Origin of the sequence: Rickettsia fournieri, from assembly GCF_900243065.1 — a bacterium.
Classification (GTDB): domain Bacteria; phylum Pseudomonadota; class Alphaproteobacteria; order Rickettsiales; family Rickettsiaceae; genus Rickettsia; species Rickettsia rickettsii.
Window position 1 is genome coordinate 173,015 of the sequence record NZ_LT978483.1, and the last position, 115,343, is coordinate 288,357.

The window sequence follows — 115,343 nt, forward strand, 5'->3', positions numbered from 1 at the left end:
GATCCTCTAGCTTTTTGATAATCTTTTCATTCTTAAGGTCGACGTAATTAATAGCTCGATTTTTAATCTCTACGGCAAGTTCTTCCTCAAAGCCTTCGATTCTTGTTAAAGTACTAATCTCACTACTAGCAATTTGTTCTACTGAATTAAATCCCGTTACCGATAAAAGCTGACCTATAACTTCTTCAACATCTAAAGCTTCCATAAATAATTCCGTAGAAGTTAAGAACTCTTCATTTCTTCTTTTTGATTCTTGCTCTTCGGTCATTATATCGATATTCCAACCTGTAAGCTGAGAAGCTAAACGAACATTCTGCCCTCTTCTACCTATTGCAATACTTTGATTTTCTTGCGAAACTACTACTTCTACCTTATGCCTATCCTCATCAATCAAAATTTTTGTGATTTCCCCAGGTGCAAGCGGTGCAAGAGCATTAACTATAAACTGTGCAAGATCATTACTCCATAATACTATATCAATTTTCTCTCCGTTTAATTCATTTGTTACGGCTTTTACTCTATTACCTCTAATACCTACGCATGAGCCTACGGGATCTATACTACTATCCGAAGCAAATACCGCTATTTTTGCTTTTGAACCAGGATCACGTGCTACTGATTTTATTTGAATAATAGATTCAAGAATTTCAGGCACTTCTAGCTTAAATAGTTTAACTAGCATCTGGTTATCTACTCTAGACAAGAAAATCTGCGGTCCTTTTGTTTCTTGCCTTACATCCTGTACATATGCTTTTATACGATCATTAGGTTTAAAATTCTCACCCTTAATTAATTGATCTTTTTTTATTATTGCTTCAGCACGACTCAAGTCAACTATTATATCACCGTATTCTATTCTCTTAACTATCCCATTTATAATTTCGCCTTTTCTATCTTTAAAGTCATGATATTGTTTTTCACGTTCAGCTTCTATAACACGTTGAGTTATAACTTGTTTTGCAGCTTGAGCCGATACTCTAGCATGATCAATCGGCGGTAAATATTCATATATCTCATCACCGATTTTAGCTTCCGGATTCTTTATTAAAGCTTCTTCAAGTGAGATTTGCGTTAAGTAATCTTCTACATCTTCTACTATTTTTAAGATCCTTAAAAGATTTATCTCCCCGGTTTTCCTATTTATCTGAGCTTTAATATTATATTCATTACCATATTTTTTTCGTCCTGCTGCTTGTACCGCTTGTTCAACCGTTGAAATCAAAATTTCTTTTGATATTCCTTTCTCACGAGCTACAGAATCTATAATTTGTAAAATTTCTACATTACCTATATTAGACATACATTATCTCTTATTGCTTTAGCAATTTTTTAAATACTTCTTCAGTTAAAACTAGATTAGCATTTTTAATTAAATCATAATCAATTAGTACTTCTTGTTCTTCACATTTTAAATATATTTTATTATTTTCGGCTTTAATTATTTTACCCTGATAACGAGTTTTGCCGTTCAATAATTCTTTAAGTTTGATTTTAACTTCTCTTTCTAAAAATCTATTATAATTTTCAAACTTTACTAACGGACGTTCAAGACCGCTTGATGCTACCTCTAAAGAATATGCAGCTTCTATTAAATCTTCAACATCTAGAATAGCGGAGATAGTCCTACTTGCTTTAGTACAATCTTCCACAGATATTTTTTCGCCGTTTAAGCTATCAATCAATATCTCGACTACTTTAGGGTTAACACCTTTAAACTTAACAAGAACTAACTCAAACCCCATATCCGTCAAGGATTCTTCTATTACGTTTGTTATTTGTTGTTCAATAGTTTGCATATTTGATATTTATAACAAAAAAGGTGGGATAAACCCACCTATCTATAATTTTTATAATGCTTATCCGTAACGAAAATACACTAATTAGAATATATAAGCAATATTTAACTTTATATTTTTGTAAAACTACATATTCATAAAGGGGCAAATACTTGATAATCCCTCTGGTCCGCTTAGAGATGGATCATAGTCTCCTCCTGATGAACAAAATGCTTCTACATGAATCTGACATAACCCCCATTTTCGCTTCTAATATATGCTGCACATGCTCGTTAAAAGAATGAGGACCACAAATTTCATCAGTTTCACCTTTTAAAAGGCCTAATAAAAATTCTTCAGCTATTCTACCAGTATGATAATGTATATTATCGTTCTCATTAATATTATTATAACTATCTTGAGTATAAAATTTATCATAGTGAATTTCAGTATCGCATATTGCTGCAATATCAGTTAATTTTTTTACAGCTGCATCTAATTGAAATGTATCACTGTTTTTATTTCTAGTAGAGTGAATAATGTGCATAACGGCGGAAAGCTTAACATTTTCTTCATTTGTTATACTATTAATTCTAGAAATAGAATGACTTGCTCCCGACCCGCCGCTGATAAGAACGAGATCTTTATTGTTTTCTATATCCGATTCAATATATGAAGGGTGTACTTTTACCAGCTGATTTTCAGAATCAAATAGATAATTTGTTACAGTTCCATTAGGATTTTTCTTTATTAAGCATTCATAATAATGACCTTCTTCATCATGACCGGTTTTTATAACTGTACATTCACTGTATTTTTCTCCTACTTTAACAGTAATAATTTGCCCATGTTTGTGCGGTATTACTTTTTGTTCATTTTGTCTATAAAATTTTATTTTTGCCGTATTTTTATCAGCACTTTCTATTTCGATTTTTATTTTATGACTTTTCAAAACTCTCTATATTATACTTTGCTTTTAATTCATAATATTGCTTCTTTTCAGCACTTACAAAATGCTTTCCTACTATATTTAATATTTCCGTTACCAGCTTGTTACCCTCATCTACATTTGATATAAGCTCTTCAGCAACAGGTTGATATAACTCTGAAGGAAGATTACGCCCTACATGTATACCAACAATTTTTGATACCGCCCTTTTAAATTTATGATCATTCTCTAATGCTTGATTGGATCACTTCTAAAAGATCTATTTCATCTGTTTCGCTATATGCACTTAAAACCTTTAGGATACTACTGCCGATAAGATTTAAAAAATTTTTCATTGCATTTGGCTGTATTCCTTTCTCAGGTTTTTCAGTATTAAAACTATTACTATTAAAAAATTCATTTACCACTGCTTCATATTTAGTTGCTAAATTTCCATAAAAATTTAAAGATTTAGTAATATCAAAATTCTTAAATAGCTCAGCAGTTTTTCTTATTTCTCTCACTATAGTTGTTCTAGACATGATTACTCCTTTTTAAATAATATAACCTTTACTATATAATATACATTTAAAATACATATTATAGTAACTAGACTTATATAGACGTTTTTTTGTATATTCAAGGTAAAAATAAATAAAATTTTTATGCAGTTAACAAGTTTTACCGACTACGGATTACGTAGCCTTATATATCTTGCTTCAAAACCGGAAAGAATTTGTAGTGTAAAAGAGATATCAGAGTACCATAATATTTCCCTTAATCATTTGATAAAAGTGATTCATAGATTAGCACAATTAGGATATATTAATAGTAGTAAAGGAAAAGGAGGAGGAATTAAGCTAGCATTTAGCCCTTCTTCCATGAAGTTGGGAGATATAATAGAAAAATTAGAACCTAATATGGATATAGTAGAATGTTTCAATAAAAATACTAATAGCTGCAGAATTACAAATTCATGCCAATTTAAACATTTTATTAAAGAAGCAAGTGAAGCATTTATAAAAACATTGAATAATTATACATTAGAAGATGCAATGATTACTAAAACAATTCAAATTAAGGATAAACTATAGAAGAGTCAATCATTTTTTTTGTGTAAGTTCATTTTTTATTTTCCAATAAATCATATTTAAAATTCCCACAAAGTATTTCAAATTGATTTAAAGCTAATGACCAATCTTTTATAGGCATAGTCCATTTTTTAGCCGCATTTTGCAAGGCTAAAAATATTATCTTTTGAATTGATTTATCATCTGGAAATATACCTTTATTTTTAATAATTTTCCTAATTTGACGATTTATAGACTCTATGGTATTCGTGGTATAAATCACCTTTCTAATCTCCTCAGGAAAGGCAAAAAATGGTATTATTCCTGACCAACTACGCTGCCAAATATCAGAAATTACTGGATATTTTTTATCCCATTTTACACTAAATTGTTGCAGTTTTAAACGAGCCATTTCTTCGTTATTTGCCGTGTAAATTTGTTTTAAATCTGATGTTACCTCTTTTAAATCCTTATGTGACACGTACTTTACTGAATTGCGTACCATATGCACTATACATAGTTGTACTATAGTAGCAGGAAATATGCTACTGATAGCCTCAGAAAAACCTTTTAAACCATCAACGCAAGCAACATAAATTTGTTCTACACCTCGATTCTTTAATTCAGTTATACTTGCATCCAAAATTTAGAGCCTTCATTTTTTCCTATCCAAATGCCCAATAACTCCTTCTTGCCTTCTATATTAACCGCAATTGCCAAATATACAGCTTTATTTATTACTATATGATTATCTCTAGATTTAACATATATGCAATCCAAATACAATATTGGGTATATCCTATCTAAATAGCGATTTTGCCACCTAGTTACCTCCTCTAGTACTCCATCTGTTATGGTTGATATTAAATCACTAGATACTTCAGTTTGATATATTTCTTCTAAGTGACCACGAATCTCACTGACTGTCATACCTCTACCATAAAGTGAAATTACCTTCTCATCAAATCCATTAAATCTCCTCAGCCCTTTTGGTATTAATTGTGGATTATACTCACCTTCCCGGTCTCTTGGTACTTCTAATGTCAACTTACGACTATCATCATCAATTACTGTCTTTTCATAGCTACCATTACGACGATTATTGTCTACTTTTTCTACTTTACTATGCTTTGAGTAGCCCAATTCATGATCTAACTCACTTGCTAATATTTTCTCAACTATTTGTTTCTTTAGCTGTTGAAATAAACCATCTCGACCAAATAACTCTGATGGGTCTGCTTTTGATAATAATTCTTCTACTAGCTGATTACTTATGTTTAATTTTTCTTTATCTTTACCTATTTCTTTAGCCATAATTTCCCTTTGTTTTAGTTACTTCTTTTTACAGTAATCTCTTACTGCTTTTTTTGCAACTTACACAAATTTTATTATAGACTCATTAATTTTTGTGTTTCTGCGGTATTTTCTTTCTATATAGTTCTTATTAATTCTTGATTTGAGGGTTGAAACCATCTAAACATAATTATTTTCTTATTAAATTCTATAAATTTTAATATTTTGTTAAAAATGAACTTATAGATAGAATCACAATAAAAAGTTTTAAGGATACAATAGAAATTTAACTAAAAGTACGAACAAATGAGTTGAGGTTGCTTTAAGGAATATACAAAGTTAGTTTTTTATAATATTTAAAATTCGGAATTTAAAAGAGTTTAATATAACAATTAAAACAAAAGGCGAATAAAAGGAGCATATGAATTTTTTAGAAAACGACAGGAAATCCCGAAACCCTGAAAGGGCTTGGCGAGAGTGACGGGACTCGAACCCGCGACCTTCTGCGTGACAGGCAGATGCTTTAACCAACTGAGCTACACCCCCTTGTATACTCTTCTGCTTTTAAGAATTGCTCTTTCATTTTATCAAGGATTGCATCCTCATCTATTAAGTATAGGCTGCAGGTGCTCACCTCTCAAAATAAAATTCAATTCTTGAAATCATTTGGGTATACATAAAAGATAACAATGTATATAACAATTCTTCTATTTCTGCAAGAGTAAAATATCGTATTTTATCAAAAAATATACAGAACCTAACGTTTAGATTTTATAGCTTATTCCTAATATTATAATTACTAGATATCTCTATTAATCCAAATTAGTCACTACTAGTTGAAGCCTTGAAAATTATTATCCTTTTTAAGGACTTTGTTAAAAAAGAAAAACCTATTGGTTACATTTATATTAACAAGATCTTACTTTATTAAAAATTATTATAGATTTTATATGACTAAACCATATGTCATTAAATGAACTACTCCTTTTGAGCGTATTAAACTTTATAATCCTATACCCAATATTGCTCTTAGAAGTGCTATTATTATGCAGGCAATAATAGATGCAATACTTCTACCAAGAAAGAGGCAACAAAAGCAGAATATAACGCTAAAAAATGGTTTTTTGAAAATAATAAAAATTTTAATGCTACCTGCTTAGAAATCAGCATTGAGACTAATTATGTAAGAAAGACTGCTAAAAAACTAATTAAATCGCAACAAAATAAGGATAAGCGTCCTAAACTCTACGGCTAAAGTTTAAATAAATTAATTTGTAATAAAACTTGAAATTACTCTAAATATAAATTAATTGTATAGGTGTTACTTAGTAACGCCTATATATTAATTATTTCAGATTATAAAGGTTATTTATGATTATTTCAGTTTCAGGTCAACATATTTCTATCGGTAATAATTTACAAGAATATTCAAAAGAGAGGGCTACGCAAGTCGTTAAAAAATATTTTACCGATATAATAAATATAGATATACATTTTTCAAAAGAGGGAATTAACTTTAAATGTGATATTATAGTAAAATATGGCTCAGGTAAACATAATATAGTCAAAAGTAATGATAGTTGTAGCGATATATATGTAGCTTTTGATAAAGCTATGTCAAAACTAGAAAAACAGCTTAGAAAATATAAATCAAAATTCAAAAATCATCATGCGGGTAAAGTAAAAATATCAGAAATTGCTTACGAAGGTACCAAATGTATTATTAATCCGCAATCTGATAGTGAAACCTCTAACGCCGAAGATAATGATAATCCGGCAATTATCGCTGAAAAGCCTGTAGAAATATTAAAATTATCAGTAAAAAAAGCGGTAATGAAAATGGATTTAGAAGATTTACCTGCAGTAGTATTTAAAAATATAAATAATGATCGTATCAATATAGTTTATTATCGTAAAGACGGTAATATTTCTTGGGTAGATTATAATTAATGCTCATTATCCCTTACAAAGGGGTTACACCAAGAATCGATAAAAATGCATATATTGCCGAAAGCAGCTCTTTAATAGGAGATGTTGAAATAGGTAGTAATTCAAGCATTTGGTTTAATACGGTTCTTAGAGGCGACGTTGAATCGATAAAAATAGGAAATAATACTAACGTACAAGACGGTAGTGTAATTTATACTTCAAGATTTAATAGACCGGTAGAAATAGGCGAAACTATCGGTCATCTCTCTCTTATTCATGCCTGTACAATACATAATAATCGGTATGAGTGCTACGATAATGGATTATGCAGTAATAGAAGAATATGCTTTTATTGCTGCAGGCAGTCTTATCCCGCCAAAGAAGATAATTAAATCTCAAGAATTATGGATGGGATCCCCTGCAAAATTTGTTAGATATTTAACCGATCAAGATTTAGAATATATGCAAGATAATGTAAGAAATTATGTAGAACTTGCAAATGTTTATAAGATACTCGTTTAATTTGAAAAATTGGCGTCGTCTATCTACTTTTCACGTATCAAGAGTATATAAGGAATCCTTAAATGCCTTAACCGTATTTTTAAGTAAAAACGCAATAGTCATAGGTCCGATGCCGCCTGGTACGGGAGTAATATATTGTACTTTAGACTGAACATTTTCAAAATCAACATCACCGATAATTTTATTGTCGCTAATTCTATTAATGCCTACATCAATTACTATAGATTCAGGATTAAAATATTCTGCAGTTAATTTTAAAGGTGAGCCTATTGCAGCAACGACAATATCGGCTTTAGAAGTAATAGAGCGTAAATTGTGTGTCTTAGAATGACAAATAGTAACGCTGCAATTTTCTTTTAACAGTAAAGCACTTAAAGGTTTTCCTACTATATTTGAGCGTCCAATAATTACAACGTTTTTACCGGTTAAATTAGATTCGTATTTTTTTATAACTGCAAGACAACCAAGAGCAGTGCAGGGAATAAAGCCTTGACTAATTCCGCTATGCAAGTAACCGACATTTAAAGGGTGGAAACCATCGATATCTTTGGAAGGTGATACTGCCGATAAAATTTTATTTTTATCTATGGAGCTTGGCAAAGGAAGCTGAACTATAATTCCTGAAATCTCGTTATCAAGGTTTAACTCATTGATTTTTGATATTAAATCATTAGTATGAATAGTAGCAGATAGATTTATTAATAAAGTATAAATTCCTATTTTATGTGCATTTTTTATTTTGTTTCTTACATAAATAATGCTTGCCGGATTATCGCCTACTAGGACTATAGCAAGCTTCGGTGAAGCGTTGGTTTGGCTTGTAAGTTCTTGAATTTCTAGCTTTAAGTCTGCTAGTATCTCATTGGCTAATGCTTTACCGTCAATTATATTATTCACTCTTATTTTTGTCTCCGTTTAGTTTTAACGTCATTGCAAGGAAATTACGTAAGTAATTGACGAAGCAATCTCAGGAGTTTGTTATTGTTTCATGAGATTGTCACGCTCTCTACGGTTGCTCGCAATGACGATCTCTTTATTTAGTAACGCTCTTACTTCTTTTCCCCGTATTTTTGGTAGTAGAATACTCAAAATGTAGAGCCTTGCCGTCAAATACTCTACTATAAGCATGATGAAGACTGCTTGCCGCTTCAGCAAAACCTGTAAGAATCAGCTTAAGCTTACCAACATAATGAGCAATATCGCCAATGGCGTAAATACCTGCTATATTAGTTTGATAATAGGAAGAGTCTACTTCAATATGGTGAAGCTTAACATTTAAACCCCAATTTGCTAAGCTACCTAAATCTTGTTTTAAACCAAAAAAAGGTAGTAATATATTGGCATCCAATTTGCGAGTATTATTTTGTAAATCTTTAACTATAACCGATTGAAGTTCACTATTATTACCATCTAAAGCATTTAATTGATAACCGGTTACTAACTCGATTTTATCGGTTTCTGCAATATGCCTTAATTGCCTTACGCTTTCAGGAGCTGCCGTAAATTTATCCCGCCTATGTACTAAATATATTTTATTTGCAATATCTGAAAGAGAAATAGCCCAGTCAACAGCCGAATCCCCGCCGCCTGCTATAACTATATTTTTACCCGCAAATTTGCTTTTATCATTGATGAAATAAAAAACCGACTTGCTTTCAAAGTCTTCAATATTCGCAAGGGGCGGTTTGTTTGGACCGAATGAACCTGCTCCTGCTGCAATAATAATAACTTTGCTTTTAATAAGAGTGTTTTTTGAGGTTTTAATTTCAAAAAAATCATCTTGTTTATTTAGCTCTATAGCTTGCTGATTTAAATGATATATAGGGTTAAAAGGAGCTGCTTGAAGTTCTAACTGTTTTATTAGCTCTTCTGCTGCAATTTTAGGATATGCCGGTATATCGTAAATAGGCTTTTCAGGATATAGGGTAATACACTGACCACCGATAACTTCTTGTGCATCAATAACATGACATTTCATGCCAAGCATTCCTGCTTGAAAAATTGCAAATAATCCAACCGGACCGGCACCTATTATTACAACATCAGTATTATACATACTTTTTATATTTAAATTTTAAAAAGGATTTTATTGGATATTGAGGAAATAATCAATGGTTATATGAGTATATTTATAGAAATCCAACACTTTCGCAGGGGGATTTTTAAAAACTGTCGGATATTATACTAGACAAGATGCATTTAAAGGTTGTGCTGCATTCCACTTTTCTTCTACGGGTTCTAATATATCCGCTTTTATCTCGGCTTTGTTTTTTAGCATACCGAATAATGAGATTTTTTTAGTATTTATAGGTAATATTTGTGCTATTTCCCTATCTCTTTTGGTAATTATAATAGATTCTTTATCTGTTTGTAATTTTTCTATTATTGCAAGGCAATGAGATTTAAATTGACTGATTGCTATTTTAATAGTCATTTTATAACCTGCAAAAAATAAAAGTATTATTATACTATAATAGTCAAATAAAGTGGTCAATTATATTTCTATTTATAGCTAATTTGGGCTATATTCATTATATTTTAATGTAAAAAATAAAATTTAAAGAAAAACCAAAACAAATTCTGTGGGGAAAATATCATCAATTCATATTTAAATATAACCATTTCTTAAACTAGCCTTGTAAAATCGTTAAACTTTGTAAAAGATTAATAATAGAAATTAATTATTTTTATTATAAATTATGAAAATTAAGATTCTATAAAATATTATCGGTTTTATTATCTTAACTATAAGTACGGGCAATAGTTTTGCCTCCTCCGCCAATGTTTTTTTCCTTGTTAGTGCGATGGTTTTACCGTCTTGTATAGTTGGCTACTCCTTTAGCTTTCGGTACGTATGTTCCAACTGTCAATACTCTGCAAACAAATACAATTATAATAAAGTGTACTTTAGGCACTAATTATACTCTATATTCTTGACTTTTAATTCTTTTGCCAGTCCCACTATCGTACCTGTCAATATATAGATAAACAAAGGTAATAGAATAGCAACTATGACGATATAATGATTATGCACCTAAAAAGTTTCAATTAATTCGTTTAAAGTATACATATAAAGATGGTATAGAAGAATATAAAGAAACTAAAGATTTAGTGGCAACTCCGGTAACATTTACCTTACATGATGGTAAAATAATACAATTGATACGGGTAGCTTTAAAAAACACACAGAATTATTCTACTAAAGCAAAAGACTATAGAATTTTTATAAAAGAATTACCTCGTAGAGTGAAGTTAGAGAATAGTGTTACCTCCACCGTAGATCTTGTTGTTCAGCATAGTATACCTATAACAATATCAGGTTAAAAATCTTTAAAACTAAATAAATTAAAGCAATGTGCTTTTTAAATACAATAATATCGGTTTTTATAGGTATTATTTTTTTATACCGGTGAGTTTTGCAGATGGAGTTATCTCTGAATCTCTTGGCGATACTTCGCCTTGAATCGCAGCGGATACAAACGTACATGAGGATCAGGAGTTAGGGTTATTGCCCCAATTACCTCTAGCAGTAGAATTTGAGAATAGCGCTAATGAAATTGCGGGTGAGAGTGAATTGATGGTTTCGTTAGAAGTTAATTATACCGAAACCGATATATTGCCGACTATAGTACAAAACGCTCAAGGTCATTATTTAATTCCTCTTGAAGATATAGAACATTTTGATGTTCAAGAAGATTATCTTAAGCAGGGTTTAGTGAATTATCATGATACTGCATATATTAATTTAGATTTGCTTGAGGGTACTAAATATGATTTAAACTTTGAGAATTTAGATTTAAATATTACTTTTCCAGCGGAAAAAATGCAACCTCAATCATTTGATGCTTCAGGTGGCCCTATGAAGAACGTCGATACTAAACTTATTAGTGGGGTATATTTAAACTATGATGTGACTCTTAGTCCAAATGATGATATTAATTATTTAGCCGGAGTAGAGGAACTCAATTATTTTGTAGAAGTCAAGATTTGATCTTACAGACACTATAAATTTTGCACCTGATTGTCAGTTAAATTTTGACTGTCAGAGACGTATTCAAGATACAAGATTTCATTATTCTTTTCAACAGCTAATTTTTTACTATCCTTAAAAGTTTGCATAGGAGTTTTTCCATAACAATATTTTCCTAAATGTGGTCGCTCATTATNTTATAGACTCCTTTTTTGAAGCTACGATATTTTGCACTTTGATTTAATATAAAAATACTTGGTATAATGGAAGAAATAGCAAAATACGGTATTAAAAATATTATACTTAATATATATCATTCATTATTGTAATTTAGTTTTTATTTTTAATAATATTAATAAAGACGGAATAGTTATAATAGTAGTAAATAAAAAGAAATTTTGCCAACCGAAATTTACTACCATATAGCCTGAAATTATAGGAAAAATTGAGCGCGAAATCCCCATCATCGATGAAAGAAAAGCATATTGAGTAGCTCGAAATTTACCTTGACAGAGTGCAGAAATAAAAGCGATATAAGCAGTCATTGTCATACCGCCGGTAATACTTGCTATTCCTATCGTAATAAATAATAATAAAGAATTTTTACCGTTTATTTCAAGAAAAATAAATAAAATATGTCCTAAAGCATGAATAATACCAAATAAAAATATACTATTTAATATATTTTTATGTTTCATAATAACAGCGCCGACAAGTCCACCGATTATAGCTCCTACAACTCCACAAAACTTTCCAACGCTTGCTATTTCAAAAGCATCATACTCAAGATGAAGCAAAAACGGATTAATCATAACATTAATTAAGTTATCCGGTAACCTATATAATACTAGGAAAATTAATATAAGAATAATGAAATAAACAGAACCTATAGGTTTTAACGCATTATATATAAAATTTATTATGTTTTTTTTATTTTGATTATTTTTTATATCATTCTTGATTATCTGTATATGTATGTTCTCATTTAAATAACAATACTTAATTCCTACCATCAATAAAATTAAATAAATAAATACTAAACCGGCAAAGATTTTATATATTTCATTAAATGTTAAATAAAGAGATAAATAAATAGCTCCAGAACCGGCTAAAAGCATACCGACCCGATAACCGAATATATATATTCCTGAAGTAAACCCAAGAGATTCTTTAGGTACTATTTCCGTTCTTAAAGCACTTAATATAGTATCTTGTGCAGCACTAAAAAAAGAAATAATTAAAGCCGTGAAAGCAAATAATAATAGATTAGTACTAGGATCTAGAAAGCTGAAAATATATATAAGAAATATCAATGCACTACTAGTTAAGCAAATCCAAGATAATCTATGACCGAATATGTTGTTTAAATATTTAATTTGCACTGCATCAAAAATCGGTGCTAACAAGAAATTAATAGAGTAGGGAAGCGTTATGAATGATAATATACCGATTGTTTGCAGTGCTATATCTTCTTTAGCAAGCCAATAATTTAAAGTATTACCGGTAATCATTAGATTAAAACCGCTAATAAACCCAAACAACCAAATAATACATAAACGAGAGTTATTTAACATGAATTTATATACTTCGAGTAAATGAAGAATTGATAGACGAAGATCAACTTCAAAAAGAGCAAGGAGTCTATAAGGCGAGGAGCAGAGCATATACTTTTTTGAAGTTGATCTGTAGAAGTCAAGATTTGATCTTACAGACACTATAAATTTTGCACCTGATTGTCAGTTAAATTTTGACTGTCAGAGACGTATTCAAGATACAAGATTTCATTATTCTTTTCAACAGCTAATTTTTTACTATCCTTAAAAGTTTGCATAGGAGTTTTTCCATAACAATATTTTCCTAAATGTGGTCGCTCATTATTGAAATGCTCTAACCAAATATCAAGATCTAATTGTAAATCATCAAGATCTGTATAAATCTTTTTCCGCATAGCTGTATCAAAGAATTCTTGTTTCATGGTTTTATTAAAACGCTCACACATACCATTTGTTTGAGGAGAATATGCTTTAGTAGTAGTATGCTCTATACCTTCAATACTTAGAAATAATTCAAAAGCATGATGCTCTATATTTCCCTTATATTCTGCCCCACAATCTGTAAGAATACGAAGTATTGGTATCCCTTGAGTCTCGTACCATGGTAACACGCGGTCATTAAGCATATCAGCAGCAGTTAAAGCTGTTTTATCAGTATATAGTTTAGCATCAGCTACCCTAGTATAGCTATCAATAAATACCTGAGAATAAACCTTACCTATACCTTTGAAATTACCTACATAATACGTATCCTGACATCCTAAATAACCTGGATGCTGCGTCTCAATTTCTCCATGAGCTTCTTTTTCATTACGACGCTTCTCTAGCACTTGTAATTGAGATTCAGTAAGAACAATACCATCCTGAGCCATCTTTGCTTCTAATGCTTTAAGCCTTTTACTGATATTGTTTAAATCATTACGTAACCAAATTGATCTCACTCCTCCAGGCGATACAAGTATACCGCTCTTCTTAAGCTCATTTTATACTCTTAGCTGTCCATATGCTGGATATTCTATTGCCATATCCATTACTGCTTTCTCTATCGCTGGATCAACTCTATTCGCTATTATTGGCTTTCTTCGACTAATTTCATACAATGCCTCTTCGCCACCAGTTTCATACAGTTCTTTAAATCTGTAATAACTATCTCTACTATAGCCCATCGCTTTACATGCTGACTATATGCTACCAAGACTCTTAGCTAGTTCTAGTAACCCTATTTTTGGCTTTATTATTTTTTGATTTAAGTTCATTTTTCATCTCCATTTAATAATTAATTTATTTTACTAAATGTAAGATTTAATCTCAACTATTACACCTAACTTATTAAATATTTCTTTTGTATTATTTGAGATAGTTAAACCAATTTGCTTATCTGTATCCTCAAAAGTTTTTATAGTCTTTTCATTAGGAATCTTAATATGTGGTTTGAAAGGCAAACCACCGCTATTTATACATTGAGTTAGGAAAATATCCTCATGGCTTCTGACATAGTCATCCCCATTTGCTTAAATATTTCTGCTGCTTCAATTTTTATATCTGCTGAAACACGTAATCTAATATCTACTGTATTCATAATATAGCTCCATTCAGTTATTATTATCCGCTATAGTCAAATGATTTGAATTCACTTACATCGTCTCTCGTCGCTCTCCTATTATCTATAGGCTGCGCTTCTCACTCCTTGTAATTTACATCCAACTGATTTGACTACATTTTAGTATATATGGTGGCATGCGTCAATACACTCATATTTTAATTAAGAATAGTTGCACTAATAAGAAAAAGTGGTAAAATATCATATCGAACAAATTAAATATTATGAATAATTATGCCGCAAATTTATTTTAACGGTCCGGAAGGACGAATTGAAGGAAGATATGCAAAAGCTACCTCGCCTAACGCCCCTATTGCATTAGTTCTTCATCCTCATCCTTTATATGAGGGTAATATGAATAATAAAGTAGTTTATAATGCCTATAAGATTTTAGCAGATAACGGTTATACCGTCTTACGTATTAATTTTAGAGGAGTAGGGGGGTCACAAGGTAAATTTGATAACGGAGTCGGTGAAGTGGTTGATGCGGGGGCAGCTCTCGACTGGTTACAGCAGAATAACCCAAATGCTCAGTCTAATCTGATATTAGGATTTTCTTTCGGAGCATGGATAGCTATGCAACTTGTAATGCGACGTCCGGAAATAAATCATTTTATTGCTATTTCGCCGCCGGTTAATACAATTCATAAATATGACTTCTCATTCCTCTCACCTTGTCCTATTCCAGGGTTTATATTACAAGGAGATAATGATAGTATAGTATCGGCAGATGATGTAAAAGACCTAGCAAATAGATTATCTAAGCAACAATCCCATATTAAAGTTGATTATAAAATTATCAATGGAGCTGACCATTTCTTTCGTTATAAAACTGAAGAATTTTCTAAAGCAATAAATGCTTATTTAATAACAATTCAATCTGATTATCATCACCATAATAATAATGTAAATGAAGAAATTAGTAAGCACCCAAAGAAATTATTTTTATATTAGTTTTTGTTGTGTGGTCCGGCTTATCCGTCATTGCGAGCAGGCGTTGTTGCGTAGGTATCCAAGTCGTCATTGCGAGGAAATTGCGTAGCAATTGACGAAGCAATCCAGTAAAAAATTCTGTAAATCAGAATTTTTTTTATTATTTTTCCGGATTGCCACGCAGTCTACGGTTGCTCGCAATGACGATTTGCTATCCACGTGGGAATGACATAAAAGAATCCATATCACAACGTCTACAATTCTAAATAAGCTTCTATTGCCAAAATTAATATTTCATCTTTTTTAGCATCTAACTCTTGAGTTAATTCTTCGTAAATTTGCCTATCTGATAGAGAAGTAAATTTTTTAAATAGCTGCACTAATTTTAAAGAGGGGATAATACGAAAAGCATCTTTTAATATTTTGATCTTTTTATTAACATTAAGCTTATTATTTAAATTAAAGTAAAATTCTAGTAATTCGTCGTTATAAAAATTTAAATCTACAGCCGTTGCCAAATAATCTATAGCATTAGCCGTATTATTACTTTCTACTTCTTGCTTCGCTGCTAATAAATAATACTCAGCAATTTCCGGCATAGACTCATGTTTATGAAATTTTGCGAGCTTATTCGTTATAAAAATAAATTTCGTCCATAGAGAAAGTCTAGCATAACAACGCATTAAAGTAATTAAATTGTCAATATCAAGTTCATTGAAATTATAAGCCTTTGTTGCGTAATTTTCTGCTTTCTCATAAAAAGATTTATAATAATAAAGTTTTGCTAGATTTTTGCTACCGTAAAAAACAAATTCTTTAGATGTAATAAGTTTTTGAAAATAGGAAATTTTTCTATCTACATCCTCTTCAGTTACGGCTAAGATTAAATTATGGAATTCTTGTGAATCTTTTAGATCTTCAGAAGATAAATTTTTGCGAGCAATAGAAGCAGATTTAGCTTTATTATTCATAATATATTCGGCAAAAGCTAAAATTAAAGCATATCTATCATGATTAATTTTTTGTTTACTAAAAATATTATGTATTTTAGATGGTAAATCGATAATTAATATTAGAAATCTAATGACAATAAAACAAGAAATTAGTAATAAAAGCCCTAAAATAAGACTAAAGAACAAGGTAGTCTCTATATTATAATCATATAAACTAATAAAAACTTTTGAATCAAAGCTCTCTATAAAAGTAAACCCGAAATAAAGCAGTAAAAAAGTAGCACATATTAATAATAACCTAAACATCTTTATTTACAAACTCCTGCATAAATTTTTCTGAATAAAGACAATCGATTAGATAGTTTAAGTTCTCTAAAATTAGAGGTTTATCTTGTTCTTTTATCATCATAGCAGAAGGTTTTTTTTCAATTTTGATAAACTTCTCCAGCCACTTATGGTTGGTAGGAAAAATTACTTCCGTACTACTTGATTTAGAAAAAAGATAATTATTATATGCTTCTAAGTTATTTAAAATATTCCTTATATCTTGAGGCAGCAGGCGGGATTTTACTATTCTTAGTTCTTTACTATAATCCTTATCTTGCATGAAATTATATACTAATAGATTTACATTTAATAAGTAATTAATATAGTCAAGTGATACCCATACGCCTACCTCGTCACTCGTCGCTCTCCTATTAGTTATAGGCTTCGCTCCTTGTTCCTTGTATCCGAATGAGGCTGAATTGACTACAGTTTCTAATTTTGGTTCTACTAAATTAGTCGGTGCTTCAGGAAACTTTAAAGAACTTACGTAATTTAAAAGCGACTTGGTAGATAATAGAGGAGCTGCTTCCTTTTCTTCCAGGGTAGTATTTTCTTTATTTTCTACTGCTTGATCAGGAATTTGGCTTAAATCCTTATTTTCACTTTTAAACAGTTTAAAAATATCGGATCTATTATGATAAAGAGTAAAAGAAGATAAGACAAATATTACTATTGCTATAAAAAAGATATTTTTGCTTTTAAATAAACTATCGAATTTGTGCATTTTCAGATAATAACTTGATTATATCGTTAAGGTTTTGATCATCACAATAAACCACATTTTTTATAAAAGGTCTAACTATATTTGCGACTTTCAAACTTATGGCTACAACTAAACTATCTTGTAAGTACTCTAGTAAATTATTTTGCAGTAATAATTTTACTAAAGTCCTAGCACTATTTTGAGAATAAAGTAATATAAAATCAATATTATTTTTAAATTCTTTTATAATAGATACGGGCAGCTCATTCAAATATTCTACATTATAAATGATATGTCTAGCTATTTTGCTAGGTAAATCTTTAGTAATTTCATTTGAAGATAAATATATAGTCTGCTCATATAAATCAGGAGGAAAATGCTTAATCAAATCTTCCACGTTTTTAGCAGTATACATTACTTCCTTGCCTAATAATCGTTTTGACTTACTACCTACTACCCAAATATCTTGTTTTAAGTTATGACCGGTTAAGATACTTGCCGCATATTTACTAGTTATTATTATATTTGAGTAATTATCTAAAATATCTATATTAAAATCTAGAGTTTTATATTTAATTAAAGGACAATGAATATCACGTAAATCTAAATTATATTTACTTATTTCCTTTATAGTTTCATTATTTTCTTCAATATGTCTAGTTAATAAAACCGATTTCATACAATATTTGTACTCCAATATAAAAAGCAACTGCCCAAATAATAATAGCAGCTATTTTATTAATTATAGTTAAAATCGTACTACTTTTATTTAGCTTTCTAATATTATAACCTGCAACTGCTAAAGAAAAAAACCATATCCAAGATATAAGTATGCAAGTTAAGGTAAATATAATTTTTGCAAGACCGCTATACTTTAAAGCACTAATACCTATTACTATAATCGTATCCATAATTGCATGCGGATTTAATATTGACACCGATATAGCAAATAAAATTTGTTTTTGAGCTGAAAAAGCCCCGGAATTCATTGTAAGATCAATAGGCGGCTGATTCCAAGTATTATAGCCCATATAAATTAAGAAAATAAATCCAACAATAAATATAGATAATTTTAACCAAGAAATTTCAAGAATTAACAAAGATATCCCAAGAACTGCCATACATATAAGCATAGTATCACATATTGAGGCTGCAATTATGCTAGGTAAAGCCTTGCTAAACTTTGGCTGTTTTGCTCCTTGATTGAATATAAAAATATTCTGTACTCCGAGCGGCACTATTAAACCGAGAGCTAAAACGATGCCATGTAAAAAAGCACTTAATATATCATTATTCATTTAAATAGCCATTTTATATACTAGAGCTATGCTCCAAATTGTTACTGCTCCTATTTTATTAATTATTTTTAATATTATAGCATTTTTATTTAATTTTCTCATATTATAACCAATTATTGCCAATTATAAAAACCATATACAAATAAACATGTAAATAATTTTAATGTCATTTCCTTGATATTTGTAAAAACCAATATTTAATATACTCATTATATATGGGTTTAATATAGATAATATTGATATCACAATATAGAAACTAAACTTTGTTTCCACATAGAAATAGGCTAAGGTTCTATTGTTAAATTAAAATATGATTGATTCCAAGTATTATATTCCATACAGATTAGAAAAATAAATCCAATTATGAAAAAAGGTATTGCTATATATACCAAATCATAAAAATAAAGAAGAAATCATGATTGAAAACGATTATATGTATAAGTATATTATAACATATCGAAGCAACAATTACACTAGGTAGAGCTTTTTTGGAGTCAATCATTTTTTTTGTGTAAGTTCATTTTTTATTTTCCAATAAATCATATTTAAAATTCCCACAAAGTATTTCAAATTGATTTAAAGCTAATGACCAATCTTTTATAGGCATAGTCCATTTTTTAGCCGCATTTTGCAAGGCTAAAAATATTATCTTTTGAATTGATTTATCATCTGGAAATACACCTTNTATAGAAAAATAACCGTTTTTCTTTTTCCGCATATTAAAAACTCTTGATTCCCCTTAGCTCCTAGTATTGGACTTGCTATTATACCGAATATTTTAAAATTATGCTCTTTCTCAAGCCAATCTTTGATTTTATCGCATACTTTTTGATGTAAGAGAGGATTTTTAATAACTCCTCCCTGCGCTACTTCATGCTTTTCAACCTCAAACTGCGGTTTTATTAAAGCAATAAGCATGCAATCTTCTTTAACTAAATTTAGTGCAGTCGGTAATATAGTAGTTAAACTAATAAAGCTGGCATCGCAAACAATTAAATCAGGCTTCGTTATTATTTGTTTATCGGTTAAATATCGTGCATTAGTCTTCTCAAGTACCTTAATGTGTGGATTGTCGCGTAATTTAGGATGAAGTTCGCCATAACCGACATCTACGGCAAAAATTAATTTTGCTTTACGCTCAAGTAACACTTCCGTAAAACCGCCGGTGCTACTACCGATATCAATACAAACTAAATTTTCGGGATCAATTTTAAAATAATCCAAAGCGGCAATTAATTTTAATGCTCCTCTTGAAACATAATTATGCTGCGGTAGCTTTACCTTAATGTCGGTGTCATTTATATTAACCTGTATCCCAGGCTTAATTAACTGCTCATGCTTATTATGTACTTTACCTTGGATAATCAAACTTCGTGCTATGGTAATATCTGTTACAAAACCTTTTTGCAGCAAATATTCATCAAGCCTTATTTTAGTCATTACTGTTTAAATTTGAATTTAACTTATGTTATAAGGGCCCATTAGATAGAAAATATACAATTTGTCTAATTGAAAGTTACAGTTTCAATTAGACATAATATATTTGAGCCATACAATAATGCTGCAACTGAAGGGAACATGGTAATCTAGAAAAATATTCAAACCCTAACCAATATATGTCTTTTCTTACCGGCAGAGAGCTTTATAACATTTTTATCGAGTAAGAAATTAGTGTTAATTATCATATTTTCATCTTCGACTAATCTATCATTTATCTTAGCACCATTCCCTCTTATAAGCTTGCGTGCTTCAGATTTAGAAGTAGCAAACCCTGCTTCATGAAATAATTCATATGCACTAATACCTGCTTGTAATACTTCCTGCTCTAAAACAACGGTAGGTAAATTCTCATCGATTTGTCCTTCTTCAAATATCTTTACTGCAGTTTCTAGAGCTGATTTTGCTGCCTGCTCCGAGTGACAAAGCTTAGTTAGCTCATAAGCAAGCTGTTTTTTAGCTGCATTAATATCTTCTGCTGCTAAACTCTCAAACCTATTAAACTCTTCTTGAGTGAACTCGCTATATAATTTGGCAAATCTAACTATGTCGGCATCTTCGCAGTTACGCCAATATTGGTAATAATCATACGGGCTTAGCAAATCTTCATTAAGCCATACCGCTCCCGCAGCAGTCTTGCCCATCTTAGCACCGGAGCTAGTCGTAAGTAGCGGTGTCGTCATACCGAATACTTCTTTGCCGCTTATTTTACGAATTAAATCCGCTCCCATTACGATATTGCCCCACTGATCACTACCGCCAAGCTGCAAGCTGCAATTGTAATGCTTGCTTAAATAGTAAAAATCATAGGCTTGCAATAACATATAGTTAAATTCTAAGAAGCTTAAATGCTGCTCACGCTCAAGCCTTAGTTTTACCGAATCCATAGTCAGCATACGGTTTACCGAGAAATAGCTACCGAAATCCCGTAGAAAATCTAGATAATTTAACGAATCTAACCACTCTGCGTTATCCAGCATAATAGCATCACTTTTACCGTCACCGAATTTGATAAACTTCGACAAAGATTTTTTAATACCTTCGGCATTTTTAGCTATATCTTCTTTGCTTAAAATTTTGCGCACTTCGTCTTTCCAAGTAGGATCACCGATTTTACTCGTACCGCCGCCGATAATTACAATAGGCTTATGCCCGTGCTGCTGAAGCAATCGCAGAATCATTATCTGCATTAAACTACCGATGTGGAGTGATGTAGCAGTACAGTCAAAGCCTATATACGCAGCTATTTTTGTTTCTTTCGTTATAGCAGTTAACCGATCCAAATCGGTACATTGATGGAAATATCCTTTATTTATAAACTCTTCTATAAAACGCATATATTATTTCTTATTTTTTAAAAATTCCTTTTTTGCTTTTCTGCTAGGAAATAAAGTGTTAAGGAAAATAGCATCTTTATCACCTTTTATATAAAGTACTGCATATACTTGCGCAATCATTCGAACATATAAAATTTTTTGACCTTTATATTTCTCTTGATTATGATGTAATTTAATATCTAATAAATTACCGTCAGCAATCGACTGTATTATTTCTTCAAAGCCTATACCACGCTCATGCAATAACTTAACGTTCTTTTCATGATTATATCTATACTTGGTCATAATATTTAGAGTTTAGTAGTGTCTGAATGAATTAGCATATTAAGATAGGTCTGATAAGGCAAACCATGCTTAGAAGCTTTAATTTTTATTGCTTCTATATCATGTTCTTCAATCCTAATAGTAACAGATCTTTTTTTACTAAGATGTGCTTTTGCAAATTTTTGAAGCAAAGCTATTTCACTTCTATCATCAATTTTTTGCTGCTTTTCAAAATTATCTTCAATATCTTGTTCGTAAGAATCTAGTTTGATACTCATAATACAAACATTTTCAATGTTATAAATAATGTAAGTACTTTGTCAATACTTGATATATTAGATTATCATGCGAATATTTGTAAAAGCAGCAATATCAACGGCTGCATGGAGATTTTATGTTCATTCTACAGTTGCTATGGGGATTTGTGTTGGAGCAGCTCTTGCATATTCGCCGGAGAACACATTTGAGTTATTAAAAAATACGACTTATACAGGCATAGAAGCAGCAAAATTTGCTTATGAAAATACAGCAGGGATAGTAAACGGAATAGCCGGTTTATCTCATCTTGTGTATGATAACTTACCAAGCTACAGCGAAACTCCTCAAGTGGATCTAGCCGGTAGCATAGAAATTTCATGGGTAAATGCTGTTGCATAACTCTCTAAAATAGCCAATAACTAAAAAAGCTGATTATGTCATTCCTGCAAACCAGGGACGTTGTTGCATAAATCGGCGTCATTCCCGCAAGACATTGTTGCGTGAATCAGTAAAATCCACTGTGTCATACCGTGGTTTGACCACGGTATCCAAAAAAATAACTTAAAACACTGGGGGTGCCCGCTGCTGCAAGAAGACATTGCCTGCGTAGATCGATTCCACCATTGTCACCCCGTAGCCTGTACCTGCTGGGTCCAATTAAAAATACTAGTATTTTTTTATCATATTTATGAATCCCGTGGTCAAGCCACGGTATGATAACAGGAAATCGATCCACACAGGCAATGCCCCACGGGAATGACATAGAATAAAAACTGTCCGGTTACCTTACTGATATCTGTTATATTTTATAATAATAAAAATTTTTTTAAATGCATCTTTTTTATTCCTAAAACCCTTTTTCAAAGAGCTACAGGAAAAATTAATATTACCGGCTTGAGCCGTGTCCAGTCCTTCATTTTTTATTTTCTCTATATCCTTACTACTTGGTACTACAACGGCAATATGCCCTGCTCTTTTTGGATTAGCATTTTTATATACGGATACAACAAAATATCCTTGATTAGCAAATTTTTGTGCTTGAATAAAACTATCATCACGATTTCCTGCTTTAACAAAATGCCATCCGTTCTTCGTCTGTTTCAAGCCACTCAGCTTGCTTATTTGATAAAGTAGGTATAAATTTCTTTATCGCTTTCAGGATGAGGAAGTAGAGACTGATTTGGCAGCCCCAAGGCCGCACTAGCAGCATACGCAAAACAACTACAATGAGTCAAACGCTTTAACTTAGGAGAATTATATTTTTCTGTTTCTTCTAATAAAGTTTCTCCCGACTTACAATTTATTACATTACCTTTCTGCCACTTTTCCTCAACATTTAAAGAGCTAATTACTGCTAAATTTTTTTTAGCACTTTCTGATATATTGTCTGCTTGTGCAGTCATATTAATCCAAAGTAAGTAAATTATGATTAATTTTATTTTATTCATTTTTTTCTCATATCAATTTATGAACCTCTATATACAATATATAATATGATAATTTGACTATTAATTGTAATTTTTTATATTTTATTATTCAGAGAAACATAAGAACACTCTATGTTTCTTGACAAATGCTATGCTTTTATATATGCTTCTTCGTATGTTAGCAACAAGAAATAAGGCTTAGAAATAAGTACTTCAAACTTAGCACCCGTAGCTCAATTGGATAGAGTATATGACTACGGATCATAAGGTTAGGGGTTCGACTCCTCTCGGGTGCGCCATTTTTCAATTTCTTTCACTTTTATGAATGAATCAAACGGTGGACGCAGCATAAAATCAAGCTTTTCAGGTTTGTAGAAGTCAAGATTTGATCTTACAGACACTATAAATTTTGCACCTGATTGTCAGTTAAATTTTGACTGTCAGAGACGTATTCAAGATACAAGATTTCATTATTCTTTTCAACAGCTAATTTTTTACTATCCTTAAAAGTTTGCATAGGAGTTTTTCCATAACAATATTTTCCTGAATGTGGTCGCTCATTATTGAAATGCTCTAACCAAATATCAAAATCTAATTGTAAATCATCAAGATCTGTATAAATCTTTTTCCGCATAGCTGTATCAAAGAATTCTTGTTTCATGGTTTTATTAAAACGCTCACACATACCATTTGTTTGAGGAGAATATGCTTTAGTAGTAGTATGCTCTATACCTTCAATACTTAGAAATAATTCAAAAGCATGATGCTCTATATTTCCCTTATATTCTGCCCCACAATCTGTAAGAATACGAAGTATTGGTATCCCTTGAGTCTCGTACCATGGTAACACGCGGTCATTAAGCATATCAGCAGCAGTTAAAGCTGTTTTATCAGTATATAGTTTAGCATCAGCTACCCTAGTATAGCTATCAATAAATACCTGAGAATAAACCTTACCTATACCTTTGAAATTACCTACATAATACGTATCCTGACATCCTAAATAACCTGGATGCTGCGTCTCAATTTCTCCATGAGCTTCTTTTTCATTACGACGCTTCTCTAGCACTTGTAATTGAGATTCAGTAAGAACAATACCATCCTGAGCCATCTTTGCTTCTAATGCTTTAAGCCTTTTACTGATATTGTTTAAATCATTACGTAACCAAATTGATCTCACTCCTCCAGGCGATACAAGTATACCGCTCTTCTTAAGCTCATTTTATACTCTTAGCTGTCCATATGCTGGATATTCTATTGCCATATCCATTACTGCTTTCTCTATCGCTGGATCAACTCTATTCGCTATTATTGGCTTTCTTCGACTAATTTCATACAATGCCTCTTCGCCACCAGTTTCATACAGTTCTTTAAATCTGTAATAACTATCTCTACTATAGCCCATCGCTTTACATGCTGACGATATGCTATCAAGACTCTTAGCTAGTTCTAGTAACCCTATTTTTGGCTTTATTATTTTTTGATTTAAGTTCATTTTTCATCTCCATTTAATAATTAATTTATTTTACTAAATGTAAGATTTAATCTCAACTATTACAAGTTATCTCCCAGTTGAGATGTTTCTTTTTGACTGATCGTTTAAAGCTTTCCGTTGTACCATACTATTACCTTTAGTGCTTGCTCTTATTTTAACCATTCCTGTTGGAATGGCACTTCCAATATTTAAAGCTTTCTGTAGTATTGTTCTAGGTATGTAACTAAATCCTATATCATGTTTTTTACTGTTTTCTAAGTTTTTCTCTAAATTAACCAGATGACTAGAGCCGACACTTGCAATTACATTATATCCTTTACCACGCATCTCATTAATTACGCTCGTCATATATTGTGCACGATTCTCATTATAAAGCGGTGTATCTTTTAAGTGTTCTAGATTTTTACCTTCTAAACTGATAATTTTAATTATTTTCTCCTAAAGCCTCAACGCTCTTCTCAAATATTGAATTATCAATATCATTACCGTCTACTAAAATCGTCATGTTACCTGGAATGCTTTTTAAGCTTTCCGCACCTAAATTGGTTATGTTATTATCTCTTAGATCTCCTAATTTAATGTTCATAAGCGCTAATTTTTTTAGAGAATTGTTTTTTTGTAGCATGTTCGCTATTGCTTCAAAACCTAGATCTCCTATTTCAATATTATTGCTTATTAGTAAAGTTTCTAACTCTTTATTTTCGGTTAATGCAGTAGTAAGTTCTTTTATATTATTATGGGTTAAATTATTGTTATTAAGATTTAGAGTTTTTAACCATGGATTTAATTTTAAAGCAGATGCTATATATTTTATTCCATCTCCTAAGTTATTTGTTTTAAATCGAAAGTATCAATAGATGTTGAGGTTAAAAACCTTCAATTACTTCTGCACTTTTTTCGGAGATTCTTGTTTCATTTAATATTAATTCTTTAATATATTGATTAGCCATTAAAGCATGCAGTAATTTTATGACTCTCTCGTTTCTAAGGTTATTATACCCTAAATTTAACGACATTAATTTTGCACTGCTAATATTATTTCGTCTATCCCTTCGGTAGTAATATTCATTTGTCCTATATCTAAGGATTTTAACGGTAGTTTTGAATGAAACAACTCACTAATAATTGCTGCTCCTTTATTTCCTACTTCACTACTACCTAATGCTAAAGAACTTAAATTAGAGTGGTTTTTAATAGCATCTATTAATATTCTTAAATCTTCTATTTTCAGCGAAATAGAATTTAAAGATAAATATTCAAGATAGGTATTATCTGCTAAAGCATCAATAAGAATTTTTATTTTTTCACTATCTAAAGAAGTAGAATTCAGGTTTAAATGTGATATTTGATTTAACTTTACAATTTTACTTAGATTTTTTATATCATCGTTACTAAGGTTGCTGCCATATAAATCAATTTCTTTTACTACAGTATTTTTCTCTAAAGTTTTAATTACAATTGACAAAAAACTACTATCTTCTTCATAAGGTAGCTCTACACGAACAATTTCAGGATCATTATTATTAATTTTCTGCAACAATAAATCATTTCGACTGAGGTCAATTTTTTGTCTTTTGGGAGACTCATCTTTCTTAACATCATCTATGCTAGGTCACAGTGTTTATTCCAAAGGACGTTTTAAATCTTCTCTCGTCTTTAACTCTTGTGCCACTTCTCTCATATTAAACTCTTGTTTTAAATTAATAATATTTTTCTAATTCTGTATTTCTATTTTAGAATTATTAATAAATTACTAAATTTTTCATATTTTTTCAACTTATATTTTATTTTTATGAGATTATACTGATAATCTCTTCTAATATATTTAAGTAATGAAGTTAGATATGGTTTGAGAATAGTACGAAATTTATGTTGCAGTGAATGGAAAATATGGTCTAATTAGCAACGTAAATTGATCTTTCATGATAAGACTCCATATTACGCACTAATAGCACCTGCTACTAAACCGCCTATAATACCGCCTACAGAACTTGCTTGTGCTACTAAAGATACCGGTTCTAAGGTAGTACTCGTATTACTTTTAAAATCTCTTTAGTTCTAGTTGTATTTAATTTTTCAGGTTCAACTTTTTCTTGGTAAATTTTAGGTAATTGAGTATCCAAGACATTTTTAAGTTCAGGGCTATCTTTTGCTTTATCTATTCAAGTAGTAACTACTAACTCTGCTTGCTTCACATAATTAGCTTTAATATTTTCTAAAGTTTTTTCTTTCTATCTAAACGCTTATCTTCTTTTACTTCTAAAGTTTCTTTTCCAACATTGTAAGCAACGGCTGATAAAGAAAGTGCAGCAAGCCCACAACCCCGACTGGAGTGGGATTAAGGACTAACGATACTGCAACGCCGCCAATTCTAGCCGCACGTCTTACTGCTTTACTATCTAATGTTTTATATGTTTTCTCTAGAACATTTGCTGCAGTTTCACCACCGGGTAGTGTCCTGATTTTATTTAATGCCTTATCGGCTAAACCGGGACTTGGGGGACCTTTTTCTTTAATTTTTGCACCTTGCTGAAGTGTATCAACCGGATCATAAGCTTTTGCTACTTTTTCTCCAACGTTAATTACTCCTTCTACTAATATGAATAGGACTAGCGATAACTTTACTGCCCTCCTGTACCACTTCGATTGCTACTCCACTTGCAGCGATTCCGGCACAAGCAACTCTAGCACCGTAAAGTGCCGTATCCTCTTGCAGCGTTCTTTTTCCTGCTGGCTTATTTCACGATTGCCGTTCTCCTGTGGAGGCTCAAAAGCTTTTGTTTGTGCTGCTTCTAAAAGCTCTACTCTTTCAGGGGTATTTATTGAAGATTTAAGCTTATTATCTTCTGCTACATTTTTTATTCCTTCTTCAGGAGTATTAATAGATGATTTACTGCTTAAATTTTCTTTACTCACGCATATCTCATAAAATTATGTTCTATGTTATTTCACATTCTATGTCATTCCCGCGAAAGCGGGAATCCATCTTTTAAAAAGTATAAACAAATAATGCTTTTATCGATTCTTGATTACTGGATTCCCACTTTCGCGGGAATGACATCAGAACTAGCTAGAAATGATACAAAAGAACACTCACCTCTTCCCCATCGCATAGCTAGTAATCAAGTTTTTTACAGGTTTAAAATTATTTATCACCTTAAATCCTATTTGTCTTAAACATCTTAAATTTTTGGAATAATTTGAAAAAACATTATTTAACTCATCAGTCAGCTTATACATAATAAAATTATCCTCTTGCCTTAGCTTTTGATATTCTTGTAATGTGCCATTATTACTAACTATCATACTCAAAATCTCTATATCCTTTATGCCCTGATTAAGCCCTTGTCCGGCGAGCGGATGTACTGTGTGGGCAGTGTCGGCAATAAGCACTATACGGTTATGAAAATATCTATTTGCTATACGGGCTTTTAGTGGAAAGCTACTAATCTCACTATCAATAGTAATTTTACCTAGGGAATTACCGGCATTTCTTTGAGTTAAAAACCTCACTTCTTCTACAGGCAAATTAACAATTAAAGCAGCCTGATCAGAAGAAGTGGACCATATTACGGATGAAGCATATTGATCTTTTAAAGGCAGCAAAGCAAAAGGACCAAGCGGCAGGAAATGCTCCATAGCACAATTTTCATGCGGCTTTTCATGCTTAATATTAAATGTAAGAGCAGTTTGATAAGGTTTCTCAATTTCATTAGCAAAGTAATGAGACCTCACTTTTGAATTTGCTCCGTCACATATAATTAATAAATTACACTTAATTTGTTTATCATTAAATTTTATAATCGAGTAGTCATTATGGCTTATAACCTCTTGATATTGATTATTATCAATTAATGTTATCAACGGATTATTAGTTATTTTTGACAATAGCATTTTTTTAAAGTCACTATTCTTAACCACATATCCAAGTACAGCGTCAGCGTCATTTCGTAAGTCTAATATCTCTGAAGCCTTATTATCTACTACATATATGTCTTGCATTTCTGCTACAAACTTCTCAAGCGCTTCCCATATATCAATAGAGAATAAGAAATTTTTAGAATGCGGCGTTAAAGCAGTAGTTCTTATATCTTTAAAAAACTCTGGGCTTTTTACCGATTTACTCTCGAATATAGTAGTTTTTATACCCTTTTGTGCAAAAGAAAGCGCCGTTAACATGCCGCTAAGACCGCATCCTAAAATTACCGTATTAGACATCTTCCCACACTCTACTTCTAGAGGTAATTTGTGCGTCGATCCGATACTCGCATCCTCACGTACGCTTGTGTACGCTGCGGTGCTGCGTTTCGTGTCTCCTACAAATTCCTCTCTATAAGCGAATTTGGCAAGATGTCTATCAATCTGTTTTGTTTTCATTCGATTCATTTATGAAATATTTTAAATATCCGTTTGTTGCTATAAAGCTTAGAAGAAAATAAATAATTGCTATATCCAAATATGAACTATTGCCTGAGTATAAACCTAAACAACAAATCAATAAACTCACTAAAGTCGTGAAGCTATTTAAAATCAATAAATTTGTAAAAATATCCGTTTTGCTGATAAATAGGTAGGTTATTAAGCAAATAAATAATGAAATAATAATTAAAAAGATGTTAAGCATAATTTTTAAAATCAGTTTTACTGTTGGATACACAATCGTCGTCGTCATTGCGAGGAAATTACGAAGTAATTGACGAAGCAATCTCAGGAGCTTGTTATTATTTCATGAGATTGCCACGCTCCCTACGGTCGGTCGCTCGCAATGACGACTTGGATATCCTACCCCTCTCATTATATATAATCATTTATAACACTACAAACTGCAAATAAAATTAACTAAAATTCCTTAAATAATTTTAATATTATGTAATCTTAGCCAACCTTTACATTATAAATAGCTATTGTGACAAAAATGTTATAAAAAAATGTTGCTTTCTTTTACATTCGGCATTAACGTATATATTTAGGTTCTTACGTACGATTTCTAAAAAGATTTAATTTTGACTATTTTTTGCTGCAAATTATAAGATTTTTTTTGAAATATGAATAACTAATTCTTTCAAAAATCTTATTAATTTTCGCTAAAAAATATCGTAAAATAGTAAATCAATTAGAAATCGTACGCAAGAACCTAGTATTAATATTTTTAAGGTAAATTGTAATGTCACAACTAGATGTTTTAATAGTAGATGATGAAGAGAGTATACGAAATCTCATTGCTGCAAATTTGAAAGATGAAGGTTTTAACCCTAAGGTTGCCGCTAATAGTACTCAAGCCCTTAAAATACTTTCCGAAAAACCGGTCTCTGCAGTTATACTTGATATTTGGCTTCAAGGAAGCGAAATTGACGGGCTTGGGATTTTAGAGATAATTAAAAAACGCTATCCTTTAATGCCGGTAATAATTATTAGCGGTCACGGTACTATAGAAACAGCAGTAAATGCTATAAAAATGGGTGCTTACGATTATATAGAAAAACCATTTAATAATGATAAATTAGTTATTTTACTTACAAGAGCTTGTGAAGTAACAAAGTTAAAACGCGAAAATATAGATTTAAAATCAAAGGTTATAGATAAAACTGAATTAGTAGGCGGATGTTCGGTAACTTTAAAATATAAAATGGCCATAGAAAAGGCAGCTAGTTCTAGCAGTCGTATAATGATTCACGGTAAAGTCGGTAGCGGTAAAGAACTTGCAGCAAGATTAATTCATAAACAATCTAAAAGGGCTAATAATCCGTTCATTATTTTCAGCCCTACCTGTATGACTACGGAAAAAATCAATCAAGAATTATTCGGCGAATCGGAAAAGCAGGCAAATAATAAACGCCCTACTATCTTAGAATTTGCCAATAACGGTACTTTATATATAGATGAGGTCAGTAATATTCCTATTCCTATCCAAGTAAAATTATTAAAATTCCTTAAAGATCAAACTATTACAAAACCTTGCGGAAAAAATATTAAAATTGATATAAAAATTATCACCGGTACTTCTAAAAATATACAAGATGAAGTTAATAACGGCAAATTCCTAGAAGATCTATATTATCGCCTTAATGTATCCTCTCTAAAAGTACCTTCATTATATGAAAGAAAAGAAGATATACCGCTACTCGTTAAGTATTTTGTTAAGCAACTTTCAAAATTTTCAGGTTTAAAAGAACGTAGCTTTGCCGATGAAACTATTGCTGCTCTTCAATCCTATGAATGGCCGGGCAATATTAGACAATTACGTAACGTTGTTGAATGGACTTTAATTATGAATCCGTTAACTACAGGTAATAATGAAATTATCAAACCTTATATGATACCTTCTGAAATATTAGCAAATAGTACTAATCTTACAAAACTTGAAGATAGCTTTGATATGTTATCTATGACGCTTAGAGAAGCTAGAGAAGTTTTTGAGCGTCAATATCTATCGGCACAAATGAGTCGTTTTAATAATAATATTTCAAAAACATCCTCATTTGTTGGTATGGAAAGATCGGCTTTGCATCGTAAATTAAAATTATTAAGCTTACATATACCTCCTACAAATAGAATAAATGAAGAAGAATATGAGGAAGCAAATGCTTAAAGTCATATCAATAATTACGATTTATTTGTTATTAAGCAGCTGCTCCGAATCTACTCGTGATGCGAACGGATTACTTACGGATAGCCAAAGTACGGTAATTCGGAATTATATAATATCGCAAAATTCTAAAAACCTTAAAGTGAACCTTAAAGAGAAGTTCGGTTCAAATTTAAAAGGAGTAAAATTAATAGGAGTACAGCTAATAAATGAAGATTTATCAGGAATAGATTTGACTTCCTGCGAAATATTACGTGCTGATTTTGCAGGTAGCAATTTAGACAAAGCAATACTTACAAATGCTATAATTCAAGAAAGTAATTTTGCAGATTCGGTAATAAAAAATATTTCCGGATATAATTCTGACTTTCAAGGTTCAATTTTTCACAATATAACATTACAAAATACAAATTTTGTTCAATCAAATTTTAGCGATACTACTTTTAATAAAACTACTATAATAAATGTCAACTTTGAAAATTCTAAATTTAGTCATGTATTATGGAGCAATAATACTATCGACGGTGTTAATTTTCAAAAAGCTAACCTAAAGAATAATAGTTTTAAAAATACTAATATAACAAATTCAATATTTTACGGTACGGATTTAGAAAAAAGTGTAATAAATAATACCAATTTTACTAATAATTATTTTGAATCTAGCAACCTAAGTCAAACTACATTAACAGCAGTAATAATTAAGGATTCTAACTTCACACAAAGTATTTTTAATGAAGTAAATTTTAATAACGTACAAAGTAATAACTCTTGCTTTTCATACGCTTCCTTTCAAGATTCAACATTACAAAATATTAGCCTTACTAAATGTGATTTACAAAATAGTACAATTAGTAGTTCAGTTTTAAATCATTTTAAAATCGATAATGCGATATTAAATAATATGAGTCTAAACGATAATAAATTTAATAATTTATCAATAAAAAATAGTAATGCTAATTTTGTAAGGATTAATAAAACTAAAGGCTCAAATATTACTTTAGATAATATTAGCTATACTAATAATATTTTTAGCAATAATGATTTTAAACAATTTATAGTGATTAATACTGACTTAAACAGCAGTGAAATAATAAACTCAAATATAACTAACGGACAATTTAATAATATAAATTTTTCTAAATCTTTAATACAAAACGTAAATTTTTCAGATGTTAAAATTACTTTAGGCAATTTAAACCAAGTAGCTCTAATAAATTCCAATCTAACAAATACTGCGGTTATTAATTCCGTCCTTTCTAATTCGCAAATAAATAATATTAACTACCAAGCGTATTCCGGTTTTATTAATACTAATATTTCTAATAATATTATTTTAAATAGTGATAATTCGAACAAAATTCTACCAAATAATATAGTAATAAGTTCGGTAAAAGATTTGCAAAAAATAACTCACTTAGCAAATATGAATTTAACAAATTTTGACTTGAGCAACTTAATATTTGATAGAGTAGATTTTTCAAATAGTATCTTTAAAAATGCTAACCTAACAAATACGGTAATAAAAAATTCTATTTTAAAAGAGGCTAATTTTTCTGCAGCAATACTTACTAAAACAGATTTTTCAAACTCAATATTAACAGATAGTATATTTAAATTAGCTAAAATTGATCAGGCGGGCTTTAATAACTCCGACCTAACAAATGCCGATTTTACCGAAGCAGCAATTAAAGATACTTCGTTTGATAAAGCTAAGACAAGCGGAATGAACGGAGTAGAATAATCTTTAAATACCTTGGTCCTTATACGAATATTCAGTATGTCATTCCCGCGAAAGCGGGAATCCAGTAAAACATATAAAAAATTTTTTATATGCTTATTTTGTTAAAGGTATAATTTTGTCCAATATTAAGGGTTATTTTTCTAGATGCCTGCTTTCACAGGAATAACATAGCATTTACCTTTGGTTGCTCTTGGAAGACCTTGCTTTATTAGTAGGAGTATTAGACGGTGTAAATGAATTATTATTTATAAAAGCAGTAGGACTTTGCTGCTTCATTCTATTAATAATTTGTTGTTGTTTAAGAGTATTTATCTTTTGTTTTCCGGCTATCCTTATAGATTTAGTAATTTTGGCAGTTTCTACAAATATTTCCTTAGGAGTTTGCAGCTGATCAATTCGCTCATAATGTTTTTTAAGAAACTCTTCTTTTATCTTTGGCTTTATTCCTTTCAAATCAACATATGTTCTATATAACTTCTTTAATTTTATTTGTTGCTTGGAAGATTTGTGAGGAAGTGATTTAATCGAATTAACAAGACTACTACCTATTTCTTTTATAATATTAACTGCAGGCGAAGCTATTTTCTTTATTCCTTCATAAATTTTACCTAACCCACTAGCAATAACATCTAATAGTTTAGGCACATATTCTTTAGATATAGGGGGTATATCCCTAATAATATCTCTCGCTTCAGTTAGATTATTAGCTAAATGGAGTAATGCTTTTTTCTCCTCTAACTCGGTAGAGCGATTAGCATATGAACTAGCTATATCTGCCTGAGCATCTATAGTATCGGTAATTATTGATTTAGTATCATTAAAAGAAAGATCTATAGGTGTCTTTTTTTGCGTTATAGGACTGTCTTCTCTTAATTTATCTAGCCTATCACGTATTGCTTGGTCTTTTTGATCATTAAGGCTTTTACTTTTTTGTTCTAGTTTAAGCTCAGATTGCAGCTGCTCAATTAGATCGTCTACTTCATTACCAGATTTTTTTATGGGGATATAAGGTCTATCTTGGAGCTTTGCAAACCTTTCTTCTAATTCTTCAAGTGATGGAGGAGTGCCTTTAAGTTTTGCTAGTCTTTCTTCTAATTCTTTTATTATTTGATCGTCCTGCTTTTTCTTAGACATATATATACCTCTATAATAATTCCTAAGTTTTGTAAAAGAACATTAATAAGATTTTTGCAATAATAGTTATTCCTATTTCAAAAAAATCTTATGATTTACAACAAAAAATAGATTAATTTAATTTTCCGCACGCAAAGCCTAGTTATTAATAACACAAACTACTAACTAAAATAAAGTATTTTTTGATATGAGTTAAGATATAATTATATAAAGCTAGCATTATCCGCATGGATCAGTTTTGCCATTGTCACCTAGTTCCTTGATCACGGGGTCTAGTTAAAAATACTAATATTATTAATATTTTAAGTTGTTTTCTGGATACCACACAATTCAGCTAATTCTGCACATGCCTTATTTTCTCATATAACTTTAAACATTTTTCTTTTTTAACCATTCCCTAACTTCGTCAGTAGTGTAAGTTTTAAAATCAGGGGCATTAAATTCTTTGCAAAGCAATTTTAGCCTCTTCTGAATCTTCTTGTATTTCCTGTAGATAATATTCAATTGCTTTACATACTATAGCCCTTTTGATCTGTCTAAGTTTTTTGCTGACTATGCTAAACTATTATTTAGTTCGTCCGAAATAGTTAAATTCAGTCTTGCCATCTTGTAACCTATCTTTAATTAATAACACATTACGACACATAATAGCACAAACTAAAAACTGAAAAAAGCTATAAATACTTATCCAACACATCCGACATAATTTTACGAGCTACAGGGGCGGCGGCTTTACTACCGCCTCCGCCATGATCAATAAAGACGGTAACGGAATAACTAGGATCGTGATAAGGAGCGAAGCCTAAGAACAAGGCATGATTACGCCTCTCCCAAGCAATAGATTTACGGCTTAAATCATCTTTAGCATTTAGTTTGCCTTGCACCTGCGCAGTCCCGGTTTTACCAGCGAGCTGCCTATTTTTGCCTAAAATTCTATTATAATACGCCGTACCTCCCGCAACATTAACGGTATTATACAAACTTTCTTGGATTATTGTGATATTTTCGGGCTTAATATTGACATTATAAAATTCCGGATCATTTTTTAATATTCTAGGCGTATACAGTTTACCATTACTTGCAATAGCTGTAATAAACCTTGCAAGCTGCATCGGCGTTACCCCTAGAAACCCCTGTCCGATTGCTAAATTAAAACTATCTCCTATTGACCAAGGAAGCTTTAATTTTTTCTTTTTCCACTCTTTTGACGGTACAAACCCGCTACTTTCAGGAGCTAAATCAATACCGGTTTTTGAGCCGAGGCCAAATTCTCTTGCAACTTCAAGAATTTTATCCGGACCTACTATTCTTGCTAATTCATACATATAAATATTACAAGAATGCTTTAAAGCAGACATCATATCTAACGTTCCGTGTCCGCTATGATTCCAACATCTAAAGCTATTAGTACCAAGAGCAGAGCTACCGTCGCAAAAAACGGTTTTATTAGGATTAATGCCTACTTCAAGGGCTGCAAGTACGGTAATTATTTTAAAAACTGAGCCTGGAGGATAAGAATTTTGTATTACCTTATTAATTAAAGGCTTATAAGGATCACTCATTAAACTTTGCCAATAATTTTCCGATAATTTACTGAAATGATTTGATTCAAAACCTGGGGTGGAAGCACAAATTAGTACATTTCCGGTTTTAGTATCCATAACTATTGCCGAAGAACCTTTAGGATTTAAATATTGCTGGATATTTTGCTGAAGAGACGCATCGATATTTAAATGCATATCTTCACCCGATTTAGTAGGGGTGCCTGCTATTTCTCTTACCTGCTTACCGTAAGCGTTTACTTCAACTTTTTTATAACCAAATGCTCCTCTTAGTTTGTTATCGTAATATTTTTCAATACCGGATTTACCGATATTAAAATTGCTTAAACTATGTATATTTAATTCCTGCTTCTCTTGCTCATTTATTTGACCAAGATAACCGATTAAATGAGAAGTAACGCTTGAAAAAGGATAAAACCTTAAATAACCTATATCAATAAATATTGAAGCGAGTTTATGCTTTTGTTCTTCAATCATTGATACTTGCTGCCAATCAAGCTGATCAAATATTATTAAAGGAGTGTGGCGACTAGATTTTTTAATTTTTTGCTTAATATAATTATATTTTTCCGGAGATAAATTTAGAATATTACTAATTATTTCTAATTCATCCCTATAATTATTATTAATGCTCCTATCTATTACTAGCTGATAACATGGTTTATTAGTAGCTAAAATATTGCCGTCTAAATCGTAAATTCTTCCTCTAGTCGGTGGCAGTACAACGAAATTAATACGATTCTTATCCGATAAAGTCTTATATTCTTCACTTTTAATAAGCTGTAAATAAAACATTCTTATTCCAAGCAACGATAAAAATCCGAGTTTACCTAATCCGATTATAAAGGCTCTTCGTGAAATTAACTCACCATGTAGTATTTTCTTATTTAGCATACTTTTTAAAGTAATTCATAGGAGAGTCAAGTATAAGACGAATTATATTATAAGAAAATATAGTTGTTAAAAATTGAAAGAAAATTATTAAATATCCGTCTGCTTCTAGCTTCTTGATTGTTATTAGTAAATATTTAAAATTCAATATAAATAAACAATAAACGCAAAAAATAATGAAATTTATTAAATAGTTTTTAGCTACAAAATATTTTGAAGATAATTTATAAATCGTATATGCCGATAAAAAAACTAGCGAATTTGTACCGATAGGCATACCACTTATTTGATCTATAAATAGACCGAAAAAAAATATGTTAAAAATATTTAAGGAATATAACGACATAAAATAATAAATAAATATAATTTCCATCGCCGGAAAGATTCTGCTTTGAATATTTATTTTATAACTCACTAACGGAAATAATATTATAAAAAAACATAGCAAAGCAAACAGCAATTTTAATATTATTTGTAAGCTATTTTTATATATTTCCTGTTTTATCTTTAACATAAATAGTTTTTTGTTATATAGTTTTGTACTGTGTCATACCGTGACTTGATCAGCAATTAGGTTGTCATCCCACGACTTGATCGCGGGATCTATATAAACAACATTTTGTGTGGTCATTTTTACTGGACCCCGTGGTCAAACCACGGGGTGACAATAGAAAAATCGCAACCACCCAACGACCATATCAACCGTATACAAAATATAAATTAATTTTCTATTTTGTACAGTTTTAAAAAATGAATATGGATTCTACAATAACTCACAACAACTAGGGTTAGGTCTTTTATCATTATCGCTAAGCTCTAATTCTTCTTGTGCCTCGGAACTTGTGGATATAAATAGTTGTTTTGATATAATATTATTTATTGTTGTCGTAGGATCAAAAGACTTAAGCCGTGGGATAGGTATACTAGGTTTATCTGTTATATTTTTATTTTTTGACATATAAAAACCTCCTTTTTAGCTTATAAATGCGTCATTGCCAGAAAATTTAGGCTTTTTGTTGCACAGATCGTTTTATGTCATTCCCGCATATGCGGGGATGACATCAAGTAGGTTTTACCGATCTACGCAACAATGCCTGCTCGCAATGACAAAATCTATAATTATTAGGTAATATTTTAACTTTCTTCCTCACTTTGTTCTATCGGTTCTAAACCATATAAAGATATCATACGTTCAAATACTCTACCGGCAGTAGGGGCAGCCGTCCAACTTGCAGTTGCAAAGCCAAAGCTTTCTTTAGTCGGTTTCGGCTCATCAAATCTAATAAAAATAATATATTGCGGGTTAGATGCAGGCAGCATACCTAAAAACGATGACGCTCTACTATTTTTTAGATATTTCTTTTTTCCCCCTACCCCTTGTGAAAGTTTTTCTGCCGTACCGGTCTTACCGCCGATAAGATAGCCTTTGACCTCTGCTCTTTTACCGTTACCTTCTTTGACTACCGCTCTAAATAATTTCTTCATTTGGGTGGAGGTATTTTCACTAAAAACTTTTGTACCTATTACTTTTTCATCCTTTCTTTTTAATAAAGTAAGATCATATAAAGTACCGCCGTTAACAACCGGTAACATTGCTCTAACAAAATGCAAAGGGCTAATCGAAATGCCGTAGCCATACGACATAGTAACACTCGTTAACTCATTCCATCTTTTCTCAGAAGGAAATAACGGAGTACCTCGTTCAGGTAATTCTATTTGTAACTGATCTAATAGACCTAATTTCTTTAAGTATTTTTTAAAATTGCTTTTACCGATTTCAAGCATAATTTGACTTGTGCCAATATTTGAAGAATATAGAAAAATCTCAGGTACACTATGCCATCCTTGCCTTGGCGTATAATCCTTAAGCTGGAATCCTCCTACTTTCATATAACTTATATCATAAGCATCATTCATATTTATTGCACCGGTATCAAAGCCGACTGCCATAGTTAATGCCTTAAACACCGAACCCATTTCGTAAATGCCGAGACTTGCTATATTAAACAGCTCTTCCGGTTTGGCTAAACTCGGATAATGCGGATCGAAATCAGGCTTATTTACTAATGCTAAAATCTCACCATTATTTGGATCAGCAATAATGCCTACTGCTCCTATGGCCTTAAATTGCTTTAAAGTTTTATCAATCTCCTCGCTTAAAATACTTTGTAATCTGATATCAATAGATAATTGAAGCGGTTCTTTCCGATTCTTTGGTTCGTTTAATTCATAATCAGAATTAGTTAAATACTTATCATAAGCGAGCTCTAAGCCACTAAGCCCTACCGAGTCTCTACCTACATAACCGACAACATGCGACAATAAATTAGAAAAGGTATAAATTCGTTTCTGCTCTTCTTCAAATTCAAAACCAAGTAACCCAAGGCTAGTTATCTTTTCTTGCTGACTAGGTAGTAAATCCCTTTTTACCCATATAAAGCTTTTATTTGACTTAAGTTCTGCAAGTAATTTAGCTTTATTAATATCAGGTAGAATTTCTGCTAGCTTTTTTACGGAAGTTTCAGGATCAAGTACTATTTGTGGATTAGCAAATAATGAGGCAGAAGGTAGGTTCACTGCTAATAAATTACCGTTTCGATCAACTATTTCTTTTCTAAATTGATGATTTTTTTTAAAGGAATTAATATTTTTATCGTAAACATTCGTAGCAACGATTATCAATCTGTAAGATAAAGTACAAAAAAGAAAAGAAAAGACACAAATAACCATTAATAATCGGATTTTTGTATTTTTACTACAAACATTCCAAATTGTTAGACTTTTAATTGTAGGTTTCCATTTTTCCAAAATTTGTTTCATATGTTATTTATGGTGTTTCAAACACTAATATTTCCGCAATCCTTATGTCATTCCCACGAAAACGGGAATCCAGTACTTTAAAACCTTTTCAAAACTTGATTCGAAAAGTAAAAAATCTTTGAAATCAAGATTTTTTGAAAAGCTCGATTTATCTCGCTTTACCCTAGATTCCCGCTTTCGCGGGAATGACATCGAACGCTTTTTCCAAGCCATGCAACAATCCTACCAAGAAAAAAGAGCAAGGAATCCACAAGACGAGAAATGGAGCGTATACTGAATACGTGAGTACCGCAGTACTTGTAGGATGACGTAGCCAATTTTTGAAGTTCATCGAGTATCCTTCACTCTACTCGAAACAGTCTGTATATACTTATTATTTGTAATTCTTTTGTAACGCCATTTACTACTCTTGGAAATACTAATATTATGATTAAATTTAATATTTTGATCGATATTTGGCCCTAACGGATCTTTGATCATTTGATAAGATTTAACTGTTTCTAATTTTAAATAAGCCGCCGCAAGTTTTTCTAATCTAGCCGGCAAAAGTAGATAAGCTTGCTCTGCTTTTAAAATATGAATATTATTATTCTCACTATTTATCTGTTTTACAACGCTACTTAATTGATAATCAAGAGTTGAGACTCGCTCCTTTATGCTAAACAAACTACATATTGCTATAATTGTTATCAATAATGTTAAATAGTGAAGCTTGCTTATACTCATAATTAATTACTCATATATCGCTTTTGCTGCTCGAAGTTTTGCCGATCTCGCTCTAATATTTAGCCCTACTTCTTTATCTGACGGTGCTAGAGCTTTGTTAGTAATAATCTTAAGCCATTTATTTGGATCAATCGTCATGTCGTCTTTAGCATATTTTGATCTTACTACCGGCTTTTCCGAATTTTCTTTAAAGAAATTCTTAACTATCCTATCTTCTAAAGAGTGAAAAGACACCACAACTAAACGTCCGTCTTTCTTTAATATATTTTTTACATTCACTAAAAACTGCTCTAACTCCCCAAGCTCATCGTTTACATAAATCCTAATGGCTTGAAAGGTTTTAGTTGCAGGATCAATTTTGCCTTTTCTAAATCCTATACTACTTCTAACAATCTCGGCTAACTTGCCTGTACTATCAATTCTCGCCGTTTTTCTATATTCTACAATTCTCTTAGCAATTCTTCGTGAAAAGCGCTCATCTCCGTATTTGTAAATTACGTCAGCTAGCTCTTTTTCCTCTGCCGTATTTACAAACTCCTCGGCGCTAAGCCCTTGCCCGCTCATACGCATATCGAGTGGTCCGTCATGCAAAAACGAAAATCCTCTATCTGCTATATCTAACTGCATTGATGAAACACCTAAATCCAGCACTATCCCATCAAATTTTTTTTCCTTAAGCTTTGCAAAACTATCCGCAAAATTTGTTTCTACAAAATCAAACCTCTCACCGTAATTTTGCTGAATTTCTTCGGTTCTTTTAATCACGTTTGGATCACGATCCAAGGCTGTGACATAACAGTTACAGCTTTCTAATATTGCTTTGCTATATCCTCCTGCTCCAAACGTACAATCTAAATAAGACTCACCATCTTTTGGGCTTAAGGCCTCTAACATTTCATTTAGCATTACAGGCACGTGAGATTGTATCATTAATGAGCATTCCTTAGAGTTAACCGCTTTTCATGAGCAATTTTTTGAGCGGCATTTAAATATTTCTCAAAATTCTGCGGCTGCCAAATCTCAAAAATCACCCCTTTACCTACAAAACATGCTTGCTCTTCGATTCCTGCATGCTTCATTAAAGATTGCGGCAATATAACTCTTCCCTCCCCATCAAAGGAAAGTTGTACAGCTTCCCCGAATATCATAGTCTCAAACGCATCACGCTCCTCGGAATAAGGATCAAGCGTCTCTATCATCTGCCTTAATTTCTCGATATGCGAAATACCGCACACCTCTATACAATTATTCCTAATCGACGGATAAGCAATTACACCGTTAAATAATTCTTTCCCTAGTACCGCACGGTAATTCGCCGGCACCGACACCCTACTCTTTTTATCAACACCATTTACATACTTAGATAAAAATACATTCATTGGGTTAATTTGGGATTTAATGGGAAATTATAGGATATTATAGGAATATCAAGGAGTCAAGGGTTTTTAACAAGGATGAGTTAAATTATTAAGATGTCATACCATGGCTTGACCACGGTATCCAAAAAAATAATTTAAAATACTAATATTAGTATTTTAAAATGGATTCCGCGATCAAGTCGCGGGATGACAGAGGGGGAATTGATCCACATAACAACGCCATACAGGAATAACATCGAACCACACAACAAAGCTTAATCCAATGATTTTATGGATTTTTTTAAGTGATTTTCACCTTGAAAATTCATATTATTTAATATATTAATTTAAGGTAAATGATTATAGTAATTTGATGGCTAAAGTTAGAGAAATAGAAACGAACATGGCTACTCTAATAACAGAACAAACATCTTCTTATGATACAGGTATGGTGTCTGGATATTACCTTACTAGAGCAAGACGACATCCTAACTCCTATTGCTTCTTCCAATTTTATCCCTAGCATTAGTTTATCAGCCATTCAAGAAGTACCACTGATATCCTCATCTTCTGCACAAGACTCCGGCTACAACATTACACTAGATAAACTATTCGAACAGTTTCACATCACTTACGGAGCATATTCTTTTTACCAATCCAAGTTTTTTCAAACCGCTCAACTAAAACATCTTATAAAAAAGGTTTTAGATCATCAAGGTGATGATATCAATATTCAAGCTTCGTTTAATCATACAGTTCTACATAAGGCTATTTACCGCAAACTTTATGATATAGCTGAATTTGTACTAGAAAAAGGAGCTTCAACAGAGTTAAAAGATTTAGATGGATATACACCTCTTCAATTAGTTATTCATGAAGGCTACACATAAATGGTTAAATTTAATAATATGGAGCAGATCATCGAGATAAAAAACTAATAGAATTAGTACCCGATGATAAACCTGAATTAAAAGCTTTTTTAAGCCTTGCAATAGCGTCTCAAAATAATAATTCTAGCACAATAGATAGTTCTCTTGTTACCACTAAAGATATAGAAAAATTAAATGATACTACAAATTTCTATACCGGTTCAAGAATATCTAAAATTGTTGTGGTTGCTGATGAAAATCCTGAAGAGTTGGGACTTGAATTAGCTGGTGAAGTACATGAATAGGTTTCTTAAACATACTCAATAATGACCTATAGAACTATTTTAATATAGGTTAATTTAAAAAATATTGACTTATTAATTTTTATTATGTTTTATTTGAAATAATTATTGATTAATGTTAATAATGATTTTATTTTTTACATAAATAAAGGTTAATTATGCCGCAACTTAAAATAGGTATTTTTAAAATACATAAATATTGTAAAAATATAAAAACTACAACTCAATTAAACGCTAACTATCCCCTAAAGAAAAAAACTACTGAAAAAAAATTAAACCCCACGGTAAAATATATAAATATGATCCCAACCAAGATATTTGGACACCGGATACTGAACTTCTTGGAACAGATTATGACACATAATTATAAATCTAGCATTCTTGACTACATATATATTGTGAACAAATGCTAAGTTTGAGCTTTAAAATCTAATTTATGTTTAATTTACCTATTGATAATATTATCGTATTCATATACCTAATATCTATTCTACTTATTGGTATATATTACCGAGCTAAACATAGTAGTTTTAAGAACTATGCAAATGTTGAAAGTAAAGCGCAAAATAGTAAGCGGTTATTAATAGCTACGATATTTGTAAGTTCTGTCGGAGGAGCCACCACTTTCGGCATTATGGAAAAGGCTTTTTTGGGGCATGAGTATTATGCTTACGCTCTTATACTTACAATACCTATAGATATATTAATTGCAATCTATATAGTGCCTTTAATTGCCAAACATTACGGAGCTGAAAGCATCGGCGATATCCTGAGTACATATTACGGTAATATAGGTCGTTTTATCGGAGGGGTTAGTTCGGTTATCGTTTCAGTGGGGTTTTTGGCTGCTCAAATAAGCGTAAGCGGCTATATTTTTCAATATATCTTAGAAATAAATGATGTAAATGGGGTAATTTTAAGTTATAGTATAGTACTTATATATACTACAATAGGCGGTTTACAATCTATTGTTTTTACTAATTTACTACAATTTTTGGCGATGATAATTGCTATACCAACCATAACTTTTATCAGTTTAAATAAAATCGGTTTTGTAGATTTTATTAATAACCTACCTACGGAAAATGCAAATTTTGATCAGAGCAACCTACTTTCTTATACAATTGCAGCAGCTTTAAGTTTTAGCGTCATGAATCTATATCCTACATTTATTCAAAGAGCTTTAATTAATAAAAATCCTACGCAAACAACTAAAGCAATATATGCAAAATCCGCTATATATTTTTTCTTCTTGATTTGCATTACTTTAAATGGTTTAATTGCTTATAAGCTTTATCCAAACCAACCGTCAAATTTAGTATTACCTTATTTAATCAACCAAATCATCCCGACTTTAATTCAAGGGATAGTAATGAGCGGACTCTTAGCTGCCGTTATGTCTACTGCTGATTCTGATTTAAACGTTACTTCTATAGCTATTGTTAAAGATATAATCAATCCTATTTTTAAGGTTAAAAATCAGCAAAAATTATTATTAATTGCTCGAATTATTAACGTTATAATAGGAAGTTTTGCAATAATTGTAGCTTTAAAATTTAGTAATGTAATTGACTTAGTAGTATTCTTCACTGGTTTCTGGGGACCGGTAATATTAGTACCGTTAATAACAACGCTTTTTGGTATCAGAACATCTAAAACTATAATGGTCTTATCATCACTTGGCGGAGCAGCTATCTTCTTAATATGGGAATATTATTCTTTATCGTTGCAATATTTCAACCTTAGAGGAGTGTTTATAGGGACGATGGTGAGTCTTGTGATATTTATTCTAGGATGGTGGTATTCTAATGTCATTACGAGGAAAGTCATATAAAATATATTATCTATTTACTTGAAGTTTTAAATAATTTAATATATTAACTCAAGGTTAATAATTGAATTATGAGGATTTTATGTCTAAGCAAAATAGTATTGAAGGAAAATATAGCATAATAATTCCTATTGAAGACGAGAATGGGAGAATAAAATTTAAGCTTAATTCACGTGATGACATTAATGGCAGCACTTTAGCTGATATAGCTACGTATTCAGAAAATATGCGTAATATGTATTACTCTACTAAGCAAAAAAATGATGCTGTTAACTCTTTAATGACAGGAACTTTAAATTATTCTATTCATGGTACAATGACTCCATATTATCCTGACTTAACTAAATTTAATATTAATGATTTATCTCAGAATGATGAACCTAAATTAATAGGCGAAGCATGCCAAGAACTTAAAGATCCTATTGAGGATATAAAAAGCTAGCCTTATTGCATGAATCCAGAAACCTGCGTGATGTCATTCCTGCGGAAGCGGAAATTCAGTGACAAGTAGAAAATCGAGCTTTTAATTTTTAAAATTTAGTATGTCTAGACTTTTTAGTGACTGGATTCCCGCCTCCGCGGGAATAACATAGCGACTCATACAACTAGGTTTTTCATGAGTTATAATATTAGTTTTTTCTGTGCAAAACATTAAAAATTATCTCAGCAAGTAACTTGTTAATACCATTTACTTTAGCAAGCTCATCTATGGTTGCGTCGCATACTGCTTTATACGAACCAAAATAATGCAGTAATGCTTTTTTTCGAGTTTCACCTATACCCTCTATATCGTCAAGGCTTGATATTTTTATAGCACGTGATCTACCTAGTCTATGATTCTTTATGGCAAAATTATGTGCCTCATCTCGCAAGATTTGTAAATATTTCATAACCGGCAAATTCTTATCTAGAGTAAATACTTCCTTACCTATCACATGGAACTGTTCAAAACCGGCATTTCTATCTACTCCTTTTGACATACAAACAAAAGGAATATTCATTTCAAATTTATCCATCACCTCTTTAACGACGCCTAAATGCCCTTTGCCGCCGTCTATAATCATTAAGCTTGGCAATTTATGCGGCTCTTGCCTTAACCTTGTAAGCCGTCTTGTTAGGACTTGCCGGAGCATCTCATAATCGTCACCTTTTATGTTATCCCCGCAGTTCTTTATGCCATTCCCGCGAAAGCAGGAATCCATTAACCTTTTTGGATCCCCGCTTTCACGGGCATGACATACGAGAGAGGGAGCATGGACATTAAAAACCCGATATTCTTTTTTATCAAAACCGACTTTACCAGCAACTACCATCACTCCAACCGCAAACTTACCTTGAATATGGCTATTATCATAAATCTCAATTCTTTCAGGAATTTCAGAAAGACCAAATAGCTCTTTAATTTCAAACATAATCTCTTGATTTTTTGCAAATTTCTTCAAATACTGCTCTAGAGAAAATAAAGCATTTGTCTCGGCATTTTGAACTAATTTAGCCTTACCGCCTTTATTAGGTACTGTAATATTAAGCTGAAGTATATTGTTGATTTTCTTAATCGCCTCTATCACATTCTCTTTATCATTAATTTCATGATTAATTATAATTGCCGCAGGCACGTGTTGTTTTTGGTAAAATTGTAATAAAAAATATTCTAATACTTCTTCTTTGGTACTATTTTCGGTAGAAGTAGGAAAATAAGGAATATTACCGCATGCTTGCCCTGCCCTATATAAAAACACTTCCACGCAATAATGCCCGTTCTTGTCCACAATAGCGATTATATCTGCGTCTTTAACGACATCTGAAACTCCTGCCTTAAGCTGCACATAACTAAGTGCTTTAATGCGATCTCTAATTTCTGCCGCTTCTTCAAAACGCATCTGACTACTTAGCTCTTCCATCTTTCTAGATAGGTTCTCTTGGAGTTCTTTAGTGCGACCTTGTAAGAAATCTTTAACCTGAGTTACTAAGTCTCTATAGTCTTCCTTGTTTATTTTACCGACGCAAGGAGCATAACAACGTTTTATTTCATATTGTAAACAAGGGCGAGTACGTGAATTAAAGTAATTATCCGTGCAGGAACGTAATTTAAAAATTTTTTGTAGTTCGGTCAAAGTAGTATTAACTTCCGCACTCGAGGCAAAAGGACCAAAAAACTTCCCGTCACTTAGAGTTTTACCTCGATATTTTAGTAATTGTGGGAAATCATGATCTAAACGTAACTTAATGAAAGGAAAAGACTTGTAGTCCTTAAGAAGAATATTAAATTTCGGCTGAAATTTCTTGATTAGCTGTGCTTCTAAAAGTAGTGCTTCAACTTCGGAATTAGTGATGCTATACTCTAAAAAACAAGTATTTGCAATCATCCGAAGCGTCTTATTATCTAAAGTGCTTTTAATGTAATTAGTAAGGCGTTTCTTTAAATTTTTAGCTTTACCAACATAGATAACTTGCTTGTTAACATCAAACATTCGATAAACCCCTGAACGTTCAGGAGCATCTATAAGTTTAGATTTAATTAACTCACTTCCGGTAATTTCTAGGGTCATGTGTATAGTGTCCTATGTCATTTTTAGCTAAAAGCCGAAATCCAGAAAAAATAACCTTAATATATTGATATAAAAATTACACATTAAACCTAAAAAAACAAGTTTTTTATAGGTTTTACTGGATTCCCGCCTTTGTGGGCATGACATAGAAGAGTGCACCATGCAACAATAACCTTCAATTCCCCGTTTTATTATACGGATTGTCATTTGCGACTTTAACATTCACTATTTTTCGTGTATTGTCATCAAAGAAAAAGGTTATTTTAAACTCATCTCCTACATTTAAATCTACTTTTGGGTCATAAAGCATAATATGCATGTCACCGGGCTTAAAATCAACATTAATATTACCGGCAATTAAAAATGGATAATCCACTTTTACCATTTTACTAACCCCTTGATCATTAATTGTTTGATGAATTTCTATTCCACTTATCTTATCTGAAGATATATTCACTAAATTATAACTCTTACTTCTACTATTTATTAATGTAAAATACATAGCAGAATTGCTAACTTTACCTTGCACATTTGTTGTAGGTCTTGCCCAAGGCTGTGCAAAGTGAACGGCTGCCTCTGCAGGTAAATCATCGGGCTGATCAGAAGAAGAATTTGTAGCATTAGGATTTTGAGCTGTTTGGTTATCAGCATAGCTTACTGCACAAATTAAAGTTATAAAACTAATTAGTAATGTTTTTAGCATAATAATACCCTTAATAAATTAAAATGAAATATTAGCATAGATTAAATATAAATCTAGTTTTTTAAAAGATATTTTTTGTACACTTCTTGTGGTAATCTCTCTATAGCATAACGAACTGCGGTTCTTGGCATTTGTAAAGTATAACAATCCAAAAAATCTATTAATTGTTTTTCATCTTTTTTTCCTGCTTCACGTAGCATCCAGCCTACTGCTTTATGCATTAAATCATGTTTATCGTTTAAGAGTAATTTTGCTATTTCAAAAGTCGTATCTAATGTATTATTTTTGATAAAATACCAAGTAGCAACTATAGCTATTCGTCTTTCCCATAGAATTTCCGATTTTGTTAATGTAAAGAGATAATCCTTTTTTTTATTCCATAAATAAGCTCCGATTATATGATGAGCTGATGCATCCACTAAATTCCAATTATTTACGTGTTTTATATTGTTTAAATAAAAATTATACAAAAACTCTTTATCTTGTGCTGTCTGATATTGCATAATCAAAATAGCTAATGCTAAAAATCTCTCTTCATTAAATTCTGAAGTAATAAGTTGGCTTAAATCCTCCATATCCAAATTATAATAACTTTTAGCTATTGTACGTAAAGTCGGCACGGTAACACCAATAAATCAGTCATGCTCTCCATACTCTCCTTCTCTAGTGTTCAAGAATAGCGCTCTACGCTCTACAGGAATAGTAGCATTCTCAAGTAAAATATTTCTAATTTGCTGTAAATTTTCTCTCATGTTCAATAAGCCATTTTTTACGATGTAATCCCCTGCTATAGCCTCCAAGTTTGCCATTGCTATTAATAATACGATGACAAGGAACAATGATTGCTAACTGATTCATACCATTAGCATTTGCAACAGCTCTATAAGAATTAGGTTTGCCCAAAGCTTTAGCCTGATTTAAATAGCTTCGTGTTTCACCGTAAGGTATATTAATTAATTCTTGCCAAACCATTTTTTGAAATGGGCTTCCTAAAAGCCATATAGGCGTATTAAATTTTTGTAAAGTACCGTTAAAGTATAATTGAAGATCCTCTTCAATCATTAAAATCGGTTCAGTGCTTCCAGGAATAATAGCAGATTCTGTCTTAATCCTTAGCCTCTCAATTTCACGCTCCAAACCTCTTCTATCAACAAACTCTAGCAAATAAAGCAATTTTTCATCACTAATTGCCAGCATAGAACCAAGAGGCGTATCTAGCCAAGCCGCTTTTAAACTCATTATTTTACCCAAGACAAATTACTAAAGCAAAAAATACTGACTGTAAGATAGGCATTATATTTGCTGCCATCTCTCCTGCAACCAAGTAAGAAAATGATTGCTGAAATAACCCGCGGGTCACATTCATACTAACTAACTAAGGATATATTCTAGAAAGTGAGAATTTTTCTCTTAAGTCATCATAAGCTTCACGATTAGCATTAAGTAGCATTGCTTGCTTCATCCACTGGTGAATATCTGTTTGTTCTTTTTTAAGATATTTTAAAGTATCAGATGTCATAGCTTTTAATCTACTTGCTAATAGCTCTTGCCTATTAGAGCTAATACCTATGCTATTTGCAAATTTAGTTAGTAATATATCATTTAATTCTTTATTAAAAGCTACCTTAATTAAAGGAGTTACTTGTTTGCAGGTTTTAAAAGAAATAGTAGAATTATTTGGGTCTTTATAATAAATACCAAAATTATTCGGCATATTTTGTTCGATAAAAGCAATTATATCACTGGCTCTTTGTGCTTCTGCTTTTTTGCCTAAAATATTGCCGATGATATAAGGTTTCATAAAACATTGTCTTAAAAATTCTTTTGTGTTGGTTAAAGTTACTGGATCCTCTATTTGAATATCTTTGATTTTACCGATAGCTTTTGCCCCAAACATGATACCATTCTGCCTGCTTGATAACCCTTCATCCGGTGGAAGTAAATGCTTTTCGAGCGTCTCTGATAAAGAGTGACTTATTTTTGATGATATAGAAGCAAAAAAAGCAACACCTACTGGAATATTATCAATTTTTACAGGAGCCTGCATTGATATTTCATCTTTGAGCCACACATTTGCTTTGGGAGCAAATAAAAAGACAAAAATAAATAAGGATGGAAAAAACCATTCCATAGCAAAAATACCAATATTACCTCTAAAAATAGCACGAGTTGCTGTCCAAATACCACCAATTGTCAAAGCAAACTGACCTACCGGAGTAAAATATTCACTATTTGAGGCAAATACTCTTCCTATGCCATTAAAAACTTGCCATAATATATCTCCTCCACCAAATGTATGTATTACGTAATCTGTCATATTCTTTTTATTTTTTTATCTTCTTTGCTTATTTTTGTGCTTGCTTATCTGCTTGCTCATCTAATTTTAATTTATAATTAAGCCCTCTCTTTAGCGATTAAATGTTGCTCTATTAATCTTGCTCTTCTATCAATCTGATCACTACTTGTTAGCATATTACTCCATTTTTCTTGAGCAAAAAGTTGCACTCTATCTAAAGCTTTTAAGTAGGCGGTTAAATGATGATCTGATACTTGTTTTGGTTTCAGCATGTTTACTGCTTTACGTACTTCAGAGATCACTTCCTTTAAATGCTGCAATAAACTGTAACTAGCAATTAACTCTGACGAACTCTCTAAAATAGTAACTCCTGATATTGCTTCTAAGGTAATATAATCATATATTGGAAATGCTTCCCCTATCGATGATAGAAAACTAATATCTGCATTATTAAATTCATTGTTGCTTGCGAGTTTACTCTTTAATTCATCCAATTTTGTTTTAGCTTTGCCTTGATATGATTGTTCTGGGGCAATGCTAATATTTCGTCTTATTACTGGATTTAAACAATTACTGTTATCGCATGTATAGATTGATGCAGATTCCCCACCTTTTAAATGAGTAATCCAGCTCTTTTCATCTTGAGCAAGTGACTCAAGGAAATAAACATTATTATCTCGCACTATTATAGTTCCAGTCATTGACATAATGGCACTTCTCATATTTTCAGGGATTCCTGCTTTTTCTGCTGCTTTAGTAAAGATATTATAATCAGTAAGCATTAATTCTGGATCTTGATTTTGGACATTCGCTAAAGCTTGTTTTTGCTCTAAATCATTACGACATTTTTTGCCGGCAGCAAAATAATCAAACCCTGAGCTGGATTGTAAATCTCTACAAACTGATTCTCTCATGGCTGAATCTTTAGGCAAAATGGAAGCGAAAATAGCTTTAGTCATTTCACAATCTCCCTTAGCAAATTGATTCATTTCCATAGCAAGATTTCTTAAATCTTTTAAGGCATTTTCTATTTGTGGAGCAAAAGTTTTAAGACCCAATGAAAATGCATAAACTTTTGCTTGCGTACCAATATTTTTCATCAGCTGTACTAGCTCTTCACCTGAGATAAGCGAAAAACTACCAAGATAAGCATCTATACCGCTACAGCTCATGTTTAAAGATGGCGGAGTAATAGAAATAGGATTAAAAGATGTTTTACCTGTCCGCATTGATAGTCCTCCTGCTGCATTAATATAGGGACTGTTGCGAGATAATTTTTAATAGTAAAATGAGAGGAAAACAGATAAATAAATATTTAGCTCTGTCCAAATATTTTTAAAAAGAAATTCTGTTTAATATTGAGATAAAATTTATTCAATAGTATAGTAATTTAATAGAGATTTGTTTACAGAGTTAGGATTTTTATTAACAAATTTCTCTAAGCTATTAAAGTTGTTAAAACCACTAATCGTTTTAAATTAAAACATATGGCATTCATAAATTCAGAGAATTGATTTTTGGCAATTCCTATATATCTAACCCGTTTATTATCTTTTGAAAATACCCTCTCAAAAGGTGCTCTGATTTTCGTATAATATTTATCAAGGTCAAAATTCTTATCTTTCATATTATTTTTCTTTATTGAGCAAAGATGGAACCCCTTTTTAGCTGCTGCATTCTTGGCAGAGATTGTACAATAACCTTTATCAACATATGTAGCACCGGAGCTTGGCATAACATGCTTAAAACCTTTGCTATCAGTAACATTTGCAGGGGTAACTGCAACCTTATTGATCATTCCTGATTGAATATCGACACTCACATGTTTTTTATAACCATACCAAAATTTATTTGCTCCCTTACAGCCAATTTTAGCTTGTTTATCCTTTACAACCTTAGGCAGAGTCTCATTATTCAATTTATCATATTTTTGTGTTCTTAGTTTATCACGTTCCTCCCAAAGATTAGCTTTTGAGATTAAATGAGAAGCATCTACAAAGGTAAATACTTCACCCATATAGCCTTGTGCTCGTAGTTGATCTCGGAATTTTACAAATATTTTTGATAGTAAATTAGTGCCTATTTTTTTACGTATTTTACTAAATACACTATAATCAGGCGTCTTCTCTGTAAGAGCAAAATCACAAAACCATTTTGCCGCTGTGCTATCAGCTAAATAACGTTCCAATTCCCGATCCGATAAGTCTTCCATAAATTGCAGCAGCAAACATTTAAACAGCCTCACTATACCATAGCCTTTATAGTTAGCTTCGCATTCTACTGCTAATAACTCAGCTTCAACTGCTTTAAAATTGAATAAACTTTTGAATTTACGATATTGATGATCCACACTTATTAACTCATCTAAACTTACCATTATCATTTGATACTCAGACATATGAACATATTTTTTGTTTTTTTTAATTATACCTGCTATCCTCTCATCTCGCAACAGTCCCATATATGAAGCTGTTGTTTTTTTAAGCTAATAATACTGATGAATTTTTTTGCATCATATTGCTTAAATAATTGATCTAAATCCTCTGCGTCATTAACTTCTCCAAAATCATTTGTAAAAATTTCTTCTTGTTTTTCCTTACTTAATTGGTTTGCATATTCCTTAGCTTTATTTATGTCATTATTAAGTAAAGCAGTATTTATTCCCATTTCTAAAGTTTCTTCATTTTGAGGGGCGTCTTCTAAAACTTTCTCTACATTTTGTAAAACGTTTTGAGCATTTTTAGAAACAAATTCTTTTGCATCTTCTGCCATTAGCGAGATGCTGGCAGCATTAAGGACTTCTGTTATTTCTTCTTTTTTTAGTGTATTTGCATTATAAATTATATAGAATTTGGATCAGGAAAAGCTGCTAAAGTAGATAAATTTAAACTTTTATAAATAGCAATATCGTTGTTAGGAATGTTATTTAATATATTATGTGCTATATCCAATTGTTTTGTATAAATGACAACCGAAAGTACAAGTAACTCATCAGTATTATTGACATCAGTTTTTTAAATTATTGTATTTAAATCCTTTGCTAAACGTATTTTTTGTGCAATTTTTCTCTCATCTGAAAGAGCATTATATTTAGCAGTATATTTATAAAGCGCAAAACTTTGAACGTGGTAAGGTAATAAATTTTTAGAATTCATTGTCTCTAATTTTTCATTGGTGATATTATTTAAGTCTCGACCTAATTTTAGTAAAGCTTTAAGTCTACCTTCAGGCATCTTATTTAGTAAATTTTCTATATTTTTTGAATCAGAGTGATAACCATAGATAGTCCATAAATTATATATGATTTATTCCTCTTCAGGTAACCTATCTATTGCACTATTATAATATTTTATAGCAAGTTCTAACTGACCAGTTTTATAATAAACAACCCCTAAGTTATACTGATACCAACCTATATCTTTGGCATTTACTTGATCATCTATAGTGATATTGCTAAGTGCTGCCGTAAGCAATTTTTTAGCTTCATCTAAGTGATTATTATTAATTAACATGGTAGAGAGCGTATATGTAATATTGTAATAATGCCTTATATGAGGCGTTAAATCTTTAATAATTTTATCTCCATACTCCATGATATAAACTGATTGACTAACTCAAATAAAGTATATTTAAATCTATATTTGCTTTTGACAATATATCTATAAATAATTTTTCTGCTACTTCCACATGGTTATTCATTATACTGCAATGTATAGCAGTGATCATCCCTTGAAGTTGAAGAAAAATATTTATAAAATTAATAGTTTCGGGTTCTTTATTTACAATAGGAGTACTATAAGTTTTGGGGCTTATAAAAATGCTAATTTCTTTATTCGCTTTTAATGCAACATGATATTTGCTTACGGCTTCTTTCAGCACTTTATGTTCTTGAATATTTTTATATTCATAATTATCAAATAAAGTTTTTAGTGTATTAAGTTTTAGGCTTGTTACTTGTGGAATACCCAATTTTTTTGTTGTTTTGCTATCTAAAGAGTTTAAAAGAGTTGTTGCTATTGCTGCACTGGTATCTATAGAACTTTTTACATTTTTTAATGGTTCTATTCATTCCCCCGCTACAATTAAAGACTTTTTTGATTTAGACTCTATTATTTTATTGTGTGACAATGCTATAGGATTAAATTTTGAGACTGCTGAAGATTTAGGATTTTTTATCATAATAAATACTTATTAATAAATAGGCATGTATTATAAAGTAAACCCACTATTTTGTAAAGAAAATACTAATTTTTTAATTAAAGTTAATAACTTGAAGCGTTCCTATTGGTATTTCACCCCTGCTATTTTAACTCTTAATAAACACCAATTCGTTATCGGATGAGTGTTTAGTACTAAATGCATAACCTAAATATGAGAAATTCTTAAGTAGCTCAGGTGAGTCAATTAGGTTGTTAGCAATAACCTTGACCATCGCCCCTCGAGCTTTTTTAGCATTTATACCGATTGTTGATAATTTACCGTTCCTATTTTCTTTAAAATGAACGTTAACTAATTGATATTTAAGTTTATTTGGGTTTATTACAGATGAATATTCTTGTGATGCTAGGTTGAGTAAATATTTATTTTCCTGTTTAGCAAGAATTTTATTAATATAATTAGTGACTTCATCTTGCCAAAAGTTTGTTAAATTTATTTCATTTAATTTTGTTGCCATTTCTAATCTATACGGCTTAATAGTATCTAGCGGTTTTAAGACTCCGTAAAGTCCTGATATAATAAGCAAATGTGATTGCAGGAAATTTAATTCATGATTAGTTAATTTTTCTATATGTATATTATTAAAAACATCTCCTGCATAAGCAAAAATAGCCGCTTTACTCTCTTGATTATCAAAATCCTTAAATCTTTCTTTATTTATATATGCAAGTTTTGCACTTATATTCATTATTTTCGATAATTGATTCTCAGAATATCTTTGGAGTGTAGAAAGTAGTTGATTAGTTAACGTAAGGGACATTGGAGTCGTCAGCTCCGTCTTGGGAGCTAACTTCTCGAAATTTAGAGTTTTAGCAGAAGAAATAATAGCAAGCATTTCTATCTAGCTGGAGTACTCGGAAGAGATGAAGTAGTGCTAGCGATATTTCTGTTAGTACTATCGATTGTTTGCATAATTGCATAGCTTGGATCACCGTCAAGCTCTACTACTTCTTTGGGTTTTGTAGTTTTTTGACCGGTACAACCAATTAAAGCTATAGAAGCAAATAAAATTATTAAATACCTTATCATAAATACCCTGTTTTAATTTTACACTTAAGATAGCTGCCTATTATTATAATGTCAAGTGAGAGGAAAATTTTATTACCCTACCCTATAACCTTTCAGTAATAGTCTAAAGATTCTCCATAATATTTTAAATCTAATTCTGCATAATTTAAATTAGGTTCATCTTCGCTTCTTTCTATTTCGGGTTCAGGTTTAAGCTTATCATAATTTTTTCTAGTTTTTAAAGAATATTCTAAAGTTTCTTCATATTCCCATCTAGGTGAGGGTGATTATCAGATTCTTTTTCTAAATATATCATTATTGATGATGTTTTTTCCTTTAAAGATTCATTACATAATTCTTCAACAATAGGATAATATTCTTTCTTATTCAGATACTAAAGGCATGATTGTTGGTGTACTATCATTTAAGTAATTATATAATGCTTCAAAAAAAGAATCATATTTCCCATTACCTATAATATCGTGATATATAAAAGAGTCTATATTAAGTGCTTGAATAATCAGCTTCCCATCTATCGATAATATTTTTTTGAAGAGTTCTAAATCTTCAATATGAAGAGCCATGGAATATTATTATTTACTCCTTAAATAAATTTTTAGGCATTCTGTAATAAACCGTATTATAGAATTTTTCGCTGTCAGGAAATTTGCGTTTGCGGATAGAGAAATTACCGAAATTTCTGATTTCGATACGCTTTTGTTTTTTAAGAGATTCGTTTAAATAATCTAAAATTAAATCTACTGAATCTTTAACATCTTCTTTAGAAAGATAATTCAGCTTATCATGTATTTTATCTATTAAATAATTCTTAGTAATCATTATTAAAAAATCGCTTTGATTCCGTCAGTTTTTCGGTAGGATTTGGGACAGCTTTTAATTCACCCGATTTGAAATTATTAAACTTAATCCCCAATTTTTGAGCAAGCTCCGTTACCTCGGCTGTTTGTAGTATTACACCGATTGAACCCGTAATAGTTCCGTTATGGCTGATAATATAATCACCTCCAAGAGAGATTAAATAACCGCCGCTTGCAGCCATTGTTCCCATAACGATCACTACCGGCTTTTTTGCGGATATTTTACGCAGAATATTATAAATTTTTTCAGCGCCGACTACCGTACCGCCGGGAGAATTTACGTTAACTATTAACGCTTTAATATGAGAATCATCGACTATTTTTTTGAGCTTTTTGTCACGCTTTTCGTCTTCAAGAATTATTTCGTCTATTAATACGGAAGCTATATAGTCTTCATTACTATTAATAGGTAACACCTCTTTTGGAGCAAAATCTTTACCGACTAGTAAGAATACGATCGCAATTAAAATAATAGCTGCTAGCTTCCAAATTAACAAACGAGATTTTATTTGTCTTCTTTCAATTAAATAATCAGGTGTTATACTCATGATCTTATATACTTTTTTAGAATACTATAGTCAATGCAGACCTATACTGTGACAGGCATGAGGAGCGCAGCCTATAATATAATAGGCGAGCCGACGCACAACGAAGCACAATATAGGTATCAATTGACTTATAGACCGTTCTTAGGACGTTCAGGACTCTTCATCATCTCAAAAAACTCACCGTTAGTTTTAGTATTTTCAAGTTTTTTGAGTAAAAATTCTATTGCTTCACTGCTACCCATCGGATCGATAATACGACGAAGAACCCACATTTTATTTAATATTATTTTATCTACTAATAAATCTTCTTTTCTAGTTCCTGATCTAGTTATATCAATAGCCGGATAAATACGCTTATCGGCAATCTTACGATCTAGAACTATCTCGGAATTACCTGTACCTTTAAACTCCTCAAAAATTACCTCATCCATACGAGAACCGGTTTCAATTAAAGCCGTACCGATTATAGTAAGCGAACCGCCGTTTTCAATATTTCTTGCTGCTCCGAAAAATCTTTTAGGTCTCTGAAGAGCATTAGCATCAACACCGCCCGTTAATACTTTACCTGATGACGGCACTACGGTATTATAAGCACGAGCTAAACGTGTTATCGCATCTACTAAAATTACCACGTCTTTTTTATGTTCTACTAAACGCTTTGCTTTTTTGATAACCATTTCTGCAAGCTGCACGTGCCTACTTGCCGGTTCATCGAAAGTAGAGCTAACAACCTCCCCACGCACGGAACGTTGCATATCGGTTACTTCTTCAGGTCTTTCGTCTATTAACAGTACTATTAAAAATACTTCCGGATTATTGGTTGTAATTGCATGTGCTATATTTTGTAATAATACGGTTTTACCTGTACGAGGCGGTGCTACTATTAATGCACGTTGTCCTTTACCCATAGGGGCAACAAGTTCAATAACCCGTGTACTAAAATCCTTACTATCTTTACTATTATTTTCAAGTTCTAATCCTAATTTTTCATCAGGATATAAGGGGGTTAAATTATCAAAATGAACACGATGATAAGCTTTAGCAGGGTCTTCAAAATTTACTCTATTGACTTTCAGTAAAGCAAAATAACGTTCTCCGGCTTTTGGAGCTCTGATCTGACCTTCTACAGTATCACCGGTACGCAGACCAAAGCGACGAATCTGACTAGGAGAAATATAAATATCATCAGGGCCTGCTAAGTAGTTTACTTCCGGCGAACGTAAAAAACCAAATCCGTCAGGTAGTACTTCAAGTACCCCCTCTCCCACTATTAAAACTCCCTGCTCTACGGATTTTTTCAAAATTGCAAAAACTAATTCTTGTTTAAGTAATGAATTAATATTTTCAATTTTTAATTCTTCTGCTTGAGCTTGTAGTTCCTCCGGTAATTTACGTTTTAATTGTTTTAAATTAATAATATTACCGTTCTCTGCAAAATTATTATAATTGTTATTGGATTCGGTATTGTTAAGTTCTGCTGTGGATTCTTTATTAGTTGTGTTCATTATTTTATTATTAATAGATTATAATTGAAAAGTTGAGTTAGCAATCAAGTTTAAAGGTAAGTAATATACTTATTTAAGTTAGGAATCAAATTAGATTTTTAGAAAGTTTTATTTATTCTTGCGGTTTAAAGAATTATTTATCTTGTTAGCTTATAAGAGCTGGCTATGTATGTAAAAGCATACTAACAACGTTAATAGCACATTGTCAACCCAAATCGTCATTGCGAGCAGGTAATCGGTAAATGGTCATTGCGAGAAAATTACGAAGCAATCTTGGGAGTTTATTATTATTTCATGAGATTGCCGCACAGCTTACGGCTGCGTAGCTCATGACGACCCTGGTAACCTCTTCTCGCAATGACGGATAAATCAATCCACGTAACTCTAGCAATCCTTTGATTTTAACAATAACACATTTGTATTAAGTAATGGCATGCATACGTTTTTAACTTCATTTAATAAGGCCTCATTGCTTATTTCTTGGTTTAATTCGTTGCGTACCGCATCAAATATTTCTCTTAAACTTTTCTCTTCTACCATATATTTAAAAATATATTTAGTGCTTCTAAATATCGACATTGAGATATTAACATTATTTAATATCCCATTATTAATAGTAAAATTAATGGCATTATTTACTGCTGAAGGATTAGATTCCAAATGCTCATAAATTTGTTTAGCAAAATTGGCAATATTATGGAAGTACGGTATATTATCAAGGTCATCAAGAGAGGCTACACTATCTTTTTGATTTGATACGTAAAATGAATGTTTAATAATATTACCGGTAAGTATTTCGGAAATTGCTTCTCTAGTTACTTTATCCATCTTTTTAACTTTTTGTAGAAGTGAAAAATCTTTTATATAATTTTCCGGTCTTAATAAAATTTTCTCTAAAGGATCAAGATAATCAACAAAATTTAAGCTTGCTTTTTCTACGAATTCATATAACTCAGGAACGGAATAGGCTCTATCCTGTTTGTTCAGGAACATATCATAAACTCCGACGTCACCGAAATTTTGGTAATCTGAAAATAATTCCCAACCTCTTTTATACCAGTTAGTAGCAGGCAAATTATCTAGAATTAGCTTCCCGTTCATTACTTCTTCGACACGGCTTTTAGTATCTTTATTTATCATTTTCATTAAATCCTGAATTTGATAAACACCGGTACGTCCGTATTTAGCATATACCATTAAACCCATACCGCCGGTCGGCTTTAAAGAATCTTTTAGATTTTTAAAACCTTCATCAGGATTTGCTAAATGATGAAGCACGCCGGTACAATTTATATAATCGAATTTTCCAAGTTTTAGATTAGGTATATTTAATATTGAATCATTAATCCATTTAATATTTTTAAGACCTCGTACTTCTGCACGTTTTTGTGCTACTTCCATGCTAGGCTTGCTGAAATCTAGATATATTATTTCGGCATTTTTATCTTTTAACTGCTCGGCAAGATAAATAGTCGAATCACCGGTGCCGCCGCCTGCTATTAAGCATCTAAAATTATTATTAAAATTTTCTTTTCCTTGATATAGAAAATGGTTTAATTCTCCTAAGAACTCACCGCATGTTGCAAGTAAATATTCTTTTTCTTGATTTGGGTCTCTGAAAGGATAAGGATAATCTTGATAATGCTCTTGTACTTCTGCTAAGTCTTTAGAAATTGTAGTATTTTTTGTTTTCTTTAAATTTCGCATAAATTATTATTTTTTAAGTTGTTATTATATATACTTGTCTATCTACTCTTTTAGAAGTATATCTTTTATAATTAATTGAATAGTATAATTATCTTGCCAATTATTAGTTTTTAACGTTCCTATTGCGGCAATATTTTTTGCTTTAGGGCTTAATAAAACATCTTCAAATGCAGTTCCTACCGAATTAAAAGCAATAGCAGATAAGGCTTTATTACCAAAGCCTCGCTTATTTGGAACAAGCATACATTTAATATGCTTACTTCCAACGATATCCGCTTTTAATACAAATAAATCATCAAATTTAAATATAGGCTCATGATTTCCTTGACCGAAAGGCTCTAAAGTGTTTAATTCCTCCATTAAAGGGAAATTCACACTATTAACCGTTAAATCAATATCATATTCCGCATGCTTATAATTTTCTAGTTTATTTATACTAATTCTAAAAGCATTATTAAAAAAATTCTGCAATTCTTGTAATTTTTCAGCCGTTACGGTAAAACCTGCCGCCATAGCATGACCTCCGCCTGCTATTAGCAAATCTTTGCTTTTAGCATTGATAATTTCAGCACCAAAATCAATACCTAAAATAGAACGGCATGAAGCTTTACCAATCCCATCATTTAAAGCTATAACTGCCACCGGCTTATCAAATTTTTCTTTTAATTTGCCGGCAACGATTCCTATAACGCCTGGATGCCATCCTTCTTTTACGATAAATAATAAACTACTATCTTGTTGTGTCAAAGCAATTTCCATCGCTTCTTCTATCATTAATAACTCAATTACTTTACGCTCATTATTATGTTTTTCAAGTTCTTTAGCTAATTTATTTGCTTCATTAGAACAACTAGTAGATAGGAGATTAGCCCCTAAACTTGACTTTCCTACTCTACCGCCCGCATTGATACGCGGACCTAGAATAAACCCTAAATGATAACATTTTGGTATTTCATTAAGCCCTGCCATATCATATAATGTTTTAATCCCTATATTTTGCCTTTGTTGCATTACTTTCAATCCGCTTGCAACAAATGCACGATTTAAGCCTGTTAATTTCATCATATCGCAAACAGTACCAAGAGCCACTAAATCTAGATACTGCATTAGATTAGGCTGAAGCATTGTTTGCGTGAAATAATTTTGCTTCTTTAAATTCGATAATATTGCAGTTGCAAATAAGAAAGCAACTCCTACGGCTGCCAAATGTTTATATTCGCTTTTTTCATCAATACGATTTGGATTTACTATAGCTACTGCATCCAGTAATATTTCCGTAGCTATATGATGATCGATTACTATAACATCAAGGTTAACGTCTTTTGCGTATTTTAGGGCTTCATGTGCCATAGCACCGCAATCAACCGTAATTAATAATTCTGTGCCGTTATCTTTAATTTTTTGCATAGCAAAAGGAGTTGGACCGTATCCTTCAGCTATACGATCAGGAACATAAATATCACATAGTATATTTAAATCTCTAAAAATATTTTTAAGTAAAGCGGCTGAAGTAGCACCGTCTACATCATAATCGGCAAAGATACATATTTTTTGGTTATTTAAAATAGCTGTAACGGTTCTATCTACAGCCTTTTCCATATCAAGTAGATGAAAAGGATCAGGTAATAAATTTTTGATTTTCGGTCTCAAGAAATTTTCTACTTCCTCTAGATTATTTACTCTTAATGATACTATCCTAGCAAGTAAATCACTAATTTTGAAACTACGACATAACTCGGTGACTATATCTTCGTTAATCATTTTCTGCTGCCAGATTTTACCGTTTATAGATGCTTGTGGTTTCATTTGTTTATTAGGTTGTATTTTTGCTGTATATTGTCATTGTGAGTAGGCATTGTTGCGTGGATCAATTTCACCTCTGTCACCACGTGGCTTGACAGAGGTGAAATTGATCCACGCAACAATGCCTACTCACAATGACAATATACACTTATATCTCCAAAAGTTTTTTAGCTTCATCATCCGCAATTAAAGCTTCAACAAACTCATCTAATTGTCCGTTTTTAACTACTTCGTCTATCTTATAAAGTGTTAAGTTTATTCTATGGTCGGATACTCTTCCCTGTGGAAAATTATAAGTACGTATCCGCTCCGAACGATCTCCCGAACCTATCTGCCCTCTTCTGCTATCGGCTCTTTCTTGTTCCTTTTTACGTCGTTCTTCTTCATAAATTCTAGCACGTAGAATTTTTAACGCCTTTGCTTTATTTTTATGCTGTGACTTCTCATCTTGCAAGGCTACGGTAATACCGGTAGGGATATGAGTTATACGTACGGCAGAATCGGTAGTATTAACGTGCTGTCCACCAGCCCCTGAAGCTCTATAAGTATCGATTCTTAAGTCTTTATCTTCAATTTTAATATCAACCTCTTCAGCCTCAGGAAGTACTGCAACCGTTGCTGCCGAAGTATGAATACGTCCTTGTGATTCCGTTTCCGGTACTCTCTGTACTCTATGAACGCCTGACTCAAATTTGAGCTTAGAAAATACATCTTTGCCTTTTATTAACGCCGATGCTTCTTTATAACCGCCTATTCCCGTATCGGAAATTGCTAATATCTCAAAACGCCATCCTTTTAACTCAGCATATCTTTGATACATATTAAAAAGTACGGCAGCAAAAAGTGCAGCTTCTTCTCCACCGCTTCCTGCTCTAACTTCAATAATAGCACTTTTACTATCCGCATCATCTTTTGGTAATAAAGCAATTTTTACGGCTCTTTCAAGTTTTGGTAACGAATTTTCAAGAGTGTATATTTCGTCTTCAATCATTTCTAAAGTGGCATTATCAAGTCCCACTTCTAGCTTAAAATTATTTGCTTCTTCAAGCTCAGATTTAGCCTTATTATATTCTTTAATTTTTGCTACAACATCTTCAAGTTCTGCATATTCTTTAGATGCCTTAACAAACTCGTCTCCCATAATGCCGGAAGATAGTTTGTTGCCTAAATTTTCGTATTTATCTAAAATTTTTGCTAAATTATCTGAAAAACGCATGTTATTTTATTGTGATTTGTTTATGGGTGAGATTTCAACGTTATTGCGAGAAGCAACTGAAAGTTTCGACGAAACAATCTCAGGATATTTGACGAGATGGCCACTCAGCCTATGGCTGCTCGTAATGACGACTTATATCAACATCAAAGCGGGACTCTCTATAAACTTTTTAAATGCTGCCAAGAACTCAGCACCGACTGCTCCGTCTACTACTCGGTGATCGGCAGAAAGAGTTACGTCCATAATTGTTGCTATAGTTATTTGATCATTCTTGACTATAGCACGTTTTGCACTAGCTCCGACGCTCATTATACAACTTTGCGGTGGGTTAATTATAGCATTGAAATTCTTAATACCGTACATACCGAGGTTAGAAATGGTAAACCCTCCGCCCTGAAATTCTTCAGGGGTTAATTTATTATCTTTTGCTTTCTTTATTAATGCTTTCATTTCACGAGATAGTTCTAGAATGTTTTTTTGATTGGCATTTTTAACTATCGGTGTAACAAGCCCGTTCTCAATCGCTACCGCTACTGAAATATCGACATTATTGTAATATCTAATTGCATCTTCTCCCCAGCTAGCATTGGCATTTGGCACTTCTTGTAAAGCTTTGGCTACTGCTAAAATAATAAAATCATTAACCGATATCCTTGTTGATTTATCTTCAGAAAAAGATTTATTAATGTCTTCTCTTATATCTAACAATTTATCGACATTACATTCTATAGATAAATAAAAATGTGGAACTGTTTGTTTAGATTCAAGCAGACGCTTGGCTATAATCTTGCGGATATTATTATTTGGTACTAAACGATATTCTTCAGGATTTCTGCTAACTATTTTATTATGAGCAGTGCTAGGAGTATATGATAAGATATCTTGTTTGACTATTCTACCGTGCGGACCGCTACCTTTCACGCTCTCAAATCTAATATTTCCCATTTTTGCAAGTCTTTTTGCAAGCGGTGAGGCGAATATTTTACTAGCATCATGTTTTATAACTGTTACCTGTTCTTCTACATTAGCTATATTCTCGTGGGGTTTCGGAAGATTAGCATCTGTTTTCGGTGACGGTGATACACTATTATTTTTTGCAATAAACGCATCAATGTCCGTTTTTTCTTCTCCCTCTTCACTTAACACGGCAATTAAAGAGTTAACAGGTACATTTTGACTATTTTGTGGGATAACTATTTTGGCAAGTATACCTTCGTCTACCGCTTCTACTTCCATCGTTGCTTTATCGGTTTCAATTTCAGCAATTACTTCTCCAGGATTCACTTTGTCCCCTTCTTTTTTTAACCACCTAGCTAGATTTCCTTCCGTCATAGTTGGAGATAAAGCAGGCATTAAAATTTTAATCGGCATAACTTATTTAGATTTGACTTTTTATTGTTGTTATTACACGTCATTGCGAGGAGAAGCAAAGCCTCGACGCGGCAACCTCATGAAACAGTAAAATTCCTGAGATTGCCACACTCTCTACGTTCGCGCGCAATGACGATTTGAGTAGCTATTGTACCTTAATATCAGGGCTAACGATCATTATCATCTGTTTACCTTCCATTTTAGCATGCTGATCGATTTTAACGAGTCCTTCGAGCCCTACTTCTATACGTTTAAATAGTTCTTGACCGACCTCTTTATGAAGAATCTCTCGTCCCTTAAACCATAAAGAAATTTTTACTTTATCTCCATCTTTTAAAAATTCTTTTATTTTTCTTAATTTAGTTTCAAAATCACCGATACTAATATTAGGTTTAAATTTCATTTCTTTAAGTACGACGATTTTTTGTTTTTTGCGTGCTTCATGCAAACGTTTTTTGCTTTCGTACTTAAACTTACCAAAATCTAGAATTTTACAGACAGGGGGTACAGCATTCGGTGATATCTCGACTAAGTCAAGACCAGCTCTTTCCGCCATATCTAATGCTTCTCTAATATTTACGACGCCATGCATTTCGCCGTTTTCGCCTACTAAACGAACTTCTCTAGCTCTGATTTCTCTATTAGCCTTAGGAAAATTATTTTTAGAAATAAAATTTCTCCGTATTATGTTTATAAATAAATATATATTGCATTTAACTTATTTTATTTAAAATTACAAGTAAATAAAATATTTTATCTTTAATTTTATTTAGACAGTTTTAAAAAAAATTGAAACTACAAGGCAAATTCCAAATATTAATAAACAGATTCGTGTTAATTTAGCGACTCTTGCCTGTATTTTCAAGTTTTTTAGGTCTATAGCATGCTTATGAGCTTGCTCTTGTTGTGCCATATGCATTAATTCCTGTAAAGTACCGGGATAAATACTCTCATACTCACTGATTAAATCAATTGGCGGTAATATATGTTCAAAATTTTTACGGTAAAAATTATTATCAGGTTCGTTTACACTAAAAGTCTTAGCATAACCTTTATTTAATCTATTATTTTTGTTAAAAAAACGTTTAGTCTCTTTCATATTCCTTTTTTATTTTTTGAAATGTATATAATATATTACTTTCAACTATTTTAAAATAATCAATTAATTGCGTTTCTTTTTTTTGCTGTTGTTTGGAGCTTTTCATATTTATTATATTCTTTAGCTCTGCATATACTAGTTTTATAAAACTTTGTTTCATTGATTATACTAAATTTATAAAATCTGTTTTTGGTATTAGCGGTTCGCCCCTAAAATTTATAGCATTATTAAATTTATTGCAACAGGTTATAAAATTTTTATCACATCCGGCAGTAATTTTTACTTCCTCGGCATCTTTAACATAATCCGGTATAATATCCTCTAATATAATCAAATCACCGAAATTGCTTAGAACTTTACTGTTAAAACGATTTTCGCTGAATATAATTTGACCGCCGTTATAATAGCCGTTTTCTTTATCTAAATCTAGTATTCTTAAACTGTCCTTGAGCATTTCTTTAACCTTATATATGCCACTATATAAAGCTTTATCTATTTTACATTGACTATCTCCGAAAACTGCTCTACATGTTTTGCTATATCGATTAATTATAGTCTGATATATTTTACCGTTTCGGGTTTTAAATGTATTTAAAAGTTTAAATCGTATTTTGTATATAAAGTGCAATAATATGTAACGAAATGCTCAAAAACTTTGTCAGTATATATTATTATTTTAACAATAGCATTATTTAAATCGATTGTTGTCGTAATGCCGTTGTCCTCAAAAATACCTTCAATGATTATATGGTTTTGTGCGGAATCGTTAAATTCCGCTTCTTTTAAATCTAAACTGGAATTCGGTAAAAAAAACTCTCTCTTCACTTTTTATAGCATGATCGCTATTTGTTAAGTTTAATTCCTCACCGCTAGCTCGCTTAATTTGAAAACAATAAACAAAATTCGTAAGCTTTGTAATTACCTCTTCAATCGCAATACTCATATAATCACCTACACTAACTCTATGTTGGATAACGCTATAGAACCGTCATTACAATAAGAATATTCAAAACTATCTATACTAAATCTAACTGCTACGTCAAAAGTAAAATCAGCAGTTAAAATTACATCTTGACCTAAGGGACTTGGTAAGGTCACTATACCATCGTTGTAATCTACAATGCCCATAGTTCTTACATTATTAATATATAGAATTACGCTATTATTAACCGGTTTAGTGATAACTCGTTCGTAAGGAGCAATAGGATCGCTATATATCTTCCTTAGCTGAAATTTATTTAAATTACCGTCCCCTTTAGCAATAACTTCGTTAATTCCTCTATAATCTGCATAATTCCTAAATCTCAAAGCAAAATTACTTCCACATCTTGCTTTAAAAAAGCTATTAAATTGCTCAAATTCCGTACTGCTTAACCTTGCATTTTTGATTAAATATTTCTGACTCGTTAATTGCGAAAGGATCTTCACTATTTTGCTGTTGACATATTTCAATAGTTTTTACGTGAGTAACAACACTTGGTTTGAGAAATTTTTCATTAATATTTACTGACAATAAGGAGGTATTTATACATTGTTCATGCTTAAGTTCTCTTCCGACTAAGACCATAATATCTCTAAATTGTGTTATATTTATATTTTGAAGTTCATAATTAGGCATTTTTTTATTACTTCGTCCTATAATTCTACTAAACCTTCACATGCGTTGTTATTACCCGTAAATAGTGTACATTTAAAAGCTTTTTCAATTTTATAAAATCTTGCATTAATGTACGAATGTTATTAGAAGAAAGTTTTTTAAATTCGTTTAATTGCTCATATGCATTTGTTAAAAACGCTTGAGACAGATAACTTGGGTTGTTATTCTCTTGGAGCATATATTTATTACCTTGTTAAATTGGAGCTTAAGTAGAAGTTAAAAAAATAAATCTACAATTTAAATTTCGTAATATTTTTACTAAAAAAAAAGTTCGGCAGTGGAAAAAGAGATTATTTTTTTGGAAGGTAGTTGCAATATTATTCTGCCGGTATTATCGATATCTTTAAAAAGACCGGTTACTATATCATTTTGATATTTAACGCTAATATTTTCATATAACTTATAAGCATGTTCTAACCATTTTTTTCTAATAAAAGGAAAACCGTTATTATGCCAAATTTGATAATATTCTTCAAAATTTTCTATTAATATCTCAAGTAAAGCTTGCGGTTCTATAGGTGGTAGATTTTCGCTTATTAAGCTAGTAGTAGGCTGGTCGATATTATCAGGGTGATAGGTAATATTAATGCCGATACCGATAATAAGGTAATAATTATTTTCTACTTTAACAGATTCAAGAAGTATACCGGCAATTTTCCGACTGTTAATTAATACATCATTGGGCCATTTTAGTTGTATAATGTTATTTTCGTTCCTTATGTCATTCCCGCTTTCGCGGGAATGACATATAGAACTATGGGAGTGACATAAAGAGGTTATACTATCATAAACGCTAAGTGCCATAACAAAAGATAATTGCGGCAATAATTCTAGCTCTTTATCAGGCTTTATTAGTAAACTTACATGTAAGTTACCTGACCTAGACTGCCAGTTTTTGCCGCTTCTACCACGTCCATTAGTTTGAGATTTGGCAAGTACTGCATAGTTTGAATCAACTTTAGCATTCTGAGCCATTTTCATAGCCTCAGAGTTTGTACTGTCTAGCTTGTCAAAAACAATTAGTTTAAATTTACCGATATTCATTTTTTTTAGTAGCCGTCATTGCGAGGAAAGGCGAGCTTTGTTGCATGGCTCGAAAAACCCGCTCGATGTCATTCCCGCTTTCGTGGGAATGACATAAAAACACCTAACTTGCCCCCTACTGACATGACTTGTAGCTACACTATGTTTGCTTTGAATTTTTGGTGCTTCGCTTTTACTCTTAGTTATAAAGCTTTCTAAATCTTGTTTAGTAAATTTAAACTTAGCAATATTTTCATCAAAGGTTTTAGTTTTATCAAATCTTACATCTTTATTTTTATCTATTCCAAGTACCTCGATGAAACTATCTTTTATTTTACTTGAAGCAGCAGTATCATTTAAGGTATACAATAAAGCGTTCAATGAGTTTGTATCGGCTTTTAGTGTATTATTACGACTAGTTGCAGCAATAATTACATATTCTTTAAGCTTTTCATTTAATTTTTTTTTGTTTAATGCTCCGGTTTTACAAAATGATAATAACATCTTTGCTTTACCATCATGATTTTCAATAACTGCTTCTTGCCATTTAGAAGTATTATTTTCTTTTGACTGAATAAACATTTCTAACAATTTAGTGCCAAATGTTTTATGTAGATTTTTATTATCATAAACTTCATAAACATTTAGTAGAAATTTTTGATGGTCAAATATTTTATCTGCTTCTTTGCCAAGGTCATGATTATTCAAATGTTCTCTAGTTTGACAATATCCTTTAATATGCAAATAATTAGAATATTTTGGTGCATCTTTGAAATCCAAAGTATCTATTCCGGCAGTATCTAAAACAACAGTGTTTAAAGCATTTTCACGTAACTGTTCATTAGTTGCTCTTAGAGTTTCAGTATATTTAAATTTTCCTCCTACTTTTGCAAGCGTCTTAAATAATATATCAGCTAAAAACTTTACGATATCACTTGGGCTGTCAAATTTTTTTGCACTATATATAGCAATATTTGCATCAGCTTCCATACCCGTACCAAAAGCCATAGCTAGAGTTCTACCTTGTTTTTTAGCTAAGGTAATCTCCTCCATATTATCAGTTCTGCTTTTGTATCAAATTCCAGTTCATTGCCTTTAAAATATTTTGTTGGTATATTATCTCTATATTCGCCGTCTATATATTTTTTACTGTCAATTTCTACCGGCTTAAAAACAAGCGGTATAGAAGCAGAAGCACAGCAAGCTAAAGCAATTTCAACATTTGGCGTATCAAAGCTATTGAAAATAGTTAGTTCACTTGTCTCTTGCTGAGTTGCCATAATTACTAAATCTTTATACTGCACTGGATCGTATTTTCGCAGTAACGCTATATCCTTAAAATATATTTTACCGTCTTTTTGGTTGTATCTTTCTCTTAATTCATCAAGAGCTTTATAATATTTAACATTTACTATATCTGATCTCTGTAAAAAATTTCCTATATTTTCTTTAATAACAAGTTCTAATAGAGCATATAAAGGTTTACCGTCTTTATTTAACTGTACTATATCCGCAGAAAATCCTTTTTTTCCAAGTAAAGTTTGCAGATTTGTATTTTTAGAAATTTCTTCAAATCGCTCAGGCGGGTGTCCCAAGAGCTACCACTGTGGCAGTTATAGCACCAGCGGAAGAACCTGCTACCGCCTGACATTATCTAAAATACCAGCTTTTTTTGCTGCCTCATAAGCTCCGGAATATATTGTGCTCCCTTAGCTCCTCCTCCACTAAAAGCTATATATTCGATAGGAGCTTTCTGTGCTTGCTCTAACTCCTGCAATGTTTTTGTTTGATTGCTAGAAGATTGTTGAATTTTTTTAGGTCTTTTAACTCCTCTAATATATCAGATTGCTCATTAACTACAGGAGTTTTTGACTCTTGCTTCAGATTATTAATAATAGGATGTTTTCTTACCTTTATATCAGCCATAGTTTTATTTTATTAAGTTATCTTCTACAAACTTCCAGTTAATCATATGCTTAATAAATATGTCAACATAATCAGGTCGTTTGTTACGATAATCAATATAATAAGCATGTTCCCATACATCACATGCAAGAAGCGGCTTCATACCGTTTGCTATAGGTGTACCGGCATTAGCGGTTTTTATAATTTGTAACCTATTATCGTGATATACAAGCCATGCCCAGCCGCTACCGAACTGCCCTACTGCCTCTTGCTTAAACTGTTCGCAAAACTCTTCAAAACTACCGAAATCTTTATTAATTTGTTCTAATATTTTACCGCTTGGCTTACCTCCGCCCTGCGGCTTTATTGAATGCCAAAAAAAGGTATGATTCCATATTTGGGCTGCGTTATTAAAAATAGCCGCATTTGAGTTTTGTGATGACCATTCTATTATTTCTTCTAAATCTTTTTTTTGTAATTCTTCTTTATCTTTGAGTAAATTGTTTAGATTTTGTACATAAGTATTATGATGCTTACCATGATGATAATCAAGAGTCTCGAGAGTAAAATGTGGTTTAAAACTTTCTTTCTCATAAGGTAAATCAGGTAAGATAAAAGGATATGAGGTTTGATTAGATTTGTTGCAATAGGTCATGTTATTTTCTCCTATGTTGGTTTTTATATATTTATAGCGAGAATCAATACGTCATTGCGAGGAAAAATTGAAAATTTTGACGAAGCAATCTCAGGAGTCCTACTTTATGAGATTGCCACGTTCCTTGCAGTTGCTTGCAATGACGATTTAGTATCCACGCAGGCATGACATCATAGTAACTTATAAAAATCGGAAGCTAAATAAAGCGATCCGGTTATTATAATATTTGCTTTATTATCGCCGTTTATCTTCTTTATATCACTAATCGCTTCTTCGAGTGAGTCGCTTTCGCTAAAATCAATACCACTCTTTCTGCCTTCCAAATTTATTGTTTCTGCACTATGGCTTAGCGGTTCGGATAAAACTTTAACACCGTAACCTTTAATTGTCAAACCCTTAAAGTAAGAGCAAAATTCCTCAATATTCCTATTTTTAGTCATACCGAGTATTAAATATATCGATGATTTTAAATTATCACGCATCCAATTTGCCAAAACTTGAGCTCCGCTATTATTGTGAGCTACGTCTATCCAAATTTGAACATTATCACCTATTAATTTAGAATATTTTTTCGGTTCTATTTTTTCGATTCTAGCAGGCCAAATAGTATTTTGTAATCCTTTAGCAATAACCTCATTATTAATATTAAATTGTTTGTTAATAAGGCTTATTAAGGCAATAACGCTTGCAGCATTTATTAATTGATGATCACCAAGTAGCGAAGGAGTCGGAAACTCATAGGTAAAATTTCGTGATGAATAAATAAATCCGTTGTCCGTCTTTTTAATACCGAAATCATATTCATAACAGAAACTCGGTACTTCTAACTCTTCAGCCTTGGCAAATAATGTTTCATAAACTTCCAAAACTTGCATACTTATAACGCAAGGAACGCAAGACTTCATAATACCAGCTTTCTCAACTGCTATTAGGGGTAATGTATTACCCAGCATATGCATATGATCATATGAAATAGGTGTAATTAAAGTAATTAAAGGTTGTTCTACTATATTTGTTGCGTCTAACCGACCGCCTAATCCCGTCTCTAAAATTAATATATCGGCTTTTGTGTTCTCAAATGCTAGAAACGCTGCTGCCGTAGTACCTTCAAAGAAGCTAGGTTCAATATTAAATTTTTCGCTTGCTACCCTCACCTGCTCACAAACCTGCCATAATTCATTATCCGAGATTTTCTCGCCTGCTACTACAATTCGTTCATTAAATTCTAATAAATGAGGAGATGTATAGCAATGTACCTTATAACCGGCAAGCGTAAAGATGCTTTTAAGCATAGCACTACTTGAACCTTTACCGTTTGTACCTGCTATATGTATGACGGGAGGAAGTCTTAAATGAGAGTTACCTAAGGCTCTTAAAAGTCTTGTTATATTTTCAAGGTCATATTTAATGTTATTTTTCCAGGTCGGCACCGGAAAATGCGGTATTAGCATTGTTATTGATTTTTTTCATGAATGATAGAGTTATACCATATTTGTGGTCAACTTAAAGATCGATGCCATTCCTGCAAATGTGGTGTTTTTGCATGGTTCGAAAAACCTACTCTATGTCATTCCCGCGAAAGCGGGAATCCAGGGTAAAGCGAGATAAATCAAGCTTTTAGAAAGCTTAAAAGTAGCGAATTCCCGCTTGCGCGGGAATGACATCGAAACTTTAGATCAACTGTTTTTAGGCAATACTGAAGTTCATCGAGTTTTTGGTTTTACTGCATTGATAAGTCCAATTAATAATACTGATTTAATTATTCCCGGTATTATAAAAGGTAATACGCCGCCGTAAAATGCACCGCTTGCTCCTAAGAGTGTAGAGAGCCACATCCAGCCTAAACTCATAATAATTATATTACCGATCAAACATAAAGATATCTGATTTAACCATTGATTAGAAGTAAAAATTTTATCTTTTAAGCTAGCCATAACATATACGGCAATTACAAAACCTGCTAGATATCCTCCGGTAGGACCGAATAATATTCGTAAACCGCTTGAAAATTCTCCGAACACAGGGATTCCCATTGCTCCAAGAGTTATGAAAGATAATATTGTTAAAGGTGAGGTAGTCTTATTATATGTAAGTCCGATGAATATCACTGCAACGGTTTGCAATGAAATAAATATAGGCTTTATAGGTATTACTATTTGTGAACAAATAGTAAGTAATGCCACTCCTAAAACTATTTCTATTGCTTGCCTTGTGGTTAACGGTAGTGAGATTGAATTAAGTTGCATAAAATTACCGCATGATTTATTTTTAAGTAATTAAACTAAATAGAATTATATAATGTCCTTGTCAAGAATATAAAAATGAAAATAAAAATTTATAATGATCTAGGAGTTTCAAAAGAAAGTATTAAGCATTGCGTGCATACCTTAAGACTTTATGCTCCAAAGTATAACGTAGATTATATTACTGCACAAGAAATTATAGACGAAAAGTGGGTTCAAAATACCTTATTACTTATTTTACTCGGTGGAAGAGATTTATACTATGTACAAAAATTGCAAGGCAAAGGAAATGCTAATATAAAGAATTATATTAAAAACGGTGGTAATTTTCTTGGGATATGTGCAGGCAGTTACTACAGCGGTAACTATGTAGAATTCGCTAAAGGAACAAATATAGAGGTTATAAGTAAAAGAGAATTAAAGATTTTCAATGGAATGGTTAGAGGACCATTGCTTGCTCCTTATTATTACAACTCACATAAAGGAGCAAGAGCTGCTTATCTAAAAATAAATCCAACACTTAATTTAAATATTAAGGATTGTTATGCTTTTTATAATGGCGGTGGATATTTTATTGATGCAGAAAATACCAAAGATACTGAAATAATAGCAAGTTATGAGGATTCTCAGGCTGCAATAATAAGATGTACTTACGGCGACGGGACAGCTATTTTAAGTGGAGTTCATCTTGAATATGAGCCTGCACTCATAAAAAATCAATCTCTTAATAAGATTTATAAAATACTAAAAGCTCATGATACGGAAAGAATCAAATTATTAAATTATATATTAGACTTCTTCGAAAACGCGCTTATAGAGAGGAATTTGTAGGAAACACGCAGCACAGCACCGCAGCGTACATAGAAGTACGTGAGAGGATGCGAGCAGCGAATTGACGCACAAATTACCTCTAGAAGTAGAGTTTCCGAAGAAGTCTATTCAAAAATCTAAATCTGTATAATAGTTTGGAGGGGTAAAGCCAGGGATTCTATCTTGTAGTAATAACCTAAAAGCCGGTCTTGATTTAATTAGTGAATACCAATGTTTGATAAGCGTCCATTTATCCCAATAAATCTCACCGAAGTAATCGAGTACCGATAAGTGACAACTTGCGGCAATATCGGCCATAGTTAGTGAATCCGATACAAGATAACTTCTTTTTTCTAGTAAAGAAGTTATATATTCTAAGTGATAATTTAAATTATTTTTTGCAACACGTAAAAACTCGGTTCGTGGGCTGCTCATTTTAGCAATTGATCTTATAACTTTTTCATCGATAATAATCTTAGTAACTTCACGATAAAATTTATCGTTAAACCAAAAGAATAATCGTCTAATTTCGCAACAAATATCAATATCTTCATCTAAAAAATTAAAATTCGGATATTTGCTATTAAGATATTCAACAAAAGGATAAATACCTACCACAAATAAGCCGTATGATTCTGCTAAAATAGGTAAAGTTCCGGCAGGATTTATTTTTAAGAAATCTTTATTGAATTGCCAATAATCTTCTTTAATCGTAGTAAATTCTATATCTAATTCTTTTAAGAAGACACGGGCTTGTCTTGAAAGAGGACAAATAGGATTATGATATAACTTTTTCATTAAATTGTTTTACAGTCCTAGTCATTCCGCGACTTGATCGCAGGATCTATCAATATTTATTAAGCTGTTTTCTAAGCTCCCGCGATCAAGTCGCGGGATGACAATAAGGTCTATAAGCCGGATTCTGTATGAATATAAATTCATTGCAGTTATTTATCTAGGATAAACGTTACCGTTTACCTCAAGCGATCTACCCGCATTACAAGCCGGCTAGAGATAACCCGGGAACTTGATAAGTTCTGTAACGCCTATTTGATCTTGCTCTTGGTGGGGTTTACCATGCGTAATTTGTTACCAACTTACCGGTACGCTCTTACCGTACCTTTTCACCCTTACCAAAAATACTCGATCAACTGCAAAAATTGGCTGCGTCATTTCACAAGTACTACGGTACTCACGTATTAAGTATACGCTCCGTTCCTCCTCTTGTGAACTCCTAGCGCTTTTTGAAGTTGATCTTCGTATTCATACTTGGCGGTGTATTTTCTGTGGTACTGTCCCTAAAGTAATAATACTCTGCCGGAGGTTAACCGGCACCATACCTCTATAGAGTCCGGACTTTCCTCGTGATCTATAGCTTTGCTATATCATCACGCAACTGCACGACCATTTAGAATTATGGTCAATTTTCTTAAATTAGTCAATAACATTTAGAATAAGTTCAATTAACTTATTAGGTTCTGTGAAGGTTTCTAATTGATTTGCTATTTTGAGATATTTTTTAGCGAAAATTAATAAGATTTTTTTTTTGAACATTTGACTTTTGTACACAGGATATAATTAAATTAATAAGTATAATAACAAATTTAAAATTTCAACTATTTTATTAAAGATATTCTTAATTTAACGTTGCTACTATTTTTTTCATACTGTATAAATATGTATTTAATACTCCTAAACCCATAAATTGTTAGCAAATTTTGATATATGATATGAAAAAATTAATTTATTATTTTGGCAGTAATGGTAGTGATGGAAACGCTAGCATGAAAAATATACTTGGTAACAAAGGTGCTGGTCTTGCCGAAATGTCCAACCTAAAACTACCTATTCCTGATGGTTTTACAATAACTACAGAGCTATGTAATTACTTTTATACCCACAATAATAACTTTCCTAAAAACTTTCAAAGCGACTTAAAAAAAGCTATCACTGAACTTGAAATAATTACCGGTAAAATTTTCGGCAGTACAAGCAATCCTTTATTGTTATCGGTGCGTTCGGGCTCTACGATTTCAATGCCTGGAATGATGGATACTATCCTTAATCTTGGAATGAATAACGAAGTGTGTAATGCTCTTGCGGATTCCTGCGGTGATAAACGATTTGCTCTTGATAGTTACAAAAGATTTTTAGAAATGTACGGTTCAACGGTATTATCTATACCTAGTGATCTATTTGAACAAATTTACGAAAAGCACAAGATACAAGCCGATATTCATAAAGATAGCGATATTACCGTAGAATTATTAGAAAAAATTATTGATGATTTCAAACGGTTGCATATTAAGTATACTAAGCAACTAATTAATGATCCTTATGAACAGTTAGAATCGGCAATTAAAGCGGTGCTACATTCTTGGATGAGTAATAGAGCGGTTATATATAGAAAAATCAATAATATTTCGGAGGATTTCGGTACGGCTATTAATATCCAAGCAATGGTTTTCGGTAATTTAGGTAAAACTTCAGCTACGGGAGTTGCTTTTACTAGATCACCTTCTACAGGAGAAAAAAAGCTCTTTGGAGAGTTTTTAATAAATGCTCAAGGTGAAGACATAGTATCGGGAACTAGAACACCTATGCCTATTATTGCAAATGATTCAAATTCTATGCAAGCAATGATGCCGGAAGTGTTTAAGGAGTTATCACAAATTGCACAAAAGCTTGAAGAACATTACTTAGATATGCAGGATATAGAATTCACTATAGAAAATAATAAGCTATATATTTTGCAAACACGTACTGCAAAAAGAACAGCCATCGCTGCTATTAATATTGCCGTACAAATGGTAGAAGAAAAGCTTATTTCTAAAGAACAAGCCTTAATGCGAATCGATCCGGAATCATTAAATCAATTATTACATACAAGAATTGATTACAGTAAGGGGCTTACTTCTATTGCTGAGGGGCTACCTGCTTCTCCTGGGGCTGCAACAGGTATTGCAGTATTCTCACCTTATGATGCCGAAAAATTATCTCATCATCATAAAGTAATTTTAGTACGCCATGATACTAGTCCTGAGGATATTAACGGAATGCATGTTTCTTCAGGTATTTTAACTATTAGAGGGGGAATGACTTCACATGCTGCAGTTGTGGCAAGAGGTATGGGGAAGCCTTGTGTTTGCGGTACAAGTAATTTATCTATAGATGAGAAAAAGCAAATATTAACAGCAGGCGACATAGTTATTAAACAAGGTGATATTATAACGATTGATGGAGGTAGCGGTAAAATCTTCTTAGGTGAAATGCCGTTAATTCAACCTACTTTCAGTGAGGAATCAAAATTAATTTTAGATTGGGCAGACGAGATTAGTAGCTTAAAAGTGCGTGCAAATGCTGAAACAGTTAACGATGCTTTAGTATCTATAAAGTTTGGAGCTCAAGGTATAGGTTTGTGTCGTAGCGAACATATGTTTTTTGATAAAAATAAAATTCCTTTAGTAAGAGACATGATTATTGCTCCTGATATAGAACGGAGAAAGCTTGCCGTGCAGAAATTATTACCTCTGCAAACTGAGGATTTTAAAGCTTTATTCAGAGTAATGAAAGATAAACCGGTAAATATTAGATTACTTGATCCGCCGTTACATGAGTTTTTACCTACCACCGAAGAAGATAAAAAGAATTTGGCCAATAGCTTAAATCTACCTTTATCCATGATTAATCAACGTCTTCATGCTATGCATGAAGTAAATCCTATGCTCGGTCACCGTGGATGTAGACTTGGTATATGTTCGCCGGAAATTTACCAAATGCAAATTGAAGCAATTTTTACAGCTATTTTTGAGCTACATAAAAAAGAACATATAAAATGTAACTTAGAATTAATGATCCCTTTAATTAGCAATGTAGGTGAAATAAAAAAGCTTAAAATGGATATTTATTCGGTAATAGAGGAATTAGAGCAACGTTATAGATATAAGTTTTCCTTTACGCTCGGTACTATGATAGAACTACCCAGGGCAGCACTCGGCAGTAAGAAAATAGCTAAGGAAGTTGACTATTTTAGTTTTGGTACTAATGATTTAACTCAGACTACATATGGAATTTCTAGAGATGATATTGCCTCTTTTCTTCCATATTATTTAGAAGAAAAGATTTTTGAATCCGATCCATTTACTACTCTCGATGAAGAAGGAGTAGGAGAATTAATTGAAATTGCTATAAAACGCGGAAAAAGCAGTAATGCTAATTTGAAACTCGGGGCTTGCGGAGAACATGCAGGGAACCCTGCCTCTATAGAATTTTTTCATAGAATGAATTTAAACTATGTTTCTTGTTCTCCATACCGTATCCCTATAGCAAGAATCGCCGCAGCACAAGCTAAAATTAAACACGGGTGATAAAGGCGTTGTTGCGATCGGGTATTGGATACCTATAGTACCGGACATTTTCGTTCTATATCATTTCCGCGTGACCTTGTTGTGTGAATCAATTTCACCTCTTTCATCCCGTGGCTTGACCACGGGATCCAGTTAAAAATACTAAAATTATTAGTATTTTTTATTGTTTTTTGGACCCCGTGGTTAAGCCACGGGATGACACAGTGGGTTTTACCGGTCCACGCAATGATCAAAAAATTATTTACAAATTAATATGATCATAATACCGATATTAAGCATTTTTGGGTTTTCATCTTTTTTTGCCAAATATTTCAAAACAAGATTGACTTTCGCTATTCCCGTAATAATCAGCATATTAGTACCAATTTTATATTGTTTTGCTATGTTAAAGCTATTACCGGCTGCAACATATATATATTATTTCATCGGTATATTTTTAGCTTTCATGTCATTCTTGCATTTCATAGGCGTTGTTGTAGGGGGTGGCTCCGCTCCTGTCATCCCGCGACTTGATCGCGGGATCCAGTCAAAAATGTTTAGTATTTTTAAGTTATATTTTTGGATACCGTGGTCAAGCCACGGTATGACACCGCACGCATTTCTTGATCTACGCAATAATACCTCCTTCATGTCATTTCTGTGGAAGCAGGAATCTAGAAAGAATATAATTGAAATCATTGTATTTACTTTATTGATTCTTTTGTTTTTTCTTTATACCAGAGATACATCGCTGCATGCTTATGATGATTTCTCACATTGGGGAATATTTACTAAAGAATTGTTATATTTCGGTGTTTTTGAAAATCAGTCTTCGTTAACTTCCATTATTACTACTCATGCCCATTATCCAAGAGGAGCTGCTGTTTATCATTATTTTATGCTGCTACTTTCAGGTTATTCGGACGGTAACGTATTATTTGCTCATTTCTTATTACATTTAGCATTTCTAGCTCCTTTAGCCGCAAATAAGAAATTGTGGCAAACCGGAATGTTGTTTTCACTTTTACTTTGCGGCGTAGTATTATATACGACCGGAATTCGTTCAATATATAACGATAGTACTATTGGCTTAATGTTCGGAGCTATTTTTGCAATTTATATCCTTGCGGAAGACAAGAAAAAAGCATTATTGCTTATTTTACCTATTACGATATTACTTGCCTCTTTCCGAGAAATTGGAACATGGCTTGCTAGTTTTGCTTCGATAATTCTTATAGCTCATTATACAATTTTTTATAAAAAGCCTAAAAGATCAAGTGATTATATTGCGTATCTGATTTTACTTACTTTACCTATTTTGTGTAATTTTATTTGGATGAGTTATTTTAAAAACACCCATGATTTTTTTGACAGATGCGAACATAGTTTTAGCAATTTAGTATATATTGCTGAAAATTTTAATGAACAGCATAGATCATTATTACTAAATTACGGTAAATTTCTCTTGTTATTCTTATTAAAAGAAGGAAGTTTAGTTGTATATACTATTTGTATAGCTGCATGGTACGGAATTCGTAAATATAAACCGGATTTGCTGAAAGAATATAAATTTTTCCTGATAAGTACGTTTGCGTGTTTTATAATTTTTGCTTTGTGGCGGTTATATTTATATTTCTTTAACTTTAGTTATGAAGAGGCAATTAGAGGGGCATCGTTACTTAGATATCTTGGATGTTATGTTATAGCTATCGGAATGATTGCAGCTTCGTATGTTAAAAATAGTATTTTCTTACACAAGCAAAGTAATAAAGAGTTATTTATATTCCTTCTGCTGCTTGCTGTTTCTACGTTTTCCGTAGTAAAAAATATACTAAGAATCAAACACTTAAACTTAGAACAAAAGAATTTTATCCAGCAAACAACAGAAGTTAAAAAGCTATTAGAGCAAGGCAATAAAATTGAATTTAACTTTAACGGTAAGAAAGATAATTTACAATGTTATATATTAAATTATAATCTAGTACCGTATTTAGGTAAGAAATCCTTACAAGAATGCATAAAAGCTCCTAAAGAAGCGATTATAGAAACAAAGGAAGAAGCGGTATACGCTCCTTTTAAATAGCGTTGAGGATTTGTTGCACAGCTCCTATGTCATTCCTGTGTGGCCTTGTTGTGTAGATATTACCCCATCATTGCGAGCAGTTGTAGTACTTGCGTGGCAATCTCATAAAATGATAACAGACTTCTGAGATTGCTTCATCAATTATGTATATATGCTATGCAATTTCCGTAGCTCAGACGGGAAAGCTGATTCACGCAACAACATCACGCAAGAATAACATAAAACCAATATAGATTTTAACAATAAATATAATTTAGCTGCCGCTTACCGAATAATGGCGTATTTATCGCTGGATGATCATACTTATATGCATTTATCCGCAAGACCTAAAAATGCCGATTTTTACTATATTTATCCTTTTGGACTAAGATTTGAAGAAGTAACTACAGAGAATCTTTTAAAAGTTAGTTTAGACGGACAAATTTTAGAAGGAGAAGAATAGCAATATAATAAAACCGGTTACTTTATTCATGGTAGTATTTATAAAACACGCCCTGATATTTCTGCCATTTTTCATTAATCATACTCCTGCAACTATTGCCGTTTCTGCTTTAAAATGCGGGCTTTTACCGATCAGTCAATGGGTATTACATTTTTACGACAGAATATCATATCATAATTATAATGCTCTAGTACTAGATGCCGACAAACAGAGTAGTAGACTTGTTACTGACCTTAAACAGAATTATGTGATGTTACTTCGTAATCACGGTGCTATTACCTGCGGCAAAACTATGCATGAAGCTATGTTTTATACTTACCATTTAGAACAAGTTTGTAAAACGCAATGCCTACTAAATTCTACAAAAGAATAAGAACTTATAATCCCTTCCGTAGAAATATGTAAGCAGACAGTAAAAGACTTATTATCGTTTGAAGAAGATTTAGGCAAACGTGACTGGGTAGCTTGGCTACGACTTGTGAAGATGTGATCACAATACTACGACCCCAGCGGCTTTACTTGCTTGTTTTAAGGATTTATCAAGTGTGGCTATTGGTAACCCACAGCGTAATGCTAGCTCTAAATAGCTAGCATCATAAAGTGTTAATCCATATTGTACGGCTAAATCCATTGTCTCAAACCATATATGTTCCAATGTTATTTGATCAATTTTGATGTAAAGATCCTTTAAAGTATAAATTGCTTGGTGACGTTGATTTGCAGTAAGACGTTTTGCACGCTCTGCACATAATAATACATTTCCAATCTCAAGCCCCCAAATAGCAGGGACAATTGCTTCTTCTGTTATGGTTTTATCTAGTATATCCAAGCTTGCTACTTCATCAGGCATAAGCCATGATAAAGCAATTGAAGAATCTAAAACAAAAGAGACCATTTTTTACTTCTTACCCTCATTTTTGTAATTTAGCCATACTTCTAAATCCGATGGTTGTAAATTAATTTCTTTTGCAAGTTTTCGAAGTCTAAGAGCTGCAATCTTTGTTATTTCAATATTATTATGAGAATCAATAGGAACAATTTTTGCAGCAGCTTTTCCTCTTTTAGTAATTAAAATTTCTTCACCTTTACTAGCTCGGTCTAATAATTTAGAAAAATGGGTTTTAGCATCAAAGGCTGTAATTGTGTTTTTCATACAATTAACTAGTTAATTAACTAGTCAGTTATAACATATTTTAAATTTAAATGTCAAAAACTTTAATAGAAATCTTTCCAAACGCTTATAGAGAGGAATTTAAAGGAGACACGAAAACACTTGTCACCGCAGCGTATACACTAGTACGTGAGGATACGAGTCTAGGCTTGATGTATAAATTACCTCTAGAAGCGAAGTTTGAGAAAATGTCTAATGCCTACAACCGTTACCGTGAATATGTGGAGGATGGAGTTTTATATGCTTTAGCATCTTTTTAAGTAGTGTATCACGCTTAAGTTTTGATAAATAATCTAAGAAAGTTTTGCCGTTTAAATAATCTATTTCATGCTGAATTACAGTTGCTAAAAAGCCTTCTGCTGCTAGTTCTTGCTTATTACCGTTATAATCAAGATATTTTACCTTGATTGCTTTTGATCGTGTAATAGATGCTTCAATGCCTGGAAACGATAAAGAACCCTCAATAAAAGTTTGTTTTTCTTCCGAAAAATAAGTTATGTCCGGATTAATAAAAACTATAGGCGATGATTTATTATTTTCATGTAGGTCAACTACCACTATACGCTTTAATATTCCTACCATATTAGCACCCAAGCCCACTGCCCTTTCTATATGTAAATTCTGAAGCATTTTATCGACAATAGTACGAATATTATCATCAACAATGTCTATATATTCTGCTTGTTTTTTAAAAATATCGTTTGGTGCATAAACTATTTGATAGTAAGGTTTATCTTGATTCATTAATATACTCCGATAAATGAAGAGTTATTTTTGCATTGCTAAATAAAGATAGATATCGTTATTGCGAGCGAGCATTGTTGCGTAGACCGTTTTTCCTATCATTACAAGGAAATTATAAAGTAATTGACGAAGCAATCCAGATTGCCACGCAGCCTACGGCTGCTCACAATTATGACTCAGTGTCCATGCAACAACGCCTCCTTGCAATGGTGTAGCTTTTTCAAACCATCAATATTTATTTAGCAATGCCATTATTTCATTACGATAGCTGATAATATATTCTGATTATAAGGTTCTTGCAAATAATATGAGCGTCTTTTACTTGGATATTTTAATGGATTTGTGTAAGTATCTTCAGCAATATTTTTTATATCTTTGACGCCTGCTTCTTTAAGTTTTAACTCTACAAAAGCCGGTAAATCAAACATATAATGCTTTTCTTTTATAGAGTTTATAAAAAACTGTTTATTGTTAATATCCTTACTTAAGAAAGCTTTATAATATTCATCATCAACTTCATATGAACTTTGAGCTATAGCAGGGCCTATCACTGCTATTAAATTCTTTGCTCCTTTTTCTATTATTTTAGTAACTATATTACTAATAATATTATTTATACTTCCTTTCCAACCTGCATGTGCCGCTCCGATTATTTTACCGTCGCCGCTTGCAAGTAATACCGGTACACAATCTGCCGATTGTACCGCTAATACTAAATTTTTCTTAGTTGTAATGCTGCCATCTGCTTCAGGTACGGCAATTATGGACTCATCAGCATTAACAATTTGATTGCCATGTACTTGGTTTAAAATTAAAATATCTTGTGCTTTAAAATAAGTAGTAATAGATTTTTTGTTTTCAACTATTTCTGTTTCATTTATAGAGTTATTTTTTTTTATATATCTATGACTAGAATTATTGAATGTTTTATCAAAAATTTTATAATAAACTGATCCGTTTATTAATCCTTCCATGAAAATATCTCATATTAATTATAATAGTTTTATTAATACTTTATCCGGTCGTTTACAAAAAAATAAACAGCTAGAAAAAATAATAGCACAATTTCATCAAGACTATAACCTAATCCCTATTATCGGCGTAGAAATAGAGTTTTATTTAAGTCACAATATTGATATAGCTAAATTTGAAATACTTTCAAGAAAATACTTAGCTAGATTTAAAATTGCTAAAATAAAAAAAGAAAAAGGCAATAACCAATTTGAAATAGATCTTCCCCCTTCTGTAAACTTAATACAATATATAAAAAATATATTAGATGTTAAAACTATTTTAAAAAAAATGGCACAGCAGTTAAACGGTTATATAGATTTTTCGCCTAAGCCGTTTTTGGATGATTATGGTAATAGTATGCATTTTCATATTAATTTTAATTCCGAGTTCAATGATTATTATATAATTTTAGCAGCACAAGGGCTATGTCACTATATGTTAGACACCCTACTCGCTTTTATGCCTACTACTCTAGATTATTCACGGATAAATAAAAAATTTATGGCTCCTACGCATATATCGTACGGTGGAAATAATAGAAGCGTAGCCGTACGAACTCCAAATGCTTTTCCCAAACGTTTAGAACATCGCTTATCTTCCCCCGAAACCGATCCATATATAGCAATTTTTACTATTTTAAAGTCAATATTGTTGGCTTTAAAATCTCCAAGTTCGCTCCAAACAATAGAAAAAATTTACGGGAATGCTTTCGATCCACAATATAATTTAACTCCATTACCAACATCATCTCAGGAGAGCTTTATGTTATTTAAACCGGATTTTTTTAAATAATTTGTATTTTGTTCACAAAACCTAAAAACTAAACAATAATTGTTTTTTACAACTAAAATAAAGATTGATATAAAATATTAAATATAAAACTGCTGAAAATTGTTTCAATTAATTATTTTATTTTTGTAAAACTAAATACTGATGAAGTGCTTTAAGCTGCACTTCACTCTATATTTTCATAATTTTTCATTAGATAATTAAATTCCGCACCATAGATAAATATCATATTTATAATATAGAAGAATATTAATGTAACTATTATACTACCAAGTGAACCATACATTAGATTTAATTGATTATAGTAGACTATATAAGTTGAAAGCAAATAGCCGCTTATTATCCATAATATCACAGTTAATAAAGCCCCTGGAAATACATCAATAAAATTTAGTTTTACATTAGGTAATATATAATACAAAGATGAGGCACCTAAAAATAATAAAATTAAAATTAAAGAATATCTTATAAAATTTAAAATGATCTTATATTTTTCAATGGTCTCTAATATTATCGGAATTTTTGTAAATAATATTGGAATCACCACTAAAAGAAACATAGTAAAGGTAATCAAGGCACTAATTATAAGAAACTGTATAATACTAAGTAATCTTCTTCTTATATAAGGGGGTGGAGATTTTATTTGATATACACGATTTAAAATAGTCCTTAAACATTCTACAAAAGAAGAAGCAGTCCAAATACTGCCTACTATGGCAAGATTCATTAAACTTTGAGGAGGAGCACTTAGTAATTCGCGTATTCTTTTTTCTATTGATTCCGTTGCTTGTTCCGGAAGACTCTCTAGAAAAATTTGTATAAAATTTTGACCAAGTTCTGAAGCTCCTAAAAAGCTTGTTAAAGCTAATAAGAATACTAGGAAAGGGAAAATAGATAAAAGTATCATGAATGACATATATCCCGAATGTTCAACGCCATCATCTTCTATTGTTCTAAATAAGGCTACGTAAAGACAATTAAAAATTTTTCTCATTATAAAAGCTAAGTTGTTATTATTAATTTTATATTTAATCTTAAATAAGTTCGCTGTAAATAATTAATTTACAATTAAAATGAAACTATACTTTATCCTTGATTTGAAATATTAATATAGAAATGAAATTTTTCCTTGCATTCATTTTATATTTTTCTATAATACACCAAAATTTTATTTTTTATAAATTGTTAATTTATGCTTCAGTAAATAAGTTTTTAAAACATAAGGTATTCATATTTTAAAAATAATTTTAAAGTTCTTATGATATTTTTATTTGATAAGGAATAATTTTATTCTTTAATAATTATTTACCAAATGATTACAAAAAACTTAAAAAATGTTATTTTATAGTTGCTTGTAATATTAATTTATGGTACTATTTCTACTTACACTTGGATAAGTTTAATGGTATTAAATTATTAATAACCACATGTTTTATAATAATATAGGATAATATCATTTTTGTTCAAAGAAAATTTTTAAATATAGATATAATTAGTAACCAAGGAGAGGATAATGGGTAGAAAAAACGATATTATACAAAAAATCGATAGTTTTATCGGCAAGAAAATTTATTCTTTAAGACTCGCTAAGGGGTTGTCTCGTCAACAACTGGCTGAAGTAATTGATGTTACGCATCAACAATTACAAAAATACGAAAAAGCAATTAATAGAATTTCTGTAGGAAGGCTAGTACTAATCGCAGAAGCTTTAGATAGAAATATTGATTATTTCTTTGAAGGTTTAGAAGAAGCTAATAAACCGCAGCCAGTACATACTCAACATCAACGTATGTGCATTGAAGTTTCAAGAAATTTTATGAAAATTAATAGCACGGAAGAACAACAAGCCATTAATAATTTAGTAAAATGTTTAGCTGGAAAGAAAAACTAATGCATAAAGGCAAGCTACCATCCTGATTATGTTGTGATATCATTTATGTCATCCCCGCAGAAGCGGGAATAACATTGCTTGCCTTGATAATATACAGAATACAAATCTTGATCAGCGTTGTGGAGGGGGCGACTCTCTTTTAATAGGTGTTGATTTATTTAAATTTTCCGACTGAATGCTATCTCTTGCATTCATTAATGCCCCCATAATTTTTATATTCTCTTTGATATTAACTCTATCTCTTCCTACTACCATTTTAGCTTTTTCAATATCCGGCTTATCTTTACTTATAGGTTTTAATTTAGACTTTCCTGATACTACCCTTACATCTTCCGTTTTAACACTAGGGTTTTCAATTGCTTCTGCTCGTTTTTGTTCTTGTAATAACTTATCTATAGTTTGTAAACGTATCTCTTTAGATAAAGTTTTATCATCAATTAAATTAGCTTTAATGAAACTTTGCTGTTCTTCAGTAGAAGATTTAGTACCAAATGCCTTTACCAGCTCATCTACTTTTTTTATTGATTCCTCTTTTTTTTCTTCAAGAGTTTTAAGGTTACCATTTGGAGAAAGTATAGCACGAAAATTATTGACTTTCTCAACTGCAAGCTTAGAGATATTATTTAATATACTAGAAGTTTCTTGTACAATTCTTTCTTCTGCCGACACTACCGGTTCTTTAGATTTTTCTAATGCTTCTATAACAGGATTAACAGCGTTAATTACTTCCCGAGCTTTATTATATATATCATCGTGAGGCTTGTGTTCTTCTATATTCTGTCCTTTTAACCCTTCAGTTAAATTTTGAGTTTCTCTATCTAAAGCTGCCTCACTCGCTGCATCTTTAGCTTTTTTAAGTGCCTCTTTCTCAGAGTCATTAATATTACTATTATCGATCCCGCTAGAAACTGCCTTAGTTATTTCAGGACCTCCTTTGCCTTCATAAATACCGTCTACTAACCCTTTAGTCATTAGCTCTCTATCAGGTAAATTGGTCTGACTTTCTGCAATACCTTTTTCCGCTGATGCCATAATAAGTGCTTTATTAGGTAAGGATAAAGAGGTATCACTATGAGTAGCTATAGTCTCGCCTACCCCTTTAACAATCGCTGCTTTGTCATGAGCTTCAAGCGAGCTTCCTGCAACTGTGTTAGTAATTTCTTGAATTATTTCGCCTTTGACTTCTGCTGTAGCCGGACCATCTAAAACATTAGACGTAATGGCTTGTATGTTTGTTGTTTTTAATTCAGTATTACTTAGAGGATCAAACAAAATATCATTTACTTTTTTTATTGTATCTTTTTTAGTTTGTTCCGCCGTAATCTTATCTAAATTCTGCTGCATCAATTGTTGTTGTGCCGGACTAAGAACTTGGGCTTCTACACCTTTCTTTAATACAGAACCTAATAATTTTTGTTTTTCCGCATTACTTAATTCAGAGACATTAACCTTATCACCTACTGCTATAAGCATTGTCCCTTTATCTTCAGTAGAAAGGTGACTTTTTATTACAGCATCCGTAATACCGTCAATTGCTGCAGCTCTACTTGCATCATCTTTAAGACTTAAACCGACATCTACTGCCTTTTCTAACATCTGCTGTTTTTGCTTCGGCTCAAGATTCTCTGAATTTAAAGCGATAGCTACTGTAGCTTCAAGCATTTTTGATTTTTCTAGGTCTGGGGTATTCTGATCATTTTTTATGGTTTCTAATACTGCATTGACTCCAGCTACTTTTGCATCCGGTGTGAGGTTTTTATTATTGACCGTATTTTCAGCTAAAGCAATGATATTAGCCTGCTTTTCAGCAATATCACTTTTCTCATTATTAAGAATTGCCGTGGCTGCTTCTTTAATTAAATCAATTTGTTTATTGCTATCAATTTCTTTTGTTAAACCTGCATTTACATAATTTAATAAATCTTGCATGCTGCCTGATAAAGCCGTAGCTGCATTAAGAAGGTTTGGATTTACTTGTTGCGACTGTGGCATTTGTGAAGTCTCAGGTTGCAGTGGTTGGTTAGTAGGAGTAATTGGCGGTACTTGTTGTTTATACTGAGGTGGTTCAACCGATGAACTTGTTGTTTGCTGTGGAGTTATTAGCGGTTGTTCCTTACTTTGTCCTTGTTCTATTATAATATCTTCAGCTTGCGATAAATCAACGCTCTGCCCTTGGTTTAGTTCTACCTCCTTCATCATTTCTTTATATTTACCGCGTGTTACCGCAAGTGTATAAATTTCTCCACCATGCTCTATATAAGCTATTGCGTCATCTCCGGTTCCGGCAAATTTTAAAGGTTTTGGTGAGCTTATTTCTTTAAGTTGAGGTTTACCGTTTGGTCCTTCTTCGTAGTGGGCAGTGAAATATACGGCTTTATCTTTGGAGGGCTTTGTGCCATCAGCTTTTAATGCTACCATCGATAAATGCATTGACCCATCGGCTTTATCAAGTTTTATAGGAAAATCTATTTCCCTATATGAGCTGATCTGAACCTGAGTACCGTCTTGTTTAGCTAAAGTAAAAGGCTTAGTTTTAACAGTTGTTTCATTTAAGGTACAGAGTTCATCACCTGCATCATTTTTAACTACTGTTGCTCTAAGATCGCTTGCACTTACGTGATTTCCCCACTGTACCGGTTTAAATCCACCAGGGTATCCACTAGCGGCACTAAATGTATTATGAACATTTTTATAGCCGGCTATTTCTATTGATTCTAATTTCTTTTTAAGCTCAGGATTTTCTAAAGCCTTATCAATAAATTCTCTATTAGCCGGATTACCTAAAAAAGTACTTAATGTTTTATCTTTTTCTTTTTCTTCTTCTATTTCTTTTCTTTTTTGTTCAGCTAAATCACGGTCTGTAAGGGCTGCCAGGTCTTTTAATATTTGTTCTATTAAATTATCTTTTTGCGGTTGTATAATTGTTTCTCTTACAGCCTTGGTTATTGGGTCTGATGTCTGACTGTCAGGAGAGATATTGCCCGATAAAGCACTAATTGAAGGGGTAGATTGAGCAGAAGATGCAGAAGTAACGATAAAACCATCGTCAGCTTCTAGTTCTGGGGTTGTAGTTTGAGATAAAAATTCTTTTTGCTCTTGTTCTAATGTTTGCTTTTGTTCTTCTGTATATTCCTTATTTGCTAAAGGATCAAATTCACTTGTATCTAGGTTACCGTCTTTACTCATAAAACCTCTCATTTAACCAAAAATTAATTAGCATAAACTGTAAGTGATGCGTAGTCAAGCCGATGTTGTTACATTGATTTTTACCCTCTATGTCATTCCCGCGAAAGCGGGAATCCAGTCACTAAAAAGTCTAAGCACACTAGATTTTTAAATTAAAAGCTCGATTTATTTCGCTTTTTTCTGGATTCCCGCTTTCGCGGGAATGACATAACATATCCTTTTTTCACAGTTTGTGTTATACTGTCAAAGATAGTATATAGAGATTTTAGTAATATCAAGAAAAAACTAATATTATTGAGAAAATTTAATAGAATTTTTATATTCTTTATTGAGTGCTTTAGTTGCCCAAAGCCAGGTTAAGCAAGTAATTATAAATATAATCATTAAACAGATGGAAATAGATTGATAACTAGCGGAAGGTAATATTATAAATACCAATGATTGTAAAAATGCACTACCAGATTTACCGAGTTTTGTACCTATCACGTCAGCAGCAGCTTTGCCTTTTATTTTTATTTCCGGATCTAAAGGAACATAGGCCATTTCTTTTGTTGAATCAAATAAGGTATATTTGCTTGATTTACTAAGCACATTTTGAATAGCACCTATTGTTATAGCAATTAAAGCAGGATCGGTTAGAATAAAATTTGCTATTATTAAGCCGGCAAATCTTTCAAAATTATTAACGGAAAAAAATAATATACCGGTAATAAAAACTATTAAAGGAGTGATAACAGCCGCCGTAAACCAGCCAAGTCTTCTAACTATATTTGAACCAAGTACGACAAATAAAATAGTAAATACTCCGGTATAGCTCAAATAACTTCCTATAAAAGCTGCATATTCGGTTGGAGTTTTATAAATTTTAGTAGCTGCTGCTTTCCAAGGACCTTCTACTAAATTAATGGCAATGCCATAGCAGATAAGCAAAGTTGCAATTAATCTAATATGTCTTGACGATAGAAGCATCTGAAAACTTTCGGCAATAGTCATAGATTTTTTCTTTGCTTTAAACCTGAGTAACGCCATATGCTCTTTGTCTAGTACTTTATGATTAAGCAACCAAAAAGTTTTAATAGCTATTATTCCTAAAATTAATACTATAGTTAGTATAATTTGTATAGAAAGTGTATGAAAAGACGATTGCAATGCAAATTTATTAGTTACGTAATCATTAATATTACTTAGATTTTCTAAAAACTGCCCTGCTAAATAAATACCTGTTTGACTAAGTAAACCGAATAACGGATAAAATCTTTTAGATTCTTCTACTGTAGTAATATTATTAACAAACTGCCAAAAAAGTAATGCGAACACTACGTTTGGCCATAATTCGGCTATTATATAAAATAACGAAAAACTCCATTTTGATAAAAGCAATATAAACCATTTTAAATTAGGTAAACTTGCCGTTAAATTTTGAACGGTTATAGGACTGAAATGCAGCATTTCATGATTTGGAAAAATAACGTAAGCAAAAAGAGCAAAGAATGTTAAAAATATTGATATAATAAGATAAAATATATTTTCTGCTTTCATCTTATTAACAAGCTTTACATATATAGCAGTCATTAAAAAAGCTGACGGCATCACTCCCCAAAACTTCAAAAACGAGATAATCTCGGCACCGATCATAGTAGTAACAATACTATCTTTTAAAGCTCTGATTAGATTTTGGATAAATAAAATACAGAACATTAATAAAGTGATGAATAAAAATTTAGAAACTTCGTGGCGTTTTATAGGCCAGATATAATCGGTAAGTTTGGAAAAACAGTTATTGATTTTAGAGGAAGAATTTTCTATATTACTGGGGTTAATCGTCATTATTTGGTCTAACCTATCTTGCTATTGGCTAGAGTTATATATTAAAGATTTTCTAAATTTAAGTCAAGTTAAAATCAAATTAAAATGAGTAATTGTTGGTTAAATATTTATAAACCAAGAGGTATAAGTTCTGCTCAACTTGTTAGCATAGTAAAAAAAATACTCGGTAAAACCAAGATAGGACATGCCGGTACTTTAGACGTAGAAGCGGAAGGAATATTACCGCTTGCCGTAGGTGAAGCTACAAAGCTAATACATCTGCTAATTGATGCTAGAAAAACCTATATTTTTACCGTAAAATTCGGAACGCAAACCAATAGCGGCGATTATGCCGGTAAAGTAATAGCAACAAAAGATTGTATCCCTTCTCAAGAAGAAGCTTATGCCGTATGTTCTAAATTTATCGGTAACGTAACACAAATACCGCCGGCTTTTTCAGCTCTTAAAGTTAACGGTGTAAGAGCTTATAAATTGGCTAGAGAGGGAAAAAAAGTAGAATTAAAGCCACGAAATATAACTATTTATGATCTAAAATGTTTAAATTTTGATGAGAAAAATGCTACCGCTATATACTATACGGAATGCTCAAAAGGTACTTATATAAGGACTTTAGCAGAAGATTTGGCATTGTCCTTGCAAAGTTTAGGATTTGTGATAGAATTACGCCGTACTCAGGTTGGAATATTTAAAGAAGAAAATGCTATCCGAATTAAATCGCCTGACGAAATTACCAAAAATTCCCTAGAGGAAAAAAGTATAAAGATAGAAGCAATACTGGACGACATCCTGGTTCTTGATGCAACTGACAGCCAAGCACAGCAAATTAAATATGGACAGAAATGTTTATTTAATTATGAAAAAGACTTTAGACATCTTGCCAAATTTGCTTATAGAGAGGAATTTAAAGGAAACACGGAACGCAGCACCACAGCGTACACTTTAGTACGTGAGGATGCGAGTACCGGATTGACGTACAAATTACCTCTAGAAGTAGAGTTTGGTAAGATGTCTGTTGATCTTTTATGGGTTCGCTATAAAGGCACTTTGCTTGCAATAGGTAGCTTAAACAAGAGTTGCTTTACTTCTTTACGAGTATTTAATTTAACACAAGACTTCTTTTAAAACTGGAAGTCTATATATTTAAGGAGAAATTATCGATGTCGATTACTACAGAACGTAAACAACAATTAATTAAAGAATATGCTATAACGGAAAATGATACCGGTTCAAGTGCAGTGCAATGTGCTATCTTAACTGAAAGAATCAATAATTTAACCGAGCATTTTAAATCTAACCATAAAGATCATACTTCAAGACGCGGATTATTAATTTTAGTCGGGCGCCGCCGCAGATTACTTAACTATATTAAAAAGAATAATGTTAGCAAATATTTAGATTTAATAAGTAAGCTAGGAATTAGAAAGATTAAGTAGTTGGATAATCGTCATTGCGAGCAGTCGTAGGCTGCGTGGCAATCTCGTCAAATATCCTGAGATTGCTTCGTCGAATTACTTAGTAATTTTCCTCGCAATGACGTGGTAGAATACAATAAAATATAAATTATGAAATGAGATAAATAGATGTTTAACGAAATAACTAAGAGTGTTACATGGAACGGACAAGTTCTTGAGCTTAGTACAGGTAAAATAGCAAGACAAGCTGACGGGGCAGTTACGGTAAAAATGGGTAATTCCGTTTTATTATGTACGGCAGTAGTAGCTAACAAAGCAAAAGAGGACATAGGTTTTTTTCCTTTAACAATTAATTATAGAGAAATGGCATATGCTGCCGGTAAGATACCAGGGGGATTTTTTAAACATGAGGGAAAAGCATCAGATAGAGAAGTTTTAGTATCTCGTTTAATAGATAGACCGATTAGACCATTATTTCATCCGGCTTTTATGAATGAAACGCATGTAACTTGCAGTGTTCTTTCATATGATCCTGAAGCTCCGGTAGATATACTTGCAATTATCGGTGCATCGGCTGCACTTAGCCTATCCCCTGCTCCTTATCTAGAAATAGTTGCGGCAAGTAAAGTAGGTTTAATCAATGGTGAATTTGTTTTAAATCCGACACTTGCATTATTAAAAACAAGTCAGCTTGATTTAGTAGTTGCAGGAACATCAGATTCAGTAATGATGGTTGAATCGGAAGCTCATTTACTTTCTGAAGAACAAATGTTAGAAGCCGTAAAATTTGGATTTGAAAGCTTTCAGCCGGTAATAAAGATAATTAAAGAACTAGCAGAAGAAGCTAAAAAACCAAAACTTGAAATGCAAGCTTTATATCCTGTTTCATTAAAGAAAGAAATTGAGAAGTTATTTGTAAAAGAAATTGAACAAGCTTTTGCAATTAAATCTAAACAAGAACGTAGCACTAATTTAGATTTAATACTTGAAAAAGTTCTTACACACTTTGTAAGCAACATAGAAAATAAAAAATATAGTAATTATCAAATCGAATCAGCTTTAAAAGCTATTGAATCAGATATATTACGTAACGAGATTTTAGAAAAAAATAGACGTATCGATGGAAGAAGTACCACGGATATAAGACAAATTGCTTGCGAAATAGGTTTACTACCTTCCGCACATGGTTCAGCTTTATTTACTAGAGGTGAAACGCAAAGCTTAGTTAGTACTACATTCGGTACTAGTTTAGATGAGCAGATAGTTGACAGTTTAGAGGGTGAGTATAAAGAGCGTTTTATGCTCAATTATATCTTTCCGCCCTACTCTGTAAATGAAGCAATGCCGATGAAAGCACCTAGTCGTCGTGAAGTCGGACACGGTAAACTTGCATGGCGTGCTATTAATCCAATATTACCTAATAAAGTACAATTTCCTTATTCTATTAGAGTAGTTGCTGAAACTACGGAGTCTAACGGTTCTTCTTCAATGGCAACTGTTTGCGGTAGTTCTCTTGCTTTAATGTATGCCGGCGTACCGATAAAAGCACCGGTTGCAGGTATTGCTATGGGACTTGTTAAGGAAGGTAAAAAATTTGCCGTATTATCGGATATTCTCGGCGATGAAGATTATTTCGGTGATATGGACTTTAAGGTTGCAGGAACTAGCGAAGGGATTACTGCATTACAAATGGATATCAAAATATCTGGAGTAGATTTTAAAATAATGAAAGTAGCTTTAGAGCAAGCACGACTCGGTCGTTTGCATGTACTGGAGCAAATGAATAAAGTGATCAGTAAACCAAATAACGAACTAAGTAAAAATGCTCCTTCTACTACTACTATAAAAATAGATAAGGATAAAATTAGAGATATTATAGGACCGGGCGGTAAAGTAATAAAGGAAATTTGTGAAACTAGCGGTGCTAAAATAGATATAAGCGATGACGGTACGGTGTCTGTTTATGCTTCAGATAGAGATAAGCTAAAAGTTGCCTTAGATAAAATTAAAGCTATTGCCGTTGAACCTGAAATCGGTGAAATATTTAACGGTACGGTAATAAAAGTCTTAGATTCCGGTGCTTTTATTAATTATTTAGGTAATAAAGACGGCTTTGTTCATATTAGTGAAGTGTCAGAAGAAAGAATAGAAACGGTTAGCAGTGTTTTAAAACAAGGCGATATAGTAAAAGTTAAGCTAATAGGCTTTGATAATAAAGGCAAAGCAAAATTAACTATTAAAAATGCCGATAAAGATAAATCTTCAAATAATACAAAGCCAAAAACTAATGTTAATAATACTAAGGACAATTCAGAACCTGAGCAGCGACGTGATTCTAGTAAAAAACGAGCTTGGAATAAAGATAATAATGCTGAAACTGCTGAAGTAATTACAGAACGTAAGTATTTTAATTGATATGAAGCTTAATCGTCATTGCGAGGAAATTACGAAGTAATTGACGAAGCAATCTCAGGAGTTTGTTATTATTTCATGAGATTGCCGTGCAGCCTACGGCTGCTCGTAATGACGGTTCGGGTATCCACAAAAATAGCTCATAATACTAATAATTTGCTGGATACCGTGGACAAGCCACGGTATGACAATGAGTAAATAAATGACCAACACAAATAATTACCGAATCATCGCAAAGAGGGTTATTTCTAGTGAAGCAAGTGCTTTAGAAAAATTATCCGAAAATATCCCTGAAGACTTTAACAGAATTATAGAATTTTTACTATCTTTCAAAGGACGGATAATCCTAACCGGCATAGGCAAAAGCGGTTATATTGCAAGAAAAATAGCTGCTAGCTTTTCTTCAACCGGTATGCCTGCTTTTTATTTACATCCAGCAGAAGCAAGTCACGGCGATTTAGGTATGGTGACGAGAAATGATCTAGTAATTATGTTATCTAATTCCGGCGAAACTAAAGAACTATTTAATATAATTGAATATTGCAAGAACTCTTCCATAAAAATTGCTGCAATGACAATGAATAAAAATTCTACTTTAGCTAAAAGAAGCGATTTTTTATTAATAGTACCTGAATACCCGGAAGCTTCTGTAATTGGAGCTCCTACTATATCATCTTTAATCATGCTATCACTCGGTGATGCTTTAATGACTGTTATACATGAAAAACGAGGCTTTACTAAAGATGATTTTAAAATTTATCATCCGGGAGGTACAATCGGCGCTAATTTAACAAAAATTAAAAACCTAATGCGTAGCGGTGATGAAATACCTTTAGTATATGAAGATACTTCCTTTGCCGAAACTATAATTATTATGAATAAAAAACGTTTAGGTTGTACACTTGTAACAGATAAAAACCAAAATTTGGTGGGAATTATAACCGATGGGGATTTACGTCATCATATTAACGATCAAATCTACTTAAAAACAGCATCAAGCATTATGACCAAAAACCCTATTCATATCTCATCGGAAATATTTGCAAAAGAGGCTTTAAATTTAATGAAAGCCAAGAATATCACTAATATACCGATTGTTGATGATAATATTATTATAGGCATTATTCATATTCATGATTTACTACGCATAGGGGTTAGCTAAAATCTATGCCCTCTTCTTATAAACGGCGAAAAAAAATTTGGAAATCTGTATATCTTTTAATAACAGTTGGAATTTTGTATATAGGATATATATTAATTAAAAGCGGTTATATTCATGAAGAAAACGATATTAACGTTACAAAAAAAAGTTTAAAAGATAATAAAAATTTTGATTTAAAGTATAATATTATATTGAAAGATTCAATTTTTGAAGGAGTAAATAAAAATTTAAATGCGTATAAGATTAAAACTGAACGAGCTATAAAAGAGTCGAATAACAAATATAAACTAGATATAATAAATGCTATTTATAACGTAAATCAAGACCAAACTCTTATTATCAATGCGAAAGAAGGCTTTTTAGATGAAGAATCAAACATATTAGATTTAAAAAACGATGTAAAACTTTTTTTTGATGAGATCATATTTAACACTAACGATGCAAGGATTGATTTAGTAAATAAGAATATAACCGGTCATTCCCCTGCTAAGTTACTTTACAAAAACTCTTCAATTACTTCGGATAGTTTTAATACAAAAGATGAAAATAATATTATAATTTTTAAAGGCAATGTCTCTACAATCATCGATTTATCGGATTAGAAATCTTGCCAAACCAGCTTATAGAGAGGAATTTAAAGGAGACATGGAACGCAGCACCGCAGCGTACAAAGAAGTACTTGAGGATACGAGTACCGATTCGACGTCTAAATTACCTCTAGAAGCGAAGTTTGGAAAGATGTCTATTATTAAACTTGTTTTACTTCTTATAATTAATACCATAATATATGCTAATGATAAAAATATTTCAAATTTACATATCACATCTGATAGTTTAATTATTGATAGAACCAAACAAAAAGCAGCATATCTTGGAAATGTTATTGTTTACTTCGATAATGCGATACTTAGAACGAAAGAATTATATATTTTTTATAAAACAATAGATGAAAAGCAAACTATTGATCATATAGTTGTCCCTACTAAATTGACTGTAGAAAGAAAAATAAATAATGAATTATTACTTGCAGATAGTGCTAAATATTTTTGCGATAATAAACAACTTATTCTACTTGGTAATGTAATATTACAGCGTGACGATAATGTGTTAAAAACTAATAAACTAATCTACTATGTAGATATTATTAAAAAATAGAGCTATTTACCGTTGGTACGTCATTGCAAGTGATTGCAAGAAGTGTGACAATCCAGAAAATAATTTAAAAAATGCTAAAGATTAATATTTTTAACTGGATTGCTTCGTCAATTACTTACGTAATTTTTTCGCAATGACGTTGAAAATTAATCCACACAACAAAATCTTAACAAATAAAAAAGATGGACAGCTTACACGTTAAAAATATATCAAAATCCTACAAAAAAAGGAATATATTAACTGATATATCTCTGAATATAAAACAAGGAGAGATAGTTGGTTTATTCGGTCCGAATGGAGCCGGTAAAACAACTTGCTTTAACATTATTATCGGTTTAATGAAACTGGACTCAGGGCAATTACTTTTAAATGATATAAATATTACCAACTTGCCTATTTATTTACGAGCAAGGCTTGGACTCGGCTATCTTCTTCAAGAACCTTCGATATTTCGGGAATTGTCGGTTGAAGATAATATTAAGGCTGTAGTTGAGATATCTGACAATGATAAAGAAGTAATTGAACAAAAAACCCATAATTTGTTAGAGAAGTTTTCGATAGTTCATTTAAAAGATTTATCCGCTGCTAGCTTATCAGGCGGTGAAAGGCGTAGGCTTGAGATTGCACGTGCACTTGCAATAGAGCCTAAATTTATCATGCTTGATGAACCGCTTGCCGGTATTGACCCGCTTGCTATTTCCGATATCAAAAATCTAATTACTTATTTACGTAAATTTAATATAGGTATATTAATTACCGACCATAACGTACGTGATACTCTAGATATAGTCGACCGTGCTTATGTTATTTTTGAAGGTAAAGTATTATTAGAAGGAAGTGCTAAGGAAATAGCAAATAGCAAGAAAGTTAAGGAAGTGTATTTAGGTGAGAGCTTTAGTTTCTAGACTATGCAAATTCGTCATTGTGAGCGACTTGCAGGTGTTGTTGCATGGATTGTTTTATGTCATTCCCGCGTAGGCAGGGATAACATCGAGTAGGTTTTCTGAGCCATGCAACAAGGCTCTTTTGTAGGAATGACAATGTAATAATATTCAAAACAGTTTTCTATGCAAATTAACAAAGAAATTTTTAGGGCTTATGATATAAGAGGCAATAGCCTTAAAGATTTAACGGAAGAAGTAGCTTATAAAATCGGCTTTGGTTTTGCCGAGATGACTATAACGAAAGATAACGATCAAATCTGTGTCGGTTTAGACGGTCGGCTTAGCTCCCCTAACCTTTGTAAAGCTTTAGAACTAGGATTAACTAATGCAGGGGCTGAAATCATAAATATTGGCGTAGTTCCAACACCAGTTTTATATTTTGCCGATAAACACTTTACGCCCGCCGGTAGTATTATGGTCACGGGGTCACACAATCCTCGTGACGATAACGGCTTTAAAATACTACAAAACGGTAAACCTTTTTTCGGTGATCAGATACAGGAGTTATTGACTAAGATTTTGGATAACTACTCCAATACCACACCAGCATCCCCTTATGTCATTCCTGCGAAAGCAGGAATCCATAATATACAATCTAAATACCTAAAACGTATTTTAGATGGAATAAACATTAATCCAAAATTAAAAGTAGCTTGGGATTGTGGCAATGGAGCAACCGGCGATATTGTTGAAGAACTTAAAAAGCATCTCTCAAACAAGAATATAATCATACATAGTAAGATTGACGGGAATTTTCCAAGCCATCATCCTGATCCTACAAATCCTGCTAATTTGCAGGAGCTAATAAAAGTGGTTAAAGAACAAAATTGTGACCTTGGTATAGCTTTTGACGGTGACGGTGATAGAATCGGCATTATAAGCTCAAGCGGTAAAATATTATTCGGTGATCAAATTTTATGCATTTTTGCTGAGGATATTTTAAAGGAAAATCCAAATGCAACTATAATAGTTGATGTAAAAGTCAGCCAATTTATAGTCGCTAAAATAAAATCATATGGAGGACATCCTATAATATGGCGAACAGGTCATCCTTTTATTAAAAGCAAAATGCTTGAGACAAAGGCTTTACTCGCTGGCGAAATGAGCGGGCATATATTCTTTGCCGATAAATATTTTGGTTTTGACGATGCAATTTATGCAGCTCTTAGATTTTTAGATTTACTTAGTAGATCAAGTAAAACTCTAGATGAGATAATAGAGGATGTACCGAAAAGCTATAGTACACCGGAAATTAAAATTTTTGTTCCTTCAGAGTTAAAATTACAAATTATTAAAGAGATTAAAGAAAAATCATTAGAAGAGAAAATAGAGTTTAATGATATAGACGGTGTACGGGTAAATACTGCACATGGTTGGTGGCTCTTGCGTAGCTCTAATACCGAATCTATTATAGTTGCAAGGGCTGAATCAGATAGTAAGAATGGTTTAGAGGAAATAATCACTATAATTAATAAATATCTTGAAAAATACGGGTTATTAATTAATTATTAAAACATTATTGCTTTCTAAAATATTATTTTATATATTTTTCTTACATTAAATTAATATAAAGAAAAATAATATGAAAAATCTCAGATATCAATCACTCATTTGTTGATACTAAATTAGTTACAATAACGCCAATAGGTGCAAATACATTAAATATTAACATTGAGGCACCATTAGTAATAAAACATAAAGACCTTGAGCCTACTGATAATCCTCTTAACAGTGACATAGCCGCATCTAACGGTTTAAATAGTCTGACCATTGACTACAGTGATGCGGGCTTATTTAGTGGTCCAACTATTAGTTATGACAACAAACTTGGTACAATAATATTTAGTGGACCAGCAGATGGTAATGCTAATACTGAGACTTTAGGAAATACTATTAATACTGATGAAACCGTTTAAGGGTATGAGGTCATTCCTGCGAGACGTTGTTACATGGATAGGTTTTTCCGTCATTGCGAGGAGTTGCGTTAGCAACGACGCGGCAATCTTATAAGATAATATAAAAAAACTCCTGAGCTTGCCACGTCAGCATAAATGCTGGCTTGCAATGACGATTTTGTAGACAATGCCTTCTCGCAATGACGATACAAGTTCGTATTTATTAGTTAAACAAGTGACAAAGAAAGAAATATACTCAAATGATTTGGAGAATGGGAATGTAAAACGAGGAGCGAGTACGCACAGCCTATATTTAATAGGTGATCCGAAGTTTTGCAGAAACAATTCTTCAAAGCAGAAGAGTATAATTATATTATGTGGGCCGACTGCTAGCGGGAAGTCTTATTTAGGTCATGAACTGGCTAAAGCTTATAACGGCGAAATCATTAATATCGACTCAATGCAGGTTTATAAGGAAATTCCTATTATTACCGCCTCCCCTCCGAAAAGCTACAAAACTGAAATCTTGTATCACTTATATAACGTCTTATCAATGACAGAAGATTTCTCGGTAATAAAATATCTAAAACTTGCGACAGAAAAAATAAAAGAAATAACCGACAAGGGTAAGCTACCTATATTAATAGGTGGAACGGGTTTATATATTAATTCTTTAGTTTTTGGCTATAATAATATTCCTGATATATCAGAAGATTTACGAGAACAGGTAAGAAACTTATATGTTAAAATAGGCAATATAGAATTATGGGGTAAATTAGAGAAGCTTGACCCGCTTGCTGCTTCTAAAATAAACCAAAATGATACTCAGCGTTTAATTAGAGCTTATGAAGTATTCATGCAAACCGGTAAATCTATCTTTTTTTTTCAAACTTTGCCAAAAGAACAAATCTTATCTGATTTTAATTTCAAAATTATTTTCTTAAATCCTGAGCGAAAGTTTTTATATAAAACATGTGATGAGCGTTTAGATAAGATATTTAAAGAAGGGGCAATTGACGAAATAGCTTTAATAAAAAAGCAATTTGCTCCTAAAGATTATACGCATTTGAAAGCTGTAGGGATAAAAGAAATTTTAGCTTATTTAAACGGCAAGCTCACTTTAGATGAGGCTTTAAATGCAGCTCAAATACGAACCCGTCAGTATGCTAAAAGACAAGTTACTTGGTTTAAAAATCAGATACAAGATAAAATCACATTGGAATATGCTAACCAAGAAGAATTTACTCAAACTTTAAAAAACCCTTTTAAAATTATATAGCTTATCTACGTATTTCTTCTTTCTTTTTATTATTGGAAATAGGAGTAATGGAAAGTGTATTTGTCTTAGGTCCTACAATATTAATCTTACTATTTAAATTTGAGACGATACTTTATGCTTCTTTTAATACATCAGCCGGAACTTTATTTTCTAATTCTGGTTTCTTATCAGATTTTTGATTACAATAACCAACTCCCGCTTTAACAACATTTAGTATTTGTTTAATAATATTTAGTGCTTGCCCTTCTTTCCAAACTAAACTACCTATACTAGTAGCAACATTAATATATTTTTTATTTTCAATATTTTCTAAGATTTGAATCAGCTTATCCGGTTGATTGAGCATAGGTGTTAGTATACTATATAATTCTTTCTTATCGAGCTTATTTATACCGGGTACATCTTTTAAAGTTTTATCTAAAATACCTGTAAATATTTCCTTATTATCGTTTAAATATTTTTTGATCTCGGGATTATCTTTAGTTAACATTACCAATTCTTTAGCTATTCCCGTATTTTAACAAATCTATCAAAAACCTTTTTTAATTATTCAGGATTATCAAGTAATATAGGCATTACATTCATCAGTTTTGTAGTATCTTTTGTTTCTAGTCCATAATTTTCAAGCTGCTGTTTTATAGTTTGGCTATTTTTTTCATCTTGCTCTAAAATGCCTTTAATTAAATTATCGAATAAATCCTCTTTACTTTGCTCTACTAATATATTTTAACTTAAATGAAGGTTCGTTAAAAGCAGTAATTACACGGCTTGTTACTGTCATATCATCGCCTTTATTTATATCTGTAATAATAGCATGTGCAATTTCCGATTTTGACATAACTTCACCTACTATACTAAGCATTTGTTTATCGAAATTATATTCTTGCGTCATGCTTTGTATATTCGGAGTATTTTCAATAATAGCTGAGGCAATATCTGGTAAGACTGTTTTATTATCAGCAAAAAAACTTTTTAATTTATCGTCACCCGCTACCATTTCTAAAGATTTCTCACGAGCCACCATTACTCCTTGATTTGCATTCAGAGTATCAAAAATCTCTGTTGTTTCAGGCATTTTATTTAATAAAGTAGGAATAGTATCTACATCAACTTTATAGCTTTCAAAATATTCTTTTAAGAAAGGTTTAGCTTGTTCTTTAGTTTCTATTAAGAAACCTTCTATAATTATTTATTTTTCAGGAGATAATTTATTAAACCTTTTTAGAGCATTAGGATTGTTTATATTTTCAGCCAGCTCTTGTTTAAACTCAGGATGTTCATTAAATATTTTTATAACTTTTGCATATGTGTCATTACTTTGAGGTTTTTGTAATATATCATCAAAAGCTTTTATATAGTTGCTTGGAAGTATTTCAGTCTTGAAATTCTCTAAAACCTGCTTTTGCTAAGATTTGTCCTATTTTTGGTAAATCATCGGCATGCTTTTTTAGAAAATCCTATATTTGGATTTTTCAAGAACAGATTTTTGAAACTTTGAATCACGATATATATCAGAGGAGCTTGCAAGTTTAACAAGATTATAACTATTTACGGGATTAGTGAAGGCAAACTTCGCGCCTTTTAATAATGCTCCTATACTAACTGGTAATATTTTTTTCTTTGGAGATGCAAGGTCATAAATAAAGCTTGTCAATGCCTTTCTGCATCAGGAGAAGATAATGTCCTTTTAACAGTTTTATTAAAATTCTTTAATTTAATATCTTTAATGGAATTTGTAACTGCCATAAAAATAATGAAATACATTTAATTACATAAACATTAAATTATCTTAAAATTGATTCAAAGAAATAAATTAAGCACTACTTAAATATTTTAATTTATATTACATAATATGGTAATTAAATCAATTTGATCTAAGATGTATGGAGTTATCTTTGTATTTGTTTACTTTTTGTAGGTAATGATGCGTAAGTATGTGATTTATCGTGATTATCTACTATATGCACTTTACTATCTAAATTTGAAACTATATTTTTTGCTTCTTTTAAAACATTTAATTTATTAATATTTTTGAACTCATTTTTAAAGTTATCTTTTAACTGTTCATTGAAGATTTCTTTTGGTAAATAAATTCCACCGGTGATAGTGCCTACCCCAGTATATTTAGATTTAGAATATAAAGTAGAGGCAATATTACTTGCTAACTTTTCTAGATTTTTTGGCTCTAAAAAATTATTTATATTATCAGGATTTTCTTTAGAATATTCAGAAACGATAGGTTTTAGCATCTGATTCATCATGTAAAAATCTTCACCTCTATTATCACCTTTATCAAAAAGTTTTTGTGATATTTTCTCGCTTAAAATATTTGCCAATAAATTACTCTTAATATTTTGTTTATTTGTAATATTTTCATATAAAGGGTTCAATATTTGTAATGGAGAATGTACATGATTTGTAATATGTTTATATTGATTTGTTCTAGGAGTAGCTAGGTTAGTAACCATATTCATAGGTAGTGAATTTAGTTTTTCTATAATATAGTCTTTAATCGTTTGATTTTCTTCATATAATCTTTTTACTTGTTGAGCAAATTTTTTTTTACTAAGTACATTTCTTTTTCCTTCAGCTTGTATTTGTAAAAATACTTTATCAATTGCCTTATCAATTAATTTTGCTTGTTGTTCTTTAATTAGTTTAGGTACTAAAGGAGGGATAGCCTTATCAAGATTGTAAGTATCAGTAAGTAGCATTAAATTATCAGGTAATTTAGCCTCTGCTAAATTAATATTTTTAAAATTACAATCTTTTAAAGAAGTTACTTTAGTTAAATCTGCATTTTTTAATGATACGCCTGAGAAGTCGATATTAGATAAATTACCTACTAATATAGCTCCCTCTAAGCTGAATTTTCCATTTTGTATTTTATGTAAATTATTTCTAAGAGTAATTTCATCTATAGTTTTATCTTTAAAATCTTGTGATGGACTAAATACGTCTTTTACTTTTTCAGTAGCATAGCTAAAACCTGCTTTTATAATATTCGGCAATTGCCCTTCCAAATAATTTGTTTTTTGAGCTAGATTATATATAGCACTAGCAGCCCCACGATAATTACTTTTTTCGACCTCTTCTATAACTTTAACTAATTCATTAGGATGGTTTAACATTGATGGAAGTACATTATATAATTCTTTCTTATCAAGGTTATTTATACCTGGTATTTCTACTAAAGTTTTATCTAAAATACTTGCAAATATTTCTCTATTATTGTTTAAATATTTTTTAATTTCAGGATTATCTTTAGTTAAAGCTATTAACTCTTTTGCCATTCCCGTATAATCACCTTTAATAAAATCTCGAAAAACCTTTTTTAATGATTCAGATTTATCAAGTAATATAGGCATGATGCTCGTTAGCTTTGTAACATCACTCGCTTCCAGACCATAATTTATAAGTTGTTGTTTTATAGTTTGGCTATTTTTTGCATCTTGTTCTAAAACTCCTGTAATTAAATTATCAAATAGACCTTCTTTATTTTGCTCTACTAATATATCTTTTAATTTAAATGAAGGATCATTAAGGGCGGAGATTATATTACCGGTTAAACTCATATAATCGCCTTTATTTAAGTCTGCAATAATCTCATGAGCAATTTCCGGTTTTGACATAATTTCGCCTACAATACTAAGCATTTGTTTATCAAAATTATATTCTTTTGTTATGCTTTGTACGCTAGGAGTATTTTCAATAATACCTAAAGCAATATTTGGTAAGATTGTTTTATTATTAGCAAAAAAACTTTTTAATTTATCATCACCAGCTACCATTTCTAAGGATTTCTCAAGAGATATCATTACACCTTGATTTGGAGCATTAAGAGTATCAAAAATCTCTTTTGTCTCAGGCATTTTATTTAATAAAGTAGGAATAATATCTAAAATTTTAAGATCAATTTTGTAGGTTTCAAAATGTTCTTTTAAGAAAGGTTTAGCTTGTTCTTTTGCTTCTTCTAAGAAATTTTCAATAATTATTTGTTTTTCAGGAGATAACTTATTAAATCTTTTTAGAGTATTAGGATTGTTTATATTTTTAGCCAGCTCTTGTTTAAACTCAGGATGTTCATTAAATATTTTTAATAAATTTTTCTTTTCGGGTTTTTGTAATATATCATCAAAAGTTTTTATATAATCGCTTGGAAGTATTTCAGTTGCTCCTGTACGTATGTATTTCGTAATATCTTCACTCTTTTCGTTAAAGAATTTTTGGAAGTTTTTATCGGTAACCAGCATATCTAAAGTTCTAGAAGTCACTTTATTCCAGTTCGGTAGCTCTTGCTTTACTTCAACTGCAATTTCTTGAAGTTTTTTAAGTACTTGTTCATTTTTAAAACATTCTTTTAGTATTTCGAGTCCCTTTTCATCTAAAGCACTTTTATCTTGAAATTCTCTAAAGCCCACATTTGCTAAGATTTGACCTATTTTAGGCAAATCATCCGAATGTTTTTTTAAAAATTCCCATATTGGAGATTGTTTAAGAAGTGATTTTTGAAATTCCGGATCAAGATATATCTTAGAAGAGTTAGCAAGCTTAACAAGATTATAAGTATTTATAGGATTAGTTAAAATAAATCTTGCTCCGAGTAATATCGTTCTTAAGCTTATACTCTTTGAAGATGATAAGTCCTGAATTACACTCTTTAGTACTTTATTAAGTTTAGAAGAAGATAAAACTTTTTCTACAACTTTTTGATAGTTTTTATTATTTATAACAGCCATAAAATTACTCGAAATGTTTAAATATTCTAAATCTATTTTAAAAAATTTTTAAAAATAAAGATCAGGTATTTTTAATTTTTTGTTATTGTTGTTTTTAATATGTATACTTCGATACAACATGTTCAGCATCCTAGGACTTACAAAGACATGGCTGCCAATTTTTCAAGTGCTATCTGAGTATATTATTTAGCCTCCGCTTTTGGCGTCCATCTCAGTGAATACTTCTTCCCATGAACCGGTAGTCGCTGCTTTTGAATATTCAGTTGCTCTATTTTCAAAAAAGTTCGTATGTTCGACTCCGTTTAGCATTTCATCAAGCCAAGGAAGGGGGTTATGATTTACCAAATATACATCTTTGAGTCCTAGCTGCATTAAACGACGGTCGGCAATATAACGAATATATTGTCTTACTTCATATGCCGTTAATCCCTCAATACCGCCAACTTCAAAAGCAAGTTCAATAAAGGCATCTTCAAAATGCACAATAGTCGTACAAGCTTCATAAATACGTTTACGTAAAGTTTCTGTCCAAACTTCAGGGTTTTCTCTTACAAAAGTCTTAAACAGAGTAATAATTGAGTTAGTATGAAGTGTTTCATCACGCACTGACCAAGCAATAATCTGTCCCATACCTTTCATTTTATTAAAACGAGGGAAATTAAGCATGATCGCAAAAGAAGCAAATAGCTGTAATCCTTCAGTAAAAGCTCCAAATACTGCGAGTGTAGTTGCTATATCTTCTTTGGCATCCACTCTGAATTGCTGCATATAATCATACTTGTCTTTCATTTCCTTATATTTAAGAAATGCTGAATATTCTACTTCCGGCATACCTACCGTATCAAGTAAATGTGAATATGCCGCGATATGTACCGTTTCCATATTAGAAAATGCCGATAACATCATTAATATTTCAGTCGGTTTAAATACTCGTGAATAATGCTTCATATAGCAATTATTCACTTCAATATCTGCCTGTGTAAAAAAACGAAATATTTGCGTTAATAGATGTTTTTCCCCTGGAGTTAAGTTATATTTCCAATCTTTAACATCGTCGGCAAGCGGTACTTCTTCCGGTAGCCAATGAATTTTTTGTTGAGTGTGCCAAGCTTCATATGCCCATGGATATGAAAACGGTTTATAAATTGGATTTGCATCAAGTAGTGACATAATTTTTCTTCTTTTAATTTTTCTATTTCTTCTTTTGAAAGCTTAGTATACTTAATTATTTTCTCTATCGGCTCATTATCCGCTAACATTTCTTTTGCTATTTCTGTATTTCTTCTAGTGTCTCCAATTTCAATACCCTCAGCTTTCCCCTCATTATATTTACTTTTTTGATTTAACTCTTCCGTTTGAGTATCCAGCATCGCTTTAATATAATTATCATATTCTGCTTCGCTCCAGTTAAATTATTCAATAGTTTTATAAACTGATAGTACTATTTTCATCTTTTGTATGTTGCGGGGGTTCTTTTGCTCTATCGAATTTAGCCATCATATATAACCAATCATCTTCTAAACTTTCTAACTCATCTGCTTCTTTGGTAAATTTGTCTAATTCAACAAATACGTAAGACAAGCATTTCAGTTGATGCTTACCGTTGCCGACATTAATAGTTTGATGATAGCTAATACATTCTTTTTCCTCGGGCAATGCCTGAAATCCAGAAGTAATTACTACCATTACTACAGGAGCTAGATCAGCATATTCTTTTCCTCTTTTTAATTGCGAAGAAAATGCTATACAACTGTAAAATTGTACTCTTGCTAAAAAAGAATCGGCATAGCCGTTTTGCATCTCAACAATATAAATATTGCCGGAGTTATCTCGAACTTTTACGTCTACTATACTCCTTTTATTCTGTCCTAAATCCGGCACTTGTTCGTTTGAAATATATTCAAGGTCGATAATCCTTAACTCTTCAGGTAACCTCATAATATTATTGAGAAAGCCTAGTCACCTTGTTTTATCCGTAAACAATTTTTTAAATGCTACATCATTTGTTGGGTCTAAAAATATCTTTGAATAGTTATATTATACTTACTGACAAGCTAAGCATTCTTCGTAGTTACCGGCTTCTGATAACTTATCGTTTTGTTCCTCTAAATCTTTAAAATCGGCCTTTAATACGTCATGCGAAACCTTATCGGCTCGCTGTATTGATGTAGATCTACAGTAATATAAACTTTTTACTCCTTTTGTCCAGGCTTTAAAATGAATATTATTTAAATATTTCTTACTAACATTCCCCGGTAAAAAGATGTTTAAAGATTGTGCTTGCGTAATGTAAGGAGTACGATCGCTTGCCAGTTCAATTAGCCAATTCTGATCAATTTCGTAAGCGGTTTTGAAAACCTGTTTTTCTTCTTCGGATAAAAATGTTAAATGTTGTACTGATCCTTCATGTGTTGCAATCGAAGACCAAACTTGATCATTATTAAATCCTTTCTCCTCTAATAACTTTTCTAAATGTTTGTTACGCACGTTAAAAGAACCGGTTAAAGTCTTTTGTACAAAGCTATTAGCGGCAAACGGCTCTATTCCGGGTGAGGCATTACCTGCTATTACCGAAATTGAGGCGGTAGGTGCTATTGCGGTTTTATTACTAAATCGTTCATTACTGCCTGCATCTAGAGCATCAGGACATGCTCCTTTTTCTTTACCGATTTCTATTGAGGCTTTATCAGTTTCAGCAGATATATATTCAAATATTTTTTTATTCCAAACTTTTGCCATAACCGATTCTATCGGTACTTTTTTCATTTGCAAAAATGAGTGGAAGCCCATTACGCCAAGTCCAACGCTTCGCTCACGTAAAGCCGAATATTTAGCTCTTGCCATAGTATCCGGTGCTTTATTAATAAAGTCTTCTAAAACATTATCAAGGAACAACATAATAGAATGGATAAATTCTTTATCATCTTTCCACTCTTCGTAATACTCTAAATTTAAAGAGGAAAGGCAGCAAACAGCAGTTCTTGACTTTCCTAGATGGTCAATTCCCGTCGGCAATGTAATTTCGCTACAAAGATTAGACATTTTAACTTGAAGCCCTAATTTTTTATGATGCTCAGGGATAGATTTATTAACACTATCGATAAATAACAAGTAAGGCTCACCTGTTTCTATTCTAGTAGTTAATAACTTAACCCATAAATCTCTTGCTCTAACTTTATTTACGACTTTTTTGGTAGCAGGACTAACAAGGTCAAAATCCGTATTGTTTTCAACTGCTTTCATAAATTCATCGGTTATAGCTATACCGTGATGAATATTAAGAGCTTTACGGTTAACATCCCCACCTGTCGGACGTCTTATATCGATAAATTCTTCAATTTCAGGGTGATTAATAGGCAAATATACAGCCGATGAACCTCGTCTAATAGAACCTTGCGAAATAGCAAGAGTCATAGAATCCATTACTTTAATAAACGGTATAATACCGGATGAATGACCTTTATCACGAATCCCTTCATTAATAGCACGAACATTACCCCAATAACTGCCAATCCCGCCACCGCGTGCAGCAAGCCAAACATTTTCTGTCCATAAATTTACTATATCGTCTAAGCTATCATCGGTCTCATTCAAGAAGCATGAAATAGGAAGTCCCCTATCCGTTCCGCCGTTACTTAAGATTGGTGTTGCTGGCATAAACCACATTTTACTCATATATTCATATAACTTCTGAGCATGCTGTTTATTTTCGGCATAATAACTAGAAACTCTTGCAAATAAATCTTGAAAATCCTCACCTTTCATAAGATATCGATCTCGCAGAATAGCTTTACCGAAAGGAGTAAGTAAATTGTTATGGTTGTTGTTTATAGTGATTTGAAATTTATTTTTTTTAAGCGTGTTCATTATAGGTACTAATGGGGTTGTAGGCGTTATTTATAATGCTTATTTTGAAAAAATGACACCATATTCAGTGTATAGAATCTTCACTTAAGTAGACACGAGAATAATAATTTATTCAATATAAATATTTATTTTTTTTTAGATTTTTGACTTGACACAAATCACTATTGATTACTATATAGAATAGTTTGTACAAATATTATGCTTTCTTAAGGCACAAACAGTCTTATCCTGCGGAAGTAAGGCAACGTTGCGTGGTTCCCGGTTGCATTTTCGCGTAGACATAAGTTTAAGGATCGATTCCATCTCTGTCATCTCACGATCAAGTCACAGCGTAACAGAAAGAAACCCGATCCATGCAACAAGACCTTATCTATACGGGAATAACGTTAAAGACATTCTCCATCATTCGTATTAAGAGACCTATCGGTGTAACCTCATCCTTATATTCAACAATAAACTATGCAACAAACGTGGTATGTCGGCTACTATCCAATCAACTTCTGCAACATAATATCCTGGCTCTCTATTTGGAAAAGTTACTTCAATCATTTTAGAAGGAGCTAATGTATGATCCCAGTAAGGAAATTTATCAGAAAGTTCACTATAAATTTCTTCTAAATCATAGTGTTGCATAGTGTTTCAGTCTATTTTCAAAGGTACACTCTGCTTTTGTCATTTGCACTATATAACCGCAAGTTTTATGTGACGCAGTATAATCCCATTCTATTGTAAGTTTTTTCTCACCTTCTAATGATATAGTTTATCCAGTTAAACGTTGGATCTTTTAATTCCGCTCTTATTTCTTGATTAGTAGCATTGACCCAATCTGTAATCTGTACGCCCACCATTAAGAATATGCCCATCTAGTGGTAGCGGTTCCCCTGCGACATCATTTCCAAAACGCTCATCACTCCCTTTCCCTGTTTCAAATTCGTTAAGTTTCCACTCTTCATCTATTAGCTTCTTATCTACACAAACTTTTCCCATTGTGTAAAGCGGGAATATTATTCGACCATGTTTTGGAGTTGGTTGATTGTGTTGTGCTTCATTTTTCATAAATTCAACCTTTATTTAAGTTAAAAATATTAAGTAACTACAAAATACTATAGTTATAGTAATATAAAACTTAAATTGTTTTTGATATTATAATAAAAATACAGCTTCATAATACCGGACAGCAATGTCTAGCACCCTAGGAGTCAATCCATGCAAGCAACAAAGTTAGAACCTAGGCTGAAGAATTTTGATTTTAAAGATTTTTTATTATATAGCCATGGCTGGGTTACGGTAATAGTGTCTTGAAACGTGCCGGCAGCAGCAAGAGGTTGTGACGGCAGGCGTGCATATACGGTATAGTTTTTTGTGACCGGTTCAAGACCTAGTGTATAGCTATCGGTAAATGTTACAGTACTACTAGTACCGTGACCGAGGATTTGAGTAAAACCGGCATCTGTAGAAGTCAAGATTTGATCTTACAGACACTATAAATTTTGCACCTGATTGTCAGTTAAATTTTGACTGTCAGAGACGTATTCAAGATACAAGATTTCATTATTCTTTTCAACAGCTAATTTTTTACTATCCTTAAAAGTTTGCATAGGAGTTTTTCCATAACAATATTTTCCTGAATGTGGTCGCTCATTATTGAAATGCTCTAACCAAATATCAAAATCTAATTGTAAATCATCAAGATCTGTATAAATCTTTTTCCGCATAGCTGTATCAAAGAATTCTTGTTTCATGGTTTTATTAAAACGCTCACACATACCATTTGTTTGAGGAGAATATGCTTTAGTAGTAGTATGCTCTATACCTTCAATACTTAGAAATAATTCAAAAGCATGATGCTCTATATTTCCCTTATATTCTGCCCCACAATCTGTAAGAATACGAAGTATTGGTATCCCTTGAGTCTCGTACCATGGTAACACGCGGTCATTAAGCATATCAGCAGCAGTTAAAGCTGTTTTATCAGTATATAGTTTAGCATCAGCTACCCTAGTATAGCTATCAATAAATACCTGAGAATAAACCTTACCTATACCTTTGAAATTACCTACATAATACGTATCCTGACATCCTAAATAACCTGGATGCTGCGTCTCAATTTCTCCATGAGCTTCTTTTTCATTACGACGCTTCTCTAGCACTTGTAATTGAGATTCAGTAAGAACAATACCATCCTGAGCCATCTTTGCTTCTAATGCTTTAAGCCTTTTACTGATATTGTTTAAATCATTACGTAACCAAATTGATCTCACTCCTCCAGGCGATACAAGTATACCGCTCTTCTTAAGCTCATTTTATACTCTTAGCTGTCCATATGCTGGATATTCTATTGCCATATCCATTACTGCTTTCTCTATCGCTGGATCAACTCTATTCGCTATTATTGGCTTTCTTCGACTAATTTCATACAATGCCTCTTCGCCACCAGTTTCATACAGTTCTTTAAATCTGTAATAACTATCTCTACTATAGCCCATCGCTTTACATGCTGACTATATGCTACCAAGACTCTTAGCTAGTTCTAGTAACCCTATTTTTGGCTTTATTATTTTTTGATTTAAGTTCATTTTTCATCTCCATTTAATAATTAATTTATTTTACTAAATATAAGATTTAATCTCAACTATTACACATTATTATTATATAAATTTAATTTTTTATAATTTGCAATTATATTTAAACAATGTGTGTGTAATTGTCTTGCAACTTTTGGTATTTTGAGGTAAGTAGCAAGAGATAAGAAGACCCGTAAAGTTTCTAAAATTGTTTTCTGTCCTTTTTCATGGGTTTTAGCTCCTATTGTTTGTACATTATGTAGTCGGTCAAATAACTTAATTAATAGTAACTCTTTTTTCTTCTGCCGATACAATATTTTAACCATTTCTGCTGCACTAATTTTTTTATCATTTTTAACTCGTGTTAAATCTTCAACTTGATTAGCAATCTTATGGCCAAATTCTTGTATAATCATTTCTTTAGTAAGTAACGTATCTTCAATACAATCATGCAATATGCTAGTTACTATAATATCTGTTCTAAATAAATAATCAGAAATCATATATGCTACTTCTAAAGGATGTGAGTAATAGAATTCTCCTGTTTCTCGCTTTTGCTTGCCATGATATTTTTTAGCAAAATAAATTGCTTTTTTAATTTTATTAAGATCAACTTTGTTCTTAGAAATCTTACTTGTGAATAGGAGCTTAGTTAATAGTCTTTTGCTGTATCGGCAATTTGATAGATCGTTCATTTTTACTTTTCCTAGCTCAAGATCTATACCTTTAGGTAAATTTAGCTTTGCTATAATAGGACCTATAGTTTTTTTTGACTTCTTGCCATATATCCATCCCTACTATAATTTTATTTAAGTGTAGCAAGTGAAGCACAATAATCAAGAAAATCATCATTATTAATTAATACATAATCATCAAAACCTTATATCAACATTATGTATCATAAATCAGATCATCAAGAAGAGGTAACTTAATTGGTATATTACAGACAATAGTAGTACTTTTACCTTTTTCACTTGTTACTTCAATCTCTCCATTTAACTCACCAATTAGACGCTTTACAAAACTTAATCCTGATCCAAGTCCATGATATTGCATAGCAACATCAAATTTATCAATCTTTTCATGAAGATGTTGCCTGATTTCTTTAGACATACCAATACCACTATCATGCACCATAAATTGGCATACCATTTCTCTGTGTTGTTGTTCTAATTCTGAAACGGCTGGACTAATAGCAAACATGTTCACTGTTACCACAACTTTGCCTTCTTTAGTAAATTTAATAGCGTTATCTATTAACTGCTCTAATATTGCCCCTATTCGATAAGTATCACTAATTATAGCATTTGTTAAATCATACTGAAAATTACAAGATAAATTTAATCCCTTACGTTGAGCTATTGGCATCGCTTTATCAATAATCTTATTTACCAACTGTTTTGGATCAAACTTATTTAAAACTATAGGAGGTAATCCAGAATTATTCTGTAGATAACTAAGTATATTGTTATAATAATCCAGTAATTCTTCAGCACAACTTACCACACTAGCTAGATAATCCTTTTTTTCAGGATTATCTTCTATTTCATAAAGAGCTGTTACTAATGAAAAAATCCCATTACATGGAATCTTTAATCCATGTACCATATTTTGAACCACATCTCTTTTAAATAACTCAGATTCTTTCAATTTATTATTTGCTTCTTGTAATTCTAATTTATATTTAATTATATCAGTATAATTTGTGATCGTCGAGTTAATGATATTCTCTTCTTGCTGATATGGTATTAATGTGACAGATATAGGAGATAATTGAAGATTCCAATTTGTTTTAGTAAGATTAGTGATATTATCATTATCTTTTGGTTGATTTTGGTTATTAATTGTCATAGCATTTCCTTGCTGTTAAAGTTCAGAAAACAGCTCAGAGGTTAAAGTGCTAAAATTTTGTAGTTTTAATTTAACCTCTGAACCAGAGTTGCACCACGGCCGCTCTTAACAAGGACAGATATCACCACAATTTTACGAAGTACAGAGGATTTAAGAGCTTTTGTGACAGATTTTTATACAATTGGGTAAACAGCTGCACAAATGAGACAGTGCTAAATTAATATTGTTTATTATCTCAACTCTTTATCCATTACATATAAATCCAAAGTAGCATTAATATGCTACAAAAACTATCAAAAATTCCTTTGAATATGGTATTTTGCTGGCATTTAAGCCTACTTTATACTATAATTACAGTATAAATATTTTAATAATAATTTCATGTCAGTAAAGAACTTAGATAAACCACAACCATTCTTGCAAT

The 115,343-nt window shown here is 31.8% G+C and carries 105 protein-coding genes, 2 tRNA genes, 1 other RNA gene and 21 pseudogenes (2 of these 129 running past the window's edge); 37 read left to right on the top strand and 92 right to left on the bottom strand.

Annotated features, from left to right (window positions below; genetic code table 11):
* From nusA to C4Q30_RS09460, 4 genes are all read right to left on the bottom strand, one after another.
* A protein-coding gene (gene nusA / locus C4Q30_RS02005; RefSeq protein ID WP_014014462.1) for a transcription termination factor NusA crosses the window boundary here: on the bottom strand, positions 1–1,300 show its 5' portion. It extends 212 nt beyond the left edge of the window; only the first 1,300 of its 1,512 coding nucleotides appear in the window; its start codon is at positions 1,298–1,300; its stop codon lies off the left edge, out of view.
* 10 nt (positions 1,301–1,310) lie between these two features.
* The gene (rimP, locus tag C4Q30_RS02010) at positions 1,311–1,796 is read right to left on the bottom strand and encodes a ribosome maturation factor RimP (RefSeq protein ID WP_014014463.1); all 486 of its coding nucleotides are present in this window, start codon (positions 1,794–1,796) and stop codon (positions 1,311–1,313) included.
* Positions 1,797–1,980: 184 nt separating this feature from the next.
* A complete protein-coding gene (locus C4Q30_RS09455) occupies positions 1,981–2,727 on the bottom strand; it encodes an FAD-dependent oxidoreductase (protein ID WP_245207424.1) in 747 nt (248 codons plus the stop codon).
* 218 nt (positions 2,728–2,945) lie between these two features.
* Complete coding sequence (locus C4Q30_RS09460; protein ID WP_245207425.1) at positions 2,946–3,245, bottom strand: hypothetical protein; 300 nt, start codon at positions 3,243–3,245, stop codon at positions 2,946–2,948.
* Between the two features lie 123 nt (positions 3,246–3,368).
* Between C4Q30_RS09460 and C4Q30_RS02025 the strand changes: the two genes are divergently transcribed.
* Complete coding sequence (locus C4Q30_RS02025; protein WP_014014466.1) at positions 3,369–3,797, top strand: Rrf2 family transcriptional regulator; 429 nt, start codon at positions 3,369–3,371, stop codon at positions 3,795–3,797.
* Between the two features lie 28 nt (positions 3,798–3,825).
* Here the strand turns inward: C4Q30_RS02025 and C4Q30_RS02030 are convergent.
* Together C4Q30_RS02030 and C4Q30_RS02035 are read right to left on the bottom strand one after the other, a co-directional pair.
* Positions 3,826–5,087: pseudogene (locus tag C4Q30_RS02030) on the bottom strand (IS256 family transposase).
* Positions 5,088–5,535: 448 nt separating this feature from the next.
* A tRNA-Asp gene (locus tag C4Q30_RS02035) sits at positions 5,536–5,612 on the bottom strand.
* A gap of 449 nt (positions 5,613–6,061) precedes the next feature.
* Between C4Q30_RS02035 and C4Q30_RS02040 the strand changes: the two are divergent.
* The 3 genes and pseudogenes from C4Q30_RS02040 to C4Q30_RS02050 all read left to right on the top strand — a co-directional run bounded on the left by C4Q30_RS02040 (position 6,062) and on the right by C4Q30_RS02050 (position 7,517).
* Positions 6,062–6,321 (top strand): annotated as a pseudogene (locus C4Q30_RS02040) (hypothetical protein).
* Between the two features lie 116 nt (positions 6,322–6,437).
* On the top strand, positions 6,438–7,016 hold the full coding sequence (gene hpf / locus C4Q30_RS02045; protein WP_103897049.1) for a ribosome hibernation-promoting factor, HPF/YfiA family: 579 nt from the start codon (positions 6,438–6,440) through the stop codon (positions 7,014–7,016).
* A pseudogene (locus tag C4Q30_RS02050) lies at positions 7,016–7,517 on the top strand (gamma carbonic anhydrase family protein). The gene hpf and the pseudogene C4Q30_RS02050 overlap by 1 nt, the downstream one beginning before the upstream one ends.
* A gap of 30 nt (positions 7,518–7,547) precedes the next feature.
* Here C4Q30_RS02050 and folD read toward each other — a convergent pair.
* From folD to C4Q30_RS02065, 3 genes and pseudogenes are all read right to left on the bottom strand, one after another.
* Positions 7,548–8,414: a bifunctional methylenetetrahydrofolate dehydrogenase/methenyltetrahydrofolate cyclohydrolase FolD gene (folD, locus tag C4Q30_RS02055; RefSeq protein ID WP_103897050.1), complete on the bottom strand. Its 867-nt coding sequence runs from the start codon at positions 8,412–8,414 to the stop codon at positions 7,548–7,550.
* Between the two features lie 152 nt (positions 8,415–8,566).
* Positions 8,567–9,573: pseudogene (locus C4Q30_RS02060) on the bottom strand (NAD(P)/FAD-dependent oxidoreductase).
* Positions 9,574–9,696: 123 nt separating this feature from the next.
* The gene (locus C4Q30_RS02065) at positions 9,697–9,951 is read right to left on the bottom strand and encodes a type II toxin-antitoxin system Phd/YefM family antitoxin (RefSeq protein ID WP_103897052.1); all 255 of its coding nucleotides are present in this window, start codon (positions 9,949–9,951) and stop codon (positions 9,697–9,699) included.
* Between the two features lie 289 nt (positions 9,952–10,240).
* Here C4Q30_RS02065 and C4Q30_RS10770 point away from each other — a divergent pair.
* The 3 genes and pseudogenes from C4Q30_RS10770 to C4Q30_RS02080 all read left to right on the top strand — a co-directional run.
* A pseudogene (locus C4Q30_RS10770) lies at positions 10,241–10,445 on the top strand (spore coat protein U domain-containing protein); the annotation flags it as partial.
* Positions 10,446–10,568: 123 nt separating this feature from the next.
* On the top strand, positions 10,569–10,841 hold the full coding sequence (locus C4Q30_RS02075; protein ID WP_103897053.1) for a fimbria/pilus periplasmic chaperone: 273 nt from the start codon (positions 10,569–10,571) through the stop codon (positions 10,839–10,841).
* 184 nt (positions 10,842–11,025) lie between these two features.
* Entirely contained in the window at positions 11,026–11,508 is a 483-nt protein-coding gene (locus tag C4Q30_RS02080) for a hypothetical protein (protein ID WP_245207427.1), read from the top strand.
* An 11-nt stretch (positions 11,509–11,519) separates the two neighbouring features.
* Here the strand turns inward: C4Q30_RS02080 and C4Q30_RS02090 are convergent.
* The 4 genes and pseudogenes from C4Q30_RS02090 to C4Q30_RS09000 form a co-directional block, all read right to left on the bottom strand.
* Positions 11,520–11,681 (bottom strand): annotated as a pseudogene (locus C4Q30_RS02090) (IS481 family transposase); the annotation flags it as partial.
* A gap of 126 nt (positions 11,682–11,807) precedes the next feature.
* On the bottom strand, positions 11,808–13,061 hold the full coding sequence (locus C4Q30_RS02095; protein WP_103897055.1) for an AmpG family muropeptide MFS transporter: 1,254 nt from the start codon (positions 13,059–13,061) through the stop codon (positions 11,808–11,810).
* A gap of 140 nt (positions 13,062–13,201) precedes the next feature.
* Positions 13,202–14,296: pseudogene (locus C4Q30_RS02100) on the bottom strand (IS481 family transposase).
* 209 nt (positions 14,297–14,505) lie between these two features.
* Positions 14,506–14,619: a type II toxin-antitoxin system RelB/DinJ family antitoxin gene (locus C4Q30_RS09000; protein WP_014014419.1), complete on the bottom strand. Its 114-nt coding sequence runs from the start codon at positions 14,617–14,619 to the stop codon at positions 14,506–14,508.
* A 255-nt stretch (positions 14,620–14,874) separates the two neighbouring features.
* On the opposite strand from C4Q30_RS09000, the gene C4Q30_RS02115 reads away from it, so the two are divergent.
* Positions 14,875–15,594, top strand: a complete 720-nt coding sequence (locus C4Q30_RS02115; RefSeq protein ID WP_103897056.1) for an alpha/beta hydrolase — start codon at positions 14,875–14,877, stop codon at positions 15,592–15,594.
* Positions 15,595–15,827: 233 nt separating this feature from the next.
* On the opposite strand, the gene C4Q30_RS02120 is transcribed toward C4Q30_RS02115, so the two are convergent.
* The 9 genes from C4Q30_RS02120 to C4Q30_RS02160 all read right to left on the bottom strand — a co-directional run bounded on the left by C4Q30_RS02120 (position 15,828) and on the right by C4Q30_RS02160 (position 22,230).
* Positions 15,828–16,832: a tetratricopeptide repeat protein gene (locus tag C4Q30_RS02120; RefSeq protein WP_103897057.1), complete on the bottom strand. Its 1,005-nt coding sequence runs from the start codon at positions 16,830–16,832 to the stop codon at positions 15,828–15,830.
* A complete protein-coding gene (locus C4Q30_RS02125) occupies positions 16,825–17,577 on the bottom strand; it encodes a palindromic element RPE2 domain-containing protein (protein WP_103897058.1) in 753 nt (250 codons plus the stop codon). The genes C4Q30_RS02120 and C4Q30_RS02125 overlap by 8 nt, the downstream gene beginning before the upstream one ends.
* Positions 17,561–18,235, bottom strand: a complete 675-nt coding sequence (locus tag C4Q30_RS02130) for a uroporphyrinogen-III synthase (protein WP_103897059.1) — start codon at positions 18,233–18,235, stop codon at positions 17,561–17,563. Before C4Q30_RS02130 ends, C4Q30_RS02125 begins: the two co-directional genes overlap by 17 nt.
* Positions 18,213–18,854, bottom strand: a complete 642-nt coding sequence (locus C4Q30_RS02135; protein WP_103897060.1) for a LysE/ArgO family amino acid transporter — start codon at positions 18,852–18,854, stop codon at positions 18,213–18,215. The genes C4Q30_RS02130 and C4Q30_RS02135 overlap by 23 nt, the downstream gene beginning before the upstream one ends.
* Positions 18,855–18,956 carry a lysine transporter LysE gene (locus tag C4Q30_RS02140; RefSeq protein ID WP_245207428.1) on the bottom strand — a complete coding sequence of 34 codons (102 nt, stop codon included), beginning with the start codon at positions 18,954–18,956 and terminating at the stop codon, positions 18,855–18,857.
* Positions 18,957–19,499: 543 nt separating this feature from the next.
* Positions 19,500–20,294 carry a TlyA family RNA methyltransferase gene (locus tag C4Q30_RS02145; protein WP_103897062.1) on the bottom strand — a complete coding sequence of 265 codons (795 nt, stop codon included), beginning with the start codon at positions 20,292–20,294 and terminating at the stop codon, positions 19,500–19,502.
* Positions 20,295–20,452: 158 nt separating this feature from the next.
* The gene (tyrS, locus tag C4Q30_RS02150; RefSeq protein WP_014014468.1) at positions 20,453–21,688 is read right to left on the bottom strand and encodes a tyrosine--tRNA ligase; all 1,236 of its coding nucleotides are present in this window, start codon (positions 21,686–21,688) and stop codon (positions 20,453–20,455) included.
* 3 nt (positions 21,689–21,691) lie between these two features.
* Complete coding sequence (locus C4Q30_RS02155) at positions 21,692–21,973, bottom strand: hypothetical protein (RefSeq protein ID WP_014365671.1); 282 nt, start codon at positions 21,971–21,973, stop codon at positions 21,692–21,694.
* A 5-nt stretch (positions 21,974–21,978) separates the two neighbouring features.
* On the bottom strand, positions 21,979–22,230 hold the full coding sequence (locus C4Q30_RS02160) for a CopG family antitoxin (RefSeq protein WP_103897063.1): 252 nt from the start codon (positions 22,228–22,230) through the stop codon (positions 21,979–21,981).
* A gap of 67 nt (positions 22,231–22,297) precedes the next feature.
* On the opposite strand from C4Q30_RS02160, the gene C4Q30_RS02165 reads away from it, so the two are divergent.
* On the top strand, positions 22,298–22,609 hold the full coding sequence (locus tag C4Q30_RS02165) for a hypothetical protein (protein WP_103897064.1): 312 nt from the start codon (positions 22,298–22,300) through the stop codon (positions 22,607–22,609).
* Between the two features lie 387 nt (positions 22,610–22,996).
* Here the strand turns inward: C4Q30_RS02165 and C4Q30_RS09475 are convergent, their stop codons facing one another.
* Both C4Q30_RS09475 and C4Q30_RS09480 read right to left on the bottom strand, forming a co-directional pair.
* Positions 22,997–23,314 carry a hypothetical protein gene (locus C4Q30_RS09475; RefSeq protein WP_245207430.1) on the bottom strand — a complete coding sequence of 106 codons (318 nt, stop codon included), beginning with the start codon at positions 23,312–23,314 and terminating at the stop codon, positions 22,997–22,999.
* Between the two features lie 14 nt (positions 23,315–23,328).
* Complete coding sequence (locus C4Q30_RS09480) at positions 23,329–23,658, bottom strand: hypothetical protein (protein ID WP_245207431.1); 330 nt, start codon at positions 23,656–23,658, stop codon at positions 23,329–23,331.
* A gap of 201 nt (positions 23,659–23,859) precedes the next feature.
* Here C4Q30_RS09480 and C4Q30_RS02180 point away from each other — a divergent pair.
* A tRNA-Arg gene (locus C4Q30_RS02180) sits at positions 23,860–23,936 on the top strand.
* Positions 23,937–24,037: 101 nt separating this feature from the next.
* Here C4Q30_RS02180 and C4Q30_RS02190 read toward each other — a convergent pair.
* The 3 genes and pseudogenes from C4Q30_RS02190 to C4Q30_RS02200 form a co-directional block, all read right to left on the bottom strand.
* Positions 24,038–25,132, bottom strand: a pseudogene (locus C4Q30_RS02190) (IS481 family transposase).
* 66 nt (positions 25,133–25,198) lie between these two features.
* Entirely contained in the window at positions 25,199–25,480 is a 282-nt protein-coding gene (locus C4Q30_RS02195) for a hypothetical protein (protein ID WP_245207432.1), read from the bottom strand.
* Positions 25,481–25,556: 76 nt separating this feature from the next.
* Positions 25,557–25,757 (bottom strand): hypothetical protein, encoded by a 201-nt coding sequence (locus C4Q30_RS02200; RefSeq protein ID WP_103897065.1) that lies wholly within the window; start codon positions 25,755–25,757, stop codon positions 25,557–25,559.
* Between C4Q30_RS02200 and C4Q30_RS02205 the strand changes: the two genes are divergently transcribed.
* A complete protein-coding gene (locus C4Q30_RS02205) occupies positions 25,741–25,989 on the top strand; it encodes a hypothetical protein (RefSeq protein WP_245207433.1) in 249 nt (82 codons plus the stop codon). The genes C4Q30_RS02200 and C4Q30_RS02205 overlap by 17 nt on opposite strands.
* 9 nt (positions 25,990–25,998) lie before the next feature.
* On the opposite strand, the pseudogene C4Q30_RS02210 reads toward C4Q30_RS02205, so the two are convergent.
* Positions 25,999–26,738, bottom strand: a pseudogene (locus C4Q30_RS02210) (leucine-rich repeat domain-containing protein).
* Positions 26,739–27,044: 306 nt separating this feature from the next.
* Between C4Q30_RS02210 and C4Q30_RS08735 the strand changes: the two are divergent.
* Positions 27,045–27,188, top strand: a complete 144-nt coding sequence (locus tag C4Q30_RS08735) for a hypothetical protein (protein ID WP_198913022.1) — start codon at positions 27,045–27,047, stop codon at positions 27,186–27,188.
* Between the two features lie 159 nt (positions 27,189–27,347).
* Here C4Q30_RS08735 and C4Q30_RS10420 read toward each other — a convergent pair.
* The 4 genes and pseudogenes from C4Q30_RS10420 to C4Q30_RS02230 form a co-directional block, all read right to left on the bottom strand.
* A pseudogene (locus tag C4Q30_RS10420) lies at positions 27,348–27,649 on the bottom strand (hypothetical protein).
* 132 nt (positions 27,650–27,781) lie between these two features.
* Positions 27,782–28,048, bottom strand: a complete 267-nt coding sequence (locus tag C4Q30_RS02220; RefSeq protein WP_103897067.1) for a hypothetical protein — start codon at positions 28,046–28,048, stop codon at positions 27,782–27,784.
* Between the two features lie 177 nt (positions 28,049–28,225).
* Positions 28,226–29,509, bottom strand: coding sequence for a 2-octaprenyl-6-methoxyphenyl hydroxylase (ubiH, locus tag C4Q30_RS02225; protein WP_103897068.1), 1,284 nt, complete (start codon positions 29,507–29,509; stop codon positions 28,226–28,228).
* Positions 29,490–29,756, bottom strand: a complete 267-nt coding sequence (locus C4Q30_RS02230) for a monovalent cation/H+ antiporter complex subunit F (protein WP_081497974.1) — start codon at positions 29,754–29,756, stop codon at positions 29,490–29,492. Before C4Q30_RS02230 ends, ubiH begins: the two co-directional genes overlap by 20 nt.
* Positions 29,757–30,296: 540 nt before the next feature.
* Here C4Q30_RS02230 and C4Q30_RS02235 point away from each other — a divergent pair.
* Together C4Q30_RS02235 and C4Q30_RS02240 are read left to right on the top strand one after the other, a co-directional pair.
* A complete protein-coding gene (locus C4Q30_RS02235) occupies positions 30,297–31,721 on the top strand; it encodes a sigma-54-dependent transcriptional regulator (RefSeq protein WP_024704602.1) in 1,425 nt (474 codons plus the stop codon).
* Positions 31,714–33,459: a pentapeptide repeat-containing protein gene (locus C4Q30_RS02240; RefSeq protein WP_103897148.1), complete on the top strand. Its 1,746-nt coding sequence runs from the start codon at positions 31,714–31,716 to the stop codon at positions 33,457–33,459. Before C4Q30_RS02235 ends, C4Q30_RS02240 begins: the two co-directional genes overlap by 8 nt.
* Before the next feature lie 174 nt (positions 33,460–33,633).
* Here C4Q30_RS02240 and C4Q30_RS02245 read toward each other — a convergent pair whose 3' ends face one another.
* From C4Q30_RS02245 to mraZ, 8 genes are all read right to left on the bottom strand, one after another.
* Positions 33,634–34,593: a hypothetical protein gene (locus C4Q30_RS02245; RefSeq protein ID WP_103897069.1), complete on the bottom strand. Its 960-nt coding sequence runs from the start codon at positions 34,591–34,593 to the stop codon at positions 33,634–33,636.
* Positions 34,594–35,267: 674 nt separating this feature from the next.
* Positions 35,268–37,049: a penicillin-binding protein 2 gene (mrdA, locus tag C4Q30_RS02250; protein WP_103897070.1), complete on the bottom strand. Its 1,782-nt coding sequence runs from the start codon at positions 37,047–37,049 to the stop codon at positions 35,268–35,270.
* The gene (locus C4Q30_RS02255; protein WP_014120901.1) at positions 37,039–37,560 is read right to left on the bottom strand and encodes a hypothetical protein; all 522 of its coding nucleotides are present in this window, start codon (positions 37,558–37,560) and stop codon (positions 37,039–37,041) included. Before C4Q30_RS02255 ends, mrdA begins: the two co-directional genes overlap by 11 nt.
* 249 nt (positions 37,561–37,809) lie before the next feature.
* Positions 37,810–38,004, bottom strand: a complete 195-nt coding sequence (locus C4Q30_RS02265) for a hypothetical protein (RefSeq protein ID WP_103897071.1) — start codon at positions 38,002–38,004, stop codon at positions 37,810–37,812.
* Positions 38,005–38,180: 176 nt separating this feature from the next.
* Positions 38,181–39,866, bottom strand: coding sequence for a peptidoglycan D,D-transpeptidase FtsI family protein (locus tag C4Q30_RS02270; protein WP_103897072.1), 1,686 nt, complete (start codon positions 39,864–39,866; stop codon positions 38,181–38,183).
* A 327-nt stretch (positions 39,867–40,193) separates the two neighbouring features.
* Positions 40,194–40,592 carry a cell division protein FtsL gene (ftsL, locus tag C4Q30_RS02275; protein ID WP_014014497.1) on the bottom strand — a complete coding sequence of 133 codons (399 nt, stop codon included), beginning with the start codon at positions 40,590–40,592 and terminating at the stop codon, positions 40,194–40,196.
* A 6-nt stretch (positions 40,593–40,598) separates the two neighbouring features.
* Positions 40,599–41,522, bottom strand: coding sequence for a 16S rRNA (cytosine(1402)-N(4))-methyltransferase RsmH (gene rsmH / locus C4Q30_RS02280; protein WP_103897073.1), 924 nt, complete (start codon positions 41,520–41,522; stop codon positions 40,599–40,601).
* Entirely contained in the window at positions 41,522–41,971 is a 450-nt protein-coding gene (gene mraZ, locus C4Q30_RS02285) for a division/cell wall cluster transcriptional repressor MraZ (protein ID WP_010977464.1), read from the bottom strand. The genes rsmH and mraZ overlap by 1 nt, the downstream gene beginning before the upstream one ends.
* A 416-nt stretch (positions 41,972–42,387) precedes the next feature.
* On the opposite strand from mraZ, the gene C4Q30_RS02290 reads away from it, so the two are divergent.
* The 3 genes from C4Q30_RS02290 to C4Q30_RS02305 all read left to right on the top strand — a co-directional run bounded on the left by C4Q30_RS02290 (position 42,388) and on the right by C4Q30_RS02305 (position 45,394).
* Positions 42,388–42,840: an ankyrin repeat domain-containing protein gene (locus C4Q30_RS02290; protein ID WP_245207434.1), complete on the top strand. Its 453-nt coding sequence runs from the start codon at positions 42,388–42,390 to the stop codon at positions 42,838–42,840.
* A 717-nt stretch (positions 42,841–43,557) separates the two neighbouring features.
* Positions 43,558–44,955, top strand: a complete 1,398-nt coding sequence (locus C4Q30_RS02300) for a sodium:solute symporter family protein (protein ID WP_103897075.1) — start codon at positions 43,558–43,560, stop codon at positions 44,953–44,955.
* Positions 44,956–45,178: 223 nt separating this feature from the next.
* Positions 45,179–45,394: a hypothetical protein gene (locus C4Q30_RS02305; RefSeq protein ID WP_037215376.1), complete on the top strand. Its 216-nt coding sequence runs from the start codon at positions 45,179–45,181 to the stop codon at positions 45,392–45,394.
* Between the two features lie 187 nt (positions 45,395–45,581).
* Here the strand turns inward: C4Q30_RS02305 and uvrC are convergent, their stop codons facing one another.
* The 11 genes and pseudogenes from uvrC to C4Q30_RS02365 form a co-directional block, all read right to left on the bottom strand.
* A complete protein-coding gene (gene uvrC, locus C4Q30_RS02310) occupies positions 45,582–47,501 on the bottom strand; it encodes an excinuclease ABC subunit UvrC (RefSeq protein ID WP_103897076.1) in 1,920 nt (639 codons plus the stop codon).
* A 175-nt stretch (positions 47,502–47,676) separates the two neighbouring features.
* Positions 47,677–48,204, bottom strand: a complete 528-nt coding sequence (locus C4Q30_RS02315) for a copper chaperone PCu(A)C (protein WP_014014504.1) — start codon at positions 48,202–48,204, stop codon at positions 47,677–47,679.
* Positions 48,205–48,257: 53 nt separating this feature from the next.
* Positions 48,258–48,836: a DNA alkylation repair protein gene (locus tag C4Q30_RS02320; RefSeq protein WP_342447532.1), complete on the bottom strand. Its 579-nt coding sequence runs from the start codon at positions 48,834–48,836 to the stop codon at positions 48,258–48,260.
* A 94-nt stretch (positions 48,837–48,930) separates the two neighbouring features.
* Positions 48,931–49,443 carry a methylated-DNA--[protein]-cysteine S-methyltransferase gene (locus tag C4Q30_RS02330; protein WP_103897078.1) on the bottom strand — a complete coding sequence of 171 codons (513 nt, stop codon included), beginning with the start codon at positions 49,441–49,443 and terminating at the stop codon, positions 48,931–48,933.
* Between the two features lie 10 nt (positions 49,444–49,453).
* Positions 49,454–50,521: pseudogene (locus C4Q30_RS02335) on the bottom strand (conjugal transfer protein TraG N-terminal domain-containing protein); the annotation flags it as partial.
* Positions 50,522–50,598: 77 nt separating this feature from the next.
* A pseudogene (locus C4Q30_RS02340) lies at positions 50,599–51,747 on the bottom strand (conjugal transfer protein TraH); the annotation flags it as partial.
* A gap of 191 nt (positions 51,748–51,938) precedes the next feature.
* Positions 51,939–52,961 (bottom strand): transposase, encoded by a 1,023-nt coding sequence (locus C4Q30_RS02345; RefSeq protein WP_209445172.1) that lies wholly within the window; start codon positions 52,959–52,961, stop codon positions 51,939–51,941.
* Positions 52,934–53,272, bottom strand: coding sequence for a hypothetical protein (locus C4Q30_RS02350; RefSeq protein WP_103897079.1), 339 nt, complete (start codon positions 53,270–53,272; stop codon positions 52,934–52,936). The genes C4Q30_RS02345 and C4Q30_RS02350 overlap by 28 nt, the downstream gene beginning before the upstream one ends.
* A 242-nt stretch (positions 53,273–53,514) precedes the next feature.
* Entirely contained in the window at positions 53,515–53,733 is a 219-nt protein-coding gene (locus C4Q30_RS02355) for a hypothetical protein (protein ID WP_024704563.1), read from the bottom strand.
* A gap of 72 nt (positions 53,734–53,805) precedes the next feature.
* Positions 53,806–54,093, bottom strand: a complete 288-nt coding sequence (locus C4Q30_RS02360) for a tetratricopeptide repeat protein (protein WP_103897080.1) — start codon at positions 54,091–54,093, stop codon at positions 53,806–53,808.
* A 16-nt stretch (positions 54,094–54,109) separates the two neighbouring features.
* Positions 54,110–54,469: a hypothetical protein gene (locus tag C4Q30_RS02365; protein ID WP_245207441.1), complete on the bottom strand. Its 360-nt coding sequence runs from the start codon at positions 54,467–54,469 to the stop codon at positions 54,110–54,112.
* A 13-nt stretch (positions 54,470–54,482) separates the two neighbouring features.
* Between C4Q30_RS02365 and C4Q30_RS02370 the strand changes: the two genes are divergently transcribed.
* Positions 54,483–54,695 (top strand): hypothetical protein, encoded by a 213-nt coding sequence (locus C4Q30_RS02370; protein ID WP_103897081.1) that lies wholly within the window; start codon positions 54,483–54,485, stop codon positions 54,693–54,695.
* 111 nt (positions 54,696–54,806) lie between these two features.
* Here the strand turns inward: C4Q30_RS02370 and C4Q30_RS02375 are convergent, their stop codons facing one another.
* The 21 genes and pseudogenes from C4Q30_RS02375 to C4Q30_RS02490 form a co-directional block, all read right to left on the bottom strand.
* Positions 54,807–55,553, bottom strand: a complete 747-nt coding sequence (locus tag C4Q30_RS02375; protein WP_103897082.1) for a YaaA family protein — start codon at positions 55,551–55,553, stop codon at positions 54,807–54,809.
* A 2-nt stretch (positions 55,554–55,555) separates the two neighbouring features.
* Positions 55,556–55,747 (bottom strand): hypothetical protein, encoded by a 192-nt coding sequence (locus tag C4Q30_RS02380; RefSeq protein WP_014014380.1) that lies wholly within the window; start codon positions 55,745–55,747, stop codon positions 55,556–55,558.
* Between the two features lie 362 nt (positions 55,748–56,109).
* Entirely contained in the window at positions 56,110–56,310 is a 201-nt protein-coding gene (locus C4Q30_RS02390) for a hypothetical protein (RefSeq protein WP_103897083.1), read from the bottom strand.
* Positions 56,311–56,323: 13 nt separating this feature from the next.
* Positions 56,324–56,566: an HU family DNA-binding protein gene (locus C4Q30_RS02395; RefSeq protein ID WP_014014378.1), complete on the bottom strand. Its 243-nt coding sequence runs from the start codon at positions 56,564–56,566 to the stop codon at positions 56,324–56,326.
* A gap of 10 nt (positions 56,567–56,576) precedes the next feature.
* Positions 56,577–57,152: pseudogene (gene sppA / locus C4Q30_RS02400) on the bottom strand (signal peptide peptidase SppA); the annotation flags it as partial.
* A gap of 128 nt (positions 57,153–57,280) precedes the next feature.
* On the bottom strand, positions 57,281–58,657 hold the full coding sequence (gene rho / locus C4Q30_RS02405) for a transcription termination factor Rho (protein WP_014014376.1): 1,377 nt from the start codon (positions 58,655–58,657) through the stop codon (positions 57,281–57,283).
* 384 nt (positions 58,658–59,041) lie between these two features.
* A complete protein-coding gene (locus C4Q30_RS02410) occupies positions 59,042–60,364 on the bottom strand; it encodes a class I SAM-dependent methyltransferase (RefSeq protein WP_103897084.1) in 1,323 nt (440 codons plus the stop codon).
* 42 nt (positions 60,365–60,406) lie between these two features.
* Entirely contained in the window at positions 60,407–62,170 is a 1,764-nt protein-coding gene (gene recJ / locus C4Q30_RS02415; protein ID WP_103897085.1) for a single-stranded-DNA-specific exonuclease RecJ, read from the bottom strand.
* Positions 62,171–62,315: 145 nt separating this feature from the next.
* The gene (prfA, locus tag C4Q30_RS02420) at positions 62,316–63,383 is read right to left on the bottom strand and encodes a peptide chain release factor 1 (RefSeq protein ID WP_103897086.1); all 1,068 of its coding nucleotides are present in this window, start codon (positions 63,381–63,383) and stop codon (positions 62,316–62,318) included.
* Between the two features lie 132 nt (positions 63,384–63,515).
* The gene (locus C4Q30_RS02425) at positions 63,516–64,754 is read right to left on the bottom strand and encodes a pyruvate dehydrogenase complex dihydrolipoamide acetyltransferase (protein ID WP_103897087.1); all 1,239 of its coding nucleotides are present in this window, start codon (positions 64,752–64,754) and stop codon (positions 63,516–63,518) included.
* 145 nt (positions 64,755–64,899) lie between these two features.
* Positions 64,900–65,460, bottom strand: coding sequence for a translation initiation factor IF-3 (infC, locus tag C4Q30_RS02430; protein WP_081497909.1), 561 nt, complete (start codon positions 65,458–65,460; stop codon positions 64,900–64,902).
* Between the two features lie 63 nt (positions 65,461–65,523).
* Positions 65,524–65,853 carry a DUF2335 domain-containing protein gene (locus C4Q30_RS02435; RefSeq protein WP_103897088.1) on the bottom strand — a complete coding sequence of 110 codons (330 nt, stop codon included), beginning with the start codon at positions 65,851–65,853 and terminating at the stop codon, positions 65,524–65,526.
* On the bottom strand, positions 65,840–66,013 hold the full coding sequence (locus C4Q30_RS08740) for a hypothetical protein (RefSeq protein ID WP_008580225.1): 174 nt from the start codon (positions 66,011–66,013) through the stop codon (positions 65,840–65,842). Before C4Q30_RS08740 ends, C4Q30_RS02435 begins: the two co-directional genes overlap by 14 nt.
* 3 nt (positions 66,014–66,016) lie before the next feature.
* Positions 66,017–66,481 (bottom strand): phage BR0599 family protein, encoded by a 465-nt coding sequence (locus tag C4Q30_RS02440; protein WP_245207442.1) that lies wholly within the window; start codon positions 66,479–66,481, stop codon positions 66,017–66,019.
* An 86-nt stretch (positions 66,482–66,567) separates the two neighbouring features.
* Positions 66,568–66,796, bottom strand: a pseudogene (locus C4Q30_RS02445) (baseplate hub domain-containing protein); the annotation flags it as partial.
* An 8-nt stretch (positions 66,797–66,804) separates the two neighbouring features.
* Positions 66,805–67,281 (bottom strand): phage distal tail protein, Rcc01695 family, encoded by a 477-nt coding sequence (locus C4Q30_RS02450; RefSeq protein WP_103897089.1) that lies wholly within the window; start codon positions 67,279–67,281, stop codon positions 66,805–66,807.
* Positions 67,282–67,768: 487 nt separating this feature from the next.
* Complete coding sequence (locus C4Q30_RS02465) at positions 67,769–68,554, bottom strand: biotin--[acetyl-CoA-carboxylase] ligase (protein ID WP_103897091.1); 786 nt, start codon at positions 68,552–68,554, stop codon at positions 67,769–67,771.
* Between the two features lie 111 nt (positions 68,555–68,665).
* A pseudogene (locus C4Q30_RS10425) lies at positions 68,666–70,459 on the bottom strand (patatin-like phospholipase family protein); the annotation flags it as partial.
* A gap of 4 nt (positions 70,460–70,463) precedes the next feature.
* On the bottom strand, positions 70,464–71,093 hold the full coding sequence (locus C4Q30_RS02475) for a superoxide dismutase (protein ID WP_014014364.1): 630 nt from the start codon (positions 71,091–71,093) through the stop codon (positions 70,464–70,466).
* 170 nt (positions 71,094–71,263) lie between these two features.
* Positions 71,264–72,544: a folylpolyglutamate synthase/dihydrofolate synthase family protein gene (locus C4Q30_RS02485; RefSeq protein WP_103897093.1), complete on the bottom strand. Its 1,281-nt coding sequence runs from the start codon at positions 72,542–72,544 to the stop codon at positions 71,264–71,266.
* Positions 72,545–72,796: 252 nt separating this feature from the next.
* A complete protein-coding gene (locus C4Q30_RS02490) occupies positions 72,797–73,339 on the bottom strand; it encodes a biotin transporter BioY (RefSeq protein ID WP_103897094.1) in 543 nt (180 codons plus the stop codon).
* A 75-nt stretch (positions 73,340–73,414) separates the two neighbouring features.
* Here C4Q30_RS02490 and C4Q30_RS02495 point away from each other — a divergent pair, with 75 nt between their 5' ends.
* Together C4Q30_RS02495 and C4Q30_RS10430 are read left to right on the top strand one after the other, a co-directional pair.
* Positions 73,415–74,167 carry a BPL-N domain-containing protein gene (locus tag C4Q30_RS02495; RefSeq protein WP_103897095.1) on the top strand — a complete coding sequence of 251 codons (753 nt, stop codon included), beginning with the start codon at positions 73,415–73,417 and terminating at the stop codon, positions 74,165–74,167.
* Positions 74,110–74,288 (top strand): annotated as a pseudogene (locus C4Q30_RS10430) (palindromic element RPE1 domain-containing protein); the annotation flags it as partial. The gene C4Q30_RS02495 and the pseudogene C4Q30_RS10430, both read left to right, overlap by 58 nt.
* On the opposite strand, the gene C4Q30_RS02505 reads toward C4Q30_RS10430, so the two are convergent.
* A complete protein-coding gene (locus C4Q30_RS02505) occupies positions 74,276–74,944 on the bottom strand; it encodes a glutathione S-transferase family protein (RefSeq protein ID WP_014120824.1) in 669 nt (222 codons plus the stop codon). The pseudogene C4Q30_RS10430 and the gene C4Q30_RS02505 overlap by 13 nt on opposite strands.
* 97 nt (positions 74,945–75,041) lie before the next feature.
* An RNA gene (gene rnpB, locus C4Q30_RS02510) (RNase P RNA component class A) lies at positions 75,042–75,558 on the bottom strand.
* Positions 75,559–75,876: 318 nt separating this feature from the next.
* Here rnpB and ppdK point away from each other — a divergent pair.
* The 3 genes and pseudogenes from ppdK (at position 75,877) to C4Q30_RS02530 (ending at position 81,507) form a co-directional block, all read left to right on the top strand.
* Entirely contained in the window at positions 75,877–78,513 is a 2,637-nt protein-coding gene (gene ppdK, locus C4Q30_RS02515) for a pyruvate, phosphate dikinase (RefSeq protein WP_103897096.1), read from the top strand.
* A gap of 253 nt (positions 78,514–78,766) precedes the next feature.
* Positions 78,767–80,575 carry a hypothetical protein gene (locus tag C4Q30_RS02525; RefSeq protein WP_103897098.1) on the top strand — a complete coding sequence of 603 codons (1,809 nt, stop codon included), beginning with the start codon at positions 78,767–78,769 and terminating at the stop codon, positions 80,573–80,575.
* A 274-nt stretch (positions 80,576–80,849) separates the two neighbouring features.
* Positions 80,850–81,507: pseudogene (locus C4Q30_RS02530) on the top strand (class II aldolase/adducin family protein).
* Here C4Q30_RS02530 and C4Q30_RS02535 read toward each other — a convergent pair.
* Together C4Q30_RS02535 and C4Q30_RS02540 are read right to left on the bottom strand one after the other, a co-directional pair.
* Complete coding sequence (locus C4Q30_RS02535) at positions 81,508–81,912, bottom strand: type II toxin-antitoxin system VapC family toxin (protein WP_103897099.1); 405 nt, start codon at positions 81,910–81,912, stop codon at positions 81,508–81,510. It lies immediately after the preceding pseudogene.
* Between the two features lie 3 nt (positions 81,913–81,915).
* Positions 81,916–82,170, bottom strand: coding sequence for a type II toxin-antitoxin system Phd/YefM family antitoxin (locus C4Q30_RS02540; protein ID WP_014014355.1), 255 nt, complete (start codon positions 82,168–82,170; stop codon positions 81,916–81,918).
* A gap of 74 nt (positions 82,171–82,244) precedes the next feature.
* Here C4Q30_RS02540 and C4Q30_RS10660 point away from each other — a divergent pair.
* Positions 82,245–82,385: pseudogene (locus C4Q30_RS10660) on the top strand (palindromic element RPE1 domain-containing protein); the annotation flags it as partial.
* Here the strand turns inward: C4Q30_RS10660 and def are convergent.
* Entirely contained in the window at positions 82,381–82,932 is a 552-nt protein-coding gene (gene def, locus C4Q30_RS02550) for a peptide deformylase (RefSeq protein WP_103897101.1), read from the bottom strand. The pseudogene C4Q30_RS10660 and the gene def overlap by 5 nt on opposite strands.
* Positions 82,933–83,183: 251 nt before the next feature.
* A complete protein-coding gene (gene pgeF / locus C4Q30_RS02555; protein WP_103897102.1) occupies positions 83,184–83,906 on the bottom strand; it encodes a peptidoglycan editing factor PgeF in 723 nt (240 codons plus the stop codon).
* On the opposite strand from pgeF, the gene C4Q30_RS02560 reads away from it, so the two are divergent.
* Positions 83,905–84,738: a type I glutamate--ammonia ligase gene (locus tag C4Q30_RS02560; protein ID WP_014120820.1), complete on the top strand. Its 834-nt coding sequence runs from the start codon at positions 83,905–83,907 to the stop codon at positions 84,736–84,738. The genes pgeF and C4Q30_RS02560 overlap by 2 nt on opposite strands.
* 163 nt (positions 84,739–84,901) lie before the next feature.
* Here C4Q30_RS02560 and C4Q30_RS02565 read toward each other — a convergent pair whose 3' ends face one another.
* Positions 84,902–85,729 carry a YihY/virulence factor BrkB family protein gene (locus C4Q30_RS02565; RefSeq protein ID WP_014014351.1) on the bottom strand — a complete coding sequence of 276 codons (828 nt, stop codon included), beginning with the start codon at positions 85,727–85,729 and terminating at the stop codon, positions 84,902–84,904.
* Between the two features lie 519 nt (positions 85,730–86,248).
* Here C4Q30_RS02565 and C4Q30_RS02570 point away from each other — a divergent pair.
* Positions 86,249–86,626, top strand: coding sequence for a helix-turn-helix domain-containing protein (locus C4Q30_RS02570; RefSeq protein WP_014014350.1), 378 nt, complete (start codon positions 86,249–86,251; stop codon positions 86,624–86,626).
* Positions 86,627–86,737: 111 nt separating this feature from the next.
* On the opposite strand, the gene C4Q30_RS02575 is transcribed toward C4Q30_RS02570, so the two are convergent.
* Positions 86,738–89,824, bottom strand: a complete 3,087-nt coding sequence (locus tag C4Q30_RS02575; RefSeq protein ID WP_103897103.1) for a Sca4 family spreading effector — start codon at positions 89,822–89,824, stop codon at positions 86,738–86,740.
* A 279-nt stretch (positions 89,825–90,103) separates the two neighbouring features.
* A complete protein-coding gene (gene tlc4, locus C4Q30_RS02580) occupies positions 90,104–91,639 on the bottom strand; it encodes an NTP/NDP exchange transporter Tlc4 (RefSeq protein ID WP_014120818.1) in 1,536 nt (511 codons plus the stop codon).
* A gap of 84 nt (positions 91,640–91,723) precedes the next feature.
* On the opposite strand from tlc4, the gene truB reads away from it, so the two are divergent.
* The 10 genes from truB to miaA all read left to right on the top strand — a co-directional run bounded on the left by truB (position 91,724) and on the right by miaA (position 101,898).
* On the top strand, positions 91,724–92,761 hold the full coding sequence (gene truB, locus C4Q30_RS02585; protein WP_103897104.1) for a tRNA pseudouridine(55) synthase TruB: 1,038 nt from the start codon (positions 91,724–91,726) through the stop codon (positions 92,759–92,761).
* A gap of 35 nt (positions 92,762–92,796) precedes the next feature.
* Positions 92,797–93,072, top strand: a complete 276-nt coding sequence (gene rpsO, locus C4Q30_RS02590) for a 30S ribosomal protein S15 (protein WP_004995678.1) — start codon at positions 92,797–92,799, stop codon at positions 93,070–93,072.
* Positions 93,073–93,219: 147 nt separating this feature from the next.
* Positions 93,220–95,466 carry a polyribonucleotide nucleotidyltransferase gene (pnp, locus tag C4Q30_RS02595; RefSeq protein ID WP_103897105.1) on the top strand — a complete coding sequence of 749 codons (2,247 nt, stop codon included), beginning with the start codon at positions 93,220–93,222 and terminating at the stop codon, positions 95,464–95,466.
* Between the two features lie 199 nt (positions 95,467–95,665).
* On the top strand, positions 95,666–96,625 hold the full coding sequence (locus tag C4Q30_RS02600) for a KpsF/GutQ family sugar-phosphate isomerase (protein ID WP_103897106.1): 960 nt from the start codon (positions 95,666–95,668) through the stop codon (positions 96,623–96,625).
* Between the two features lie 5 nt (positions 96,626–96,630).
* Positions 96,631–97,227, top strand: coding sequence for an LPS export ABC transporter periplasmic protein LptC (gene lptC / locus C4Q30_RS02605; protein ID WP_103897107.1), 597 nt, complete (start codon positions 96,631–96,633; stop codon positions 97,225–97,227).
* A 136-nt stretch (positions 97,228–97,363) separates the two neighbouring features.
* Complete coding sequence (locus C4Q30_RS02610; protein WP_410525779.1) at positions 97,364–97,780, top strand: LptA/OstA family protein; 417 nt, start codon at positions 97,364–97,366, stop codon at positions 97,778–97,780.
* A 182-nt stretch (positions 97,781–97,962) separates the two neighbouring features.
* Positions 97,963–98,685: an LPS export ABC transporter ATP-binding protein gene (gene lptB, locus C4Q30_RS02615; RefSeq protein WP_103897109.1), complete on the top strand. Its 723-nt coding sequence runs from the start codon at positions 97,963–97,965 to the stop codon at positions 98,683–98,685.
* A 162-nt stretch (positions 98,686–98,847) separates the two neighbouring features.
* The gene (locus tag C4Q30_RS02620) at positions 98,848–100,236 is read left to right on the top strand and encodes a phosphomannomutase/phosphoglucomutase (protein WP_103897110.1); all 1,389 of its coding nucleotides are present in this window, start codon (positions 98,848–98,850) and stop codon (positions 100,234–100,236) included.
* A 77-nt stretch (positions 100,237–100,313) separates the two neighbouring features.
* On the top strand, positions 100,314–100,640 hold the full coding sequence (locus tag C4Q30_RS10440; RefSeq protein ID WP_103897150.1) for a hypothetical protein: 327 nt from the start codon (positions 100,314–100,316) through the stop codon (positions 100,638–100,640).
* Positions 100,641–100,806: 166 nt separating this feature from the next.
* Positions 100,807–101,898, top strand: a complete 1,092-nt coding sequence (gene miaA / locus C4Q30_RS02630) for a tRNA (adenosine(37)-N6)-dimethylallyltransferase MiaA (protein WP_103897111.1) — start codon at positions 100,807–100,809, stop codon at positions 101,896–101,898.
* A 172-nt stretch (positions 101,899–102,070) separates the two neighbouring features.
* Here the strand turns inward: miaA and C4Q30_RS09485 are convergent.
* The 11 genes and pseudogenes from C4Q30_RS09485 to C4Q30_RS02700 all read right to left on the bottom strand — a co-directional run.
* Positions 102,071–103,644: pseudogene (locus C4Q30_RS09485) on the bottom strand (pentapeptide repeat-containing protein); the annotation flags it as partial.
* A 143-nt stretch (positions 103,645–103,787) separates the two neighbouring features.
* A complete protein-coding gene (locus tag C4Q30_RS02650) occupies positions 103,788–106,637 on the bottom strand; it encodes a pentapeptide repeat-containing protein (protein ID WP_103897114.1) in 2,850 nt (949 codons plus the stop codon).
* 186 nt (positions 106,638–106,823) lie between these two features.
* On the bottom strand, positions 106,824–107,807 hold the full coding sequence (locus C4Q30_RS02655) for a ribonucleotide-diphosphate reductase subunit beta (RefSeq protein WP_103897115.1): 984 nt from the start codon (positions 107,805–107,807) through the stop codon (positions 106,824–106,826).
* Between the two features lie 255 nt (positions 107,808–108,062).
* A complete protein-coding gene (locus C4Q30_RS02665) occupies positions 108,063–108,575 on the bottom strand; it encodes an Rpn family recombination-promoting nuclease/putative transposase (protein WP_209445194.1) in 513 nt (170 codons plus the stop codon).
* Between the two features lie 105 nt (positions 108,576–108,680).
* Entirely contained in the window at positions 108,681–110,504 is a 1,824-nt protein-coding gene (locus tag C4Q30_RS02670; RefSeq protein WP_014014333.1) for a ribonucleoside-diphosphate reductase subunit alpha, read from the bottom strand.
* Positions 110,505–110,924: 420 nt separating this feature from the next.
* On the bottom strand, positions 110,925–111,137 hold the full coding sequence (locus tag C4Q30_RS02675; protein ID WP_245207443.1) for a chitin-binding protein: 213 nt from the start codon (positions 111,135–111,137) through the stop codon (positions 110,925–110,927).
* Between the two features lie 174 nt (positions 111,138–111,311).
* Positions 111,312–111,560, bottom strand: a complete 249-nt coding sequence (locus C4Q30_RS02680; protein ID WP_103897116.1) for a chitin-binding protein — start codon at positions 111,558–111,560, stop codon at positions 111,312–111,314.
* A 143-nt stretch (positions 111,561–111,703) separates the two neighbouring features.
* A pseudogene (locus C4Q30_RS02685) lies at positions 111,704–111,955 on the bottom strand (Csu type fimbrial protein); the annotation flags it as partial.
* Positions 111,956–111,985: 30 nt separating this feature from the next.
* Positions 111,986–113,080 (bottom strand): annotated as a pseudogene (locus C4Q30_RS02690) (IS481 family transposase).
* Between the two features lie 59 nt (positions 113,081–113,139).
* Positions 113,140–113,763 (bottom strand): HD domain-containing protein, encoded by a 624-nt coding sequence (locus C4Q30_RS02695; RefSeq protein WP_103897117.1) that lies wholly within the window; start codon positions 113,761–113,763, stop codon positions 113,140–113,142.
* Between the two features lie 196 nt (positions 113,764–113,959).
* A complete protein-coding gene (locus tag C4Q30_RS02700) occupies positions 113,960–114,919 on the bottom strand; it encodes a sensor histidine kinase (RefSeq protein WP_103897118.1) in 960 nt (319 codons plus the stop codon).
* Between the two features lie 381 nt (positions 114,920–115,300).
* On the opposite strand from C4Q30_RS02700, the gene C4Q30_RS02705 reads away from it, so the two are divergent.
* Positions 115,301–115,343, top strand: partial view of a DNA adenine methylase gene (locus C4Q30_RS02705; RefSeq protein ID WP_103897119.1) — the 5' portion only. Its footprint extends 758 nt past the window's final position; 43 of the gene's 801 nt are visible here — the first part of the coding sequence; its start codon is at positions 115,301–115,303; the stop codon falls past the right edge of the window.

Excerpts from the sequence above, each read along its gene's own strand:
- rimP (WP_014014463.1), bottom strand. The coding sequence starts at position 1,796 with ATGCAAACTATTGAACAACAAATAACAAACGTAATAGAAGAATCCTTG.
- C4Q30_RS09460 (WP_245207425.1), bottom strand. The coding sequence starts at position 3,245 with ATGTCTAGAACAACTATAGTGAGAGAAATAAGAAAAACTGCTGAGCTA.
- C4Q30_RS02025 (WP_014014466.1), top strand. The coding sequence starts at position 3,369 with ATGCAGTTAACAAGTTTTACCGACTACGGATTACGTAGCCTTATATAT.
- hpf (WP_103897049.1), top strand. The coding sequence starts at position 6,438 with ATGATTATTTCAGTTTCAGGTCAACATATTTCTATCGGTAATAATTTA.
- C4Q30_RS02065 (WP_103897052.1), bottom strand. The coding sequence starts at position 9,951 with ATGACTATTAAAATAGCAATCAGTCAATTTAAATCTCATTGCCTTGCA.
- C4Q30_RS02095 (WP_103897055.1), bottom strand. The coding sequence starts at position 13,061 with ATGTTAAATAACTCTCGTTTATGTATTATTTGGTTGTTTGGGTTTATT.
- C4Q30_RS09000 (WP_014014419.1), bottom strand. The coding sequence starts at position 14,619 with ATGAATACAGTAGATATTAGATTACGTGTTTCAGCAGATATAAAAATT.
- C4Q30_RS02115 (WP_103897056.1), top strand. The coding sequence starts at position 14,875 with ATGCCGCAAATTTATTTTAACGGTCCGGAAGGACGAATTGAAGGAAGA.
- C4Q30_RS02120 (WP_103897057.1), bottom strand. The coding sequence starts at position 16,832 with ATGTTTAGGTTATTATTAATATGTGCTACTTTTTTACTGCTTTATTTC.
- C4Q30_RS02125 (WP_103897058.1), bottom strand. The coding sequence starts at position 17,577 with ATGCACAAATTCGATAGTTTATTTAAAAGCAAAAATATCTTTTTTATA.
- C4Q30_RS02130 (WP_103897059.1), bottom strand. The coding sequence starts at position 18,235 with ATGAAATCGGTTTTATTAACTAGACATATTGAAGAAAATAATGAAACT.
- C4Q30_RS02135 (WP_103897060.1), bottom strand. The coding sequence starts at position 18,854 with ATGAATAATGATATATTAAGTGCTTTTTTACATGGCATCGTTTTAGCT.
- C4Q30_RS02140 (WP_245207428.1), bottom strand. The coding sequence starts at position 18,956 with ATGAGAAAATTAAATAAAAATGCTATAATATTAAAAATAATTAATAAA.
- tyrS (WP_014014468.1), bottom strand. The coding sequence starts at position 21,688 with ATGCGTTTTATAGAAGAGTTTATAAATAAAGGATATTTCCATCAATGT.
- C4Q30_RS02155 (WP_014365671.1), bottom strand. The coding sequence starts at position 21,973 with ATGACCAAGTATAGATATAATCATGAAAAGAACGTTAAGTTATTGCAT.
- C4Q30_RS02160 (WP_103897063.1), bottom strand. The coding sequence starts at position 22,230 with ATGAGTATCAAACTAGATTCTTACGAACAAGATATTGAAGATAATTTT.
- C4Q30_RS02165 (WP_103897064.1), top strand. The coding sequence starts at position 22,298 with ATGCGAATATTTGTAAAAGCAGCAATATCAACGGCTGCATGGAGATTT.
- C4Q30_RS09480 (WP_245207431.1), bottom strand. The coding sequence starts at position 23,658 with ATGAATAAAATAAAATTAATCATAATTTACTTACTTTGGATTAATATG.
- C4Q30_RS02195 (WP_245207432.1), bottom strand. The coding sequence starts at position 25,480 with ATGACGAGCGTAATTAATGAGATGCGTGGTAAAGGATATAATGTAATT.
- C4Q30_RS02200 (WP_103897065.1), bottom strand. The coding sequence starts at position 25,757 with ATGCTACAAAAAAACAATTCTCTAAAAAAATTAGCGCTTATGAACATT.
- ubiH (WP_103897068.1), bottom strand. The coding sequence starts at position 29,509 with ATGAAAACAAAACAGATTGATAGACATCTTGCCAAATTCGCTTATAGA.
- C4Q30_RS02230 (WP_081497974.1), bottom strand. The coding sequence starts at position 29,756 with ATGCTTAACATCTTTTTAATTATTATTTCATTATTTATTTGCTTAATA.
- C4Q30_RS02235 (WP_024704602.1), top strand. The coding sequence starts at position 30,297 with ATGTCACAACTAGATGTTTTAATAGTAGATGATGAAGAGAGTATACGA.
- C4Q30_RS02240 (WP_103897148.1), top strand. The coding sequence starts at position 31,714 with ATGCTTAAAGTCATATCAATAATTACGATTTATTTGTTATTAAGCAGC.
- C4Q30_RS02245 (WP_103897069.1), bottom strand. The coding sequence starts at position 34,593 with ATGTCTAAGAAAAAGCAGGACGATCAAATAATAAAAGAATTAGAAGAA.
- mrdA (WP_103897070.1), bottom strand. The coding sequence starts at position 37,049 with ATGCTAAATAAGAAAATACTACATGGTGAGTTAATTTCACGAAGAGCC.
- C4Q30_RS02255 (WP_014120901.1), bottom strand. The coding sequence starts at position 37,560 with ATGTTAAAGATAAAACAGGAAATATATAAAAATAGCTTACAAATAATA.
- C4Q30_RS02265 (WP_103897071.1), bottom strand. The coding sequence starts at position 38,004 with ATGTCAAAAAATAAAAATATAACAGATAAACCTAGTATACCTATCCCA.
- C4Q30_RS02270 (WP_103897072.1), bottom strand. The coding sequence starts at position 39,866 with ATGAAACAAATTTTGGAAAAATGGAAACCTACAATTAAAAGTCTAACA.
- ftsL (WP_014014497.1), bottom strand. The coding sequence starts at position 40,592 with ATGAGTATAAGCAAGCTTCACTATTTAACATTATTGATAACAATTATA.
- rsmH (WP_103897073.1), bottom strand. The coding sequence starts at position 41,522 with ATGATACAATCTCACGTGCCTGTAATGCTAAATGAAATGTTAGAGGCC.
- mraZ (WP_010977464.1), bottom strand. The coding sequence starts at position 41,971 with ATGAATGTATTTTTATCTAAGTATGTAAATGGTGTTGATAAAAAGAGT.
- C4Q30_RS02290 (WP_245207434.1), top strand. The coding sequence starts at position 42,388 with ATGATACAGGTATGGTGTCTGGATATTACCTTACTAGAGCAAGACGAC.
- C4Q30_RS02300 (WP_103897075.1), top strand. The coding sequence starts at position 43,558 with ATGTTTAATTTACCTATTGATAATATTATCGTATTCATATACCTAATA.
- C4Q30_RS02305 (WP_037215376.1), top strand. The coding sequence starts at position 45,179 with ATGCGTAATATGTATTACTCTACTAAGCAAAAAAATGATGCTGTTAAC.
- uvrC (WP_103897076.1), bottom strand. The coding sequence starts at position 47,501 with ATGACCCTAGAAATTACCGGAAGTGAGTTAATTAAATCTAAACTTATA.
- C4Q30_RS02315 (WP_014014504.1), bottom strand. The coding sequence starts at position 48,204 with ATGCTAAAAACATTACTAATTAGTTTTATAACTTTAATTTGTGCAGTA.
- C4Q30_RS02330 (WP_103897078.1), bottom strand. The coding sequence starts at position 49,443 with ATGAGTTTAAAAGCGGCTTGGCTAGATACGCCTCTTGGTTCTATGCTG.
- C4Q30_RS02345 (WP_209445172.1), bottom strand. The coding sequence starts at position 52,961 with ATGGGACTGTTGCGAGATGAGAGGATAGCAGGTATAATTAAAAAAAAC.
- C4Q30_RS02350 (WP_103897079.1), bottom strand. The coding sequence starts at position 53,272 with ATGGCAGAAGATGCAAAAGAATTTGTTTCTAAAAATGCTCAAAACGTT.
- C4Q30_RS02355 (WP_024704563.1), bottom strand. The coding sequence starts at position 53,733 with ATGCCTGAAGGTAGACTTAAAGCTTTACTAAAATTAGGTCGAGACTTA.
- C4Q30_RS02360 (WP_103897080.1), bottom strand. The coding sequence starts at position 54,093 with ATGGAGTATGGAGATAAAATTATTAAAGATTTAACGCCTCATATAAGG.
- C4Q30_RS02375 (WP_103897082.1), bottom strand. The coding sequence starts at position 55,553 with ATGCTTGCTATTATTTCTTCTGCTAAAACTCTAAATTTCGAGAAGTTA.
- C4Q30_RS02380 (WP_014014380.1), bottom strand. The coding sequence starts at position 55,747 with ATGATAAGGTATTTAATAATTTTATTTGCTTCTATAGCTTTAATTGGT.
- C4Q30_RS02390 (WP_103897083.1), bottom strand. The coding sequence starts at position 56,310 with ATGGCTCTTCATATTGAAGATTTAGAACTCTTCAAAAAAATATTATCG.
- C4Q30_RS02395 (WP_014014378.1), bottom strand. The coding sequence starts at position 56,566 with ATGATTACTAAGAATTATTTAATAGATAAAATACATGATAAGCTGAAT.
- rho (WP_014014376.1), bottom strand. The coding sequence starts at position 58,657 with ATGAACACAACTAATAAAGAATCCACAGCAGAACTTAACAATACCGAA.
- C4Q30_RS02410 (WP_103897084.1), bottom strand. The coding sequence starts at position 60,364 with ATGCGAAATTTAAAGAAAACAAAAAATACTACAATTTCTAAAGACTTA.
- recJ (WP_103897085.1), bottom strand. The coding sequence starts at position 62,170 with ATGAAACCACAAGCATCTATAAACGGTAAAATCTGGCAGCAGAAAATG.
- prfA (WP_103897086.1), bottom strand. The coding sequence starts at position 63,383 with ATGCGTTTTTCAGATAATTTAGCAAAAATTTTAGATAAATACGAAAAT.
- C4Q30_RS02425 (WP_103897087.1), bottom strand. The coding sequence starts at position 64,754 with ATGCCGATTAAAATTTTAATGCCTGCTTTATCTCCAACTATGACGGAA.
- C4Q30_RS02435 (WP_103897088.1), bottom strand. The coding sequence starts at position 65,853 with ATGAAAGAGACTAAACGTTTTTTTAACAAAAATAATAGATTAAATAAA.
- C4Q30_RS08740 (WP_008580225.1), bottom strand. The coding sequence starts at position 66,013 with ATGAAACAAAGTTTTATAAAACTAGTATATGCAGAGCTAAAGAATATA.
- C4Q30_RS02465 (WP_103897091.1), bottom strand. The coding sequence starts at position 68,554 with ATGAATATCGGTAAATTTAAACTAATTGTTTTTGACAAGCTAGACAGT.
- C4Q30_RS02475 (WP_014014364.1), bottom strand. The coding sequence starts at position 71,093 with ATGACCTATTGCAACAAATCTAATCAAACCTCATATCCTTTTATCTTA.
- C4Q30_RS02485 (WP_103897093.1), bottom strand. The coding sequence starts at position 72,544 with ATGCTAATACCGCATTTTCCGGTGCCGACCTGGAAAAATAACATTAAA.
- C4Q30_RS02490 (WP_103897094.1), bottom strand. The coding sequence starts at position 73,339 with ATGCAACTTAATTCAATCTCACTACCGTTAACCACAAGGCAAGCAATA.
- C4Q30_RS02495 (WP_103897095.1), top strand. The coding sequence starts at position 73,415 with ATGAAAATAAAAATTTATAATGATCTAGGAGTTTCAAAAGAAAGTATT.
- C4Q30_RS02505 (WP_014120824.1), bottom strand. The coding sequence starts at position 74,944 with ATGAAAAAGTTATATCATAATCCTATTTGTCCTCTTTCAAGACAAGCC.
- ppdK (WP_103897096.1), top strand. The coding sequence starts at position 75,877 with ATGAAAAAATTAATTTATTATTTTGGCAGTAATGGTAGTGATGGAAAC.
- C4Q30_RS02525 (WP_103897098.1), top strand. The coding sequence starts at position 78,767 with ATGATCATAATACCGATATTAAGCATTTTTGGGTTTTCATCTTTTTTT.
- C4Q30_RS02535 (WP_103897099.1), bottom strand. The coding sequence starts at position 81,912 with ATGGTCTCTTTTGTTTTAGATTCTTCAATTGCTTTATCATGGCTTATG.
- C4Q30_RS02540 (WP_014014355.1), bottom strand. The coding sequence starts at position 82,170 with ATGAAAAACACAATTACAGCCTTTGATGCTAAAACCCATTTTTCTAAA.
- def (WP_103897101.1), bottom strand. The coding sequence starts at position 82,932 with ATGAATCAAGATAAACCTTACTATCAAATAGTTTATGCACCAAACGAT.
- C4Q30_RS02560 (WP_014120820.1), top strand. The coding sequence starts at position 83,905 with ATGAAAATATCTCATATTAATTATAATAGTTTTATTAATACTTTATCC.
- pgeF (WP_103897102.1), bottom strand. The coding sequence starts at position 83,906 with ATGGAAGGATTAATAAACGGATCAGTTTATTATAAAATTTTTGATAAA.
- C4Q30_RS02565 (WP_014014351.1), bottom strand. The coding sequence starts at position 85,729 with ATGAGAAAAATTTTTAATTGTCTTTACGTAGCCTTATTTAGAACAATA.
- C4Q30_RS02570 (WP_014014350.1), top strand. The coding sequence starts at position 86,249 with ATGGGTAGAAAAAACGATATTATACAAAAAATCGATAGTTTTATCGGC.
- C4Q30_RS02575 (WP_103897103.1), bottom strand. The coding sequence starts at position 89,824 with ATGAGAGGTTTTATGAGTAAAGACGGTAACCTAGATACAAGTGAATTT.
- tlc4 (WP_014120818.1), bottom strand. The coding sequence starts at position 91,639 with ATGACGATTAACCCCAGTAATATAGAAAATTCTTCCTCTAAAATCAAT.
- truB (WP_103897104.1), top strand. The coding sequence starts at position 91,724 with ATGAGTAATTGTTGGTTAAATATTTATAAACCAAGAGGTATAAGTTCT.
- rpsO (WP_004995678.1), top strand. The coding sequence starts at position 92,797 with ATGTCGATTACTACAGAACGTAAACAACAATTAATTAAAGAATATGCT.
- pnp (WP_103897105.1), top strand. The coding sequence starts at position 93,220 with ATGTTTAACGAAATAACTAAGAGTGTTACATGGAACGGACAAGTTCTT.
- C4Q30_RS02600 (WP_103897106.1), top strand. The coding sequence starts at position 95,666 with ATGACCAACACAAATAATTACCGAATCATCGCAAAGAGGGTTATTTCT.
- lptC (WP_103897107.1), top strand. The coding sequence starts at position 96,631 with ATGCCCTCTTCTTATAAACGGCGAAAAAAAATTTGGAAATCTGTATAT.
- C4Q30_RS02610 (WP_410525779.1), top strand. The coding sequence starts at position 97,364 with ATGTCTATTATTAAACTTGTTTTACTTCTTATAATTAATACCATAATA.
- lptB (WP_103897109.1), top strand. The coding sequence starts at position 97,963 with ATGGACAGCTTACACGTTAAAAATATATCAAAATCCTACAAAAAAAGG.
- C4Q30_RS02620 (WP_103897110.1), top strand. The coding sequence starts at position 98,848 with ATGCAAATTAACAAAGAAATTTTTAGGGCTTATGATATAAGAGGCAAT.
- miaA (WP_103897111.1), top strand. The coding sequence starts at position 100,807 with ATGCCTTCTCGCAATGACGATACAAGTTCGTATTTATTAGTTAAACAA.
- C4Q30_RS02650 (WP_103897114.1), bottom strand. The coding sequence starts at position 106,637 with ATGGCTGTTATAAATAATAAAAACTATCAAAAAGTTGTAGAAAAAGTT.
- C4Q30_RS02655 (WP_103897115.1), bottom strand. The coding sequence starts at position 107,807 with ATGTCACTACTTGATGCAAATCCAATTTATAAACCGTTTTCATATCCA.
- C4Q30_RS02665 (WP_209445194.1), bottom strand. The coding sequence starts at position 108,575 with ATGAGGTTACCTGAAGAGTTAAGGATTATCGACCTTGAATATATTTCA.
- C4Q30_RS02670 (WP_014014333.1), bottom strand. The coding sequence starts at position 110,504 with ATGAACACGCTTAAAAAAAATAAATTTCAAATCACTATAAACAACAAC.
- C4Q30_RS02675 (WP_245207443.1), bottom strand. The coding sequence starts at position 111,137 with ATGCAACACTATGATTTAGAAGAAATTTATAGTGAACTTTCTGATAAA.
- C4Q30_RS02680 (WP_103897116.1), bottom strand. The coding sequence starts at position 111,560 with ATGAAAAATGAAGCACAACACAATCAACCAACTCCAAAACATGGTCGA.
- C4Q30_RS02695 (WP_103897117.1), bottom strand. The coding sequence starts at position 113,763 with ATGAACGATCTATCAAATTGCCGATACAGCAAAAGACTATTAACTAAG.
- C4Q30_RS02700 (WP_103897118.1), bottom strand. The coding sequence starts at position 114,919 with ATGACAATTAATAACCAAAATCAACCAAAAGATAATGATAATATCACT.